102 protein-coding genes and 3 tRNA genes (2 of these 105 running past the window's edge) are annotated in these 115343 nt (G+C 72.5%); 31 read left to right on the top strand and 74 right to left on the bottom strand.

Annotated features, from left to right (window positions below):
- The 7 genes from pgk to uvrA form a co-directional block, all read right to left on the bottom strand.
- Nucleotides 1-667: the 5' portion of a phosphoglycerate kinase gene (gene pgk, locus G7063_RS07415; RefSeq protein WP_166413825.1), read on the bottom strand. Its footprint begins 533 nt before the window's first position; only the first 667 of its 1200 coding nucleotides appear in the window; it begins with the start codon at nt 665-667; its stop codon lies off the left edge, out of view.
- 141 nt (nt 668-808) lie between these two features.
- Nucleotides 809-1813, bottom strand: coding sequence for a type I glyceraldehyde-3-phosphate dehydrogenase (gap, locus tag G7063_RS07410; RefSeq protein ID WP_166413824.1), 1005 nt, complete (start codon nt 1811-1813; stop codon nt 809-811).
- Nucleotides 1814-2010: 197 nt separating this feature from the next.
- Nucleotides 2011-2991: a DNA-binding protein WhiA gene (whiA, locus tag G7063_RS07405; protein ID WP_166413823.1), complete on the bottom strand. Its 981-nt coding sequence runs from the start codon at nt 2989-2991 to the stop codon at nt 2011-2013.
- A 78-nt stretch (nt 2992-3069) separates the two neighbouring features.
- Nucleotides 3070-4041: a uridine diphosphate-N-acetylglucosamine-binding protein YvcK gene (yvcK, locus tag G7063_RS07400; protein ID WP_166413822.1), complete on the bottom strand. Its 972-nt coding sequence runs from the start codon at nt 4039-4041 to the stop codon at nt 3070-3072.
- Between the two features lie 7 nt (nt 4042-4048).
- Nucleotides 4049-5011 carry an RNase adapter RapZ gene (gene rapZ / locus G7063_RS07395; protein ID WP_166413821.1) on the bottom strand — a complete coding sequence of 321 codons (963 nt, stop codon included), beginning with the start codon at nt 5009-5011 and terminating at the stop codon, nt 4049-4051.
- Nucleotides 5012-5045: 34 nt separating this feature from the next.
- Nucleotides 5046-7091 carry an excinuclease ABC subunit UvrC gene (uvrC, locus tag G7063_RS07390; RefSeq protein ID WP_166413820.1) on the bottom strand — a complete coding sequence of 682 codons (2046 nt, stop codon included), beginning with the start codon at nt 7089-7091 and terminating at the stop codon, nt 5046-5048.
- A gap of 6 nt (nt 7092-7097) precedes the next feature.
- Nucleotides 7098-10079 carry an excinuclease ABC subunit UvrA gene (gene uvrA, locus G7063_RS07385; protein ID WP_166413819.1) on the bottom strand — a complete coding sequence of 994 codons (2982 nt, stop codon included), beginning with the start codon at nt 10077-10079 and terminating at the stop codon, nt 7098-7100.
- A gap of 106 nt (nt 10080-10185) precedes the next feature.
- On the opposite strand from uvrA, the gene G7063_RS07380 reads away from it, so the two are divergent.
- Nucleotides 10186-10470, top strand: coding sequence for a YciI family protein (locus tag G7063_RS07380; RefSeq protein ID WP_166413818.1), 285 nt, complete (start codon nt 10186-10188; stop codon nt 10468-10470).
- A gap of 76 nt (nt 10471-10546) precedes the next feature.
- On the opposite strand, the gene G7063_RS07375 is transcribed toward G7063_RS07380, so the two are convergent.
- Nucleotides 10547-11650 (bottom strand): TerC family protein, encoded by a 1104-nt coding sequence (locus G7063_RS07375; protein WP_166415257.1) that lies wholly within the window; start codon nt 11648-11650, stop codon nt 10547-10549.
- Between the two features lie 231 nt (nt 11651-11881).
- Entirely contained in the window at nt 11882-13963 is a 2082-nt protein-coding gene (gene uvrB / locus G7063_RS07370; protein ID WP_166413817.1) for an excinuclease ABC subunit UvrB, read from the bottom strand.
- A gap of 223 nt (nt 13964-14186) precedes the next feature.
- Between uvrB and G7063_RS07365 the strand changes: the two genes are divergently transcribed.
- Nucleotides 14187-15770 (top strand): choice-of-anchor A family protein, encoded by a 1584-nt coding sequence (locus G7063_RS07365; RefSeq protein WP_166413816.1) that lies wholly within the window; start codon nt 14187-14189, stop codon nt 15768-15770.
- A gap of 104 nt (nt 15771-15874) precedes the next feature.
- On the opposite strand, the gene coaE is transcribed toward G7063_RS07365, so the two are convergent.
- Entirely contained in the window at nt 15875-16495 is a 621-nt protein-coding gene (coaE, locus tag G7063_RS07360) for a dephospho-CoA kinase (protein WP_166413815.1), read from the bottom strand.
- Between the two features lie 120 nt (nt 16496-16615).
- On the opposite strand from coaE, the gene G7063_RS07355 reads away from it, so the two are divergent.
- Entirely contained in the window at nt 16616-18529 is a 1914-nt protein-coding gene (locus G7063_RS07355) for an ABC transporter ATP-binding protein (protein ID WP_240916228.1), read from the top strand.
- 70 nt (nt 18530-18599) lie between these two features.
- On the opposite strand, the gene rpsA is transcribed toward G7063_RS07355, so the two are convergent.
- Together rpsA and G7063_RS07345 are read right to left on the bottom strand one after the other, a co-directional pair.
- On the bottom strand, nt 18600-20063 hold the full coding sequence (rpsA, locus tag G7063_RS07350; RefSeq protein WP_166413814.1) for a 30S ribosomal protein S1: 1464 nt from the start codon (nt 20061-20063) through the stop codon (nt 18600-18602).
- 177 nt (nt 20064-20240) lie between these two features.
- Nucleotides 20241-21266: a 6-phosphofructokinase gene (locus G7063_RS07345; protein WP_166413813.1), complete on the bottom strand. Its 1026-nt coding sequence runs from the start codon at nt 21264-21266 to the stop codon at nt 20241-20243.
- A 160-nt stretch (nt 21267-21426) separates the two neighbouring features.
- On the opposite strand from G7063_RS07345, the gene G7063_RS07340 reads away from it, so the two are divergent.
- The gene (locus G7063_RS07340; protein WP_166413812.1) at nt 21427-22209 is read left to right on the top strand and encodes a class I SAM-dependent methyltransferase; all 783 of its coding nucleotides are present in this window, start codon (nt 21427-21429) and stop codon (nt 22207-22209) included.
- A 54-nt stretch (nt 22210-22263) separates the two neighbouring features.
- Here the strand turns inward: G7063_RS07340 and polA are convergent, their stop codons facing one another.
- On the bottom strand, nt 22264-24972 hold the full coding sequence (polA, locus tag G7063_RS07335; RefSeq protein WP_166413811.1) for a DNA polymerase I: 2709 nt from the start codon (nt 24970-24972) through the stop codon (nt 22264-22266).
- On the opposite strand from polA, the gene G7063_RS07330 reads away from it, so the two are divergent.
- A complete protein-coding gene (locus G7063_RS07330; protein WP_166413810.1) occupies nt 24971-25411 on the top strand; it encodes a PaaI family thioesterase in 441 nt (146 codons plus the stop codon). The two genes, polA and G7063_RS07330, sit on opposite strands and share 2 nt — an antisense overlap.
- 89 nt (nt 25412-25500) lie before the next feature.
- On the opposite strand, the gene G7063_RS07325 is transcribed toward G7063_RS07330, so the two are convergent.
- Complete coding sequence (locus G7063_RS07325) at nt 25501-26220, bottom strand: GNAT family N-acetyltransferase (protein WP_166413809.1); 720 nt, start codon at nt 26218-26220, stop codon at nt 25501-25503.
- 141 nt (nt 26221-26361) lie between these two features.
- A complete protein-coding gene (locus tag G7063_RS07320) occupies nt 26362-26991 on the bottom strand; it encodes an ANTAR domain-containing response regulator (protein WP_240916260.1) in 630 nt (209 codons plus the stop codon).
- Between the two features lie 129 nt (nt 26992-27120).
- On the opposite strand from G7063_RS07320, the gene G7063_RS07315 reads away from it, so the two are divergent.
- Nucleotides 27121-27194 (top strand) — tRNA-Leu (locus G7063_RS07315).
- Nucleotides 27195-27276: 82 nt separating this feature from the next.
- Here the strand turns inward: G7063_RS07315 and G7063_RS07310 are convergent.
- The 16 genes from G7063_RS07310 to G7063_RS07235 all read right to left on the bottom strand — a co-directional run bounded on the left by G7063_RS07310 (nt 27277) and on the right by G7063_RS07235 (nt 47329).
- Entirely contained in the window at nt 27277-27756 is a 480-nt protein-coding gene (locus tag G7063_RS07310) for a CoA-binding protein (protein WP_166413807.1), read from the bottom strand.
- 147 nt (nt 27757-27903) lie between these two features.
- On the bottom strand, nt 27904-29334 hold the full coding sequence (pyk, locus tag G7063_RS07305) for a pyruvate kinase (protein ID WP_166413806.1): 1431 nt from the start codon (nt 29332-29334) through the stop codon (nt 27904-27906).
- A gap of 140 nt (nt 29335-29474) precedes the next feature.
- Nucleotides 29475-30950 (bottom strand): glutamate synthase subunit beta, encoded by a 1476-nt coding sequence (locus G7063_RS07300; RefSeq protein ID WP_166413805.1) that lies wholly within the window; start codon nt 30948-30950, stop codon nt 29475-29477.
- Nucleotides 30943-35541 carry a glutamate synthase large subunit gene (gene gltB, locus G7063_RS07295; RefSeq protein ID WP_166413804.1) on the bottom strand — a complete coding sequence of 1533 codons (4599 nt, stop codon included), beginning with the start codon at nt 35539-35541 and terminating at the stop codon, nt 30943-30945. The genes G7063_RS07300 and gltB overlap by 8 nt, the downstream gene beginning before the upstream one ends.
- A 142-nt stretch (nt 35542-35683) precedes the next feature.
- On the bottom strand, nt 35684-35857 hold the full coding sequence (locus G7063_RS07290) for a hypothetical protein (protein ID WP_166413803.1): 174 nt from the start codon (nt 35855-35857) through the stop codon (nt 35684-35686).
- Nucleotides 35858-36034: 177 nt separating this feature from the next.
- Nucleotides 36035-37054 carry a prolipoprotein diacylglyceryl transferase gene (gene lgt / locus G7063_RS07285; RefSeq protein WP_166413802.1) on the bottom strand — a complete coding sequence of 340 codons (1020 nt, stop codon included), beginning with the start codon at nt 37052-37054 and terminating at the stop codon, nt 36035-36037.
- Nucleotides 37051-37866, bottom strand: a complete 816-nt coding sequence (gene trpA, locus G7063_RS07280; protein WP_166413801.1) for a tryptophan synthase subunit alpha — start codon at nt 37864-37866, stop codon at nt 37051-37053. The genes lgt and trpA overlap by 4 nt, the downstream gene beginning before the upstream one ends.
- Nucleotides 37863-39107, bottom strand: coding sequence for a tryptophan synthase subunit beta (trpB, locus tag G7063_RS07275; RefSeq protein WP_166413800.1), 1245 nt, complete (start codon nt 39105-39107; stop codon nt 37863-37865). Before trpB ends, trpA begins: the two co-directional genes overlap by 4 nt.
- An 89-nt stretch (nt 39108-39196) precedes the next feature.
- Nucleotides 39197-40021, bottom strand: coding sequence for an indole-3-glycerol phosphate synthase TrpC (gene trpC / locus G7063_RS07270; protein ID WP_166413799.1), 825 nt, complete (start codon nt 40019-40021; stop codon nt 39197-39199).
- A gap of 154 nt (nt 40022-40175) precedes the next feature.
- Entirely contained in the window at nt 40176-40697 is a 522-nt protein-coding gene (locus G7063_RS07265) for a DUF4190 domain-containing protein (protein WP_166413798.1), read from the bottom strand.
- Entirely contained in the window at nt 40694-40963 is a 270-nt protein-coding gene (locus G7063_RS07260) for an HGxxPAAW family protein (protein WP_166413797.1), read from the bottom strand. The genes G7063_RS07265 and G7063_RS07260 overlap by 4 nt, the downstream gene beginning before the upstream one ends.
- A gap of 60 nt (nt 40964-41023) precedes the next feature.
- A complete protein-coding gene (locus G7063_RS07255) occupies nt 41024-41674 on the bottom strand; it encodes a Trp biosynthesis-associated membrane protein (RefSeq protein WP_166413796.1) in 651 nt (216 codons plus the stop codon).
- Complete coding sequence (locus G7063_RS07250) at nt 41667-43238, bottom strand: anthranilate synthase component I (protein WP_166413795.1); 1572 nt, start codon at nt 43236-43238, stop codon at nt 41667-41669. Before G7063_RS07250 ends, G7063_RS07255 begins: the two co-directional genes overlap by 8 nt.
- Complete coding sequence (gene hisI / locus G7063_RS07245; protein WP_240916227.1) at nt 43235-43618, bottom strand: phosphoribosyl-AMP cyclohydrolase; 384 nt, start codon at nt 43616-43618, stop codon at nt 43235-43237. Before hisI ends, G7063_RS07250 begins: the two co-directional genes overlap by 4 nt.
- A gap of 25 nt (nt 43619-43643) precedes the next feature.
- Nucleotides 43644-45479 carry an ABC transporter ATP-binding protein gene (locus G7063_RS07240; RefSeq protein WP_166413793.1) on the bottom strand — a complete coding sequence of 612 codons (1836 nt, stop codon included), beginning with the start codon at nt 45477-45479 and terminating at the stop codon, nt 43644-43646.
- Nucleotides 45476-47329: an ABC transporter ATP-binding protein gene (locus G7063_RS07235; RefSeq protein ID WP_240916226.1), complete on the bottom strand. Its 1854-nt coding sequence runs from the start codon at nt 47327-47329 to the stop codon at nt 45476-45478. Before G7063_RS07235 ends, G7063_RS07240 begins: the two co-directional genes overlap by 4 nt.
- 113 nt (nt 47330-47442) lie before the next feature.
- On the opposite strand from G7063_RS07235, the gene G7063_RS07230 reads away from it, so the two are divergent.
- Entirely contained in the window at nt 47443-48105 is a 663-nt protein-coding gene (locus G7063_RS07230) for a TIGR03085 family metal-binding protein (protein ID WP_166413792.1), read from the top strand.
- A gap of 73 nt (nt 48106-48178) precedes the next feature.
- Here G7063_RS07230 and hisF read toward each other — a convergent pair whose 3' ends face one another.
- From hisF to G7063_RS07180, 10 genes are all read right to left on the bottom strand, one after another.
- Nucleotides 48179-48949 (bottom strand): imidazole glycerol phosphate synthase subunit HisF, encoded by a 771-nt coding sequence (gene hisF / locus G7063_RS07225; protein WP_166413791.1) that lies wholly within the window; start codon nt 48947-48949, stop codon nt 48179-48181.
- Nucleotides 48946-49944, bottom strand: a complete 999-nt coding sequence (locus tag G7063_RS07220; RefSeq protein ID WP_166413790.1) for an FKBP-type peptidyl-prolyl cis-trans isomerase — start codon at nt 49942-49944, stop codon at nt 48946-48948. Before G7063_RS07220 ends, hisF begins: the two co-directional genes overlap by 4 nt.
- A 43-nt stretch (nt 49945-49987) precedes the next feature.
- Nucleotides 49988-51352 (bottom strand): Pup--protein ligase, encoded by a 1365-nt coding sequence (gene pafA, locus G7063_RS07215; RefSeq protein WP_166413789.1) that lies wholly within the window; start codon nt 51350-51352, stop codon nt 49988-49990.
- Nucleotides 51349-52098 carry a proteasome subunit alpha gene (gene prcA, locus G7063_RS07210; RefSeq protein WP_166413788.1) on the bottom strand — a complete coding sequence of 250 codons (750 nt, stop codon included), beginning with the start codon at nt 52096-52098 and terminating at the stop codon, nt 51349-51351. The genes pafA and prcA overlap by 4 nt, the downstream gene beginning before the upstream one ends.
- Nucleotides 52095-52904, bottom strand: coding sequence for a proteasome subunit beta (gene prcB, locus G7063_RS07205; protein WP_166413787.1), 810 nt, complete (start codon nt 52902-52904; stop codon nt 52095-52097). Before prcB ends, prcA begins: the two co-directional genes overlap by 4 nt.
- A 7-nt stretch (nt 52905-52911) precedes the next feature.
- Nucleotides 52912-53097 carry a ubiquitin-like protein Pup gene (locus G7063_RS07200; protein WP_166413786.1) on the bottom strand — a complete coding sequence of 62 codons (186 nt, stop codon included), beginning with the start codon at nt 53095-53097 and terminating at the stop codon, nt 52912-52914.
- Between the two features lie 76 nt (nt 53098-53173).
- Entirely contained in the window at nt 53174-54808 is a 1635-nt protein-coding gene (gene dop / locus G7063_RS07195; RefSeq protein ID WP_166413785.1) for a depupylase/deamidase Dop, read from the bottom strand.
- 23 nt (nt 54809-54831) lie between these two features.
- Nucleotides 54832-56454 (bottom strand): proteasome ATPase, encoded by a 1623-nt coding sequence (gene arc, locus G7063_RS07190; RefSeq protein ID WP_166413784.1) that lies wholly within the window; start codon nt 56452-56454, stop codon nt 54832-54834.
- Between the two features lie 61 nt (nt 56455-56515).
- Nucleotides 56516-57586 carry a tRNA (adenine-N1)-methyltransferase gene (locus G7063_RS07185; RefSeq protein ID WP_166413783.1) on the bottom strand — a complete coding sequence of 357 codons (1071 nt, stop codon included), beginning with the start codon at nt 57584-57586 and terminating at the stop codon, nt 56516-56518.
- Between the two features lie 11 nt (nt 57587-57597).
- On the bottom strand, nt 57598-58827 hold the full coding sequence (locus G7063_RS07180; RefSeq protein WP_166413782.1) for a site-2 protease family protein: 1230 nt from the start codon (nt 58825-58827) through the stop codon (nt 57598-57600).
- Between the two features lie 53 nt (nt 58828-58880).
- On the opposite strand from G7063_RS07180, the gene G7063_RS07175 reads away from it, so the two are divergent.
- On the top strand, nt 58881-59732 hold the full coding sequence (locus tag G7063_RS07175; RefSeq protein ID WP_166413781.1) for a PD-(D/E)XK nuclease family protein: 852 nt from the start codon (nt 58881-58883) through the stop codon (nt 59730-59732).
- 31 nt (nt 59733-59763) lie between these two features.
- On the opposite strand, the gene G7063_RS07170 is transcribed toward G7063_RS07175, so the two are convergent.
- Nucleotides 59764-60486 carry an HAD family phosphatase gene (locus G7063_RS07170; RefSeq protein WP_255454247.1) on the bottom strand — a complete coding sequence of 241 codons (723 nt, stop codon included), beginning with the start codon at nt 60484-60486 and terminating at the stop codon, nt 59764-59766.
- 177 nt (nt 60487-60663) lie between these two features.
- On the opposite strand from G7063_RS07170, the gene G7063_RS07165 reads away from it, so the two are divergent.
- Nucleotides 60664-61548, top strand: a complete 885-nt coding sequence (locus tag G7063_RS07165) for a PAC2 family protein (protein WP_166413780.1) — start codon at nt 60664-60666, stop codon at nt 61546-61548.
- Nucleotides 61549-61567: 19 nt separating this feature from the next.
- Here the strand turns inward: G7063_RS07165 and G7063_RS07160 are convergent, their stop codons facing one another.
- Nucleotides 61568-61792 (bottom strand): LuxR C-terminal-related transcriptional regulator, encoded by a 225-nt coding sequence (locus G7063_RS07160; protein WP_166413779.1) that lies wholly within the window; start codon nt 61790-61792, stop codon nt 61568-61570.
- A gap of 170 nt (nt 61793-61962) precedes the next feature.
- Between G7063_RS07160 and G7063_RS07155 the strand changes: the two genes are divergently transcribed.
- A complete protein-coding gene (locus tag G7063_RS07155; RefSeq protein WP_166413778.1) occupies nt 61963-62910 on the top strand; it encodes a TIGR03560 family F420-dependent LLM class oxidoreductase in 948 nt (315 codons plus the stop codon).
- Between the two features lie 78 nt (nt 62911-62988).
- Here the strand turns inward: G7063_RS07155 and mshC are convergent, their stop codons facing one another.
- Together mshC and G7063_RS07145 are read right to left on the bottom strand one after the other, a co-directional pair.
- Entirely contained in the window at nt 62989-64275 is a 1287-nt protein-coding gene (gene mshC, locus G7063_RS07150; RefSeq protein ID WP_166413777.1) for a cysteine--1-D-myo-inosityl 2-amino-2-deoxy-alpha-D-glucopyranoside ligase, read from the bottom strand.
- A gap of 42 nt (nt 64276-64317) precedes the next feature.
- A complete protein-coding gene (locus tag G7063_RS07145) occupies nt 64318-65187 on the bottom strand; it encodes an undecaprenyl-diphosphate phosphatase (RefSeq protein ID WP_166413776.1) in 870 nt (289 codons plus the stop codon).
- A 75-nt stretch (nt 65188-65262) separates the two neighbouring features.
- On the opposite strand from G7063_RS07145, the gene G7063_RS07140 reads away from it, so the two are divergent.
- Nucleotides 65263-66228 (top strand): aldo/keto reductase, encoded by a 966-nt coding sequence (locus G7063_RS07140; protein ID WP_166413775.1) that lies wholly within the window; start codon nt 65263-65265, stop codon nt 66226-66228.
- Between the two features lie 114 nt (nt 66229-66342).
- On the opposite strand, the gene G7063_RS07135 is transcribed toward G7063_RS07140, so the two are convergent.
- Nucleotides 66343-66699 (bottom strand): primosomal protein, encoded by a 357-nt coding sequence (locus G7063_RS07135; RefSeq protein ID WP_166413774.1) that lies wholly within the window; start codon nt 66697-66699, stop codon nt 66343-66345.
- Between the two features lie 68 nt (nt 66700-66767).
- Between G7063_RS07135 and G7063_RS07130 the strand changes: the two genes are divergently transcribed.
- A complete protein-coding gene (locus G7063_RS07130; protein WP_166413773.1) occupies nt 66768-67007 on the top strand; it encodes a DUF5703 family protein in 240 nt (79 codons plus the stop codon).
- A 55-nt stretch (nt 67008-67062) separates the two neighbouring features.
- Here the strand turns inward: G7063_RS07130 and G7063_RS07125 are convergent, their stop codons facing one another.
- The 9 genes from G7063_RS07125 to G7063_RS07085 all read right to left on the bottom strand — a co-directional run bounded on the left by G7063_RS07125 (nt 67063) and on the right by G7063_RS07085 (nt 79669).
- Nucleotides 67063-68391: a M20/M25/M40 family metallo-hydrolase gene (locus G7063_RS07125; RefSeq protein ID WP_166413772.1), complete on the bottom strand. Its 1329-nt coding sequence runs from the start codon at nt 68389-68391 to the stop codon at nt 67063-67065.
- A gap of 19 nt (nt 68392-68410) precedes the next feature.
- On the bottom strand, nt 68411-70501 hold the full coding sequence (locus G7063_RS07120; protein WP_166413771.1) for a M3 family metallopeptidase: 2091 nt from the start codon (nt 70499-70501) through the stop codon (nt 68411-68413).
- Nucleotides 70502-70553: 52 nt separating this feature from the next.
- Nucleotides 70554-72260, bottom strand: a complete 1707-nt coding sequence (locus G7063_RS07115) for a PP2C family protein-serine/threonine phosphatase (RefSeq protein ID WP_166413770.1) — start codon at nt 72258-72260, stop codon at nt 70554-70556.
- 135 nt (nt 72261-72395) lie between these two features.
- Nucleotides 72396-72480, bottom strand: a tRNA-Leu gene (locus G7063_RS07110).
- Between the two features lie 51 nt (nt 72481-72531).
- A tRNA-Leu gene (locus G7063_RS07105) sits at nt 72532-72616 on the bottom strand.
- Nucleotides 72617-72748: 132 nt separating this feature from the next.
- A complete protein-coding gene (locus G7063_RS07100) occupies nt 72749-76045 on the bottom strand; it encodes an error-prone DNA polymerase (protein WP_166413769.1) in 3297 nt (1098 codons plus the stop codon).
- A complete protein-coding gene (locus G7063_RS07095) occupies nt 76038-77801 on the bottom strand; it encodes a DNA polymerase Y family protein (RefSeq protein ID WP_166413768.1) in 1764 nt (587 codons plus the stop codon). The genes G7063_RS07100 and G7063_RS07095 overlap by 8 nt, the downstream gene beginning before the upstream one ends.
- On the bottom strand, nt 77798-78793 hold the full coding sequence (locus G7063_RS07090) for a hypothetical protein (protein WP_166413767.1): 996 nt from the start codon (nt 78791-78793) through the stop codon (nt 77798-77800). Before G7063_RS07090 ends, G7063_RS07095 begins: the two co-directional genes overlap by 4 nt.
- Before the next feature lie 90 nt (nt 78794-78883).
- On the bottom strand, nt 78884-79669 hold the full coding sequence (locus tag G7063_RS07085) for a Crp/Fnr family transcriptional regulator (protein WP_166413766.1): 786 nt from the start codon (nt 79667-79669) through the stop codon (nt 78884-78886).
- Between the two features lie 245 nt (nt 79670-79914).
- Between G7063_RS07085 and G7063_RS07080 the strand changes: the two genes are divergently transcribed.
- From G7063_RS07080 to G7063_RS07065, 4 genes are all read left to right on the top strand, one after another.
- Nucleotides 79915-80154, top strand: coding sequence for a heavy-metal-associated domain-containing protein (locus G7063_RS07080; protein ID WP_166413765.1), 240 nt, complete (start codon nt 79915-79917; stop codon nt 80152-80154).
- Nucleotides 80155-80239: 85 nt separating this feature from the next.
- Complete coding sequence (locus tag G7063_RS07075) at nt 80240-82198, top strand: cation-translocating P-type ATPase (RefSeq protein ID WP_166413764.1); 1959 nt, start codon at nt 80240-80242, stop codon at nt 82196-82198.
- Between the two features lie 131 nt (nt 82199-82329).
- Nucleotides 82330-82857, top strand: a complete 528-nt coding sequence (locus G7063_RS07070) for a YbhB/YbcL family Raf kinase inhibitor-like protein (protein WP_166413763.1) — start codon at nt 82330-82332, stop codon at nt 82855-82857.
- Nucleotides 82854-83381 (top strand): N-acetyltransferase, encoded by a 528-nt coding sequence (locus tag G7063_RS07065; protein WP_166413762.1) that lies wholly within the window; start codon nt 82854-82856, stop codon nt 83379-83381. The genes G7063_RS07070 and G7063_RS07065 overlap by 4 nt, the downstream gene beginning before the upstream one ends.
- Before the next feature lie 9 nt (nt 83382-83390).
- Here the strand turns inward: G7063_RS07065 and G7063_RS07060 are convergent, their stop codons facing one another.
- The 6 genes from G7063_RS07060 to G7063_RS07035 all read right to left on the bottom strand — a co-directional run bounded on the left by G7063_RS07060 (nt 83391) and on the right by G7063_RS07035 (nt 89592).
- On the bottom strand, nt 83391-84503 hold the full coding sequence (locus G7063_RS07060; protein ID WP_166413761.1) for a glutamate--cysteine ligase: 1113 nt from the start codon (nt 84501-84503) through the stop codon (nt 83391-83393).
- A 49-nt stretch (nt 84504-84552) separates the two neighbouring features.
- Nucleotides 84553-85443 (bottom strand): RNA methyltransferase, encoded by an 891-nt coding sequence (locus tag G7063_RS07055; RefSeq protein WP_240916225.1) that lies wholly within the window; start codon nt 85441-85443, stop codon nt 84553-84555.
- A gap of 94 nt (nt 85444-85537) precedes the next feature.
- Nucleotides 85538-86749 carry a sugar MFS transporter gene (locus G7063_RS07050; RefSeq protein WP_240916224.1) on the bottom strand — a complete coding sequence of 404 codons (1212 nt, stop codon included), beginning with the start codon at nt 86747-86749 and terminating at the stop codon, nt 85538-85540.
- 142 nt (nt 86750-86891) lie between these two features.
- Nucleotides 86892-88169: an SPFH domain-containing protein gene (locus G7063_RS07045; protein ID WP_166413760.1), complete on the bottom strand. Its 1278-nt coding sequence runs from the start codon at nt 88167-88169 to the stop codon at nt 86892-86894.
- Nucleotides 88170-88272: 103 nt separating this feature from the next.
- The gene (locus G7063_RS07040; protein WP_240916223.1) at nt 88273-88752 is read right to left on the bottom strand and encodes an NfeD family protein; all 480 of its coding nucleotides are present in this window, start codon (nt 88750-88752) and stop codon (nt 88273-88275) included.
- A 57-nt stretch (nt 88753-88809) separates the two neighbouring features.
- On the bottom strand, nt 88810-89592 hold the full coding sequence (locus G7063_RS07035) for an ABC transporter ATP-binding protein (protein ID WP_166413759.1): 783 nt from the start codon (nt 89590-89592) through the stop codon (nt 88810-88812).
- 62 nt (nt 89593-89654) lie between these two features.
- On the opposite strand from G7063_RS07035, the gene G7063_RS07030 reads away from it, so the two are divergent.
- Nucleotides 89655-90446, top strand: coding sequence for a hypothetical protein (locus G7063_RS07030; RefSeq protein WP_166413758.1), 792 nt, complete (start codon nt 89655-89657; stop codon nt 90444-90446).
- Here the strand turns inward: G7063_RS07030 and glgA are convergent.
- Nucleotides 90419-91636 (bottom strand): glycogen synthase, encoded by a 1218-nt coding sequence (gene glgA, locus G7063_RS07025; protein WP_166413757.1) that lies wholly within the window; start codon nt 91634-91636, stop codon nt 90419-90421. The genes G7063_RS07030 and glgA overlap by 28 nt on opposite strands.
- 142 nt (nt 91637-91778) lie before the next feature.
- Between glgA and glgC the strand changes: the two genes are divergently transcribed.
- Both glgC and serB read left to right on the top strand, forming a co-directional pair.
- Complete coding sequence (gene glgC / locus G7063_RS07020; protein WP_166413756.1) at nt 91779-93020, top strand: glucose-1-phosphate adenylyltransferase; 1242 nt, start codon at nt 91779-91781, stop codon at nt 93018-93020.
- Nucleotides 93021-93166: 146 nt separating this feature from the next.
- The gene (gene serB, locus G7063_RS07015) at nt 93167-93835 is read left to right on the top strand and encodes a phosphoserine phosphatase SerB (RefSeq protein WP_255454246.1); all 669 of its coding nucleotides are present in this window, start codon (nt 93167-93169) and stop codon (nt 93833-93835) included.
- Between the two features lie 307 nt (nt 93836-94142).
- Here the strand turns inward: serB and G7063_RS07010 are convergent, their stop codons facing one another.
- From G7063_RS07010 to G7063_RS06995, 4 genes are all read right to left on the bottom strand, one after another.
- Nucleotides 94143-94664 carry a histidine phosphatase family protein gene (locus G7063_RS07010; protein WP_166413754.1) on the bottom strand — a complete coding sequence of 174 codons (522 nt, stop codon included), beginning with the start codon at nt 94662-94664 and terminating at the stop codon, nt 94143-94145.
- 4 nt (nt 94665-94668) lie between these two features.
- Nucleotides 94669-95436: an enoyl-ACP reductase FabI gene (fabI, locus tag G7063_RS07005; RefSeq protein WP_166413753.1), complete on the bottom strand. Its 768-nt coding sequence runs from the start codon at nt 95434-95436 to the stop codon at nt 94669-94671.
- Between the two features lie 91 nt (nt 95437-95527).
- Complete coding sequence (fabG, locus tag G7063_RS07000; RefSeq protein WP_304610656.1) at nt 95528-96238, bottom strand: 3-oxoacyl-ACP reductase FabG; 711 nt, start codon at nt 96236-96238, stop codon at nt 95528-95530.
- Between the two features lie 164 nt (nt 96239-96402).
- Nucleotides 96403-97779 carry a glycoside hydrolase family 18 protein gene (locus G7063_RS06995; protein ID WP_166413752.1) on the bottom strand — a complete coding sequence of 459 codons (1377 nt, stop codon included), beginning with the start codon at nt 97777-97779 and terminating at the stop codon, nt 96403-96405.
- Nucleotides 97780-97995: 216 nt separating this feature from the next.
- On the opposite strand from G7063_RS06995, the gene G7063_RS06990 reads away from it, so the two are divergent.
- The 5 genes from G7063_RS06990 (at nt 97996) to G7063_RS06970 (ending at nt 101913) form a co-directional block, all read left to right on the top strand.
- Nucleotides 97996-98313 carry a DUF3099 domain-containing protein gene (locus G7063_RS06990; RefSeq protein ID WP_240916222.1) on the top strand — a complete coding sequence of 106 codons (318 nt, stop codon included), beginning with the start codon at nt 97996-97998 and terminating at the stop codon, nt 98311-98313.
- A complete protein-coding gene (locus G7063_RS06985; protein ID WP_166413751.1) occupies nt 98310-98546 on the top strand; it encodes a hypothetical protein in 237 nt (78 codons plus the stop codon). Before G7063_RS06990 ends, G7063_RS06985 begins: the two co-directional genes overlap by 4 nt.
- On the top strand, nt 98543-99481 hold the full coding sequence (locus tag G7063_RS06980) for an SURF1 family protein (protein ID WP_166413750.1): 939 nt from the start codon (nt 98543-98545) through the stop codon (nt 99479-99481). The genes G7063_RS06985 and G7063_RS06980 overlap by 4 nt, the downstream gene beginning before the upstream one ends.
- A 471-nt stretch (nt 99482-99952) precedes the next feature.
- On the top strand, nt 99953-100849 hold the full coding sequence (locus G7063_RS06975; RefSeq protein WP_166413749.1) for an aminoglycoside phosphotransferase family protein: 897 nt from the start codon (nt 99953-99955) through the stop codon (nt 100847-100849).
- Between the two features lie 902 nt (nt 100850-101751).
- Entirely contained in the window at nt 101752-101913 is a 162-nt protein-coding gene (locus tag G7063_RS06970) for a hypothetical protein (protein WP_166413748.1), read from the top strand.
- A gap of 60 nt (nt 101914-101973) precedes the next feature.
- On the opposite strand, the gene G7063_RS06965 is transcribed toward G7063_RS06970, so the two are convergent.
- Nucleotides 101974-103572 (bottom strand): ABC-F family ATP-binding cassette domain-containing protein, encoded by a 1599-nt coding sequence (locus G7063_RS06965; protein WP_166413747.1) that lies wholly within the window; start codon nt 103570-103572, stop codon nt 101974-101976.
- Nucleotides 103573-103685: 113 nt separating this feature from the next.
- Here G7063_RS06965 and G7063_RS06960 point away from each other — a divergent pair, with 113 nt between their 5' ends.
- The 7 genes from G7063_RS06960 to G7063_RS06930 all read left to right on the top strand — a co-directional run bounded on the left by G7063_RS06960 (nt 103686) and on the right by G7063_RS06930 (nt 110193).
- Nucleotides 103686-104324 carry a biotin transporter BioY gene (locus G7063_RS06960; RefSeq protein WP_166413746.1) on the top strand — a complete coding sequence of 213 codons (639 nt, stop codon included), beginning with the start codon at nt 103686-103688 and terminating at the stop codon, nt 104322-104324.
- A gap of 47 nt (nt 104325-104371) precedes the next feature.
- Entirely contained in the window at nt 104372-105100 is a 729-nt protein-coding gene (locus tag G7063_RS06955; RefSeq protein ID WP_166415248.1) for an energy-coupling factor ABC transporter ATP-binding protein, read from the top strand.
- Nucleotides 105097-105741, top strand: coding sequence for a CbiQ family ECF transporter T component (locus tag G7063_RS06950; protein ID WP_166413745.1), 645 nt, complete (start codon nt 105097-105099; stop codon nt 105739-105741). Before G7063_RS06955 ends, G7063_RS06950 begins: the two co-directional genes overlap by 4 nt.
- 62 nt (nt 105742-105803) lie before the next feature.
- The gene (locus G7063_RS06945) at nt 105804-106700 is read left to right on the top strand and encodes a neutral zinc metallopeptidase (RefSeq protein WP_166413744.1); all 897 of its coding nucleotides are present in this window, start codon (nt 105804-105806) and stop codon (nt 106698-106700) included.
- A gap of 10 nt (nt 106701-106710) precedes the next feature.
- The gene (locus tag G7063_RS06940; protein WP_166413743.1) at nt 106711-108987 is read left to right on the top strand and encodes a DEAD/DEAH box helicase; all 2277 of its coding nucleotides are present in this window, start codon (nt 106711-106713) and stop codon (nt 108985-108987) included.
- Nucleotides 108988-109018: 31 nt separating this feature from the next.
- A complete protein-coding gene (locus tag G7063_RS06935) occupies nt 109019-109582 on the top strand; it encodes a helix-turn-helix transcriptional regulator (RefSeq protein ID WP_166413742.1) in 564 nt (187 codons plus the stop codon).
- Nucleotides 109582-110193, top strand: coding sequence for a DUF6036 family nucleotidyltransferase (locus G7063_RS06930; RefSeq protein ID WP_166413741.1), 612 nt, complete (start codon nt 109582-109584; stop codon nt 110191-110193). Before G7063_RS06935 ends, G7063_RS06930 begins: the two co-directional genes overlap by 1 nt.
- A gap of 79 nt (nt 110194-110272) precedes the next feature.
- On the opposite strand, the gene G7063_RS06925 is transcribed toward G7063_RS06930, so the two are convergent.
- The 7 genes from G7063_RS06925 to sufB form a co-directional block, all read right to left on the bottom strand.
- Nucleotides 110273-110596 carry a metal-sulfur cluster assembly factor gene (locus G7063_RS06925; RefSeq protein WP_166413740.1) on the bottom strand — a complete coding sequence of 108 codons (324 nt, stop codon included), beginning with the start codon at nt 110594-110596 and terminating at the stop codon, nt 110273-110275.
- Complete coding sequence (sufU, locus tag G7063_RS06920; protein ID WP_370520739.1) at nt 110593-111147, bottom strand: Fe-S cluster assembly sulfur transfer protein SufU; 555 nt, start codon at nt 111145-111147, stop codon at nt 110593-110595. Before sufU ends, G7063_RS06925 begins: the two co-directional genes overlap by 4 nt.
- An 11-nt stretch (nt 111148-111158) precedes the next feature.
- Nucleotides 111159-112430 carry a cysteine desulfurase gene (locus tag G7063_RS06915; protein ID WP_166413739.1) on the bottom strand — a complete coding sequence of 424 codons (1272 nt, stop codon included), beginning with the start codon at nt 112428-112430 and terminating at the stop codon, nt 111159-111161.
- A 115-nt stretch (nt 112431-112545) separates the two neighbouring features.
- On the bottom strand, nt 112546-113301 hold the full coding sequence (gene sufC / locus G7063_RS06910; RefSeq protein WP_166413738.1) for a Fe-S cluster assembly ATPase SufC: 756 nt from the start codon (nt 113299-113301) through the stop codon (nt 112546-112548).
- 17 nt (nt 113302-113318) lie between these two features.
- Nucleotides 113319-113654, bottom strand: a complete 336-nt coding sequence (locus G7063_RS06905; RefSeq protein WP_166413737.1) for a non-heme iron oxygenase ferredoxin subunit — start codon at nt 113652-113654, stop codon at nt 113319-113321.
- Nucleotides 113651-114883: a Fe-S cluster assembly protein SufD gene (gene sufD / locus G7063_RS06900; RefSeq protein WP_166413736.1), complete on the bottom strand. Its 1233-nt coding sequence runs from the start codon at nt 114881-114883 to the stop codon at nt 113651-113653. Before sufD ends, G7063_RS06905 begins: the two co-directional genes overlap by 4 nt.
- Nucleotides 114883-115343 carry the end of a Fe-S cluster assembly protein SufB gene (sufB, locus tag G7063_RS06895; RefSeq protein WP_166413735.1) on the bottom strand. The gene runs 988 nt beyond the window's last position, so the window shows 461 of its 1449 coding nt (coding positions 989-1449); its start codon lies beyond the right edge, outside the window; its stop codon occupies nt 114883-114885. The genes sufD and sufB overlap by 1 nt, the downstream gene beginning before the upstream one ends.

Below are 115343 nucleotides of genomic sequence, written 5' to 3'. Positions count from 1 at the left end.
CGCCACCGATGAGGAGGCGGTCAGCCTTCTCGAGGAGGTTGGCGATGACGCCGAGCTTGTCGGAGACCTTCGAGCCACCGAGGACGACCGCGTACGGGCGGGCCGGGTCCTCGGTCGCCTTCTTGAGGGAGTCGACCTCCTTGAGGACGAGCTCACCGACAGCGGCCGGCAGGACCTGCGCGATGTCGTAGACCGACGCCTGCTTGCGGTGGACGACGCCGAAGCCGTCGGACACGTACGCGTCCGCGAGCTCCGCGAGGTCGGCGGCGAGCGACTGGCGCTCCTCCTCGACCTTGGACGTCTCGCGCGCGTCGAAGCGGATGTTCTCGAGGAGGACGACCTCGCCCTCGCCGAGGGCTGCGACGGCGGCCTTCGCACCCTCGCCGACGGTGTCGGACGCGAGCGTGACCTTCGCGCCGAGCAGCTCGCCGAGGCGGGCGGCGACGGGCGCGAGCGAGTACTTGTCCTCGGGGGCGCCCTTGGGGCGGCCGAGGTGGGCCGTCACGACGACCTTCGCACCGGCGTCGACGAGTCGCTTGAGCGTCGGCAGCGCGGCGCGGATGCGGCCGTCGTCGGTGATGGTCGTGCCGTCGAGCGGCACGTTGAAGTCGGAACGGACGAGGACGCGCTTGCCGCGCAGGTCGCCGAGGTCAGCGATGGTCTTCACCAGGTGCTCCTGATTCGTGCTGGATGGAAGGGGGTGGGACGGCTCGCACGGGCGCCGGAAAAGCGAGACGTCCGCGTGCGCGCCCCGGTGCCGGGGCGCGCACGCGGACGTCAGGCGCTCATCGTGCGTGCGCAGGGAGCGTCAGAGACGCGCGCCCACGTACTGCGTGAGGGAGACGAGCGAGCTCGAGTAGCCCCACTCGTTGTCGTACCAGGCGACGACCTTGACGAGGTCGCCGGACACCTTGGTGAGCTTCGAGTCGAAGATCGAGGTGTGCGGGTCCGTGATGATGTCGGAGGAGACGATGTCGTCCTCGACGAACTTCAGAACACCCTTGAGCGGGCCCTCGGCAGCGGCCTTGACCGCGGCGTTGACCTCGTCGATCGTGACCTCGCGCGAGGCCGTGAAGGTGAGGTCCGTGGCCGAGCCGGTGATCGTCGGCACGCGCATCGCGAAGCCGTCGAGCTTGCCCTTGAGCTCCGGGAGGACGAGGGCGACGGCCTTGGCCGCACCGGTCGACGTCGGAACGATGTTCTGCGCGGCGGCGCGGGCACGACGGAGGTCCTTGTGCGGGCCGTCCTGGAGGTTCTGGTCACCCGTGTACGCGTGGATCGTGGTCATGAGGCCACGCTCGATGCCGATCGCGTCGTTGAGCGCCTTCGCCATGGGGGCGAGGCAGTTCGTGGTGCACGAGGCGTTCGAGATGATGTTGTGCTTCGCGGGGTCGTAGTCCTCGTGGTTGACACCCACGACGAACGTCGCGTCCTCGTTCTTCGCCGGGGCGGAGATGATGACCTTCTTGGCGCCGGCCTCGATGTGCGCAGCGGCCTTCGTGGCGTCCGTGAAGAAGCCGGTCGACTCGATGACGATGTCGGCACCGAGCTCGCCCCACGGGAGGTTCTTCGGGTCACGCTCGGCGAGGGCACGGATGGCCTTGCCGTCGACGATGATCGCCTCGTCCGTGTACTCGACGGAGAGCGGGAAGCGGCCCAGCACGGTGTCGTACTTGAGCAGGTGCGCCAGGGTGTGGTTGTCGGTCAGGTCGTTGACACCGACGATCTCGATGTCAGCGCCGGACTCGACGATGGCGCGGAAGAAGTTGCGGCCGATGCGGCCGAAGCCGTTGATGCCGACGCGGATGGTCACGTTGCCCTCCTCGGGGCGCGTCGGCTGACACCGACGCACACAATTGTTGACGAACTGTACGTACGTCGATGTACGCGATGAGATGCGGACCGCGCTCCTCGTTGCCGAGGATTGTGGTCCGCACCACCGAACGGAACAAGCCTATACCGTCCGGGGGTCCTTCGATGGGACGAACGTCCGAGCGGACGCCGTCCTTCTCACGGATCGAGCAGCTCCGGGGCAAGACCCGCCTCGGTGTCGGGGATCCCGAGCTCCTCGGCGCGCTTGTCCGCGGTCGCGAGCAGCCGCCGGATGCGGCCGGCAACAGCGTCCTTCGTGAGCGGCGGGTCGGCGATCTGGCCGAGCTCCTCGAGCGACGCCTGCTTGTGCGCGAGCCGCAGCTCACCGGCCTCGCGCAGGTGCTCGGGCAGGTCAGCGCCGAGGATCTCGAACGCACGCTCGACGCGCGCGCCCGCCGCGACGGCGGCGCGCGCGGAGCGACGCAGGTTGGCGTCGTCGAAGTTCGCGAGCCGGTTCGCTGTGCCCCGCACCTCCCGGCGTGCCCGACGCTCGTCCCACACGACCGCAACCTCGGGCGCTCCCATCTGCACGAGCAGCTGGGAGATCGCCTCGCCGTCGCGCACGACGACGCGGTCGACGCCGCGGACCTCGCGGGCCTTCGACTGCACCCCGAGGCGTCGCGCTGCGCCGACGAGCGCGAGCGCGGCCTCGGGGCCTGGGCACGTGATCTCGAGGGACGACGAGCGCCCCGGTTCCGTGAGCGAGCCGTGCGCGAGGAACGCCCCGCGCCACGCGGCGGCCGACTCCTCGGTGCCGCCCGCGACGACCTGCGGCGGCAGCCCGCGCACGGGCCGACCCCGGTTGTCGAGCAAGCCTGTCTGCCGGGCGAGCGACTCGCCCTCGCGCACGACGCGGACGACGTAGCGCTGCCCCCGACGCAGCCCGCCCGGGGCGATGACGACGACCTCGCTCTGGTGGCCGTACACCTCAGCGATCGACGTCTTGAGCCGCCTCGCGACGACCCCCGTGTCCACCTCGGCCTCGACGACGATGCGTCCCGAGACGATGTGGAGCCCACCCGCGAAACGCAGGAGCGACGAGACCTCCGCCTTGCGGCAGCTCGTCCTGTCGACCCGGAGCCGCGCGAGCTCGTCCTTCACCTGTGCGGTCAGTGCCATGCGGACCATCCTGCCATCTGCGGGGACGTGCCCGGCCCCGTGCCCGTCCCGGAGGACGAGCGACGTGCGGACCCGGCCTCAACGAGGGGACACGTCGCCGAGCACGCCGTCGAACACGTCACGGTACGCCGCGGCGAGCCGCAACGTGTCGTGCCGCGGGCTGCCGTCACCGACGCGCACCTGCCGCATGACGGTGCGCGCACCCATGGCCCGCGCGACCCGCGTCAGCTGCTCGACGTCCTCGACCGACGACGGGTCCGCGAGGACCACGTCGACCCGCAGCCCCGGCGCGTGCTGGTGCAGGACGTCGAGGTGGTCCGTCGCGGTGAGCCCCTCGGTCTCCCCCTCCTCTGCCGCGAGGTTGAGAGTCACGCACCGGCGCGCGTCCGTCGAGTGGAGCGCCTCGGACAGCTCGGGGACGAGCAGGTGCGGCAGGACCGACGTGAACCACGACCCCGGCCCGAGGACGACCCAGTCGGCGGCACGGACAGCCTCGACGGACTCGGGGCACGCTGGCGGGTCCGCAGGGACGATGCGGACCTGCTCGATGCGCCCGTGCACGACCGCGACGTGCGACTGCCCCGTGACGATCCCGACGCTGCCGTCGACGGCACGCACGTCGGCCTCGATCGCGAGCGGCACCGACGCCATCGGCAGGACGCGACCCCGTGCCCCGAGCAGGCGCCCGACCCAGTCCAGCCCGTCGACCGTGTCGCCGAGGATGTCCCACACGGCTGCGATGAGAAGGTTGCCGACAGCGTGCCGGTCGAGCTCACCGTCGGACACGAAACGGTGCTGCAGCACGTCGCGCCACGTGCGTCCCCACTCGTTCTCGTCGCACAGAGCGGCCAGCGCCATGCGCAGGTCGCCGGGCGGCAGCACACCGAGCTCCTCGCGCAACCGGCCGGAGGACCCGCCGTCGTCGGCGACCGTGACGATCGCCGTGAGCTGCTCCGACATGAGCCGCAGCGCACCGAGGCTCGCCGACAGGCCGTGGCCGCCGCCGAGCGCGACGATGCGCGGGCCGTGCGGCGTGCGTGCGACCCGCACCGCGTCGCTACTCCTTGCCGAGGTCACGAGCCGTCACCACCACGCGGTGCCCAGCCTGGCGCAGCCTGCGCCCGAGCTCCTCGGACACCGCGACCGAGCGGTGCTTGCCACCCGTGCAGCCCACCGCGATCGTCGCGTAGGTCTTCTCCTCGGCGAGATAGCCTGCGAGCACAGGCTCGAGCGCCTCGAGGTACCTGTCGATGAAGGTCTGCGCGGGTACCTGGCCGAGCACGTAGTCCCGCACCGGCGCGTCGCGACCGTTGAGAGCTCGGAGCTCGGTCACCCAGTACGGGTTCGGCAGGAAGCGCATGTCCACGACCTGGTCGGCGTCGAGCGGCAGCCCGTACTTGAAGCCGAACGACACGATGTGCACGCGCAGGTGGTGGTCGAGGTCCGCGTGGATCGCCTGGCGCACCTCACGGCCGAGGTCGTGCACCGAAAGCTCGCTCGTGTCGATGACGATGTCCGCCTCGGCGCGCAGCGAACGGAGCATCTCGCGCTCCTGCGCGATGCCGTCCGTGAGCCTGCCGTCGCCCTGGACCGGGTGCGGCCGCCGCACGGACTCGTAGCGGCGCACGAGCACCTCGTCCGACGCGTCGAGGAACATCACGCGATAGTCGACGTCGAGCTTCTTGACGTCCGCGAGGAACGCCTCCAGGTGGTCGAAGAACTGCCGACCACGTACGTCGACGACGGCGGCGAAACGCGAGAGCGTGTCGCCCGCGTGCGCGGACATCTCGATGAGCGGGAGCAGCATCTGCGGCGGCATGTTGTCGACGACGTACCAGCCGAGGTCCTCGAGCTCGGCCGCTGCGCGCGACCGCCCGGCCCCCGACATGCCGGTGATGATGACGACCTGCGTGCGCTCGAGGCGCGGTGCGTGCGCGGACGCCTCAAGGGCGGGTATGTCCTCGGGGACGGTCGGCGGGGCGTGCTGGTCGGCGGGCTCGCGGGGTCCGTCGGTGCTCATGACCCCAGCATGCCAGCCCCGGGTCACATCGACGTCACGGCGTGGGAGCGCTCTGCCCCGACGCCTCCGTGAGAGGTGTCTCCACCGGCACGCTCTCAGCCGCCGCACCGGCGTCGGCGGACGGCGCGCCGCCGGACTGCACGAGAGCCGCGACGACCGCCGCGGCGGTCTGCGGGCCCATGCCCGGGACCGTCGCGATCTCGTCGACGCTCGCGGCGCGCAGCCGCTTGACCGACCCGAAGTGCGTGAGCAGCTTCTTCGCGCGTGCCGGACCGACGCCCGGGACCCCGTCGAGCACCGATGCCGTCATGGCACGCCCTCGACGCTTGCGGTGCGCCGTGATGGCGAAGCGGTGCGCCTCGTCGCGCACGCGCTGCAGGAGGTAGAGACCTTCCGAGGTGCGCTCCATGATGACCGGGTAGTCGTCGTCGGGCAGCCACACCTCCTCGAGACGCTTGGCGAGCCCGCACAGGGCGACGTCCGTGACGCCGAGCTCGTCGAGCGCCCGCCGTGCCGCGGCGACCTGCGGCTGCCCGCCGTCGACGACGACGAGGTTCGGCGGGTACGCGAAGCGCTTGCGGTCCTCGGCGGGCATCGCGTCGTCGTCGTCGAGCGCGCCGGTCGCAAGCTCGGGCTCCCCCACGTTCGCACGGTCGGCGAGGTAGCGCCGGAACCGGCGCGTGATGGCCTCGTGCATCGCCGCGGTGTCGTCGGGCACGCCGTTGCCGTCGGGACCCTTGATCGCGAACGTCCGGTACTCGCTCTTGCGGGCCAGCCCGTCCTCGAAGACGACCATCGACGCGACCTGGTGCGTGCCCTGGGTCGTCGAGATGTCGAAGCACTCGATGCGCAGCGGCGCGGAGTCGAGGTCGAGGGCCTCCTGGATCTCGCGCAGGGCCTGCGACCGCGTCGTGAGGTCGCCCGTACGGCGGCTGCGGTGGAGCGCGAGCGCGTGCTCGGCGTTCTTCAGCACCGTCTCCGCGAGCGTCGCCTTGGCGCCGCGCTGCGGAACCCGGATCTCGACCTTCGAGCCGCGGACACCCGTGAGCCATTCCGCGAGCCCTGCGGCGTCGTCGGGGATCGTCGGCACGAGGACCTCACGCGGGACGCCCTCGCGCCGCGCGTCGCGGTCGTCGGACTCCGCGGCCTCGCCGTAGACCTGTGCGAGCAGCTGCGCGACGAGGCCCTCGTCGGAGATCTCTTCGACCTTCTCGACGACCCATCCGCGCTGGCCGCGGATGCGTCCGCCGCGGACGTGGAAGACCTGGACGGCTGCCTCGAGCTCGTCGCCCGAGAGCGCGAAGATGTCGGCGTCCGTGCCGTCGTCGAGCACGACCGCGTTGCGCTCGACGACCTTCTCGAGCGCCGCGATGTCGTCACGCAGCCGCGCAGCACGCTCGAACTCGAGGTCTGCGGACGCCTCGCGCATCTGCGCGGTGAGCGGACCGAGGAAGCGAGCCGCGTCGCCTGCCATGAACGCGCAGAGGTCCTCGGCGAGCTCACGGTGGTCGGACTGGCTGATGCGACCGACGCAGGGTGCCGAGCACTTGTCGATATACCCGAGCAGGCAGGGGCGGCCGCTCTGCTCCGCGCGTCGATAGACGCCGGCCGAGCACGTCCGCACGGGGAAGACCCGCAGCAGGAGGTCGAGCGTCTCACGGATGGCCCACGCGTGGCCGAAGGGGCCGAAGTAGCGCGTGCCCGGGCGCTTGGCCCCGCGCAGGACCTGCGCCCGCGGGTAGGCCTCTCCCAGCGTCACCGCGAGGTACGGGTAGGACTTGTCGTCGCGGTACTTGACGTTGAACCGTGGGTCGAACTCCTTGATCCACGAGTACTCGAGCGCGAGCGCCTCGACCTCCGTGCGCACGACCGTCCATTGGACGCTCGCCGCGGTCGTCACCATCTGCTGCGTGCGCGGGTGGAGCGACGCGAGAGGCTGGAAGTAGTTCGCGAGACGCTGGCGGAGGTTCTTGGCCTTGCCGACGTAGACCACCCGACCGTGCTCGTCACGGAAGCGGTAGACGCCCGGGTCGGTCGGGATCTCCCCCGGCCGCGGCCGGTAGCTCGTCGGGTCGGCCATGGACCGTCAGGCCTCGGTCGAGGGCGCGGCAGCGGTCTTCGTCGTGCATTTTGCCGTCGTGGCCTTCGCCTTCGTCCCCGCCTTCGCCTTCGCGGCGGTCGTCGAGGCAGCGGCCTTCTTCGCCGTCGGGGCGGGCGCGAGCGGGACACCCTCGCCGAGCGCCTCGGCGAGGAACCGTCCCGTGTGGCTCGCGGGAACACCTGCGACGTGCTCCGGGGTGCCCTCCGCGACGACGATGCCGCCACCCGAGCCGCCCTCGGGGCCCATGTCGATGACCCAGTCGGCGTTCTTGATGACGTCGAGGTTGTGCTCGATGACGAGGACCGAGTTGCCCTTGTCGACGAGCGACTGCAGCACGGCGAGCAGGCGGCGGATGTCCTCGAAGTGCAGGCCCGTCGTCGGCTCGTCGAGCACGTAGATCGTGCGGCCCGTCGAACGGCGCTGGAGCTCGGTCGCGAGCTTGACGCGCTGCGCCTCGCCGCCCGAGAGCGTCGTCGCGGGCTGCCCGAGACGCACGTAGCCGAGCCCCACCGAGACGAGCGTCGTGAGGTGACGGGCGATCGCGGGGACCGCGGCGAAGAACTCCGCGGCCTCCTCGATGGGCATGTCGAGGACCTCGGCGACAGTGCGGTTCTTGTAGCGGACCTCGAGCGTCTCACGGTTGTAGCGCGAGCCGCCGCAGACCTCGCACGGCACGTAGACGTCGGGCAGGAAGTTCATCTCGATCTTCAGCGTGCCGTCGCCCGAGCACGCCTCGCAGCGCCCGCCCTTGACGTTGAACGAGAAGCGGCCGGGGCCGTAGCCGCGGACCTTGGCCTCCGTGGTCTGCGCGAAGAGCTTGCGCACGTGGTCCCACACGCCCGTGTACGTCGCGGGGTTCGACCGGGGGGTGCGACCGATGGGCGCCTGGTCGACGTGGACGACCTTGTCGAGGTGCTCGAGCCCTGTGACGCGCGTGTGGTAGCCGGCGACGCGGCGGGCGCCGTTGAGCTCGTTGGCCAGCACGGTGTGGAGGATCGAGTTGACCAGGGTCGACTTCCCCGAGCCCGAGACGCCGGTTACCGCGGTGAGCACACCGAGCGGAAAGCTCACGTCGATGTTCCGCAGGTTGTTCTCGCGCGCCCCGACGACCGTGAGCTGACGGTCCTTCTCGGTGCGGCGGCGCGTCGCGGGCATGGGGATGCTGCGACGGCCCGCGAGGTAGGCGCCCGTGACGGACTCCTTCGAGGCCAGCAGACCGGCGTAGTCGCCCGAGTGGACGACGCGCCCGCCGTGCTCACCGGCTCCGGGGCCGATGTCGACGATCCAGTCGGCCGTGCGGATCGTGTCCTCGTCGTGCTCGACGACGATGAGCGTGTTGCCGAGGTCGCGCAGGCGCGTGAGCGTCTCGATGAGCCGGCGGTTGTCACGCTGGTGGAGACCGATGCTCGGCTCGTCGAGCACGTAGAGCACGCCGACGAGGCCCGAGCCGATCTGCGTCGCGAGCCGGATGCGCTGGGCCTCCCCGCCCGAGAGGGACCCTGCGGCGCGCGCGAGCGTGAGGTAGTCGAGACCGACGTCGAGGAGGAAGCCGAGCCGCGCGTCGATCTCCTTGAGCACCTGCCCCGCGATGACCTTCTCGCGATGGCCGAGCTCGAGGCGGCCGAGGAAGTCGTGCGCCTCACGGAGCGACATCGCGCAGACCTCGGCGATCGAACGCCCCGAGACCTTGACCGCGAGGACCTCTGGCTTGAGACGCGTCCCACGGCACGTCGGGCACGGGACCTCGCGCATGAAGGCCTCGTACTTCTCCTTCGACCACTCGGACTCGGTCTCGGAGTGGCGACGCTCGAGGAACGTCATGACGCCCTCGAAGCCCGTGGAGTACTGGCGCTCACGACCCCAGCGGTTCTTGTACCTCACGTGGACCTTGTGGTCGCGTCCGAAGAGGATCGCCTCACGGGCACGCTCAGGCAGAGCGCGCCACGGAACATCCATCGAGAAGCCGAGCTCCTCGGAGAGCGCCGTGAGGACGCGCTCGAAATACTCCGAGGACGTCTGTGCCCACGGGGCGATCGCGCCCTCGCGAAGCGTGCGCTCCTCGTCGGGGACGATGAGCTCGGGGTCGACCTCGAGCCGCACGCCGATGCCCGTGCACTCGGGGCACGCGCCGTAGGGTGCGTTGAAGGAGAAGGTGCGCGGCTCGATCTCGTCGAGAGTGAGCTCGTGGTCGTTGGGGCACGCGCGGTGCTCGGAGAAGCGGCGCTCGCGCTCGGGGTCGTCGGCCGGCAGGTCGACGAGCTCGACGAGGACGAGACCGCCTGCCAGCCCGAGCGCCGTCTCGACGGAGTCGGTGAGTCGGCGCTGGACGCCCTCCCGTGCGACGAGGCGGTCGACGACGACCTCGATCGAGTGCTTGAGCTTCTTCTCGAGCTGCGGCGGATCCGTGAGCTGGACGACCTCGCCGTCGACGCGCGCACGGGCGAAGCCCTTGGTCTGAAGCTCCTTGAAGAGCTCCGCGTACTCCCCCTTGCGTCCGCGGACGACAGGGGCGAGGACCTGGTAGCGCGTGCCCTCCGGCAGCTCGAGCAGCCGGTCGACGATCTGCTGCGGGGTCTGGGAGGCGACGCGTTCGCCGCAGACGGGGCAGTGCTGCGTCCCGGCGCGCGCGAACAGGAGACGCAGGTAGTCGTACACCTCGGTGATCGTGCCGACGGTCGATCGCGGGTTCCGGTTCGTCGACTTCTGGTCGATCGAGACCGCGGGCGAGAGGCCCTCGATGAAGTCGACGTCAGGCTTGTCCATCTGCCCGAGGAACTGCCGCGCGTACGCCGAGAGCGACTCGACGTAGCGGCGCTGCCCCTCGGCGAAGATCGTGTCGAACGCGAGCGACGACTTTCCGGACCCTGAGAGGCCCGTGAAGACGATGAGCCTGTCACGGGGTAGGTCGAGGTCGACGCCCCGGAGGTTGTGCTCACGGGCGCCCTGGACGACGAGACGATCACTCACCCCGCCATCGTAGTGCAGAGAACCGCACTTTCGCACACGTGTTCGACGTCACGTCGCACCGCGGACGCGTCCACCACGTCGACAGCTCCCCTGCCAGGATGGCGGGATGACCGTCTACGCCGTGCAGTACACGTATACCGACGACACGCCGACGCTCGACGCCGTGCGCCCTGAGCACCGCGCATTCCTGCGCTCGTGCCTCGACGCCGGGTCGCTCCTCGCATCGGGGCCGCTCGAGGGCGGCCGCGCGCTGCTCCTGCTCGTCGCGCCGGACGTCGACGCGCTCGACGCGCTCCTCGCGCGCGACCCGTTCGCGGCAGCGGGCGTCATCGCGTCCGTCGAGTCCGCGACGTGGAACCCCGTGATCGGCCCGTGGGCAGAGCTCGCCTGAGCCCGCCTCGCAGCACACGAACGCCGGAGGGCGGTGGCACAAGCCACCGCCCTCCGGCGTTCGTGCGTGCGACAGGTCAGCGCGCGTCTGTGTCGTCCGGGGTTTCGGCCGACGTGCCTGACGCCTCCGTCGCGGCCGTCCCTGCCGTGACAGGCGCGGCCTCGCCCTCGTGGGCAGGCGCAGGCAGGTGGGGCTTGCCGTCGGAGTCGGTGGTGCCCTTGGCCGCGTCGCGGCGCGTCTTCCAGAGGCTCGCGACGGTGACGATGACGAGGGTGCCGATGATGACGGTCAGCGAGGTCGCGATGCCGATCTCTGGGGCCCACTCGATGTGCTTGCCGCCGTTGATGAAGGGGAGCTCGTTGACGTGCATCGCGTGGAAGATGAGCTTGAAGCCGATGAACGCGAGGATGACGCCGAGGCCCTGGGCAAGGTAGACGAGCCTGTCCAGGAGCCCGCCGATGAGGAAGTAGAGCTGGCGTAGGCCCAGGAGCGCGAGCGCGTTCGCCATGAAGACGACGTAGGGCTCCTGCGTGAGGCCGTAGATCGCGGGGATCGAGTCGAGCGCGAAGAGGAGGTCGGTGAAGCCGATCGCGACCATGACGAGGAACATCGGCGTGAGGAAGCGCTTGCCGTTCTTCTTCACGGTGAGCTTGTCGGAGTTGTACTCGTCGACGGTCGGGACCATCTTCTTGAAGAGAGCGACGATTGCTCCGCCGGGGACCTTGTCCTCGTGGTCGGACTCGGGCTGGACCTGCTTCCAGGCGGTCCACAGGAGGATCGCGCCGAAGAGGTAGAAGACCCAGGACCAGGCGTTGAGCGCGGCTGCGCCGAGGAGGATGAAGATCGTCCGCATGATGAGGGCGATCGCGACGCCGACGAGGAGGACCTTCTGCTGGTTCTCCCGCGGCACGCGGAACGACGTCATGATGAGCAGGAAGACGAAGAGGTTGTCGACCGAGAGGCTCTTCTCGGTGATGTAGCCCGCGAAGAACTCACCGCCGTGCTCGGGGCCGACGATGACCATGAAGACGATGCCGAAGACGATCGCGAGCGCGATGTAGACGGCGGACCAGATCGCCGACTCCTTGAACGTCGGCGCGTGGGGCGTCCGGACGTGCGCGTAGAAGTCGAAGATGATGAGGCCGAGGACAGCGGCTGCGGAGATGAGCCACACGGACATATGGATGTCGAGCACCGAGTTTTCCTCCGGTACGTAGCACGATGTACCGGAGGTCTCTCCCGCCCGGCGCGCATGCGCTGAGTCCGGACCGATGGCACCGGGGAGGCTACGGAGCCTGCCGTGATGACGACACCATCGTGATGGGGATACTCCCCTCCAACTCGTCCATGCTAACCGGTGACCTTGGTCCCGCGCGGCATGAGCCGCGTCACGGCCGGCGTGGCGCCAGCCTCACTCGGTCGCGGCCCGCATCTGGCGCAGCTCCTTCTTGAGCCCGGAGATCTCGTCGCGCAGCCGTGCGGCGAGCTCGAACTGGAGCTCGCCAGCCGCTGCGTGCATCTGGTCGGTGAGCTCCTGGACGAGGCTTGCGAGGTCGCCCGCCGCGGAGACCGCGGGGCGCTCCGAGCTCGCTGCGGCGTTCTTGCCGCGGCCGGCGGGCGTCTTGCGGTAGCCGCCGGCGAGGAGCTCGGCGGTGTCGAGGTCCTCGCGCGCGAGCATGTCGGTGACGTCGGCGATCTTCTTGCGGAGAGGCTGCGGGTCGATGCCGCGCTCGGTGTTGTAGGCGATCTGCCTCTCGCGGCGGCGTTCGGTCTCCTCGAGGGCGGTCTGCATGGCGGGCGTGATCTTGTCCGCATACATGTGGACCTGGCCGGAGACGTTGCGGGCCGCGCGGCCGATCGTCTGGATGAGGGACTTCGCGGAGCGCAGGAAGCCTTCCTTGTCGGCGTCGAGGATCGCGACGAGCGAGACCTCGGGCAGGTCGAGGCCCTCGCGCAGGAGGTTGATGCCGACGAGGACGTCGTAGACGCCGAGGCGGAGGTCGCGCAGCAGCTCGACGCGCGCGAGCGTGTCCACCTCGGAGTGGAGGTACCGGACCCGCACGCCCTTGTCGAGGAAGTAGTCGGTGAGGTCCTCGGCCATCTTCTTGGTGAGCGTCGTGACGAGGACGCGCTCCTCCTTCTCGACGCGCGTGCGGATCTCCTCGAGGAGGTCGTCGATCTGCCCCTTGGTGGGCTTGACGACGACCTCGGGGTCGATGAGGCCCGTCGGGCGGATGATCTGCTCGACGACGCCGTCGGAGAGTCCGAGCTCGTAGTCGCCCGGGGTCGCCGAGAGATAGACGGTCTGGCCGATCCGGTCGACGAACTCCTCCCAGCGCAGGGGCCGGTTGTCCATCGCGCTCGGGAGGCGGAAGCCGAAGTCGACGAGGTTGCGCTTGCGCGACATGTCGCCCTCGTACATCGCGCCGATCTGCGGGACGGTGACGTGCGACTCGTCGATGACGAGGAGGAAGTCGTCGGGGAAGTAGTCGAGGAGCGTGTGCGGCGGCGTGCCCGCCTCGCGGCCGTCGATGTGCCGCGAGTAGTTCTCGATGCCGGAGCAGCTGCCGACCTGGCGCATCATCTCGATGTCGTACGTCGTGCGCATGCGCAGGCGCTGGGCCTCGAGGAGCTTGCCCTGACGTTCGAGGTCGGCAAGTCGCGCCTCGAGCTCGGACTCGATGCCGGCGATCGCGCGCTCCATGCGCTCGGGCCCGGCGACGTAGTGGGTCGCGGGGAAGATGTGGATCGACGGGACGGTCGTGACGATGTCGCCCGTGAGCGGGTGCAGCGTGTGGATCGCCTCGATCTCGTCGCCGAAGAACTCGATGCGGATCGCAAGCTCCTCGTAGACGGGGATGATCTCGACCGTGTCGCCGCGGACGCGGAACGTGCCGCGCGTGAAGGCGAGGTCGTTGCGCGTGTACTGCATCTCGACGAACCGCCGCAGGAGGCCGTCACGGTCGATCTGGTCGCCGACGTCGAGCCGTTGCATACGCTCGACGTACTCCTGGGGCGTGCCGAGGCCGTAGATGCAGGAGACGGACGCGACGACGATGACGTCACGCCGCGTGAGCAGCGAGTTCGTGGCCGAGTGGCGCAGCCGCTCGACCTCGTCGTTGATCGCGGAGTCCTTTTCGATATAGGTGTCCGTCTGCGCGATGTACGCCTCGGGCTGGTAGTAGTCGTAGTACGAGACGAAGTACTCGACCGCGTTGTTGGGGAGCAGCTCGCGGAACTCCGTCGCGAGCTGAGCAGCGAGCGTCTTGTTGGGTGCCATGACGAGCGTCGGGCGCTGCACCTGCTCGATGAGCCAGGCGGTCGTCGCGCTCTTGCCCGTGCCGGTCGCGCCGAGCAGGACGATGTCCTTCTCCCCTGCGTTGAGCCGCTCCGTCAGCTGCGCGATCGCCGTCGGCTGGTCCCCCGCGGGCGTGTACTCGGACACGACCTCGAAGGGGGCGACGGTCCGCTGCAGATCGGTCTTGGGGCGCATGGTGCAACGGTACGCCGAGCCTCCGACAATCCCGCCTGACGCCCGCGAACGACGTTCGACGACCCGTGGTGACACAACTGCGCGTCGCAGCACCGGCTCCGCGTCGGGTCGCTGGTCAAACATCACCCGAGACGCAGCGTCAGCATCTAGCGCAACCAGACGAACTCTCACTACCCTTGACTTAGTTATCCTTCCTTACCAACGCCGACCACCCCGGAGCACGATGAGCACCCTCACCACAAACCTGCGCACCTCCCGCTGGCAGACCACCCGACGAGCACTCGCCGCCGTGGGCGTCGTGGCACTCGCCGTCGGTGGGGCCCTCGGCTCGATCGCCGTGACCGACGCCTTCGCAGCCCCCGCCGCCGAGACCGACGGCACGCCGGGTGGATGCATCACCTCGACGGACGCGCTGTTCCCGTGCCCGACGAGCGCGGAGCTCGACACGATCATCAACTCCAACGGCAACCCGATCCACAACGACAACGCGATCAACACGTTCGTCGGCGGAGACTTCACGGCAACCGCGGGCGCGACCGAGGCCGAGGGCCGCATGATCGTGCGGGGCAATGCGACGTTCGCGCAGAATCCCGACTACTACTTCGGCATCGCAGGCGTCGGCTCGCGCATCGTGGCCCCTCCCGGCACCGAGGTCCTCCAGGTCGGCGGCAACCTCACGGTGACGACGAAGCTCACGGTCGTGAGCTTCGCGGGCTCCACCAACTACCCCTACTGGATCGCCCACAGCGGCACGCTCACGGGCACGCCAAGCTTCCAGTCCCTTCCGGGCCAGCCTGCTGGCGGCGTCGTCAAGCGCGCCGGTATCGGCGCGCTGTACGACAACGCGGTGACGAACCTCACGGCCCGCTCCGCCTCCCTCAAGGCGCTGCCCACGACGGGAACCATCGCCCCGGACGGGCCCTACCTCAAGGCGACGGGCGACGGCACCTCGATGCTGCAGGTCTTCACCTACCCGGTCCACACCGGGACCGGCGCGGCCCCTGCCCAGGACCTCACCTTCGGTGGCATCCCCGCGGGCGCGACGGTCATCATCAACGTCCCCGGCACGGGCACCGTCGACGTCAAGCTCAACGGTGTGGACAGCGCCACCACGGCCACGGCCCGCGTCTCACGTAACATCCTGTGGAATGTTCCCGACGCGACGACCGTCGCCTTCTCGGGCAGCGCACAGACGACCGGCTCGATCATGGTCGGCAACCCTGCGTCGACGACGACGATCACCATCCCGGGCGCCAACGGCCGTATCTTCGTCGCGGGCAACCTCGTCCACGCGGGCAGCGGCGGCAACGAGCTTCACGCGTACCCGTTCACCGGCACGCTCCCGGGTTCGAGCCCCACGCCGACGGTCACCCCCACGGGCACGTCGACCCCGACGCCCACGGCCACCAGCACGGGCACGCCCACCCCGACGCCCACGGCCACCAGCACGGGCACGCCCACCCCGACGCCCACGGCCACCAGCACGGGCACGCCCACCCCGACGCCCACGGCCACCAGCACGGGCACGCCCACCCCGACGCCCACGGCCACCGGCAGCCCCACGGACGACCCGACCACGGGCGAGTCCACCGAGGAGCCGACCGACGGCACGACCACGGACGACCCCGACGGTGGTGTCGGGTCCGAGGAGGGCGAGCCCACCGACGGCACGACACCTGACGGCGACGAGTCGCCCGAGGGCGGTCTCCCCGTCACCGGCGCCCAGGCAGCACTCGGCTCGGGCATCGCGCTCGTGCTCATCCTCGGGGGCATCGCCCTCCTGGCAGTGCGTCGCCGCAACGCCTGAGCACAGCACTGAAGCATCACGACTGAGGGGCACCGACCGTCACGGTCGGTGCCCCTCAGGCGTTCGTCTCGAGCGCGCCGGCGGCGGCAGCGGTCCTGCTCCTGTCAGCCTTCCTGCTCCTGGAGCATCTGCTCGTCCAGTCGGCGCCACAGCTCGTCGACCTGGTCGCGCAGGTGCTCGACGCTGCCCGACCCGTCGAGGACGACGTCGGCCGCTGCGAGCCGCACCTCGTCGCTCGCCTGCGCGGCGAGGCGCCTGCGGGCCTCGGGAAGCGTCGTGCCCCGAGTCTCGACGAGACGTGCGATGCGGAGGTCCGCGGGCGCGTGGACGACGACGAGCACGTGGAAGTCGTCGGACTGCCCCGTCTCGACGAGCAACGGCACGTCGTGCACGATGACCACCCGGGGGTTCGTCGCGACGGCCCTCGCCTCGTCCTCGGCAGCCACGCGCGCGATCTGCGGGTGGAGGATCGCCTCGAGATCGCCACGGGCCTGCGGGTCGTTGAAGACGATGTGTCCGAGCGCCGCGCGGTCGAGGGCCTCGTTCTCGTCGAGCACCCCGTCCCCGAAGCGTTCGACGACGGCCGCAAGGCCCACGGAGCCGGGCTCGACGACCTGACGCGCGATGACGTCGTGGTCGATGACGACGGCGCCGAGCTCGCGCAAGCGCGTCGCGACGACCGACTTGCCGGCCGCGATACCGCCTGTGAGTCCGATGCGCGTCATGTCCACATCCTGCCCCCGACGCCGTCGGGCGGCAACCAGCACGGTGCGCGCCCGGGCGTACCCGCGCGACTAGGGTCGGAGGGTGCGAGGGTGTCCAGCCCCGCACGAGGAGGAGGCACGATGTCGGGGATGCACGCGGGCATGGGAGGCGGCCAGTTCCGGTCGTTCCGGCAGGACGCGTCCGTACGCGGCACGCGACTCCGGTCCGGGACGTTCCGGCGGGTCCTCGAGTTCGCGCGACCCTACCGGGCGCGGCTCGCCGTGTTCCTCGGCATCATCGCGGTCGACGCGGCGCTCGGCGCCGTCACTCCCCTGCTCTACCGCGCGATCATCGACGACGGCATCACCGCGGGCCGCCGCGACCTGGTCATCTGGTTCTCCGTGGGCGTCGGCGTCGTCTCCCTCGTCTCGGGCGGCCTCGTGCTCGTCCAACGGTGGCTGTCCTCGAGCATCGGCGAGGGCCTCATCCTCGACCTGAGGACCGCCGTCTTCGACCATGTGCAGTCGATGCCCCTCGCGTTCTTCTCCCGCACGCGCACCGGTGCGCTCGTGCAGCGCCTCAACGGCGACGTGCTCGGTGCGCAGCAGGCCTTCACGTCGACGCTCCAGAACGTCGTCTCCAACGTCCTCACCGTCGTCTTCGTGCTCGCCGCGATGCTCACCATGTCGTGGCAGCTCACGCTCGTCTCTTTCGCGCTCGTGCCGGCGTTCGTCGTGCCGGCACGGTGGATCGGCCCGCGCATCGCCCGGGTGACGCGCGAGTCCTACGGGCTCAACGCCGACGCCGCCCAGACGATGACGGAGCGCTTCAACGTCGCGGGCGCGCAGCTCGCGAAGATCTATGGACGCCCCGAGGACGAGTCGCGGACCTACCGCACGCAGGCGTCGCGCGTCCGGGACATCGGCGTCCGGCTCACGATGTACAACACGATCTTCCGCGTCTCGCTCGTCACCGTCGCGGCCGTCGCCGTCGCCGTCGTCTATGCGCTCGGTGGCCTCGCGACCATCTCGGGCTCGCTCACGGTCGGCGTGCTCGTCGCCCTCACGAGCTACCTCACCCGCCTCTACGGGCCGCTGACGTCCCTGTCGAACGTCCAGGTCGACGTCCTCACGGCGCTCGTGAGCTTCGAGCGCGTCCTCGAGGTCCTCGACCTCGAGCCGAGCGTCCGCGACGCCGACGATGCGCGCGACCTCGCGCCCGCGATCGCCGCACAGGGTGCGTCGGTCGAGCTCGACGACGTGACGTTCCGCTACCCCACCGCCGCCGAGGTGTCGCTCGCGTCGCTCGAGTCCGTGGCGACGCTCACGAACGACCCTGAGACCGACACTCTCGTCGGCATGACGTTCCGCGTCGAGCCCGGCCAGACGGTCGCGATCGTCGGGCCTTCAGGAGCCGGCAAGACGACGATCACGCACCTCGTCACGCGCATGTACGACCCGTCGGTCGGCGCCGTGCGCATCGCAGGAGAAGACCTGCGGGACGTCACGCTCGCCTCGCTGCGGGGGGCCGTCGGCACCGTGCCGCAGGACTCCCACATGTTCCACGACACGATCGCGGGGAACCTCCGCTACGCGAAGCCCGGCGCGACCGATGACGAGATCCTCGAGGCACTCCGCGCGGCGCACGTCCTCGACCTCGTCGAGTCCCTGCCCGACGGCATCGACACGGTCGTCGGCGACCGCGGCTACCGGCTCTCGGGCGGCGAGCGACAGCGTCTCGCGATCGCCCGCCTCCTGCTCAAGGCCCCTGCGGTCGTCATCCTCGACGAGGCGACCGCGCACCTCGACTCCGAGTCCGAGGCCGCGGTGCAGCGGGCGTTCGACCACGCGCTCGAGGGTCGGACCGCGCTCGTCATCGCGCACCGTCTCTCGACCGTGCGCGACGCTGACGCGATCCTCGTCGTCGACGCCGGGCGCATCGTCGCGCACGGCACGCACACCGAGCTCCTCGCCCAGGGCGGGCTCTACGCGGACCTCTACGACACGCAGCTCGCACCCGGCCGCGACGAGGCCGGCGCCGACCCCACAGTCTGAAGAACGCCGGAGGCCGGCCACCGCGTGAGCGGTGACCGGCCTCCGAAGAACCGTCAGGGACGGTGCTCGATCAGTTGCCCGTGAGCTTCTCGCGCAGAGCGGCGAGAGCCTCGTCGGACGCGAGCGTGCCCGCAGCCTCGTCCTGGGCCGGAGCCGAGGAGTAGGTCGACGGTGCCGACTCGGACGAGCTGGAGCCACCGGCCGCGGCCTCGGCGTCAGCCGTGATCGCGTCGGCAACCTGCTTGCGGTGAGCCTCCCAGCGCTCGTGGGCCTGGGCGTACTGCGCCTCCCAGGTCTCACGCTGCGCCTCGAAGCCCTCGAGCCACTCCTGCGTCTCGGGGTCGAAGCCCTCGGGGAACTTGTAGTTGCCCTGCTCGTCGTAGTCGGCAGCCATGCCGTAGAGCGCGGGGTCGAAGTCCTCGGACTCCGGGTCCACACCCTCGTTGGCCTGCTTGAGCGAGAGCGAGATGCGGCGACGCTCGAGGTCGATGTCGATGACCTTGACGAACGCGGAGTCGCCGACCTGGACGACCTGCTCCGGGAGCTCGACGTGGCGCTGAGCAAGCTCGGAGATGTGGACGAGGCCCTCGATGCCGTCCTCGACGCGCACGAACGCACCGAACGGGACGAGCTTGGTGACCTTACCCGGGACGACCTGGCCGATGGCGTGCGTCCGGGCGAACGCCTGCCACGGGTCCTCCTGCGTCGCCTTGAGCGACAGCGAGACACGCTCGCGGTCGAAGTCGACGTCGAGAACCTCGACGGTGACCTCCTGACCGACCTCGACGACCTCGGACGGGTGGTCGATGTGCTTCCACGAGAGCTCGGAGACGTGGACGAGACCGTCGACGCCACCGAGGTCGACGAACGCACCGAAGTTGACGATCGACGAGACGACACCGGGGCGGACCTGGCCCTTCTGCAGCGTCTGCAGGAAGGTCGAGCGAACCTCGGACTGCGTCTGCTCGAGCCAGGCACGGCGCGAGAGGACGACGTTATTGCGGTTCTTGTCGAGCTCGATGATCTTCGCCTCGATCTCCTTGCCGACGTACGGCTGGAGGTCGCGGACGCGACGCATCTCGACGAGCGACGCCGGGAGGAAGCCACGGAGGCCGATGTCGAGGATGAGTCCACCCTTGACGACCTCGATGACGGTACCGGTGACGACGCCGTCCTCCTCCTTGACCTTCTCGATCGTGCCCCACGCGCGCTCGTACTGGGCGCGCTTCTTGGACAGGATGAGGCGACCCTCCTTGTCCTCCTTCTGGAGGACGAGAGCCTCGACAGCGTCACCGACCTGGACGACCTCGCCCGGGTCGACGTCGTGCTTGATCGAAAGCTCGCGGGAGGGGATGACGCCCTCGGTCTTGTAGCCGATGTCGAGAAGGACCTCGTCACGGTCGACCTTGACGATGATGCCCTCGACGATGTCGCCATCGTTGAAGTACTTGATGGTGGCGTCGACGGCGGCGAGGAAGTCCTCGGCAGAACCGATGTCGTTGACAGCGATCTGCTTGGTGGTGGGGGTGGTCATTGAGTCAGGTGCTCCGATGCGGACAGGAAGTAGTACGGATGGTTGTGGATCTCCCGCGAACCCGTCGCTCCTCACGGAGGACATGGCTCACCCACGAGAGACCTCGTCAACCCTACCATCTCTCCCGGAGCGCGACGGAGCCCCTCCCGACGGCGTCGGGAGGGGCTCCGAGGTAGATCAGGCGAGGACGCGCGCCACGCGAAGGAGGTCCTCGGGAACCTGCTTGACGCGGCCGGCGATCTCCGGGAGCGGCACGAGCACGACCTCCTCACCCTGGAGCGCCGTCATGACGTTCGTCTCCCCCGCCGTGATCGCGTCGACGGCAGCGACGCCGAAGCGCGAGCCGAGGATGCGGTCCGTCGGGGTGGGCGTGCCGCCGCGCTGGACGTGCCCGAGCACCGTGAGTCGCGTGTCGAAGCCCGTCCGGGCCTGGATCTCGGCGGCGACGCGCTCGCCGATCGCGCCGGCGACGATCTCGCCGTACTTGCCGAGCTGGACCTCGTACTCCATCGACGAGCCGGGCTTGGCGTGCGCACCCTCGGCGACGACGACGATCGAGAAGTTCGCGTGCGCCTTGTGGCGGTGCTGGAGGAACTTCACGACGCGGTCCATGTCGAACGGCTCCTCGGGAGCCAGGACGATCTCCGCGCCGCCGGCGATGCCGGAGTTCACGGCGATCCAGCCAGCGTGGCGTCCCATGACCTCGACGACCATGACGCGGTTGTGCGACTCGGCGGTCGTGTGGATCCGGTCGATCGCCTCCGTCGCGATGTTCACCGCGGTGTGGAAGCCGATCGAGAGGTCCGTGCCCGCGACGTCGTTGTCGATCGTCTTGGGGATCGCGACGATCTTCACCCCGGCCTCGGCGACCTTGCTGGCCGCGTGCAGCGTGCCGTCGCCACCGATGCAGATGAGCGCCTCGATGTTCTCGGCCTCGAGCGTCTGGAGGACCGCGTCCATCGAGCCGTCCTCCTCACGCGGGTGGAACCGCGCGGTCGAGAGCAGCGTGCCGCCCATCGAGAGGACGTTGCGGATGTGCTGGCGCTCGAGGGGCTGGATGTCGCCGTCGACGACGCCCTTCCACCCGTTGCGGAAGCCGATGATCTGGTGCCCGTACTCTCCGAGCCCCTGCTTGACGATCGCGCGGATCGCAGCGTTGAGGCCGGGGCAGTCGCCGCCACCCGTGAGAAGGCCGATGCGCATCAGAGCAAACTCCCTCGCGTTGTGCGCGGGCACGACCGGCGGGGCGCCGGGTCGCGTCCTCACGCCGTTCGTGCCTCCCACATTACCCACGGTGGAGACCGATCTCCGGCGCCGAAGGTCCTTGCCGCGCCCGTGTCCCGCACCGTGGGACGATGGCGGGATGCAGCAGCGTGCCGGGTATCAGGACGTCCCGCCCGAGTCGGCCGGGCCTGCGGGTCGGGGCTGGTGGGACGAGAACGCCGCGGAGTACCTCGACGAGCACGGGACGTTCCTCGGCGACGACGACTTCTGCTGGTGCCCCGAGGGGCTCCGTGAGGCCGAGGCGCGGCTGCTCGGCGAGGTCGTCGGCGCGGACGTCCTCGAGATCGGGGCCGGCGCCGCCCAGTGCTCGCGCTGGCTCCGTGCCCACGGGGCCCGCGCGGTCGCGACCGACATCTCGGGGGGCATGCTCGCCGCCCGGCGTGCGCTGCCCGGCACGCCCCCTCTCGTCCAGGCCGACGCCCGGGCCCTGCCGTTCGCCGACGCAAGCTTCGACGCTGTCTTCACGGCCTACGGCGCGATCCCGTTCGTGCCCGACGCCCGCACCGTGCACGCCGAGGCCGCGCGCGTCCTGCGGCCCGGAGGCCGCTGGGTCTTCTCCGTCACGCACCCGATCCGCTGGGCGTTCCCCGACGATCCCTCGGAGCGAGGTCTCACCGCGACGTCGTCGTACTTCGACCGGACGCCGTACGCCGAGCGCGACGACGCCGGACGCGTCACGTACGTCGAGTACCACCGCACGCTCGGCGACCACGTGCGGGACGTCGTCGCTGCGGGCCTCGAGATCCTCGACGTCGTCGAGCCCGAGTGGCCCGAGGGCCACGACCGCGCGTGGGGCGGCTGGAGCCCCGTGCGCGGCCGCGTGCTGCCCGGCACCGCGATCTTCGTGACGCGACGCCGCTGACCGCACGGCGCCCCAAGGCGCCGTGCGGAGGCGCGGGCGCGCCGACGGCTCGGATCAGTGACCCGCGTCGTGCCAGTTCGGCCCCGTGCCCACCGAGACCTCGAGCGGCACCGAGAGCTTCGCCGCACCGCCCATCGCGGCACGAAGGAGCGCCTCGACCTCGGCGAGCTCGCCCGGGGCGACCTCGAGCACGAGCTCGTCGTGCACCTGGAGCAGCAGTCGCGAGCCGAGTCCCCGGGCCTCGAGCTCCTTGCGGACCTCGAGCATCGCGATCTTGATGATGTCCGCCGCCGAGCCCTGGATCGGAGAGTTGAGCGCGACCCGCTCCGCGATCTCGCGGCGCTGCCGGTTGTCGCTCGTGAGGTCCGGCAGGTAGCGGCGGCGGCCGAGGATGGTCTCGGTGTAGCCCGTCGCACGCGCAGTCTCGACGACCTCGTGGAGGTACGTCCGCACGCCGCCGAAGCGCGTGAAATAGTCGTCCATGAGTGCCTGTGCCTCGCCGACCTCGATGCTGAGCTGCTTCGAGAGGCCGAACGCCGAGAGTCCGTACGCGAGGCCGTAGCTCATCGCCTTGATCTTCGAGCGCTGCGCGGGGCTCACGTCCGTCGTCGCGACACCGAAGACGCGCGAGGCGACGTAGTTGTGGAGGTCCTCCCCCGAGCGGAAGGCCTCGATGAGCCCCTCGTCGCCCGAGAGGTGCGCCATGATGCGCATCTCGATCTGGGAGTAGTCCGCCGTGAGGAGCGTCTCGTAGCCCTCTCCCACGACGAAGGCGCGACGGATCCGTCGCCCGGCCGCCGTGCGGATCGGGATGTTCTGGAGGTTGGGGTCCGCGGAGCTCAGACGGCCCGTGGCGGCGACCGTCTGCTGGAACGTCGTGCGGATGCGTCCGTCCGGTGCGACGTACCGCAGGAGCGTCTCCACCGTCTGGCGGAGCTTGGTCACGTCACGGTGCGCGAGCAGGTGCTCGAGGAACGGGTGCTGCGTCTTCGCGAAGAGCTCGGTGAGCGCTGCCGCGTCCGTCGTGTAGCCCGTCTTGATCTTCTTGGTCCGCGGCATGTCCAGCTGGTCGAAGAGGACCTCCTGGAGCTGCTTGGGAGAACCGAGGTTCACCTCGCGGCCGATGACCGCGTAGGCCTCCTCAGCCGCGTGCCGAGCCTGCTCGCCGAACTCCGCGTCGAGCTCGCGGAGCAGGTCGACGTCGACCGCGACGCCCGTGTCCTCCATGAGCGCGAGGACGTCCGCGAGGGGCAGCTCGAGCATCCCGAGCAGCTTCGTTGCGTTGCGGTCCGCGAGGTCGTCGGCGAGCGCCTCACCAAGCGGCACGAGGACCGACGCACGCTCCGCGAGCACCGCACCCTCCCCGCCGTCACCCTCGAGGTCGAGGTCGAGCGCGCCCTGCGTGCCGCCTCCAGCCGCCGCTCCGATCTCACGGTGCAGCGAGCGGATCGCGAGGTCCTCGAGGTCGAACGTCCGCTGGTCCGGGTGGCACAGGTACGCCGCAAGTTCCGTGTCCAGCGTGACGCCGAGCAGCGCGTACCCCCGGCCCGCAAGCTCGTGCCAGCGCGCCTTGCCGCCGTGGACGACCTTGGGCTCGTCCGCGTCCCCGAGCCACGCACCGAGCGCCGCGTCGTCGGCCGGGTCGATCGTCGTGAGGTCGACGACGACCGCCGCTCCGGCCGCGTCGCCGAGCGCGAGCAGGTCCGCGTCGCCCGAGCCCGGGACAGCGCGTCCCCGCACCTCGAGCCCGAGCCGCTGCCCCGCCCGCGCGGCGAGCCACGCGCCGAGCGCACCCGCCGCAAGGTCCTCGACCTCGGTCTCGGGCCCTGCCGCGACGTCGTCGCCACGCTCCTCCGCCGGCATCATCGCGAGCAGACGGTCGCGCAGCGTCCGGAACTGGAGCGCGTCGAAGATCGTGTGCATCGCCTCGCGGTCCCACGGCCTGGCCTCGAGGTCCTCGGGAGCGTACGGCAGGTCGAGGTCCGTGAGCAGGTGGTTGAGCTCCCGGTTGAGGCGCACCTGGTCGAGGTGGTCGCGCAGGTTCTGGCCCGCGACACCCGTGATCTCGTCCGCGTGCGCGAGCACGCCCTCGAGGTCGCCATACTGCGTGATCCACTTCGCGGCCGTCTTCGGGCCGACCTTCGGCACGCCAGGGATGTTGTCCGCGGACTCTCCCACGAGCGCCGCAAGGTCCGGGTAGCGCTCGGGGCGCACACCGTACTTGGCCTCGACGGCCTCGGGAGTCATACGCGCGAGCTCCGAGACGCCCTTGACCGGGTAGAGGACAGTCACCGTGTCCGTGACGAACTGCAGCGAGTCGCGGTCCCCCGAGCACACGAGGACGTCCCAGCCGCGCCGGCCTGCCTCGAACGACCACGTCGCGAGGATGTCGTCGGCCTCGATCATCTCGCGCTCGTAGTGAGTGATCCGCAGCGCGTCGAGCACCTCGCGGATGAGCGGCACCTGGCCCTTGAACGGCTCCGGCGTCGCGTCGCGCCCGCCCTTGTACTCCGGGAAGCGCTCGGTGCGAAACGTCGTCGAGCCCGCGTCGAACGCCACGGCGACGTGCGTCGGCTGCTCGTTCTTGATGAGGTTCGCGAGCATCGACACGAAGCCGTGCACCGCGTTGGTGTGCTGGCCCCCCGTCGTCGTGAACTTGTCCGCGGGCAGCGCGAAGAACGCGCGGAACGCCATGGAGTGTCCGTCGATGAGCAGGAGGCGGGGTCGCACGTTGTCCGTCACACCTGACAACCTATCTCCCATGACCGACACTCACCCGGACGTCCGCACCCCCCTCACCGACGCGCAGCGCGAGCAGGTCGTGCGCTCGACGCACGGCACGCTCATCGAGCGGATGGGGATCGAGATCCTCGAGCTCACCGCCGAGCGCGCCGTCGCAACCATGCCCGTCGAGGGCAACACGCAGCCCGCTGGCCTCCTCCACGGCGGTGCGTCCGCCGCGCTCGCCGAGACCCTCGCCTCCTACGCCGCGATCGCCCACGCCGGTCGCGGCAAGGGTGTCGTCGGGCTCGACCTCAACGCGACCCACCACAAGGGCGTCCGGACGGGGACGGTCACGGCCGTCGCGACCGCGATCCACCTGGGCCGCACGCTCGCGAGCTACGAGATCACGGTCCACGACGACGCCGAGCGGCGCGTCTGCACGGCACGGCTCACGTGCATGATCCTCGACGAGCGCTGACAGGACCGGCAGCGCCGACGCGGCTGCCGTGGCGGTCGCGTCCCGCGCCGCAGCGCGGGGCACGGGGCCGACGGCCGCAGCCGCGAGGCTCAGCCCGCGGAGGTCAGACGGCGACGGGTCCGCGTGTCGACGCCGCCGTCGACTAGGGGCACGCCCACGCCGGGCGTCGACGGGGAGCCGAGCCCCGTCCGCTCCGCACGCAGCCGCGCCTGGAGCTCACGCAGGTCCACGGGACCCGAGTGCGTCTCGATGCGCGCCTTGCGCCGGCGAGCGATGAGGTCCTCGAGACCGCGCGACCCACGGCGCGCCGCAGGCTCGCCCTCGAGCCGACGGAGGAGCGTGGCCGTCTGCACGACGCGGTGCGCGGCAGCCGGCGCGAACCCGAGCCGCAGGAGGAAGCGCTGCACGCCGCGGGATCCTGGCAGCGGGACCGAGTAGACCTCGTCCGCCCCGACCTCGACCGCGATCTCCGCAGCGACGCCCATGAGCGCGTGCCCAGCGCCGCGCCTGCGGAAGGCCGGGGCGACGAACAGGGCCTCGACGTAGAGCACGGGCGAGTCGTGGTAGATGTTCGCCTCGACGATCCGACCGAGGAGGAAGCCGACGGCCTCGCCGTCCTGCCGGGCCACGAGCACCCGCCCCCCGGGGACCGAGAGCAGCACCCCGATCTGGCTCCGGACGCGTTCCGCGTCCGACGAGCACAGCTGCGTCGGTGTCGACGACTCGTCGCGCGCTGTCAGGCAGAGGCCCGCGACCTCGAGGAGATCCTCGGCCACCGCATGCCGTACGTCGATCGAAGCCCTCACCATCGACGCACCTCCTTCATCGAGTCCCCTGCTTGACCCATGACGCGCGACCCGGACGGGGGCGCGCAACCGAATGTACTCAGGTCACGGTCAGGTCACAACATGCGAGAGGCCCGGCTTCACGCCGGGCCCCTCGTCACGTTGTCAGTCCTTGCCGACCTGGTCGATGACAGCGTCCGCGACCTCACGCATCGTGAGACGACGGTCCATCGACGTCTTCTGGATCCAGCGGAACGACTCCGGCTCCGACAGACCCATCTTCGTCATGAGCAGACCCTTGGCACGGTCGACGTGCTTGCGCGTCTCGAAGCGCTCCTGCAGGTCTGCGACCTCGTCCTGGAGCGCCGAGATCTGCGTGTAGCGCGAGATCGCGATCTCGACGGCCGGAAGCAGGTCAGCAGGGCTGAACGGCTTGACGACGTACGCCATCGCGCCTGCGTCACGCGCCCGCTCGACGAGCTCCGTCTGCGAGAAGGCCGTGAGCAGCACGACCGGCGCAGCGTGCGCCTTCGCGATCCGCTCGGCTGCCGAGATGCCGTCGAGCTCGGGCATCTTCACGTCCATGACGACGACGTCCGGCTTGTGCTCGATCGCGAGCGCGACCGCGGTCTCACCGTCACCCGCCTCACCGACGACGTCGAAGCCCGCCTCGCGGAGCGTCTCGACGACGTCCATGCGGATGAGCGCCTCGTCCTCCGCCACGACCGCACGACGGACACGACCGGCAGCGGCCGGCTTCTCCGCCTCCGGCTCGAGGAGGGGCGGCAGGTCCAGCTCGATCTTCTCGGGGCTCTTCTCGTTCTCGGTCACGCCCACATCCTACGTGGTCGCGCTCCGCAGCGGCGCAGGACCACAAGGTGCGTCGCACCACGTTGCGGGCGATATGCTGGGGCGCCCGTCCCGGCCCCGATAGCCCAACCGGCAGAGGCGTTCGGCTCAAACCCGATCCAGTGTGGGTTCGAATCCCACTCGGGGCACCCGCGGCGCCCGTCGGCGCCGGCACGGCCCGGCCGCCTCAGGTGGCCGGGTCGTGAGCCGTCCACGGGACGGGACCGTCGCTCAGCGCGGCACGCGCCCCAGCACGCGGAGAACGCCACACATCACCCGGTGGCCCCGGTCCCCAGCATCGCGGTGCATGAGCGGGCAGCCCCCGACGAGCACCTCGATGCCCGCCTCCCGCGCACGGGCCGCCGCCGCCTCGTCGACGCTGCCCGCATCGATCGTCCTGTGCATCCACAGGTATCCGACGCCGAGGCGGACAGCCTGATCGACGGTGGCCGCCACCTGCGAGGGCGCGGTCGCCACGACGACGGCCGCCACCCCGCCGGGCACCGCAGCCAGGTCGGGATACGCAGGGTCCCCCTCGACCTCGGTCGCAGCCGGGTTGATCGGGACGACGTCGAACCCCGCCTTGCGCAGCCCGACGTACACGGCGTTGCCGCCGTGCGAGCCCGGCGTGCGTGACACGCCCGTCACCGCGATGCGCCCGGCCGCGAGGAACCGTGCACCTGCCTCGTCAAACTCGCTCGTCCGCGCCATGTCCTTCTCCTCACCTCGTCCGACGACGTCACGCTAGGCGCAGTCCGGAACGCCCGAAAGTGACCGAGGTCCCGACCGCGCGGTGCAGGCAGGACGACGAAGGCCCCGGACCGTGAGGTCCGGGGCCTTCGTCGTCAGTGCGGTGCGTCAGGCGATGCGGCCCGTCGACTCACCGATCTTGTGGACCGTGATGTTGTTCGTCGAACCGATGACGCCGACCGGGGCGCCCGAGACGACGACGACGTACTCGCCGTCCTCGACGAGCTCCTTCGAGCGGAGCGTCTGGTCGACGAGCTGCACCATCGCGTCGGTGTTCGCCACCTGGTCGACGAGCTCGGCCTGCACGCCCCAGCTGAGCGCGAGGACGTTGCGGACCGACGCGTCGGGCGTGAACGCGATGAGCGGGATCGACGAGCGCAGGCGCGACATACGACGCGCCGAGTCACCCGACTGCGTGAACGTCGCGAGGTACTTCACGCCCACGCGCTCACCGATCTCGGCAGCGGCACGCGTGATGGCGCCACCGCGCGTGTGAGGCGTCGAGCCGAGGGGCGCGATGCGCTCCCGGCCGTGCTCCTCGGTCGACTCGATGATGCGGGCCATCGTGCGCACGGCCTCGATCGGGTAGTCGCCGACCGACGTCTCGCCCGAGAGCATGACCGCGTCAGCACCGTCGAGGACGGCGTTCGCGCAGTCGGAGGCCTCGGCACGCGTCGGACGCGGCGCCGAGATCATCGACTCGAGGACCTGCGTCGCGACGATGACCGGCTTCGCGTTGCGGCGGGCGAGCTCGACAGCGCGCTTCTGGACGAGCGGGACCTGCTCGAGCGGGAGCTCGACGCCCAGGTCGCCACGGGCGACCATGATGCCGTCGAACGCGTCGACGATCTCCTCGAGGTTGTCGACCGCCTGCGGCTTCTCGACCTTGGCGATGACGGGGAGGATGCGACCCTCCTCCTCCATGATGCGACGCACGTCGTTGTAGTCGGCCGCGTTGCGGACGAACGACAGGGCGATGATGTCGGCACCGAGGCGGATCGCCCAGCGGAGGTCCTCCTCGTCCTTCTCGGACATGGCGGGGACGGAGACGGCGACGCCGGGCAGGTTGATGCCCTTGTTGTTGGAGACGGGACCAGCGACCTCGACACGCGTGACGACACGCGGGCCCTCGACCTCGATGATGCGGACGAGGACACGGCCGTCGTCGATGAGCATCGGGTCGCCGACACGGGCGTCGCCCGGAAGGCCCTTGTGGGTCGTCGAGACGAGCTCCTTGGTGCCCACGACGTCGTCCGTCGTGATCGTGAAGATGTCGCCCTCTTCGAGCCAGTACTTCTCGTCCTTCTCGAACTTGCCGAGACGGATCTTGGGGCCCTGGAGATCGACGAGCACCGCGACGGGGCGGTTCGCGGACGCCGCAGCGGCCCGCACGTTGTGGTAGACGAGCTCGTGCTCGTCCGGAGCTCCGTGGCTCCTGTTGATTCGGGCGACGTCCATGCCGGCGTCGACGAGGTTCTGGATCTGGTCCGCGGAGGCGGTCGCGGGACCGATGGTGCAAACAATCTTCGCTCTGCGCATGGCTCCAAGCCTAGTTCACGTGGGGAGGTTGGTTGTAGGACGTCTGGCGGTCGGGACGGTCCCGACATGTGGGCGGTGCGCACAGGGGCTGAGGAACCTGGCGCACGCCGGCCCCGGACACATGCCCGGGGCCGACCGTGTCAGGCTCGCAGCGAGGTGTTCGAGGCCTTGACGGGGGACGGAAGCTCTGTCGATCCCTGGAGGAAGGCGTCGACCGAGGCGGCCGCCGCGCGGCCCTCCGCGATCGCCCAGACGACGAGCGACTGACCACGTCCCGCGTCGCCCGCGACGAACACGCCAGGCACGCTCGTCGCGTAGTCGTCACCGCGCGCGACGAGCCCACGACCCGTGAGATCGACACCCGTCTGCCCGCTCAGCGCGGCGGTCTCCGGCCCGGTGAAGCCCATCGCGACGAGCACGAGGTCCGCCGGGATGATCCGCTCCGTGCCGGCGGTCGGCACGCGGCGGCCGTCTGCAAGGTACTCGGTCGTCGCGACGACGAGCCCCGTGACGTTGCCGTGCGGGTCGCCCTGGAGCTCGACGGTCGACGCGAGGTACGACCGCTCACCACCCTCGGCGTGGGAGGACGACACCTCGAAGAGCGTCGGCGTCGTCGGCCACGGCTGGTGCTCGGGGCGCGCCGTGGGAGGCTGCTTGCCGATCGCGAGCGTCGTCACGTACGCCGCACCCTGGCGCAGCGCCGTGCCCACGCAGTCCGAGCCCGTGTCGCCTCCGCCGATGACGATGACGTGCTTGCCCGTCGCCGTGATCTGGTTCGGCACCGAACGGCCCGCCGCCGCCTCGTTGCCCTGGTGGAGGTACTCCATCGCGGCATGGACGCCCGTGAGCTGCGCGCCCGGGACGCCCAGGTCGCGCGGGACGGTCGCGCCCGTCGCGACGACGACCGCGTCGTACCGCGCGTGCAGCTCGTCCCACGTGATGTCGGTCCCGACCTCGACGCCGCACCGGAAGCGCGTGCCCTCGGCCTTCATCTGCTCGATGCGCCGCTCGACGTGGACCTTCTCGAGCTTGAAGTCCGGCACGCCGTAGCGCAGCAGGCCGCCCGGCTCGTCGTCCCGCTCGAGGACGACGACCGTGTGTCCCGCACGCGTCAGCTGCTGCGCCGCCGCGAGGCCCGCAGGGCCCGAGCCGACGACCGCGACCGTGTGGCCGGTGAGCCGCTGCGGCACGACCGGCTGCACGAAGCCGCGCGCGAACGCCTCGTCGATGATCGAGACCTCGACCGACTTAATCGTCACCGGGTCCTGGTTGATGCCGAGGACGCAGGCCGACTCGCACGGGGCCGGGCAGATGCGCCCCGTGAACTCCGGGAAGTTGTTCGTCGCGTGCAGGCGCTCCGCCGCCTCCTGGTACCGACCGCGTCGCACGAGGTCGTTCCACTCCGGGACGAGGTTGCCCAGCGGGCAGCCCTGGTGGCAGAACGGCACGCCGCAGTCCATGCAGCGCCCCGCCTGCCGGCGCAGCATCTGCTGGTCGTCCGGGTTGCTGGCGCGGTACTCGTGCACCTCGCGCCAGTCCATGAGCCGCACGGCCACGGCACGGTCCGCCGGGAGCTCCCGCTCCCGGACCTTGAGAAAACCACGCGGGTCAGCCACGAGCCACCTCCAGGATGTTCTCCCAGACGCCAGGAGCGCCCGGGTCGAGCCCGTCGGACTCGGCCTTCGCCAGGGCGTCGCGCACCCGGGCGTACTCGGTCGGCAGCACGCGCGTCAGACGGGCGCGGGCCGCGGGAAGGTCGGCAAGCAGCTCGGCGGCGACCGGCGAGCCGGTCTCGGCGAGGTGCTGCTCGAGCAGGTCGGCGACGACGAGCAGGTCAGCGTCGTCGAGCGCCGTGAGCGCGAGCTCACGACCGGCGAGGGCCGCCTTGTTGACGGAGCCGGGACGCAGGTCGAGCACGTAGGCGGTGCCGCCCGACATGCCGGCGCCGAAGTTGCGGCCCGTCGGGCCGAGCACGAGGACCGTGCCACCCGTCATGTACTCGCACGCGTGGTCGCCCACGCCCTCGGTGACGAGCGACGCCCCCGAGTTGCGCACCGCGAACCGCTCGCCCACGAGACCGCGCAGGAAGATCGACCCTGACGTCGCGCCGTAGCCGATGACGTTGCCGGCGATGACGTCGGCCGAGCCCTCGAGCCGCGAGGCTGCGTCCGGGCGGACCGCGATGCGGCCGCCCGAGAGGCCCTTGCCGACGTAGTCGTTCGCGTCGCCCCACAGGCGCAGCGTCACGCCACGCGGCAGGAACGCACCGAGCGACTGGCCGGCCGAGCCCGTGAGGGTCACCTCGATCGTGTCGTCGGGCAGCCCCTCCCCCTTGTACCGACGCGTCACCTCGTGGCCGAGCATCGTGCCGATCGTCCGGTTGACGTTGCGGACCCGCGCATCGATGCGGACCTTCTCGCCACGCTCGAGCGCGGGCGCCGCGAGGCGCACGAGCTCGTTGTCGAGCGCGTGCTCGAGGCCGTGGTCCTGTGCCTGCGTCCGACGCAGCGACGCGCCCTCGAGCGGCTGCGGCCTCTCGAGCACGGGCGCGAGGTCGAGGCCCGACGCCTTCCAGTGGTCGACCGCCCGGCGGGCGTCGAGGACCTGGACCTGGCCGATTGCCTCGTCGAGCGAGCGGAAGCCGAGCGCCGCAAGGTGCTCGCGCACCTCGGCAGCGAGGAACTCGAAGAACGTCACGACGAACTCGGGCCTGCCCGAGAAGCGCGCACGGAGCTCCGGGTTCTGCGTCGCGACGCCCACCGGGCACGTGTCGAGGTGGCAGACGCGCATCATGATGCAGCCCGAGACGACCATGGGGGCCGTCGCGAAGCCGTACTCCTCGGCGCCCAGGAGCGCGGCGACGACGACGTCGCGCCCCGTCTTGAGCTGACCGTCGACCTGCACCGTGATGCGGTCACGCAGGTTGTTGAGGACGAGCGTCTGCTGCGTCTCAGCGAGCCCGACCTCCCACGGCGTGCCCGCGTGCTTGAGCGACGTCAGCGGGCTCGCGCCCGTGCCGCCGTCGTGGCCCGAGATGAGGACGACGTCCGAGTGAGCCTTCGCGACGCCCGCCGCGACCGTGCCGACACCGAACTCCGAGACGAGCTTCACGTGGATGCGCGCCGCCGGGTTGGCGTTCTTCGCGTCGTGGATGAGCTGCGCGAGGTCCTCGATCGAGTAGATGTCGTGGTGCGGCGGCGGCGAGATGAGCCCGACGCCAGGCGTCGAGTGACGTGTCCGCGCGACCCACGGGTACACCTTGTGCCCCGGGAGCTGACCTCCCTCGCCGGGCTTGGCGCCCTGCGCGAGCTTGATCTGGATGTCGTCGGCGAACGTCAGGTACTCCGAGGTGACGCCGAAGCGGCCCGAGGCGATCTGCTTGACCTTGCTGCGGCGCAGCGGGTCGTGCAGACGCTCCGGGTCCTCGCCGCCCTCGCCCGTGTTCGAGCGCCCGCCGAGCGTGTTCATCGCGATCGCGAGCGTCTCGTGGGTCTCCGCCGAGATCGAGCCGTAGGACATCGCACCGGTGTTGAACCGCTTGACGATCTCGCTCACGGGCTCGACCTCCTCGAGCGGGACCGCCTCGCGGTCCGGCGCGAACGTGAGCAGGCCACGCAGCGTGAGCAGCCGCTCCGACTGGTCGTCGATGCGCCGCGTGTACTCGCGGAAGACGTCCATCTGCCGCGTCCGCGTCGAGTGCTGCAGCCGGAACACCGTCTCCGGGTCGAAGAGGTGCTCCTCGCCGTCACGACGCCACTGGTACTCGCCGCCGGTCTCGAGGTCCTCGTGCGGCGGGTGGTTGCCCGAGGCCGGATAGGCCGCACGGTGACGTGCCGCGACCTCCTCCGCGAGCACGTCGAGGCCCACGCCGCCCAGGCGGGACGTCGTGCCCGCGAAGTAGCGGTCGACGAGCTCCTGGGAGAGCCCGACAGCCTCGAAGGTCTGAGCGCCCCGGTACGACTGGATCGTCGAGATGCCCATCTTGCTCATGACCTTGAGAACGCCTTTGCCGAGCGCCTTGATGACGTTCTTCACCGCCGTCGCGGGGTCGACCTCGATGAGGCCCTCCTCCGCGAGCCGCTCGACGGTCTCCATCGCGAGGTACGGGTTGACCGCAGCCGCGCCGTAGCCGATGTGCAGCGCGACGTGGTGCACCTCGCGCACGTCACCGGCCTCGACGACGAGCGAGACCTGCGTGCGCGTGTGCCGACGCAGCAGGTGGTGGTGAACTGCCGACGTCAGCAGGAGCGACGGGATCGCCGCCATGTGGTGGTTCGCGTCGCGGTCCGAGAGCACGATGAAGCTCGCGCCCGCCTCGATCGCGTCGTCGACCTGCTCGAAGATCTCCTCGAGCCGAGCCTCGAGGGCCTCTCCCCCGCCGTCGACACGGTAGAGGCCGCGCACACGCTCGGCCTTGAATACGCCCCGCAGGCGCGGGTCGCGGTCGATGCGGACGATCTTGGCGAGCTGGTCGTTGTCGATGACCGGGAACGGCAGGATGAGCTTGCGCGCATGCTCCGGGATCTCGACGAGAAGGTTCGGCTCGGGGCCGATCGCTCCCGCGATCGACGTGACGAGCTCCTCGCGGATCGCGTCGAGCGGCGGGTTCGTCACCTGGGCGAACATCTGCGTGAAATAGTCGAAGACGAGGCGCGGACGCGCCGAGAGCACAGCGACCGGGGTGTCGGAGCCCATCGCGCCGAGCGGCTCTCCGCCCGTGGCCCCCATGGGGCCGAGGATGACCCGGACCTCTTCCTGGGTGAACCCGAAGGCACGTTGCCTGCGCAGCACCGACGCCGGCGAGTGCGCGATGTGCTCGCGCTCCGGCAGCTGGTCGAGGAAGACCTCGTTCTCCGCGATCCAGCTCGCGTACGGCGCCTGCGCGGCGAGCCCTGCCTTGATCTCGTCGTCCTCGACGATGCGACCCTCGGCCGTGTCGACGAGGAACATGCGGCCCGGCTCGAGGCGGCCCTTGCGGACGACCGTCGCCGGGTCGAGCTCGAGCACGCCAGACTCAGAGGCGAGCACGACGAGCCCGTCGTCAGTCACCCAGAAACGGCCCGGACGCAGCCCGTTGCGGTCGAGGACCGCGCCAACGAGCGTGCCGTCCGTGAACGAGAGGTTCGCGGGGCCGTCCCAGGCCTCCATGAGGTTGGCGTGGAAGTCGTAGAACGCCCGGCGCGCGGGGTCCATGCCGACGTTGTTCTCCCAGGCCTCGGGCACCATCATCATGACCGCGTGCGGCAGCGAGCGGCCGCCGAGGTGGAGCAGCTCGAGCACCTCGTCGAGGCTCGCCGAGTCGCTCGCCCCGGGCGAGCACACCGGCATGAGCGGCGCGAGGTCGCCGAGCACGTCCGAGGAGAGCGTGCCCTGGCGCGCAGCCATCCAGTTGCGGTTGCCCCGCACCGTGTTGATCTCGCCGTTGTGCGCGACGAGGCGCATCGGCTGGGCGAGCGGCCACGACGGGAAGGTGTTCGTCGAGAAGCGCGAGTGGACGAGCGCGATGCTGCTCGCGAAGCGCGGGTCCGCGAGGTCCGGGAAGAACGGCGCGAGCTGGCCCGTCGTGAGCATGCCCTTGTACGTGAGCGTGCGGGCCGAGAGCGACGCGAAGAACACACCGAGCTCGTTCTCGGCACGCTTGCGCAGCCGGAACGTCCGGCGGTCGAGCGCGATGCCCTCGAGCTCCCGCTCAGGGTCCGCGACGAACAGCTGGCGGAACGTCGGCATCGACGCGCGCGCCGTCGGACCCACGAGGTCCGCGGTCACCGGCACGTCGCGCCACGCGAGGACCTCGAGGCCCTCCTCGGCGGCGATCGCCTCGATGCCGCGCGCCACGGCGTCGGCCTCGGAGGCGTCCTGAGGCAGGAAGCCGAGGCCGACCGCGTACGCCCCCGTGCGGGGCAGCTCGACGCCGACGACGGCGCGCAGGAACGCGTCGGGAACCTGCGTGAGGATGCCGGCGCCGTCACCCGAGTCCTCCTCGGCGCCGACGGCGCCGCGGTGGTCAAGGTTGAGCAGGGCCGTGAGACCCGCGTCGACGATGTCGCGGCCGGGCGTGCCACGCAGGGTCGCGACGAACGCGACGCCGCACGCGTCATGCTCGCGCAGGGGGTCGTAGAGGCCCGTGGCGGCCGGGGCACCGGTGCGCCACGGGCTCGGGACCTGGGAGGTCTCAGGGGTCGGCGGGGTCGACGACGACAGGGACATGGGATCCGTCCTCGGGGACGCGGCCGGCACGTGCCGGGCCGCGGAGCTGATGGGTGAGCACGGTCGCCCACGACCCGCCGACGCAGCGACCGCACCCTCGACGAGGGCGGGTCAGGCGCGACGGGAGGTGGACGTCAGGCGCTCACGGAAGCCCGAAGTCGGCGCCCCGGTTGTCGTCGACCTGGGCGCGACGGGTCTCCTTGGCGTCCGGGACCTCATGCACCGGCAGGACGTCGATGCGGACCGGCTCGAGCCCGGCGAAAGCACGACGCGCGCGCAGGCGTGCTGCGGGGGTGCTGCTCGGCGAGAGGCTCATGAGGACCGTCCTCGAGGTTCGTGCTGCGGCAGGGCGCAACGCCGGGAACTGGAGTTGTAGGACGACATCGGCCCGCGGTGGCCCATATTACACTCCCTTGACCCTGAGGACAAGAGGAGGAGGTCCGCGGGTGACGGGGGCGTGACCCCTGACGGGTTTACGACCCCCTGCCGTGCGTCAGACGTCGCGGGAGGTGCCGGAGCTGTCGTCGGCACCCGACACCGACGACTCGTCGGCGGCGTCGGAGGGCTCTGTTCCCTCGGACGTCTCGTCGGTCGCGACAGCGTCGTCGGACGCCTCGGCGTCGGACGCCTCAGGATCGGACGCTTCGGCCTCGGCGGTCGCAGCATCAGCCGCCCGGCCGCGGGCAGTGAGGACCCCGTCCTCGCGGCCCGGGGTGCGCCGGCCCACGACGACGAAAGCGATCGCGCCCAGGAGGAACAGCGCGAGCGACGTCCACACGTTGAGGCGCAGACCGAGCACGAGCTCGGCATCGTCGATGCGGAGCATCTCGATCCACACGCGTCCGAGCGTGTACGTGACGACGTACAGCCAGAAGACGCGCCCGTGGCCGAGCCGGAACCGCCGGTCGAGCCAGAGCAGAAGCGCGGCTGCCGCGAGGTTCCACAGAAGCTCGTAGAGGAACGTCGGGTGGAAGAGCGTGCCCGCCGGGTACCCGGAGATCGCGGGATCGATCTCGAGGCCCCACGGGAGCGTCGTCACCGCGCCGAAGAGCTCCTGGTTGAACCAGTTCCCGACACGACCGATCGCCTGCGCGACGAGCAGACCTGGCGCGACCGCGTCGGCGAACACCGCGAACGACACGCCCGCGCGCCGGCAGCCGATGTACGCGCCGACCGCGCCGAGCGCGATCGCGCCCCAGATGCCGAGGCCGCCGTTCCAGATGTAGAGCGCCGAGATCGGGTCACCACCCGGACCCCAGTAGGCGTCCGGCGAGCTGATGACGTGATAGATGCGCCCGCCGACGATGCCGAACGGCACCGCCCACATGACGATGTCGAGGACCTGGTCGGGGTCTCCCCCGCGCTCCTTCCAGCGGCGCATCGTCAGCCACGTCGCGACGACGATGCCGAGGATGATCGCGAGCGCGTACGCGCGCAGCGGGAGCGGCCCGAGGTGCCAGACGCCGCGGGACGGTGAGGGGATCGACGCGACGAGCGTCCCGGCGAGCGTCATGCCGTACCGCCCGTGCGCGCGGAGCGCACGCCGCCCGCGATCGAGCGGGCGACCGCCGACATCGCGGCGATGCCCTCGTCGATCGACGTCGCCTCGAGGAGCGGGCGCACGAACGCCGACCCGACGATGACGCCGTCGGCGTACGCGCCGACCTCTGCGGCCTGCTCGGCGCGCGAGACGCCGAGGCCGACGCAGACGTTCTCCGCGCCCGCGGCACGTGTGCGCGCGACGAGCTCGGCGGCCCGGGGCCCGACGGTCGCGCGCTCACCCGTCACGCCCATGGTCGACGCGGCGTAGACGAAGCCGCGCGACGCGGCCGCCGTCTCGACGAGTCGCTCGTCGGTCGAGCTCGGGGCGACGAGGAACACCTTGTCGAGGCCGTGCGCGTCCGCGGCAGAGATCCACTCCGACGCCTCGTCAGGAATGAGGTCAGGCGTGATGAGGCCCGCACCACCCGCCGAGGCGAGGTCGGAGGCGAAGCGCTCGACCCCGTAGCGGAGCACCGGGTTGAAGTACGTCATGACGAGCGTCGGGGCACCCAGATCTGCGAGACCCTCGACGACACGGAAGACGTCGGTGAGTCGGACGCCACCCTCGAGCGCGCGCGTCGCGGCCGCCTGGATCGTGCTGCCGTCCATGACGGGGTCCGAGTACGGCACGCCGATCTCGAGGATGTCGGCGCCTGCCTCGACCAGCGCACGGGCGGCCCGGAGCGAGCCCTCGACGTCGGGGAACCCGACGGGCAGGTAGCCGATGAGCGCAGGGCGACCCTCGGCGCGGAGCTCGGCGATACGTCGTGCGGTCGCGCTCACTGCGCCCCTCCTTCGGTGAGGTCGGCGCCGGCGTCGACGAGGTCGAACCACCGTGCCGCCGTCGCCACGTCCTTGTCGCCGCGGCCGGACAGGTTGACGAGGAGGATCGCGTCCTGCCTCCCCTGAGCCGCGAGCTCACGGCCGAGGCGAAGCGCCCCGGCGAGCGCGTGCGCCGACTCGATCGCGGGGATGATGCCCTCCGTCTGCGAGAGCAGCCGCAGCGCCTCCATCGCCTCCGCGTCCGTCACGGGCTCGTACTGGGCCCGTCCGATGCTCGCGAGGTAGGAGTGCTCCGGGCCGACGCCCGGGTAGTCGAGGCCCGCGGAGATCGAGTGGGACTCCTTCGTCTGGCCGTCCTCGTCCTGCAGCAGGTAGGACCGCGCTCCGTGGAGCACGCCCGGGACGCCGCCCGTGATCGACGAGGCGTGCCGTCCGGTCTCGACGCCGTCGCCTCCGGCCTCGAGGCCGAGGAGCCGCACGTCCGCGTCGTCGAGGAACGCGTCAAAGATGCCGATCGCGTTCGAGCCGCCACCGACGCACGCGAGCACCGCGTCGGGCAGGCGGCCGGTGAGCGCGAGCATCTGCTCGCGCGCCTCGACGCCGATGATCCGCTGGAAGTCGCGCACGAGCTCGGGGAACGGGTGCGGGCCTGCGGCCGTGCCGAAGAGGTAGTTCGTCGACTCGACGTTCGTCACCCAGTCGCGGAGCGCCTCGTTGATCGCGTCCTTGAGGGTCCGTGAGCCCGACGTCACCGGGATGACGGTCGCGCCGAGGAGCTTCATGCGGGCGACGTTGAGAGCCTGCCGACGCGTGTCCTCCTCGCCCATGTAGACGACGCACTCGAGGTCGAACAGCGCGGCTGCGGTCGCCGAGGCGACACCGTGCTGGCCCGCGCCCGTCTCCGCGATGATCCGCGTCTTGCCGATGCGCTTGGTGAGGAGCGCCTGGCCGAGGACGTTGTTGATCTTGTGCGAGCCCGTGTGGTTGAGGTCCTCGCGCTTGAGGACGATCCGGACGCCGCCCGCGTGCGCAGCGAACCGCGGCACCTCGGTGAGGATCGACGGACGGCCCGAGTAGCTGCGGTGCAGCTCCGTGAGCTCGGCCTGGAAGGCCGGGTCGACCTTCGCCTCCGCGTACGCGGCACTCAGCTCGTCGAGCGCCGCGACGAGGGCCTCGGGCACCCATCGGCCGCCGAACTCCCCGAAGTACGGGCCGGGCAGGTTCTGCAGCGACGGGGGCACGTCGGTTCCTTCCTCCAGGGCGGGTGCGGCCGTGGCCGCGCGGCACAGGTGCGTGCCGAGCCGTTCCGGCGCGGCGCCGGGACGGAAGATCAGTGACGCAGCGCGCGCACCGACGGGTGCGTGCCTGCGGCGACGAGAGCCGCGACCGACGAGCGCGGCGACGCGTCGGTGACGAGCGCCTCACCGACGAGGACCGCGTCCGCGCCGGCACGGGCGTAGTCGACGACGTCGTGCGGGCCCCGCACACCGGACTCGGCGATGCGGACGATGCCGTCGGGGATCGACGGAACGACACGAGCGAACGTGTCGCGGTCGACCTCGAGGGTCTTGAGGTTGCGGGCGTTGACGCCGATGACGCGGGCGCCCGCGTCGGCGGCACGCGCGACCTCGTCGGCGTCGTGGACCTCGACGAGCGCGGTCATGCCGAGCGAGTGGATGCGCTCCGTGAGCGACTCGAGAACCGTCTGCTCGAGCGCCGCGACGATGAGCAGCACCATGTCGGCACCGTACGCCCGGGCCTCCCACACCTGGTAGGGCGTGACGACAAAGTCCTTGCGCAGCACCGGGACATCGACCTTCGCGCGCACCGCAGCGAGGTCGGCGAGCGTGCCCTTGAAGCGTCGCTCCTCGGTGAGCACCGAGATAGCCGACGCGCCGCCGGCCTCGTACTCCGCGGCGAGGGCCGCGGGGTCGGAGATCTGTGCGAGCGCGCCCTTCGACGGGCTCGAACGCTTGACCTCGCTGATGACCGCGACACCGTCCTCGAGCCGCAGGCGAGGCACGCAGTCGATCGCGCCCGGCTGGCGCGCCGCGCGCTCCTTGAGCTGGTCGAGCGTCGTCAGCGCCTCACGAGCGGCGAGGTCCTCCCGGACGCCCGCGACGATGTCGTCGAGCACGGTCCGTCCGTCCGACATGTCGACCCCTTCCCTCGGCGGATGATGGCCCCATCGTAGGGCCGGACGGGAGTGGTCCACGCCACCGTCCGCCTGCCGGGAACCACCGTCCCCGTGGAACGCCGACGCGCGGCCACCGTGGTCCGGCGGCCGCGCGTGGCGGGATGGCTCGGCGTCAGGACGTCGTGTAGCCGGCGTCCAGCGACTCGAAGAACCCGCTCAGGTCGCCGTCACCCTGGAGCGCCAGGACGATGAGGACGGCAAAGAAGGCGATGCCGAGGACGAAGAGGACGGTCGCGACGATGCCGAGCCACATCCCGACCGTCCCGACGTTCCCGTTGTCCGCACGACCCTCTGCTGCGGCCCGACGGGACTTCACCCCCACGATGATGGCGGGGATCGACGTGAGCAGTCCGCCGACGACGAAGGAGATGATCCCGAGGATGAGTGCGGTCGTCCCGAGGGAGTTCTTCTCCTGGCTGGAGGTCGCCATGTAAGGCTGGCCGTAGGCGGGCTGGCCGTACGGCTGCTGACCATATGCAGGCTGGCCGTAGGGCTGCTGCTGGCCGTACGGCTGCTGTCCGTACGGCTGCTGCTGGCCGTCGGGCTGGAGGCCCGAGGAGGACGGCGTGCTGTACGGGTCAGGCAGCGACCCGCTGCTCGAGGTGTCCCCGCCGGACCAGCCAGACGACGTCACGCGCGAGCCCGCTCGATCTCGGACTTCTGACCGTGGCCGAGGACCTGGAGCACCTTGCCGACGACGATGCCGAGCGCGATGACGCCGAGACCGACCCAGAAGATCGCGGGCTTGGAGACGAGGACGCCGCCGGCCGCGACGAGGACGCCGAGGAGCACGAGCACGACGAGGGTCCACGACGCGGTCGTGTGGCCGTGGTTGTCGTTCGGCGGCGCCGGGGGGAGGTACAGGTGCTCGGAGGCACCCGACGAGTTGTTGTCAGCCATGGGCACAGGGTAGCGCGCGGACGGCCGCCCCGTCGTCGCGTCCGCGCCGATCGCGCATGCTCACGGACGGGAGTGCGTCGACCCGTCGGCGGCCTCGTGCCCATCGTCCTCAGAGGCGTCAGCCTCGTGCCCGTCGTCCTCGGGCGCGTCCCAGAGATCTGCGAGGTCCGGGGCGTTCCCCGCGACGGCGGGGACCGTCTCGCGAGACGGGGTGCCGCGCTCGTGGCGACGCGAGCCCGTGCGCCAGTCGCGCGTGCCGGCAGCCGCAGCCGCCGCGAGCACGAGCGCGAGCGCGCCGAGCGACGGCGCCGCCCACGCGACCGCGGCGACCTGCGGCTCCCCGACGAGGACGTCGACCCCCGTGGCGCTCGACGCGGCCGCACGCGCGACACCTGCCGGTGACAAGAGCACCGGGAGCGACGAGGCGAGCGCGACGACGCCGCCCAGCGCGACGACACCCGCGACGACCCAGCCGCCCAGGCGTCCGACGAGCAGTGACGCGGCGGCCGCAGCGAGCAGCACGAGGCCCGCAGCCTGCACGCCCGGTGCAGCCGTCCCACCCGTCACCGTCACCGCGACCGACGACGACAGCGCACTCGTTCCTACCGCCGACACCCACACCGGGGCCGACACCGCGAGGAGGCCGGTGCCGAGCAGAACCGACGCCAGCACCGTCGTGCGCCGCGACGCACCACGCACGCGCTCAGCCACGACGCACCGGCACGAGACGCGACGCGAGCTGGACCGCGCGGACGGCGGCGGCCGCCTTCGACCGCGTCTCCTCGTACTCCGTCGCCGGGACCGAGTCCGCGACGATCCCCGCGCCCGCCTGCACGCTCGCGCGGCCGTCGCGCACGACGGCCGTACGGATCGCGATCGCCATGTCCATGTTGCCCGCGAGGTCGAGGTAGCCGACGCAGCCGCCGTAGACGCCGCGCGCCGCCGGCTCGAGCTCGTCGATGAGCGCGATCGCGCGCGGCTTGGGAGCGCCCGAGAGGGTACCGGCCGGGAACGTCGCCATGAACGCCTGCAGGGCCGTCGCGCCCTCGCGCAGGCGACCGACGACCGTCGAGCAGATGTGCATGATGTGGCTGAAGCGCCGGACCGCCATGAGCTCGACGACCTCGACCGACGTCGGCTCGCACACCTTGACGAGGTCGTTGCGCGAGAGATCGACGAGCATGACGTGCTCCGAACGCTCCTTGGGGTCCGCGAGCAGCTCCTTCTCGAGCACGAGGTCCTCCTCGGGTGTCGCGCCGCGCGGTCGTGAGCCCGCGATGGGGTAGGTCGTCACGCGACCGTCCTGGACGCTGACGAGCGTCTCCGGGCTCGATCCGACGACCGCGAACCGGCCCCCGTCCGCGTCCGTGAGCTCGAAGCAGTACATGTACGGGCTCGGGTTGATCGTGCGCAGTGTGCGGTAGACGTCGAGCGGCGACGCCGGGCAGTCGAGGTCGAGCCGCTGCGAGAGGACCACCTGGAAGACCTCGCCGTCGACGATCGCGACCTTCGCCGCGTCGACCGCGGCCTCGAAGTCGGCACGCGCAGTGCGGAACTCGAGCTGCGGCTCGGGCCCGTCGCCGAGGGCGACGGGAATCTCGGCGCCCGCGGCACGGCCCTCGACGAGCCGCCGTTCCATCGCGTCGAGCCGTGCGACCGCGTCCGCGTACGCCTCCTCGACCCGCTCGTCCGTCGCGTCGTAGTTGATCGCGTTCGCGACGAGCCACACCGAGCCGGTGAGGTGGTCGACCGCCGCGACGTCCGAGGCCAGGCACAGCGAGACCTCCGGGACGTCGATCTCCGTCGGCGTCGTCCGGACGAGCGTCGGCTCCCAGTGACGCACGACGTCCCAGCCGAGCGAGCCCGCGAGCCCGCCCGTGAACGGAGGAAGGCCCTCGATCCGTGGCGTCGCGAGGACCTCGAGCGTCCGCCCGAGGACGTCGAGCACGTCACCGTGCGTCGGCACCCCGTCGGGGACGTCGCCGATCCAGCGAGCCTCGTCGCCCGCGACGGTGAGCGTCGCGCGCGAGCGCACACCGACGAACGACCAGCGCGACCAGCCGCCGCCGATGGGGGCGGACTCCATGATGAACGTGCCCGGTCGGCCCTCCGCGAGGGTGCGGTAGAGCGACACGGGTGTGACGTCGTCGACGAGGAGGCGTCGCACGACAGGGATGACGCGGTGGTGCTCCGCGGCGAGCGCGACGAAGTCCTCGCGCGCGGGCCAGGTCGTGCCCCACGCGAGCTGCTCGCCCGGGCCCCGGACGGCGCTCACGCGGCGCCCCCGACGACGGCGCCGAGGTCGCCCCCGGCCTCGAAGCACGTACGTGCGCCCGTGTGGCACGCGGCGCCGACCTGGTCGACGCGCACGAGCAGCGCGTCGCCGTCGCAGTCGAGCGCGACCGAACGCACGTGCTGGACGTGGCCCGACGTGTCGCCCTTGCGCCAGTACTCCTGGCGCGAGCGCGACCAGAACGTCACGCGGCCCTCCCTGAGCGTGCGGCGCAGCGCCTCGTCGTCCATCCAGCCGAGCATGAGCACCTCGCCCGTGTCGTGCTGCTGGACGATGGCGGCGACGAGACCCGCGTCATCGCGCTTGAGGCGGCTCGCGACGGCGAGGTCGAGCTGAGGTACGGAAGCGTTCTGGTCGGTCACGCGTCGGATCATCCCACGGGCTCGTTCAGCGCGTCTGCGCGATCCACGCCTCGTGCATGCGCGCATAGACCCCGCCCGCACCGACGAGCTCGCGGTGGGGTCCCACCTCGACGACGCGACCCGCGTCGACGACGACGACGAGGTCGGCGGACTCGGCCGTCGAGAGCCGGTGGGCGATCGTCATCGTCGAGCGCCCGGCCGCGAGCTGCTCGAACGCGCGAGCGACCCGGACCTCCGTCGCGGGATCGACTGCGCTCGTCGCCTCGTCGAGCACGAGGAGGTCGGCGCGCGCGAGGTAGGCGCGCGCGAGCGCGACGAGCTGCCGCTCCCCCGCCGAGAGCGCCTCGCCCCGCTGACCGACCGGGGCGTCGAGGCCGCCCGGACGGTCCGCGAGCCAGTCGCCGAGTCCCAGCGCCGTGACGGCCTCCTCGACGAGCGGCCGCGCATTCTCGCCCGGAGCGAGGTCCCGCGCACCGTACGCGATGTTGTCCGCGAGGGTCCCGTCGAAGAGGAAGCCCTCCTGAGGCACGAGGACGATCCGTGCCCGCAGGCTCGCCGCGCGCAGCCGGCGCAGGTCCGTCCCGTCGAGGAGGATCTCCCCCGCGCTCGGGTACATGAGCCGCGCGACGAGCTTCGCGAGCGTCGTCTTGCCCGAGCCCGTGCGTCCGACGACAGCGACGCGCGTGCGCGGCGGCAGCACGAGGTCGACGTCGTCGAGGACCGTCGGACCGTCCGGGTACGCGTACGAGACGCCGCGGAGCTCGACCGTCGCGGCACCACGCGGCGAGACCACGCCGTCCGCAGGATCCGCGACCGTCACGGGGGTCTCGAGCACCGCGAGGACCCGCCGCCAGCCCGCGACGGCGTTCTGCAGCTCGTTGAGGATCTCCGTCGCGAGCTGCACGGGCCCGGTGAAGAGCTGCACGAGGAAGAGGAACGCCAGCAGGCGGCCGAGCGAGATGTCGCCCGCCATGCCGAGGAACGTTCCCGCGACGACGACCGCGACGAGGACGAGGTTGCTCACGAGCATGCCGCCCGAGAACACCGCGGCGACCCGCACCTGCGCCCGCACCTGCGAGTCGCGGTGCGCCACGACCGAGTCGTCGACGCGGCGACGCGTACGTGCCTGCGCGGCGTGCGCCCGGATCGTCTCGGCGCCGAGCACGGCCTCGGAGACGGAGCCGAGCACTCCGCCCATCGCGGCGCGCACCTCGCTGAAGGCCCGGTTGACCCCGCGCTGCAGGCGCGGCAGCACGAGCGCGAGCGGGATGAAGCACGCCCACACGAGGAGCGTGAGCTGCCAGGAGTACACGGCCATGAGCGCCGTCGCGACCGTGAGCTGGAGGGAGGCGACGAGCAGCATGATGCCGCCCCACTGGACGAACATCGAGATCGTGTCGACGTCGCTCGTCACGCGCGAGACGAGCGCGCCGCGGCGCTCGGAGTCCTGGGAGAGCACCGAGAGGTCGTGGACGTGCCGGAAGGCCTTCACCCGCAGCGTCTTGAGGCCCGCCTCGGTGCGGCTCACGAGCCGCACGTTGACGAGCGCCGAGCACGTACCCGCGAGCACGATGACGAGCGCCGCGACCGCGACGAGCACACCGACCCGGCCCGCGTCGACGCCACCGGCTGCGAGCAGCCCCGTGTCGATCGACTGCTGCACCGCGATCGGCACGACGACGCGCCCGCCCGCCGCGAGAACCGCGAGGACGAGCGTGAGCCCGAGCCCGGTGAGCAGCTCGGGCGAGACCAGCACGCCGGCGCGCAACGTCCCGAGCACGCCGAGCGAGCTCGCGGTCGCGATGCGCCCGGCGGCATCCGTCACGGTCGCCTCGGGGGACCTGTCATCCGCGGCGCTCATGCGTCTGCCTCCTCGCCCGCCGCGGCGGCCTCGTCCGCGCGTCGCGCGGTCTCCCGTGCGTATGCCGTCGCGAGCCGCGCGTAGCCCTCGTCGCGCGCGAGGAGCTCGTCGTGCGTGCCGACGTCGACGACGCGACCTGCCTCGACGTGGACGACCGCGTTCGCGAGCGCGATGCTCGCCGCCCGGTAGGCGACGATGACGACCGTCGGGCCACCCTGCGCCCCGAGGCCGAGCAGGATGTCGCGCTCGACGCGCGGGTCGAGCGCGCTCGTCGCGTCGTCGAGGACGAGCAGGCGCGGGCGACGGACGAGCGCACGCGCGATCGCGAGGCGCTGGCGCTGCCCGCCCGAGAGGTTCGAGCCGCGCTCACCGAGGTGCGCGTCGAGCCCGCCCGGTAGGGCGCGGACCGTGTCGGCGACGTGCGCGCGCCCGAGCGCGTCCCATACGTCGGCGTCCGACGGCCCGCCAGGCTCGTCGGCGTCCATGAGCGTGACGTTGGCGCGCACCGTGTCCTCGAAGACGAACGTCTCCTGCGACACGTACGCGACGGCAGCAGCGAGTTCTCCGGGCGCGACGCGGCGCACGTCCGTCCCGTCGAGGCGCACCGCGCCGCGCGACGGGTCCGAGAGCCGGGCGAGCAGCGCGACGAGCGTCGACTTGCCGGCGCCCGTCGCCCCGACGACCGCCACGGTCTCCCCCGGCGCGACGTCGACGGTGACGTCGTCGAGCAGCGTGAGCGGACCGTCCGGTCCCTCGACCTCGACCCCGACGCCCTCGAGGCTCACACCGAGCGGGCCCGTGCCCGGCAGCGGGCCTGTCCCGGGGACGACCTCGTCGTGGGAGTCGAGGACCCCCGCGATGCGGTCGTGGCCGACGAGCCCGCGCGGAAGCTCGCCGAGCACCCAGCCGAAAGCGCGCACGGGTACCGCGAGCAGCGTGAGGAGGTACGCGGCAGCGACGACGTCGCCAGCGCCGACGTCACCCACGGACGCACGCCACACACCCACGCCCAGGACGAGGAGCGTGCCGAGCGACGGCAGCAGCTCGATGACCGGGTCGAAGAGTGCACGCACCCGTCCGACCTCGACATTCGCGGCCCGCGACGCGTCGGCGACGTCCGCGAAGCGCGCCTCCTCACGGGCCTCGGTGCCGAGCGACTTCACGAGGAGCGCGGCCGAGAAGCTCTCGTGCGCGACGTCGGACACGTCCCCGCGGAGCCGCTGCGCCTCGGTGACCGCGGGCGACATGCGCCGCTGGAACACCGCATTGACGACCATGACCGCAGGGAGCACCGCGAACGCCGCGGCCGCGAGCCACGGGTCGACCGCGACGAGTCGTGCCCCGGCGACGACGAGCATGACCATGACGCCCAGGGCGAACGGCAGCGGGTTGAAGACACCCGTCGCGGCCTCGGCGTCCGAGCTCACGTGCGCGAGCAGACGACCGGTCGGCCGACCCCTGTGCCACGCGACGGGAAGATCGAGGTAGCGGTGCGCGAGGTCCCTCCGGTGCGCCGCACCGAGCCGCGCGTAGCCTATGCCCGCACCGATGCGCCGGCCAGCGACGGCGATCGCGTTGAGCACCGCGACCGTCGCGAGACCGACGACGCCGAGCCACACGTCCGTCGTCGACGTCGCGGTGCCCGTGAGCGCCGGCACGACGACCTCGTCGGTCGCGCGGCCGAGCCGCGTCGAGATCTCGACGGTGAGCGCACCCGCGATCCCCGAGACGAGGATCGTCCACGTGTAGAGCCACGGCTCGGCGCGCAGGCCCCGGCCCATGAGGGCGAGCGACCGGCGCAGGCGCGAGCCCCTGAGGGCGACGGGGCGTCGGAGCTTGGGCGCAGGCATCACAGGACCGTCCGGGCTCGTGGGGGGTGGGGACCGGGCCATCCTCGCACGCGGCACCGACACTCGCGGGCGCTCGACGCTCCGCCGCCCCGCGGACGTGCCACGATGAGCGCATGACCTGGCACCAGCACGAGCGCGAGACCCTGGCGACCCTCCTCCACGAGGCGGGGCCCGACGCGCCCACGCTCTGCGAGGGCTGGCGGACGCGCCACCTCGCGGTCCACCTCGCGCAGCGCGAGCTCTCCCCGTGGATGGTGCTCCAGGCTGTGCCCGGCCCGATCGGCCGCCGCTCGGCGGCGACGTTCGACGAGGCCGTAGCCGCGTGCGCGGAGCCCACGACCTACCACGACACGATCGACCGGTGGGCGGCCGCGCCCGCCGCGTGGAGCCCGCGCGCCCTCGCCGGCGACGCTATCAACCTCGTCGAGTTCTTCGTCCACGGCGAGGACGTCCGCCGCGCCTCCGACGACGAGCCGGCGCCCGCGCCCGTCGCGCGCGACCTCGACCCCGCCGAGGAGGACGCGCTCTGGCAGGCCGTGCGCCGCATGACGCCGCTGCTCCTGCACCGCTGCCCCGTCGGCGTCGTCCACGTCCTCGACGACGGCCGTCGCTCACTCGTCCACCGTCCCAAGGAGGGTCGAGGCACCGTCGTCGTCACGGGAGGCGTCGGCGAGCTCGCGCTCCACGCGCACGGGCGTGGCGCCCGCGCGCTCGTGCAGGTCGTCGGGTCCGACGACGACGTCGCGACCCTCGAGCTCTTCGCGCCCACCGCCTGACGGCGCACCCCACGAACGACGAGGGGCGCGCACCGGCCGGTGCGCGCCCCTCGTCGCTCGTCGTCGCTCGGGCTCAGCGCACCGCGATGCCCGCGCGCCGCATGTCGTCCTTGACCTCGCCGATCGTCAGCGTGCCGAAGTGGAAGACGCTCGCGGCGAGGACAGCATCGGCTCCCGCGAGGGCCGCCTCCGTGAAGTGGTGAGCCGTCCCGGCACCGCCCGACGCGATGAGCGGCACGTTCACGAGCGAACGGACGTCGCCGAGCATCTCGAGGTCGAAGCCGGCGTTCGTGCCGTCCGCGTCCATCGAGTTGAGCAGCACCTCGCCCGCGCCGAGCTCTGCGGCCCGCACCGCCCACGCGACCGCGTCGAGCCCCGTGCCGCGCCGCCCGCCGTGCGTCGTCACCTCGTAGCCCGAGTCCGTCACCGTGCCCTCCGGGCAGCGGCGCGCGTCGACCGAGACGACGAGCACCTGGGAGCCGAACCTGTCCGCAATCTCCGTGAGGAGCTCGGGTCGCGCGATCGCCGCGGTGTTGACCCCGACCTTGTCCGCGCCAGCACGCAGCAGCTTGTCGACGTCGGCGACAGCGCGCACGCCCCCGCCGACGGTGAGGGGCACGAAGACCTGCTCCGCCGTGCGCCGCACGACGTCGTACGTCGTCTCACGGTCACCCGACGACGCCGAGACGTCGAGGAACGTGATCTCGTCCGCGCCCTCCGCGTCGTAGCGGCGCGCGAGCTCGACGGGGTCGCCCGCGTCGCGCAGGTTCTCGAAGTTCACGCCCTTGACGACGCGACCCGCGTCGACGTCGAGGCACGGGACGACCCGCACGGACACGCTCATGAGTTCTCCTTGGCTGGCTTCTCGGTGCCGTCGTCCGACCCGTCGGTCGCCTCGTCGCTGCCGTCGGGCTCGACGTCGGGCGCGACAAGGGTACTCGCGTGGAGGATGTCGACGACGTAGACGACCGTCTCGTCGGCCCACGGCGAGTCCGTGCCCCCGTACGCCGCCGACGGCGGCGCGACGATGAGGACCTGCGAGCCCACGCGCTGCTCGATGAGGCCGAGGTTCCAGGCCGCGACAGGCTTGGAGTCGCCGACGAGCGTGACGAACGGCGCACGGCCGCGCGACCACGTCGTGTCGATGACCTCGCCCGTCGACCACGCGACGGCCGTGTACTGGACGATGGCCGTCTGGCCGGCCGTCACCTGGTCGCGCTCGCCACGGACGAGCGTCCGCGCGACGACGGACGTCGGCGGCTTGACGTCCTTGGGAATCCTCACGCTCGGCGCACCGTCAGCTCCGAGCGTCACCGTCGGGAGCGAGGAGTCGTCGTTCGCGACGGCCTCTCCCGACGCGCGCCCGGCGAGCACGTCGACGACGAGCGCGAGCGGCGTGCCGTTCGAGGTCTCTGTGAGGAGGAGCCGCGCACCGGCCCGCTGCCCGTCGAGCAGGTCGTAGAGCGAGGGCCCGAGCAGCGTCTCGTCGAACGTGTAGACCTCGGGGAGCGAGTCGTGCGTGTTCATCACGGAGCTGCCGTCCGAGGCGTCCTGGGCGAGGAGGTCGAGGAGCACCGTCGACCCGTCGGTGAGCTCCGGGCCGTCCCCCTCCCACACGACCGCGCTGCGGCGGTCGGGGAACGTCAGCGGCGGCGTGTACGTGAGCGTCGGGACGCCGCCGAAGTCGCCGCTCACGGCGACGACGGGCGCCGGGGTCTCGGGCGCCTCGGGCTCGCCCGTGCATGCGGCGAGCCCGAGGGTCGCGGCGAGCGCGGCGACGACGAACGCCGCGGCGCGCAGGCCGGGCAGGGCCTGACGCCGTCTGACGGGGGTGGTCACTGGGGTGCTCCTGTCGTGCGGGCCGGGGGCACCCCGGCCGGCCTCACATCGAGGCGATGAGTCGGTCGACGCGCTCGTCGACGCTCGTGAACGGGTCCTTGCACAGCACGGTGCGCTGCGCCGCGTCGTTGAGCTTGAGGTGCACCCAGTCGACCGTGTAGTCGCGCCGGGCATCCTGCGCCGCACGCACGAAGTCGCCGCGGAGACGAGCGCGCGTGGTCTGCGGCGGCACGGAGACCGACTCGAGGACCTCGGCCTCGCTCGTGAGCCGACGCACGAGCCCAGCGTCCTGGAGCTTCGTGAGGAGCCCGTCGGTGCGCGAGACGTCGTGGTAGGCGAGGTCAAGCCGCAGGACGCGCGGGTCGCCGAGGGCGAGCCCGTGACGGGCACGGTACCGCTCGACGAGCCGATGCTTGACGACCCAGTCGAGCTCGGTCTCGACGCTCGACATGTCGCCCGCCCGCAGCGCCTCGACGCCGCGACGCCACAGGTCGACGACCTCGAGGTCCTCGGCCGAGGCGCCGTGCTCGTCGAGGAACGCGACGACACGCGTGAGGTACTCCTCCTGGACGTCGATCGCCGTGACGACCCGACCGTTTGCGAGCGTCACCGGGGCGCGCCCCGTGATGTCGCGGCTGATCTCGCGGATCGCGCGCACGGGGTTCTCGATCGTGAGGTCCCGAAGGTGGACGTGAGCCTCGAGCAGCCGCAGGACGAGGTCGGTCGAGCCGATCTTGAGGAACGTCGTCGGCTCGGCCATCGAGGAGTCGCCCACGATGACGTGGAGCCGCCGGTAGAGCTCGGCGTCCGCGTGGGGCTCGTCGCGCGTGTTGATGACGGGACGGGAGCGGGTCGTCGCGGACGACACCGCCTCCCACATGTGGTCGGCGCGCTGCGAGAGCTGGAACGTCGCCCCGCGCGGCGTCACCTCGATGCGGCCGGCGCCCGTGAGCACCTGCCGCGTGATGAGGAACGGCACGAGCTGGTCGGTGAGCCGCTGGAAGTCCGGGCCGCGACGCACGAGGTAGTTCTCGTGGCTGCCGTAGGAGTTGCCCGCCGAGTCGGAGTTGTTCTTGAAGAGGTGGACGCGACCTGCGACGCCCTCGTCGTCGAGGTGCTCCTGCGCCTCCGCGACGAGCTCCTCGACGATGCGGTCGCCGCCGCGGTCGTACGTGACGAGCTGGCGCACCGAGTCGCACTCGGCCGTCGCGTACTCGGGGTGCGAGCCGACGTCGAGGTAGAGACGCGAGCCGTTCGTGAGGAAGACGTTTGACGACCGCCCCCACGCGACGACCTTGCGGAACATCTGGCGTGCGACCTCGTCGGCCGAGAGCGTGCGCTCCCCCGTCGCCGCGAACGTCACGCCGTACTCGGTCTCGAGACCGAAGATCCTGCGGACGTCCCTCATGCGTCGGCCCCCTCGCCGGTCGTGGCCTCCGTCGTCGTGCTCGGCGCCCCGCTCGACGCGGAGCCCAGGAGCGTCGCGAGCTCGTGGTTCTCGACACGCCGGAACGCGCGCCGCGGCCGCGTGCGGTCGAGCACCGCGACCTCGAGGTCGGCGGCCTGCACGGCCGCGAGCTGCTCGTCGCCGTGCGCGAGGACCTCGGCCGCGAGCCGCAGCACCTCGCCGAGCGACAGCCCCGGACGCCACCGCTCGGCGACCTCCGCGGCCAGGGTCTCGGCGTCGCCGCCGAGCACGACGTGGTCGCGCAGGTCCGCGACCGAGCCGTCGTAGGAGAGCCGGTAGAGCGCGTCCTCGGCGGCGCTCGCGCCGACCTCGGCGACGACGAGCTCGACCTCGAGCGGCTTGGAGTCCGTCGTGAACGCCGCGCCGATCGTCTGCGCGTACGCGTTCGCGAGGCCGCGCGCGCGGACGTCCGCACGGTCGTAGGAGTAGCCGCGCAGGTCCGCGTAGCGGATGCCCGCGACCCGCAGCCGCTCGAACTCGTTGTACTTGCCGACCGCCGCGAACGCGATGCGGTCGTAGATCTCCGAGACCTTGTGGAGCGCGCGCGAGGCGTTGACGGTCGCGAACGCGATGCCGTCGGCGTAACCGACGACGACGACCGACCTGCCGCGCGCGATGCCCTTGCGCGCGAAGTCCGCGCGGTCCTTCATGAGCTGCTCGGGCGAGACGTAGAACGGCATGCTCATGCGCGGGCCTCCCGCCGCTCGGTGAGGACGGAACCCGTGACCTCTGCCAGGACGTCGTCCGCGACGCGCACCGCACCGGCGGGGGTCACGAGGACGACGACGGGCCAGATGTCCCGCAGCGTGTCGGGGCCGCCCGTCGCGGAGTCGTCGTCGGCCGCGTCGACGAGCGCCTCGACGACGACGCGCACCGCGCCGTCTCCGTCGAGACCGCGACGCCAGCGCTTCTTGAGCGACCCGCGCGCGTACGCCGCGCCCGAGCCGACCGCGTGGTGGTCCCGCTCCTCGTAGCGGCCGCCCGTGACGTCGTAGGAGACGATGCGCCCCCGGCCGACCTCCGGGTCGAGGCCCGCGAGCAGCGGCACGACCGCGAGCCCGCGCAGCGCGAGACCGAGCTGCGAGCGGAGCATCGTCGCGAGGCGGTTCGCCTTGCCGTCGAACGACAGCGGGCGCCCCTCGATCTTCTCGTAGTGCTCGAGCTCGAGCTGGAAGAGCCGCACGAGCTCGAGCGCAAGGCCCGCCGAGCCCGCGATGCCGACGACCGCGTGCTCGTCCGCGGGAAAGACCTTCTCGATGTCGCGGCTCGCGATGTACGAACCTGCGGTCGCCCGGCGGTCCCCCGCCATGACGACGCCGCCGTCGAAGGTCGCCGCGACGATCGTCGTGCCGTGCGGCACGCCGTCGACGACGCCCTCGCCGCCGACCGCACCCGGCAGCAGGTGCGGGGCGTGCTCGGTGACGAACTCGATGAACGACGACGAGCCCGGGCGGCCGAACGCCGCAGGAAGACGACCGTGGTCCTGGGTCATCGGCGGATCACTCGCCGCCCTTCTGGACGAAGCCGCGCACGAAGCTCTCGGCGTTCTGCTCGAGGACGTCGTCGATCGAGTCGAGCAGCGCGTCGACGTCGGAGTCCTGCGCGCGCACCTGAGGTGCGACGGGAGCCGGGGCGTCGTCCGCCGCGGGGTCGTGGGGCCTGCTGACGCGTTCCTGACCGGACATCGTTCCTCCTGCGTGCGCGCGGATCGTTGCTCGTCCCATCTCACCACAGGTGAGGGCCCGCGCGGGCGCGCGTCCGCTACGCGAGGAGCGCGGCGAGGAACGCGCCGACGTCGTCGCCGTGCGCGTCGAACAGCGGCCCGACCTGCGCGCGCGTCCCCTTGTGAGGGTCGAGCATCGGCACGCGCTGGAGCGCGGGCGCCCCGGGCACGTCGAGGACCACGGAGTCCCAGCTCGCCGCGTCGAGGTGCGGGCCGAAGCGCGCGACGACCTCGCCGCGGAAGTAGGCACGGGTGCTCACCGGCGGATGGTGGACCGCGTCGGCGACCTCGGCCTCCGTCGTCAGCCGGTCGACCGCTCCCGCGGCGAGGAGTCGTTGGTAGACGCCCCGCTCGGGACGGACGTCTGACCACTGGAGGTCGAACGCCGCGAGCCGCGGGCTCGCCCAGCCGAGACCCTCACGCTCGCGCATGCGGTCGAGCAGGCGGTGCTTGGCGACCCACTCGACGTCACGCGCACACTCGGCGAGCGAGCGCCCGAGGCGCACGAGGACGTCCTCCCAGCGGTCGAGGACCTCCTGCGTCGGCGCGTCGGGCGTGCCGTCGAGCGCCGCGACCTCGCGCGCCGCGTCGAGGTAGAGACCCTGCACCTCGAGCGCGGTGACCGTCCCGCCGCCACGCACGTAGAGCGGCGCCGCAAGGTCGAGGTCGCGGCTCACGCCGCGCACGTCACCGACCGGGTCCGCGAGCCGCAGACCCACGAGCCGCGCGGTCGCCGGCCCGAGCCGGTGAAGGTTCTCCGCGACCGCGAGCACGAGGTTCGTCATGCCGATCTTGAGGAACGTCGCCGTCTCGAGGAGGTTGGCGTCGCCGATGATGACGTGGAGCCGCCGCCAGCGTTCGCGGTCCGCGTGCGGCTCGTCGCGTGTGTTGACGATGGGCCTGCGCAGCGTCGTCTCGAGGCCGACCTCTGCCTCCATGAAGTCCGCACGCTGCGACATCTGGAAGCCCGCGTCCTCGCCGCGCTGGCCGAGCCCCACCCGCCCCGAGCCGACGATGACCTGCCGCGTCACGAGGAACGGCGTGAGGAGGTCGACGAGCGTCTCGAACGGCACCCCGCGGTCGACGAGGAAGTTCTCGTGCGTGCCGTAGCTCGCGCCCTTGCCGTCGCCGTTGTTCTTGTAGAGGTCGACGTCGATCCCTGCGGACGCGAGCTCGCGCGCCGCGCGCAGCATGACGCGCTCGCCGGCGACGTCCCACACGACGGCCTCGCGCGGCGTGAGGACCTCGGGCGCGGAGTACTCGGGGTGCGCGTGGTCGACGTAGAGGCGCGCGCCGTTCGTGAGGATCGCGTTCGACGTGCTCGGGTCGTCGTAGAGCGGCGCGGCAGGCCGCGCGATGCCCGTGACGGGGCCGGCAACGACGAAGTCCCCCGCGTCGGCGTCGCCCGTCGGCACGTCGCCCGAAGGCGCCGGGCGCGACGGGTCGTCCGTGAGGAGCGACGGGTGCGCCGAGGCCCGCTGGAGGTGGAAGCCGCGCGCGTCCGCGAGCGGGTCCTCGTCGAGATAGTCCCAGCGCGGTGGCCGCGGCAGCTCGGCGAGCGCCCGGTACGCATTGACGACCTGCGACGACATGAGGATCGGGTTCGCCCCGGGGTTGCCCGGGGACACGACCCCGTACTCGGTCTCGATCCCGACGACGCGCGTGACGCCCACGTCCGCCCTGCCCTTCAGCGTGCTCAGAGGTACTGGCCCGTCGGGCTCGTGGCCTCGACGGGACGTGCCTGGTTCTCGGTGGCGTGCTTGGCGTGCTGGACGATCGTCCGGATGAAGACGATCCGCTCGCCCTTGCGGCCCGAGACCCGGGCCCAGTCGTCGGGGTTCGTCGTCGACGGGAGGTCCTCGTTCTCGCGGAGCTCCTCGCCGAGCGAGCGCAGCAGATGGTCGACGCGCAGGCCGCGCTCGCCCGAGGCGAGCAGGTCCTTGATCGCGTGCTTCTTCGCGCGGTCGACGACGTTCTGGATCATCGCGCCCGACGCGAAGTCCCGGAAGTAGAGGACCTCCTTGTCGCCGCTCGCGTACGTCACCTCGATGAAGCGGTTGGCGTCGTCGGTCGCGTACATGCGCTCGACGGTCCGCTGGATCATGCCCGCGACGGTCGCAGCGGCGTCCCCACCGTGCTCGGCGAGGTCGTCCGCGTGGAGCGGGAGGTCCGTCGTGAGGTACTTGCCGAAGATCTCCCGCGCGCCCTCGGCGTCAGGACGTTCGACGCGGATCTTCACGTCGAGACGGCCCGGCCGCAGGATCGCGGGGTCGATCATGTCCTCACGGTTCGACGCGCCGATGACGATGACGTTGTCGAGACGCTCTACGCCGTCGATCTCTGCGAGGAGCTGCGGCACGATCGTCGTCTCGACGTCGGAGGACACGCCTGTGCCGCGCGTGCGGAACAGCGACTCCATCTCGTCGAAGAACACGACGACCGGGGTGCCCTCCGAGGCCTTCTCCCGTGCCCGCGCGAAGATCGAGCGGATGTGCCGCTCGGTCTCGCCGACGTACTTGTTGAGGAGCTCGGGGCCCTTGACGTTGAGGAAGTACGAGCGCACCTCCTCCTCCCCGTCGCGCGCCGCGACGAGCCGCGCGAGCGAGGCCGCGACGGCCTTGGCGATGAGCGTCTTGCCGCAGCCGGGAGGACCGTAGAGCAGGACGCCCTTGGGCGGGCGCAGCCCGTGCTCGCGGTAGAGGTCGGGGTGGTCGAAGGGCAGCTCGACCGAGTCGCGGATCGTCTCGATCTGCGGGGCGAGGCCGCCGATGTCCTCGTAGGAGATGTCCGGCACCTCCTCGAGCACGAGCTCGGAGACCTCAGCGCGCGGCACGACCTCGTAGACGAACGCCGTGCGCGTGTCCGCGACGAGCATGTCCCCGATGCGCACGCGCACGCACGTGAGCGAGCCCGCGACGCGCACGACACGTTCGTCGTCCGAACGACCGACGACGACGAGCCGCCCGTCGGCGAGGTGGTCCTTCACCGTGACGATCTCGCCGACCGGCTCGTAGCCCCCGACCGCGACGACGACGAGGGCCTCGTTGAGGCGCAGCTCCTGGCCAGGGCGCAGCGCTGCCGTGTCGATGCCGGGGCCGACCCCGAGGTGCATCTTCCGACCCTGCTGGAGGACGACGACCGACGACGCGTCGATCGCCTCGACGAAGACGCAGAACGAGCCCGGCGGGCGGGCGAGGTCCTCGAGCTGGCTGTTGAGCGTGACGATCTGCTCGCGCGCCCGCGTGAGAGCGTCGACGAGACGGTCGTTGCGCGCGGCGAGCAGCGCGAGCTGCTCGTCGGGGCGGCCGGGATCGGTCATCGTCGCACCTCCTGCGGGACGGGGCCGCCGGGCGGCGGCCCTCTGCCCCGACCCTATGCGCTCAGTCCTCGGCGTCGGGCCCGCGTCCCACATCGCGACGGACTCGCCGCACCTTCTTGTCCGAGACAGGGCGCTCGCCGATGTCCTCGGGCGACCAGTCGTCGGTCGTCGCGGGCGTGTAGCCCTTCGACGGACGGCGCTTGCGCTCGGGGGCCTCGATGCCGTCGGCCATGCGACGTGCCGTGAGGAGGAAGCCCGTGTGCCCGACCATGCGGTGGTTGGGTCGCACCGCGAGACCCTCGAGGTGCCAGCCGCGGATCATCGTCTCGAACGCCTCGGGCTCGCCGAAGCCGCCGTGCGAGCGCAGGTCCTCCGCGAGGCGCGAGAGCTGCGTCGTCGTCGCGACGTAGCAGACGAGCACGCCGCCCGGTGTGAGCGCCGTGTGGACCTCGTCGATGTTCTCCCAGGGCGCGAGCATGTCGAGGACGACGCGGTCGACCTCGCCCGGCCCGGCGACGAGCGGGAGCGTCGGCGCGAGGTCGCCCACGGTGAGGGACCACGCGGGGTGCGGGCCACCGAAGAACTGCTCGACGTTGCCGCGTGCGATCTGCGCGAAGTCCTCGCGACGCTCGATCGAGTGCACCGAGCCGAAGTCCCCCACGGCGCGCAGCAGCGAGAGCGTGAGGGCGCCCGAGCCGACCCCCGCCTCGATGACGCGCGCGCCCGGGAAGATGTCCGCCATCGCGACGATCTGGCCCGCGTCCTTGGGGTAGACGACGGCCGCACCGCGCGGCATCGAGAGCGTGTAGTCGCTCAGCATGGGGCGCAGCGCGAGGTATTCGACGCCCGACGTCGTCGTGACGACCGAGCCCTCAGGGCTGCCGATGACGTCGTCGTGGCGGAAGTAACCCCGGTGCGTGTGGAACTGGCCGCCGTCCTTGAGGACGACGGTGTGGAGCTTGCCCTTGGGGTCGGTCAGCTGCACGCGCTCGCCCGCGCGGAACGGTCCGCGCCGGACGGCCGCACCCGTGGCCTCGGCCGTGGGTGCCGCGGCAGGACGGACGAGCGCGCGGGGCGCGTCGCCCGTGGGCGCGGCGGTGGTCTCGGTCGGGGTGGGGTTCGCGTCGGTCACGAGGCAGGAGTCTAGTTGCCCTGCGCCGCACCGCCGCGCGGGGTCCGCCTGACGGGGGCGCGGAGCGCCGCGACGACCTCGGCGACGACGATGACGCCGACGATGCGCCCGTGACGGACGGCGACGATGACGGGGGCGTCCGACACCGCTCGGACAGCCTCGAAGAGATCGATCCCTGTGAGCGACGCCTCGACCGGCGCGGCCGGGGCGAGGGCTGTCGCGACCTCGAGCACGTGACCGTCGCGCCGTTCGGCGGGGGCCGCCGCGAGCGCCGCGCCGTCGGCCCACGCGATGGGGCGGCCGAGTGCGTCGGGCACGACGATCGCGCGCACGCCGTCGGCGAGGAGCGTCGAGAGCGCGTCGTCGATCGTCGCGTCAGGTTCGACGACGGAGACCGGATGGACGAGCTTGGCCGGGTCGAGCGTCGCAGCACGCGCGGCCGGCACGGCCGAGGCCGCGGCGCGGCCGGCGCCGTGCCACACGAGTCCGGCGAGGACGAGGCCCCACACGACGACGAGCGGGGGCGGCGCGTCCTGCGCGAGCAGCCACCACGCGAGCAGGACGACGACGATCGCGACGGCGATGCCGTAGCCGCTCGCGGCGGCGACGCGCGTCGCCGCCGCGCGGTCGCGCGTCATCCGCCAGACGATCGCCTCGAGCGCCGCACCGCCGTCGTAGGGAAGCGCGGGCACGAGGTTGACGACCGCGACGACGCCGTTGGCGGCGGCGCCCGCGAGGAGGACCTGGACGGTGACGAGGGTGGCCGTCGGCGCGGCGGACGAGCCGAGGACGACGGCGAGGATGCCGAGCAGGAGAGCGAGCAGGACGTTGACCGCGGGGCCCGCGAGCGCGGTGAGCAGGTGGCTGCGGGGCGTCGTGCCGCGCGGGTCGTACGCCGTGTGGCCTCCCCACGCCGTGAGCGTCACGCGCCTCACGGCGTGGCCGTGCCCACGCGCGACGAGCGCGTGCGCGACCTCGTGGAGCGCGACGGAAGCCAGCAGGAGGACGACGAACGCGACGGTCATGATCGTCACGACGGCCGCCGTCGGGATGCCGTTCGCGTGGAGGTCGCCGAGCGGGCGCGCGACGCGCGAGGCGGTGGGCACGTAGACGGCCGCGAGCGCGAGCGCGCCGAGCGGCCACCACGCGTCGATGACGACGGGCGCTCCCGCGACACGTCCGACGACGATGCCGCCGGACGGACGCCTGCCCCCAGGCCCGGTCCCGCTGTGCTCCTCCACAGGGAGCAGACTAGGCGCACCTGGGTGTCGGACCCGAACCCTAGGGTGGAGGCATGACCTCCTCCGCACCCGCCGAGACCCCTCGCGCGCGCCGCGCACCCGCGCTCTCACCGTCCCGTGCGAACGACTACCAGCAGTGCCCGCTGCTCTTCCGGCTGCGGACGATCGACCGCGTCCCGGAGGCTCCGAGCCCTGCGGCGGCGCGCGGAACCCTCGTCCACTCGGTGCTCGAGGGGATCTTCGACGTGCCCGCGGCGGAGCGCAAGCCGGCGCTGGCGCTCGAGCTTCTCCCCCGTGCGTGGGACGACCTGCGGGACCGCCGGCCGGAGTATGCGGGGATGTTCGACGACGACGCGGCCGTCGACACCTGGCTCGGCTCGGCGCGTGCGCTCGTCGAGCGGTACTTCACGCTCGAGGACCCGATGCGCCTCGAGCCGCGCGCACGCGAGCTCACGCTCGAGGCCCGGCTCGAGGGCGGGCCGCTGCTGCGCGGGATCGTCGACCGCATCGACGTGGCGCCGGACGGCGCCGTGCGGATCGTCGACTACAAGACGGGCAAGGCGCCGCGCCCCCAGTACGGTGGGTCGGTCGCGTTCCAGATGCGCTTCTACGCGCTCGTCGTGCTGCTCTCGCGCGGGACGATGCCGGCGATGCTCCAGCTCGTGTTCCTCGGGGACGGGCAGGTGCAGCGCAGCGTTCCGACGCCGGGCGACCTCGAGCGCACCGAGGCGAAGATCCGCGCGGTGTGGGACTCGATCGTCCATGACGCGCAGGAGGGCGACTTCAGGCCGCGGACGAGCAAGCTGTGCGACTGGTGCGCGCACAAGGCGCTGTGCCCCGCGTTCGGGGGAACCGCCCCGGAGTTTCCCGAGGGCGCGGTACCGCTCACGCTCGGGATCTCCTGAGCGCCGGGGGCGCCCTGAGCCGGAGCTGCGGCTACTCGTCGTCGCCGAGGTCGTCGACGATCCCGCCCGCGAGGACGTGACCGAGGAGGCCGAGGTCGAGCGTCTCGAGCGACCTCACGCGGCTGAGGCCGGGGTGCTGGGCGACGGGCACGTGGCCCCGCACGGCGATCGTCGCGGCGCCCGAGGCGAGCGCGGACGCGACGCCGGGGCGCGAGTCCTCGATCGCGACGCAGCGGGCGACGTCGACGCCGAGGAGGTCGGCGGCGCGCAGGTAGGGCTCGGGGTCGGGCTTGCCGCGCTCGACCTCGTCGCCCGTGACGACCACGTCGAACGTGCCGGCGGGCAGTGCGTCGAGCAGGTGCTGGACCATCTCGCGGTAGGACATCGTCACGAGCGCGCACGGCACGCCGCGCTCGCGCAGGTCGGCGAGCAGCTCGGCGGCGCCGGGGCGCCACGGGACCCTTGCGGCGAGCAGCGCCGCGACACGGCCCGTGAGGTCGTCGGCGATCTCCTGGCGTGTGAGGCTGACCCCGTGCTCCTGGAGGGCGACGGCGCTGTCGAGCAGGTTCATGCCGACGAGCTCGAGGCCCTGCGCGTCCGACCAGGTGCCGCCGTGCTCGGCCACGAGCTCGGCCTCGGCAGCGAGCCAGTAGGGCTCCGTGTCGATGATCGTGCCGTCCATGTCCCACAGCACGGCCTCGGGGACGAACCCCGGCGCGTCGACGAGAGTCGTCGCGAGCGTCGCGTCCTGCACGTCCAGCCTCCTTCTGCGGATCTCCCGACCGCTTCCTCCCTCGGCACCCTAGCCGGGGCAACCCGGACAGCGAGCGGTTTCCACACCTTCCGGACGGGCGATGTCGGTCACACCGGGTGCACCGTGCGTGCCGGACGCGGCCGCAGCTCGACCGCGGCGAGCACCTAGGCTGGAGGGATGGACGACTCCGAGCTCCCCGAGCAGGCCCCGGCACGGGACACGGTCCTCGTCGCCGCGTTCGAGGGGTGGAACGATGCCGGCGGAGCCGCGACCGCGGCCGTGCTCCACCTCGTCGAGCAGCTCTCCGCGACGAAGGTCGCAGACATCGACCCCGAGGAGTTCTACGACTTCCAGGTCAACCGGCCCGTCGTCGCGACCGAGGAGGACGGCTCCCGCTCGCTCACCTGGCCGACGACGACCGTCGCCGTCGTGACTCTCGGCGACCGTCGCCTCGTCCTCGTCCACGCGACCGAGCCCTCGATGCGCTGGCGCACCTACTGCACCGAGCTCCTGCGGATCGCCGACGGCCTCGACGTCGGAACCGTCGTCACGCTCGGCGGGCTCCTCGCCGACGTCCCGCACACGCGGCCCATCCCCGTGACGGCGACGAGCGACGACCCCACGACGCGCGCGCTGCTCGACCTCCCGTCGAGCGAGTACGAGGGTCCGACGGGCATCGTCGGCGTCCTGCAGTCCGCCGCGCGGGCGCACGGGCTGCGCTCCTTCTCCGTGTGGGCGGCGGTCCCCCACTACGTCGCACATGGTCCGTCACCCAAGGCGACGCTCGCGATCCTCTCGAGGCTCGAGGAGCTGCTCGGCCTCACCGTGCCGCTCGGCGACCTCGTCGACGACGCGCGCGCGTGGGAGGACGGGGTCGACGTCCTCGCCCGCGAGGACGAGGAGATCGCCGAGTACGTCGGGCAGCTCGAGGCCGCCAAGGACGCGGTCGATCTCCCCGAGGCGAGCGGGGACGCGATCGCGCGCGAGTTCGAGCGCTACCTGCGCCGTCGCGAGGACGGCAAGGGCGACGGCCCCGGGCGCCCGGACGGGCCAGCGGCCTGACGGCTGCTGACCGCCGAGGTCACGCGCTCCGCAGCCCGAGCTCGCGCGCGTGGACGACGGCCTCGCCCCGGGTCGAGATCCCGAGCTTGCGGTAGATGCTGCGCACCTGCGTCTTGACCGTGTTGCGGCTGACGAAGAGGTACGTCGCGATGTCGTCGAGCGTCGTCTCCTCGTCGAGGTGCGTGAGGACCACGCGCTCCCGTCGGGTGAGGTCGGTCCGTGGTGCGGCAAGGGTGTCGATCATGGTGGTCTCCGTCGTCAGGGCGCTCCGTCTCGAGCCCGTCTACCTCCTGAGACGGGCGGGCACAGGATTCATGACGCGACTTTCGTGACACGACTTTCCGCGCCGGATGGGGCTGGAGACCTACGGGTCGCCCGGGCGCCCATCGCGTCCCGTCGCCTACCGTGGGGCCCATGGACGTCCGCATCTTCACCGAGCCCCAGCAGGGTGCGTCGTACGACGACCTCCTGCGCACCGCCCTCGCCGCCGAGGCCCTCGGCTTCGACGCCTTCTTCCGCTCCGACCACTACCTGCCCATGGGCACCGACGGCCTTCCCGGCACGACGGACGCGTGGACGACGCTCGCGGGCCTCGCCCGCGACACGACGACGATCCGCCTCGGCACGCTCGTGAGCCCCGTGACCTTCCGGCACGCAGGCGCGCTCGCCGTCCAGGTCGCGCAGGTCGACCAGATGTCGGGCGGCCGCGTCGAGCTCGGGCTCGGCGCCGGCTGGTTCGCGCGCGAGCACGAGGCCTTCGGTCTGCCCTTCCCCGCGCGACGCTTCGGGATCCTCGCCGAGCACCTCGAGGTCGTCACGGGCCTGTGGGCGACGCCGCCCGACGCGACGTTCACGTTCCGCGGCGAGCACGTCACGCTCGTCGACGCGCCCGGTCTCGCGACGCCCGTGCAGCGTGCGGGCCGCGGCGGCGCACCGGGCGTCCCGATCATCGTCGGCGGCTCCGGGCCGCGGCGCACGCCCGAGCTCGCGGCGCGCTTCGCGGCCGAGTACAACGCCTCCTTCCCGGAGATCGACGCGATCCCCGGACGTTTCGCGACGATCCGCGAGGCCGCAGCTGCGGCTGAGCGTCCCGACGGCGACCTGCTGTGCTCGGTCGCGCTCGTGTGCGCCGTCGGACGCGACGAGGCCGAGTTCCGCCGCCGCGCGGACGCGATCGGACGGGAGCCCGACGAGCTCCGCGAGCACGGCGTGTGCGGGACCGTCGACGAGGCGGCCGAGCGGGTCGCCGCGCTGCGCGACATGGGTGTCGAGCGGCTCTACCTGCAGGTCCTCGACCTGCACGACCCGGACCTTCTCGAGCTCGTCGCCCGCGAGGTCCTGCCCCGCGCGAACGCCAGCTGACCCGAGTCACGGCTCGACTCGTAGGGCTCCAGCACCTTCGGACGGTGCTGGAGACCTACGAGTCGGCAGAGGTGGGGGCTAGATGCGGACGCCGAGCAGCGCGTCGAGCGTGCGCGCGACGACGCCCGGGGCGCCCTCGACGACCTCGACGTCGCTCAGCGCGGACTCGGTCACCGCGCGCTCGGCCCATGCGTCGACCGCAGCGAGCGCGCGCGGCGTGTCGAGATCGTCACGGAGCGCAGCACGGATCTCGACGAGCATGTCCGTCGCGTCCGGCCCACCGTTGCCCGAGACCGCCTCGCGCCAGCGCTCGAGGCGCGTCGTCGCGGCCGCGAGGTCTGCGTCGAACCACTCCCACTCGGCGCCGTGGTGGTGCGCGAGCAGCGCGACCCGCACCGCCATCGGGCTCACGCCCTGCTCGACGAGCCGCGAGACGAGCACGAGGTTGCCGAGGGACTTGCTCATCTTCTCGCCCTCGTACGACACGAGCGCCGCGTGGACGTTGACGACGGCGGCCTGCCCACCGAGCATCCGTACGTGCGACGACGTCATCTCGTGGTGCGGGAAGAGCAGGTCGGAACCTCCACCCTGGACGTGGATGCGGTCGCCGAGGCCCTTGCGCGAGATGACCGCGCACTCGACGTGCCAGCCCGGCCGGCCGCGGCCCAGGCTGCCCGCCTCCCACGCGGGCTCGCCAGGACGTTCGCGGCGCCACAGGAGCGGGTCGAGCGGGTCGCGCTTGCCCGCACGGCCCGGGTCCCCGCCGCGCTCGGCGAAGAGGTCGAGCTGCTGCGCGCGCACGAGGTGCGCGACCGTGCCGAACGCGTCGTCGTGCGAGAGGTCCGCGTAGACGTCGCCGAGCTCGTCACCGTCGACGACGCCCTCGGCGGGGTCGACGGGCACGCGGTACGCGGCGCCCGAGGCGAGCATCGCCTCGACGGCCTCGGCGACCTGCGGGACCGTCTCGACGACGCCGAGGTAGAGGTCGGGCGGCAGGACTCCGAGCGCCGTCATGTCACGCCCGAAGAGCTCGATCTGCTCGGCCGCGAGGTCGCGCCAGTCGACGCCCGTCGCGGTCGCACGCTCGAGCAGCGGGTCGTCGACGTCCGTGACGTTCGAGACGAGCCGCGTGCGCAGCCCCGCGTCGCGCCACGTCCGCAGCAGGACGTCGAACGTCACGTACGTCGCCGCGTGCCCGATGTGGGTCGCGTCGTACGGCGTGATCCCGCAGACGTAGAGCCCCGCGTCCGGGCCGTCGACCGGCTGGACGCGGTCGCCGCTGCCCGTGTCGAGGAAGGTCGGCGGGGTCGACGCACCAGGTGTCGTCGGGAGGGCAGGGATGTACGGGGTCGGCCAGGCATGCACCGACCCAGCCTAGCCGGGTCCGGGGGTCGGGGTCTCCCCTCGTCAGACCCCGGCGCCGGCAGCCGTGAGCGTGCCCGCTAGGAGCAGCACGACGACGACGCCCGCGAAGACGATCCGGTAGACGACGAACGGCAAGTACGAGCGCGTCGAGACGAGCTTGAGGAACCACACGATGACGACGTAGCCGACGACGAACGCGACGACCGTCGCGATGAGCGTCGCCCCGACCGACGGCGTACCGGGCTGCCCGAACTCGTCGAGCGAGCCGACGAGCTTGTAGAGGCCCGAACCGAGCACCGCGGGGATCGCGAGGAGGAACGAGTAGCGCGCCGCCGCCTCGCGCGTGTAGCCGAGCAGGCGGCCCATCGTGATCGTGCCGCCCGAGCGCGAGACGCCAGGGACGAGCGCGAGGGCCTGCGCGAAGCCGAACGCGACCGCGTGCCCCGCCGTGAGCCCCGTGAGCTCGCGTTCCTGCGGCCGGACGCGGTCGATGACGCCGAGGAGGACGCCGAAGACCGTGAGCGTGCCGACGGTGATCCAGAGGTTGCGCAGCGACGTGTCGATCGCGTTCTCGAAGAGGAGCCCGCCGACGACGATCGGCACCGAGCCGAGCGCGATCCACCAGGCCATGCGCGCGTCGGGGTCCCCCGCACCGAACCGGGCGGCCGCCGACGTCCCGTTGCGACCCACGAGCGCCCGCCACCATGCGGAGACGATCCGCGCGATGTCCTTGCGGAAGTACAGCAGCACGGCAGCCTCCGTGCCGATCTGCGTGATCGCCGTGAAGGCCGCACCGGGATCGACGTCCCCGATGAGCTCACCGACGACCCGCAGGTGCGCCGACGAGGAGATGGGCAGGAACTCGGTGAGTCCCTGGACGAGACCGAGGACGAGGGCTTCCCATGCGTTCACGGGAGACCACTCTAGGCGGGTGACGCGCGCGCGGCCTCCGCCCACGGTCGGACGTCGGACGATAATCTTCCCCGCATGGACACCCGATCTCTCGGCAGCACCGGTCTGCGCGTCTCCCCCCTCGGGCTCGGCACGATGACGTGGGGCCGGGACACCGACGAGCACGACGCGGCCGAGCTCCTGCGCGACTTCCTCGACGCGGGCGGCACGACGATCGACACGTCGGCGTCGTACGCCGACGGCGGCTCCGAGGAGGTCATCGGGCAGCTCCTCGCCGCGACGGGCACGCGTGAGGACGTCGTCCTCGTGACGAAGGCCGGGACGCGCACGACGTCGCGCGGCAACGTGCTCGACGCGGGCCGCGGCGCGATCCTCGACTCGCTCGACGCGTCGCTGCGCCGGCTCGGCACCGACCGCGTCGACGTCCTTCTCGTCCAGGCGCCCGACCCGCGCACGCCGCTCGAGGAGACTGTCGACGCGCTGCGGCGCGCGGTCGACTCGGGCCGCGCCCGCTACGTCGGCCTGTGCAACCACCCCGGCTGGAGCCAGGCCCGGGCCGCGACCCTCCTCGAGGCGTCGGGCACGGGGCTCGCGGCCGTCGAGGTCGAGTACTCGCTGCTCGAGCGCGGTGCGGAGCGCGAGGTCGTGCCCGCCGCGGCCGCGCTCGGCACGGGCCTGCTCGCGTGGTCGCCCCTCGGCCGCGGCGTCCTCACAGGCAAGTACCGCCGGACGATCCCCGCCGACTCCCGTGCCGCCTCGGCGCACCTCGCGGGCTTCGTCGCCCCCTACCTCGACGAGAGCGCGAGCGCCGTCGTCGACGCGGTCGCGATCGCGGCCGACGGCCTCGGCCGCACGCCCGGCGCGGTCGCGCTCGCGTGGCTGCTCGGCCGCCCGACGGTCGCCTCGGCGCTCGTCGGTGCCCGGACCCCTGCGCAGCTGCGGGCGGCGCTCGTCGCCGCGGAGCTCGTCCTGCCGCCCGAGGTCGCGCACGCGCTTGACGAGGTGAGCGCCCCCGCGCTCGGGTACCCCGAGCGCCGCTGACCGCCTCGACGACGCGCGAGAGCCCCGGCTGTGGCCGGGGCTCTCGCGACACGTGCGACGCCCGACGTGCGGGCGGGCTGCTCAGCGGTCAGGGCTGCTCAGCGGTCAGGCTGCTCAGCGGTCGGGGCGGGCGACGTCGTTGAGGTCGTCCTCCGAGAGGCCCTCGAGGTCGTCGTCGCTGTCCTCGTCGTCGTCATCATCGACGCTGTCGTCATCGTCATCGTCATCGTCATCGTCATCGTCGTCGCTGTCGTCGTCGCTGTCGTCGTCGTCATCGACGACGTAGAACGGCAGCGCCTCGCCGTACTCGGTCGCGAGCGCGTCGTCGTACACGTCGAACGCGTCCGCGAGCACGTAGTACGCCTCGTCGACCGCGGGGTCGTCGTCGGAGCGGCGGCTCACCACAGCGTGCAGGTGCGCCTCGAAGGCAGCGGTGAGACGGGCCAGAGCATCACGCGGGTCGACGGTCATGCCTGAACCGTAACGCGCCGACGTGCACAATGGCAGTCCGATACCTGACCCGGACCCCTGGAGGCCGCATGTCGAACGCCACCATCGCCCAGGCCGGCCGTCCTGTGCCCCGCACGGGCGAGTACGAGCACCGCGTCCTCACGGTCGGCCGCGACGTCTCGCGGGGCGACCTGCGCCGCATGCTGCTCGACGAGGCCGAGCAGGGACGCTGGGAGCTGGCCCGCACGATCCTCTACGTCGGAGGGGCACGCACCGTCTGGCTCCGGCGCCGCATCATCCGCGCCCGGTCGACGCTCGACGCGTTCTGACCCCCCTGCCCCCGACACGCGTGCCCGCGCCCCTCAGGGGGCGCGGGCACGGGCGTCACAGGTGCGTGAGCATGCGTCGCAGGACGCGCACCCCGAACTCGAGGGACTCGACCGGCACGCGCTCGTCGACGCCGTGGAACATGCCCGGGAAGTCGAGGTCCGCGGGCAGCCGCAACGGGACGAAGCCATAGCCCTTGATGCCCAGGCGCGCGAGCGACTTGTTGTCCGTGCCCGCCGAGAGCAGGTACGGCAGGACCGTCGCCCCCGGGTCCTCAGCGAGCACGGAGGACACCATGGTGTCGACGAGGTCGCCCGCGAACGGCACCTCGAGGCCGATGTCCTCGTGGATCGGTTCGATCCGCACGTGCTCCCCCGCGAGATCCCGCAGCACGGCCATCGACGCGTCGTGGCTCGCGGGGAGGAAGCGGGCGTCGATGACGCCCGTCGCGGACGTCGGCACGACGTTCGCCTTGTAGCCCGCCTCGAGCTGCGTCGGCGTCGCCGTGCCCCGCAGCGTCGCCCCGACGAAGCGCGCGGCCGGGCCGAGCGCGTCGAGCAGAGCCGGGATCGTGCCCTCGTCCTCGGGGTCGAAACGTAGGCCCGTGAGGTCCGCGACGCCCCGGAGCAGCTCGTCGACAGTGCCGGTGAGCTCGAGCGGCCACGCGTGCTCGCCGATGCGCGCGAGCGCCCGGGCGAGGTGCGTCACCGCGTTGTCCGGGTTGACCTGCGAGCCGTGCCCCGCGCGACCCTCGGCGACGAGCCGCAGCCACGCGAGCGACTTCTCCCCCGTCTGCAGGAGGTACGCACGGTGGCCCGCGACGTCGACAGAGTAGCCGCCGACCTCGCTCACGGCCTCGGTCGCGCCCGCGAACAGCTCGGGACGGTGGTCGACGAGCCACTGCGCGCCATGCACGCCGCCCGCCTCCTCGTCGGCGAAGAACGCGAGGACGACGTCGCGGCGCGGCCGCACACCGTCGCGGATCATCTCGCGGACGACCGCGAGGATCATCGCGTCCATGTCCTTCATGTCGACCGTGCCGCGGCCCCACACCATGCCGTCGACGACCTCGGCCGCGAACGGGTCGTACGTCCAGTCCTCGGCCCGGGCCGGGACGACGTCCGTGTGCCCGTGGAGCACGAGCGCGGGCGCGTCCGGGTCGGTGCCGGCCCAGCGTGCGACGACGCTCGCGCGCCGGGGCTCGGTCTCGACGTACGTGACCTCGAGCCCGACCTCCTCGAGCAGCGCCTGGACGTACTCGGCGGCCTCGCGCTCGCCCGGGCCGGAGCCGTCGCCGTAGTTGCTCGTGTCCATGCGGACGAGGTCGCGGCAGATCCGCAGGACCTCGTCCTCCGCGCGCGGGTGCTGCCCGGCTGTCGTCGTCATGGTCTTTCCTCTCCCGTGCTCAGGCGTCCGTCGCGTCCGCGAGGCCGCGGCGCACGAGCAGCGGCGTCGTCGACGCGGGCCGGCCGCGGAGCGTCTCGAAGGCGCCGACCGGGTCGGTCGAGTCGCCGAGCGCGAGCAGCTCGCGCCGGAAGCGCTCGCCGTTCGCACGCGTGAGGCCGCCGTTCTCCTCGAACCACGTCACCGTGTCAGCGTCGAGCACCTCCGACCAGATGTAGCCGTAGTACGCGGCCGAGTACCCGCCCGCGAAGACATGGTTGAAGTACGTCGAGCGGTAGCGCGGCGGCACGAGGTCCGGGTCGAGGCCGAGGTCGCGCAGCGCACGGTCCTCGAAGCCGAGGACGTCGTCGACCGACGTGGGCACCTGCTCGGGCGTGAGCCGGTGCCACGCCTGGTCGAGCAGCGCGGCGCCGAGGTACTCCGTCGTCGCGAAGCCCTCGCCCTCGCCCTCGCCGCGCGCGGCGAGCAGCGTGCCGACGAGACCCTCCGGGAGGGCCTCGCCCGTCGCGTGGTGCCGCGCGTAGCGCGCGAGCAGGTCCGGGTGCCACGCCCACATCTCGTTGACCTGCGACGGGAACTCGACGAAGTCGCGCGGCACGGACGTGCCCGACTGCGAGGGCAGGCGCACGTCCGAGAACAGGCCGTGGAGCGCGTGGCCGAACTCGTGGAACGCCGTGATGACCTCGTCCCACGTGAGCAGCGCGGGCTCGCCCGCCGCGGGGCGCGGCACGTTGAGGACGTTGAAGACGACGGGACGCTGGCCGAGCAGGTGCGACTGGTCGACGAGGTTGTCCATCCACGCACCGCCCCGCTTCGAGGGCCGCGTGAAGTAGTCGCCGAGGAAGAGGCCGAGGCCCGAGCCGTCCGCGTCGAGCACCTCCCACACACGCACCTCCGGGTGGTACCCGACGAGGTCGGGGCGCGCGACGAGCGTGATGCCGAACAGCTCGTGGGCCGCGGCGAACACGCCCTCGGTGAGGACGCGGTCGAGCTCGAGGTACGGGCGCAGGGCCGCGTCGTCGAGCGCGTACCGTTCGCGGCGCAGGTGCTCGGCGTAGTAGGCGCGGTCGGACGGCGCCAGGTCGGTCGCACCCGTGTCGGCGGCGAGCGCGGCCGCGAGGTCAGCGTGCTCCGCGCGCGCGTTCGCGACGGCACGGTGCACGAGCGGCTCGAGCATCTCCGCGACGGCCTCGGGCGTGCGGGCCGTGGCGTCCTCCGTCGCGTACGACGCGTGGTCGCGCAGGCCGAGGAGCTGTGCGCGCTCGGCACGCAGGCGCGCGAGCTCGAGGAGCGTCGCGCGCGAGTCCGCGCCCTCGTGCGTGCCGCGCGTCACCGACGCCTCGTGGACGCGCGCCCGCAGGCCGCGGTCAGTGAGCGAGCCGAGGACACCCTGCTCGGTCGGCAGCTGGAGGGTGAGCAGCCAGCCGGCCTCGTGGCCCGCCTCACGCGCTGCAGCCTCGGCGGCCGCGACGGCGTCCGGCGCGAGCCCGTCGAGCTCGGCCACGTCGGTGACGAGCACGGCACCCTCGTTGCCCGACGCGAGCACGACACGCCCGAAGGCGGCCTCGAGCTCCGCGATGCGCGAGTTGAGGCTCCGCAGCGTCGCCTGCTCCTCCTCGGGCAGGTCGACGCCCGCCCGACGGAAGTCGCGCAGCAGCGTCTCGACCGCGCGGCGGTCAGCGTCCGACGCCTCGACCTCGCCTGCCGCGATGCGCGCGTCGAGCTCCGCCACCCGCGCGTGCAGGCCCGCGTGCATGGCGATCGCGTCGTGGTGCGCCGAGAGCTCCGGAGTGAGCTCCTCCTCGAGGTCCTCGAGGTCCTCGGTCGCGTCCGCGCCGAGGAGCAGATCGAGGATGACGAGACCGCGGTGCAGCAGCTCGCCCGAACGCTCGAGCGCCTCGAGCGTGTTGACGACGTCCGGCGCGGCCGGGTCGGCGACGATCGCCTCGACCTCGGCGAGCTCGTCCGCCATGCCCGCGCGGATCGCGGGGGCAAGGTGCTCGTGCCGGATGCTCGCGAAGTCGGGGAGGCCGTACGGGAGGGACGAGGGCTGCGCGAGAGGGTTGGTCGCGTCGAGCGGGGAAGCGGTCATGCTCCCAGTCTCTCAGCGACCGGGGCTGCCGCGCACGACCGGCGCCCGCGCGTCAGACCGGACGGACGGCGAGGACTGCGACGTCGTCGCGGGCGCCCGTCGCCTCCATCTCCGCGAGCACGACGTCGACGAGGTCCCCGACGGGCGCCTGCCCGACGCCCGCGAGCACGCCGTCGAGCCGCACGAGCGACTCCGCGATCGACTCCCCGCGCCGCTCGACGAGCCCGTCCGTGAAGAGCAGCAGCGTCTCCCCCGGCGCGAGCGTCGCCGCGTGGTCGTGCCGTTCGTACTCGAGGACGCCGAGCATGAGGTCGCTCGACCCCTCGAACGTGCGCGTCGCGCCGTCCGGCCCGACGACGACGGGTGCGAGATGACCCGCGCTCGACCACGTGACGTACACCGAGCCGTCCGACTCGCGCGTGCCACGCAGCTGGGCGACGACCGCCGTCCCCATCGTGCCCGTGCCGAGCTGGAGGTTGACGTGGTCGAGACGCTCGAGCAGCTGCGCAGGCGTCTGGACGCGGTCGGCGACGAAGCCTCGCAGGATCGCGCGGAGCGACCCCATGCGGGTCGCCGCGACGATGTTGTGCCCGACGACGTCACCGATGACGACCGTCGTCACGCCCGAGGCGTGGATCGCGTCGTACCAGTCGCCGCCGACCTGCTGGTCCTCGACGGCCGGGACGTAACGCGCCGCGAGCTCGAGCCCGGGCACCTCGGGCAGGCTCGTGAGCATCGCCTCCTGGAGCGTGCGCGCGACCGCGTCGCGCGCCTGCACGAGCTCGACCCGCTCGATCGCCTGCCCGACGTAGCGCGCGAGCGCCAGCTTCATGCGGCGCGTGCGCGCGAAAGTTCGGTGCGGGCCCGACCAGCCGAGCCACAGCCAGCCGGCTCGACGGCCCACGCGCAGCGGCGCGTACGCCTCGCCGTCGACCTCGGCCGGCGCGTCGGCAGCGACCGCGGGAAATCGCTCGGCGAGCACGGCCCTGTCGTCGAGGAACACGCCCTCGCCGCTCTCAGCGGCGTACGGCCCGGGGTGATCGGACCCCGGCGAGATCTCCGTGCAGTACAACGGGCGGTCGGCGGGCAGGCCGCGCCTGTCGAGCGCCTCGTAGCGGCCGTCGTCCTCGACGACGACGGTGCAGTGATCGGCCTCGAGCTGCGTCGTCGCGAGGTCCCGCACCGCCTGCATCGTCTCCTCGAGCGTGCGCGTGCGAGAGAGCGCCTCCGAGAAGGCCAGGAGGATGCGGTTGATGCGCGTGATCTCCTGGAGCTCGGCCTCGGCCTCGACCGACCGCCGCAACGACGTGCGCGACCCGAGGTACGCCGCGAGGAGGACCGCGAGCTCGCCGAGCGCCCGCACGCGGCTCGGAGGCACGTCCGCGCGCGTCTGCGCGAAGAGCACCGCGACCCGTTCCCCCTGGGGGGTCGTCACGGGCACCGCGACGAAGCCGACCGGCTGCTCGGGCCGGGAGACCGCGGCCTCCTCGGGCGTGAGGACGACGAGGCGACCCGAGCGGAGCGACTCGTACGCGAGGTCCGTGCGCAGCGGGCCCGACGCCCCGTCGTCGAACGTCGACGCCGACGCGACGCGCGCACCCTCGGGCTCAGGCAGAAGGACCGCGGCGGCTCCGTCCCCGATGCACAGGGACGCGAGCACCGCATAGCGCTGGAGCTCGGGATCGTCGCTCGGCTGCGGCCCGTGCCAGGGCCGCACGACGTGAGCGGTCGTCCCCTGGTACGCGTCGGCCGTGGTCACGTTGGCCAGTCAACACGAAACGGGCGCGGACCGCGAGATGGTCCGCGCGTTCGAGCTCGACGCACCTCCTGGCCCGACAACGACGAAGCGGACCCAGGTGAACCTGGATCCGCTTCGCGTCGCTGTCTCAACGAGTGTCCGGAGGGGGACTTGAACCCCCACGCCCGATAAAGGGCACTAGCACCTCAAGCTAGCGCGTCTGCCATTCCGCCACCCGGACGGGTGACCATCACGACCCGAAGGCCGTGCGGTTGTTCAGTTGTCAAGCGAGTGTCCGGAGGGGGACTTGAACCCCCACGCCCGATAAAGGGCACTAGCACCTCAAGCTAGCGCGTCTGCCATTCCGCCACCCGGACAGGTGACCCTCGCGGAGTGACCCCCGCTCGGTGCTGGAAGAACATAGCACGGTCGACGGCCAGAAATCACATCGGCGTCGGCGCCTCCGCGCTGCCCGCCGCGGGCGGCTCGCGGGCCCCGTCGGGCAGACCTCAGCGGAAGTCGCGCGAGCGCGACGGGATCGCGAGCGACAGCGGTGCCAGATGCTCCGCGACGAGGTTCGTCGCCCCGTCAGCGCGCTCGAGGCGGCCCCGGACGACGAGCGCGGCCGCCGACCGCGCGACCGACCGGTGCCGCTGCCACAGCCCCGGCGAGCACACGACGTTGAGCAGCCCCGTCTCGTCCTCGAGCGAGAGGAAGGTCACACCGCGTGCCGTCCCCGGCCGCTGCCGGTGCGTGACGACGCCCGCGACCGCGACCCGACGCCCAGCCTCGTGGACCGTCGCCGCACCGACCGTGAGGACGCCCGCCGCGTCGAGGCCCTCCCGGACGAACTGCGTCGGATACTCCTCCGGCGAGACGCCCGTCGCCCACACGTCCGCGACCGACCGCTCGACCTCGCTCATCCCCGGCAGCATCGGGGCCTCGACGCCCACGCTCACGCCCGGCAGCGTCGCGGGCGACTCCTGCGCGACGGCCGCGGCCGCCCACAGCGCCGCACGCCGCGACCCCGCGTACGCGTCGAGCGCACCCGCCGTCGCGAGCGACTCGAGCCGCGCGACCGTGAGCCCGACACGCCGGGCCAGGTCAGGCAGGTCGGCGAACGGTTCCCGCTCGCGCTCCGCGACGATCCTCCCCGCGACGTCCTCCCCCACGCCCCGCACCTTCGCGAGACCGAGCCGCACCCCGAGCGAGCCGTCCTCGCACCGCTCGACCCGCGCCTCGACGCCCGAGCGCGCGACGTCCGGCCGCAGCACCGTGATCCCGTGCCGGCGCGCGTCTGCGACGAGGGACTGCGGCGAGTAGAAGCCCATGGGCTGCGCCGCGAGAAGCGCCGAGTAGAACGCCGCCGGGTGGTGCACCTTGAGCCACGAGCTCGCGTAGACGAGGTACGCGAAGGAGTACGCGTGCGACTCGGGGAAGCCGAAGTCCGCGAACGCCTTGAGCTTGTCGAAGATCTGCTCACCGACCTCCTGCGTGATCCCGTTCGCGGCCATGCCCGTGAGCAGCCGCGCGTGCAGCGCCTCCATGCGCTCGGCCGACCGCTTCGAGCCCATCGCCCGGCGCAGCTGGTCGGCCTCGGCCGGCGTGAAGTCCGCGACGTCGATCGCCATCTGCATGAGCTGCTCCTGGAACAGCGGCACGCCGAGCGTCCGCCCGAGCGACCTCTCGAGCAGCGGGTGGAGGAACGTCACCTTCTCGCGCTTGCGCGCACGGTTGATGTACGGGTGCACCGAGTTGCCCTGGATGGGCCCGGGCCGGATGAGCGCGACCTCGATGACGATGTCGTAGAACGTCCGCGGCTGCAGCCGCGGCAGCGTCGCCATCTGCGCGCGCGACTCGACCTGGAACACCCCGACCGTGTCCGCCGCGCACAGCAGGTCGTACACCGCCGGGTCGTCCTGCGGCAGCCCGTGCAGCGTGAGCTCGACCCCCTCGTGCTCCGCGACCTGCTCGAACGCGAGACGCAGCGCCGTGAGCATGCCGAGGCCCAGCAGGTCGAACTTCACGAGGCCCGCGTCCGCGCAGTCGTCCTTGTCCCACTGGAGCACCGTGCGGCCCGGCATGCGCGCCCACTCGACCGGGCACACCTCGACGACCGGACGGTCGCACAGCACCATGCCGCCCGAGTGGATGCCGAGGTGCCGCGGCAGCCGCAGCAGCTGCTCGGCGAGGTCGAGGACGTCCTCGGGGATCGTGCCCTCGGCTGCCGCGGACGGCGGCCGCTGAGCGGGCACGACGTCGCGCCCGTCGTCGCTCAGCACGAGCCCAGCGGTCCCGTCGGGCATCGGCACCGCCGCGACGGGACCGCCCCGGCTCACCGTCCACCACGGGCTGTCGTCCTCGGGACCGCGCAGGCTCCCCCAGCGCTCGATGCCCTTGCTCCACGCGTCCTGCCGGCCCACGTCGTGCCCGAGCGCCCGCGCCGCGTCCCGCACCGCCGAGCGCGGCCGGTAGGAGATGACGTTCGCGACCTGCGCCGCGTGCCGACGCCCGAAGCGCTCGTAGACGTGCTGGATGACCTCCTCCCGACGCCCGGACTCGATGTCGACGTCGATGTCCGGCGGGCCGTCACGCTCGGGCGCGAGGAACCGCTCGAAGAGCAGGCCGTGCGCGACCGCGTCGACCGCCGTGATGCCGAGCGCGTAGCAGACCGCCGAGTTCGCGGCCGAGCCGCGCCCCTGCGCGAGGATCCCCCGCTCGCGGCAGAACGTCGCGATGTCGCTGACGATGAGGAAGTAGCCCGGGAAGCCGAGCGCCGTGATGACCTCGAGCTCGTGCTCGAGGACGGGCCGCGCACGTTCGGCACGCTCCGTGCCGGGCTCGCCGTAGCGCTCGAGCGCACCCCGGCGGACGAGCTCACGCAGCCAGGACGCCTCGTCGTGACCGTCGGGCACGGGGTACGGCGGGAGCGACGGTGCGACGAGGCTGAGGTCGAACGCGCACTCGCGGCCGAGCTCGGCCGCCGTGAGAACCGCCTGCGGGTGCGCACGGTGGCGCGCGAGCATCTCGCGCGCCGAGCGCAGGTGCGCTGCCGGTGCGCCGGGGAGCCAGCCGTCCATGTCGTCGAGCGAGCTGCGCGCGCGGATCGCGCCGAGCGCCGCCGCGAGCGGCGCCTCGGCGGGCGTCGCGTGGTGGACCGCGCCCGTCGCGACGAGCGGCAGGCCCGCGTCCGCGGCGAGCGCGGCGAGCAGCGCGTTGCGCTCGGGGTCGCGCGGGTCGGCGGTGTCCGTGATCTCGACCGCGACGTTGTCCCGGCCGAACGCCGCCGTGAGCCGGTCGAGCGCGCGCCGCGCCCCTGCGGGGCCGTCGGAGGCGAGCGCCGCCCGCACCGCACCCTTGCGGCAACCCGTGAGGACGAGCCAGCGGCCGTCGGCGCGCGCGCCGAGATCCTCGAGGTCGTAGCGTGCGAGCCCCTTGGCTCCCGTCGCGAGGTGCGCGTCCGCGATCGCCGAGGACAACGCCGTGTAGCCGTCGGCCCCGCGCGCGAGGACGAGGAGGTGCTCCGCGCGCGGGTCGGGCACGCCCGTCGGCGCCTCGAGGACGGGCGGGCCGTCCGGACGGTGCGCGGGAAGGTGGAGCTCGGCGCCGAAGACCGTCGGCAGGCCCGCCCTGCGCGCGGCCTGCGCGAAGCGCACGACGCCGTAGAGGCCGTCGTGGTCCGTGAGCGCGAGCGCCTCGAGGCCGAGGCGCGCTGCCTCCGCGACGAGCTGCTCGGGCTGGCTCGCGCCGTCGAGGAAGCTGAACGCGGAGTGCGCGTGGAGCTCGGCGTAGCGCGCCTCAGTCATAGCTCGCCTCCCACCACCAGCGGCCTGCCGTGCCTGCGAGGAGCACGGCCGGGGTCTCGTCGTGCTCGGTGCGCACGACGACCTGGACGTGGACGAGCCGCTCCGCATCCTCGCGCCACCAGCGCTGCGCGAGCGGCCACGGACCTGCCCACGCGACGACCTCCCCCGCCGGGACCTCGGGCGGCGGCGCGGCCCGGCGCGGGCGCGCGACGGGCCGCGCGTCACCGCGAACGTGCCGTCCGACGACGGGCGTCCCCGCGTCCTCGGGCGCGGGCGGCAGCGCCCGCACGTGCGCGGGCTCGCCCGAGGCCGCCAGACGTCGGTCGACGACGACGGGACGGCCCGACGCGTCGAGCAGCCGCACCTCGACGGGCTCGGGCAGGACGCGCGTCGGGGCGGGCGACGGCAGCGCGCCCGGCCAGGGCCGGTCGAGCGGGCGCAGCGGCGGCGGCTCCTCGCCCCACGGGACGACGCTCACGCGGTCGCGCGCGGTGCGGCCGCCCTGGAGGCGCGCCGCGAGGACGCCGTCGGCCCCGAGCAGGCCCTGGACGCGGTCGAGCGCCCGCAGCGCGCGCAGCGACGAGCCCTGCGCCGAGCCCCAGAGACCCTCCTGGTGCTGCCCCGCGTCGAGCAGGTCCTCCGCCGTGACCAGGAGGCGGACGATGCCCGCGGCGTCGTCCTCGCTGCGGTGCTCGTGGCCGTCCTCGGTGTCCGGGGCGTCTGCCGTCAGCCAGCCCTCGAGCTGCCAGCGCACGCGGTCCGTGATGCGCGCGGCCGTGAGGCCGCCGAGCGCTGCGTCGTCCGTGCGCCACGTGCGCACGTGCTCGCGACCGTCGCCGCGCCACGCCGTGATGCGCAGGCGCGCGCACGTCGCGCCGCGCGCGACGAGCGCCGCGTGGAGCTCGGCCGCGAGCCGGCGCGCGGCGAAGGCCGCGGTGTCGATGCGGACGGCGGGCGGGTCGAGCTCGCACGTCGCCTCGACGTCGGCCTCGGGCCTGCGACGCGCGGGCGGGCGCAGGTCCTCACCGCGCCCGACGCGCTGCGCCCACACGCCCTCGGCGCCGAAGCGTGAGGCGACCGCGTGCGCGTCGAGCGCAGTGAGGTCGCCGATCCTGCGGACGCCGAGGCGGTCCCACAGGTCGACGAGCTCGAGCAGCACGGTCGCACGCTCGGGCGTCACGGCGACGTGGACGAGGTCCCGCAGGGGCCGCGGCGCGAGCATCTGCGCGCTGCGGCCGGACGGGACGAGCAGGTCCTCGCGCGCTGCGAGGACCGCCGCGAGCACCCCGTCCGCGATGCCGACGTGGCACTCGTGACCCGTCGCGTCCGCGACCCGCTCGACGAGCAGCCGCACGAGATCGGCCTCGGAGCCGTAGAACCGCGCCGCGCCCTCCGCGGGCAGGAGCAGGAGCCCGGGCCGTGCGACCTCGAGCCCCGCGACGACGTCCTCGACCGCGGTCGCGACAGGCTCGAAGAACCGCGCGTCGCGCGCGTCGTCGACGGGCAGGAGGACGAGCCCCGGGCAGGCCTCCTGCGCGTGACGGCGGCGCATGCCGCGCCGCACGCCCGCACGGCGCGCGGTCGGGCCGACCGCGACGATCCCGCGTGCGTCCTGGACCGCGACGGGCACGGCCGGAGAGTGACCGGCCGCGGTCGCGGCCGCGACGACGGGCCAGTCGGGCACCCAGACGACGGCCGTCCGGGTCGCGGCCGCGGGGGCGGTCCCGGCCGCGAGCAGCGGTTCCGCGACGCTCATGCGACCCGTCCGACGAGCCGCAGCGGGAGGGCGCCCTGCTCGGCAGACGCGGCAGGCGTGGGTGTGGGTGCACTCGGTCGCGCACCGCCGGCCGCAGCCACGCCTGTCACAGCACCGCCGTCCCCGACACCCGGCGTCGGCGCGTCGTAGCCGTCGCCCGGCGCGGGCAGGACGAGCGCCCGGCGCGTCCGCCCCGCCTCGACCCGCGCGACGTGAAGCTCCCGCGAGCGCAGCCGTCCCTCGCCCGTGCCGATGCCGCGCCAGCGCACGCCCGTGACCTGCAGGACGGCACGTGCGCCGGGCCAGGGGCTCACCGCGAGGATCGCGACGCCCCGCTCGCGTGCGCGGGCGACGAGGCGGCGGCGGTCGGCCTCGGCGAGGCCGACGTCCCCGACGACGACGACGTCGACGCCGTCGACGAGCGCCGCGAGGACCGTCGCTGCCTCGACGCCGGGGTCGGGGACGAGGAGGAGGCGGTCGAGGCTCACGCCGGCCTCAGCGGCCGCGACGAGGCCGAGGGCGGGGCAGCCGACGACGGCCGTCCAGGGCTCGTCGCCGAGCGCGACGCGCTGGGTCTCGACGTGCGCGAGCATCTCGAGGACGAGCGCGGCCGAGCCCGTCACCTGGGTGACGGCACCGCGGCGCAGGCCCTCGGGCAGGACGTCCGCGAGCGCGGACGGCACGGGCAGGGGCGGGCGCTCTGCGGTGCGGACGCCGAGCGGTGCGGCGGGGGCAGGTGCGGCCTGGGCGGGAGGAGCGGCGATCCCCTGCGAGGGCCCGTGCTCACGGCTCCGGCCGGGGGCCTGCGGGCCGCGCTCCGCGCTGCTGTGCTCCGCGCTGCGCTCCGCGCTCCGCGTGCGACGGCGGACGACGGGTGCGACGTCCGTGAGCGTCACGCGCCGGGCTCCCGTGCGGTCCTCCGCCCTGCGCAGCGCCGCGAGCGCACGCGCCGCGCGGTCCGTCCCTGAGGAGGCAGCAGCTGCAGTCGCCATGTTCGTCCTTCCATCCCCACCAGCATATCGAACAGATGTTCGACGTCGAGGACGGTACCCCCTGCGACCGACACTCGCGGGGCTCCCTGCTCAGGACCTCCCCGCGGCGACCTCCTCGAGGAACGGACGGTCGAGGAGCGACGTCCAGCGGCGGCCGGAGTCGACGATGCCGTCCTTCTTCCAGCGGCTCATGACGCGGGAGACGGACTCGGGCGTCGAGCGCGCAAGGCCCGCGAGATCGGCGCGCGAGAGCGGGACCTCGAGCATGACGCCGCGCGGCCCGCGGTCCTCGCCGAGCTTGTCGGCGAGGCGCAGCAGGGCGCGGGCGACGCGCTGCGGGACGGTCTCGGTGCCCTGCCCGCCGATGTCCGTGTGGGCACGTGCGAGCCGCGCGGCGACGTCGTCGAGGACGCGGAGCGCGACCCCGGGCTGCTCGAGGAGGACCTGACGAAAATCACCCTGGCCGATGCGCATGACGCACAAGCCGACGAGCGCGGACGCCGACTGCAGGTGGGAGGGTTCGCCGAGCGTGCCCATCGCGCCGAAGAGCTCGCCGGGCACGAGGACGTCGGTGACGGTCTCGGCGCCGTCGGCCGTCACCTGCGAGACGCGGACGCGCCCCTCGGCGACGACGTAGAGGGCGTCGGCCGGCTCCCCCGCACGGTAGACGGGCTCGTCGGGCAGATAGGTGCGTGTGCGCATGCGGGCGTCGACGCTGTCGAGCGCAGCCTCGTCGAGGCCCCGGAAGTACGGGGCGCGCGAGAGCACGTGGAGGCGGACCGGGCGGGGGCACTCGTGCGGGAGCGTGATCTCCTGCAGCGGGATCGTCCGCCGCGACCCGATCGCCGGGGGCTGCTCACGGTCCCGCGGTGCCATCGGTCCTCCGACCCGTCGTCGTGCGTGCCGACCTGCGGCGCGCGGCCCCACGCGGTGTGCGCTCCGGCCCGCGGCAAGGCTATCCCGCGCCCCGAGTGACGAGCATCACCGCAGGTCGCACCGGATGCTGCGGTTGATTGACGGCCGTCATGCCACCCGCACGCGCCGCTTCCTAGTGTCAGTGGTGCACCGCAGGAACACCCCGCGGAGCAGCACCGCAGGAACCGACCGGAAGAAGGCTCACCATGACCACCACCCCCACCCCCAGCACCCGCACGGTCCTGCGCGCCGAGGGCTTCAGCTGCCCGTCGTGCGTCGCGAAGATCGAGAAGCAGGTCGGCCGCCTCGACGGTGTCGCAGGCGTCGCCGTGAAGTTCGCCTCGGGCCGCATCGAGATCGACCACGACCCGGCTCTCGCCACCGTCGACGCCCTCGTCGCCGAGGTCGCCAAGGCGGGCTACACGTCCGTCCCCGCCGCGTTCTGACACCCGACGGCGCGGCCCGGGGCCGCGCCGTCACCGTCCGCCCCGCCAGGGGCGGGCTCCCCCACTCCCGACAAGGAGGCACGTCATGAGCTCCCTCACCCGCTGGCTGCGAGGCCCCTGGGGCGTCCCGACGCTCGCCGGGCTGCTCATCGTCGCAGCCGCGGTCACGTCGATGTCCGTCGGCGTCAACCCGTTCGGCAGCGGCCACGGCGTCACGCACGACGTCCCGGCGGCGCTCGTCGTCTCCGACGTCCTCATGGTCGCCGCGGCGGTCGTCGCAGGCGCCCGCATCGTCCGCACGGCCGTGCGGGCGCTGCTCGTCAAGGTCGTCGCGATCGACCTGCTCGTCTCGATCGCCGCCATCGGCGCGGTCGTCATCGGCGAGTACTGGGAGGCCGCCGCCGTGACCTTCCTCTTCGCGTTCGGGCACGCGCTCGAGGTCCGCACGCTGGACCGGACGCGCTCGGCGCTCGCCGAGCTCGTCGCCGTCGCCCCCGACGTCGCGGTCGTCCTGCGGGACGGCACGCAGGTCGAGGTGCCGGCAGGCACCGTCCGGCCCGACGAGGTCGTCGTCGTGAAGAACGGCGCGAAGGTCCCGGTCGACGGCGTCGTCGTCGACGGGACGGGCGCGCTCGACGAGGCGTCGATCACGGGCGAGTCGATCCCCGTCGAGAAGGTCGCGGGTGACCGCGTCTTCGCGGGCACCGTCTCCCACGGCGGGCTGCTCCAGGTGCGTGCGACCGGCGTCGGCGCGGACACGACGCTCGCGCGGATCATCCACCGCGTCGAGGAGGCGCAGGACGCCAAGGCCCGCACGCAGACGTTCATGGAGAAGTTCTCCGCCTGGTACACGCCCGGCATCATCGTCGCCTCGATCGTCACGGGCCTCCTCACGGGCGACGTCGTGCTCGCGCTCACGCTGCTCGTCATCGGCTGCCCCGGCGCGCTCGTCATCTCGATCCCCGTCGCCGTCGTCGCCGGCATCGGCCGCGGCGCGCGCGACGGCACGCTCGTCAAGGGCGGCGACCACCTCGAGACGAGCGCCCGCATCAGCGCGGTCGCGCTCGACAAGACGGGCACGCTCACCGAGGGACGCCCCGTGCTCACGGACGTCACGGTCCTCGACGACGCCCTCACGCGGGACGACGTCCTCCTGTGGGCCGCCCGCGCGGAGGCCGGCTCCGAGCACCCGCTCGCGCGCCCCGTCCTCGAGGCCGCCGCGGCCGAGGGGCTCACCGTGACGGGTCTGCCCGAGCACACCGAGCCCGTGCCCGGCAAGGGCGTCGTCGCGACGCTCGACGGCCGCCGCGTCGTCGTCGGGAACCTCGCGCTGCTCGAGGCCGAGGCCACGACGGACGAGGCCGCGACCACCGAGGCCGGCCGGCTCGCGGGCCTCGGTCGCACCCCCATGGTCGTCGCGCTCGACGGCCGCGTCGCGGGCGTCCTCGGCGTCGCCGACCGCGTCCGGGACGATGCCGCCGAGATGGTCGCGCGGCTCCACGCGAACGGCGTCCGCCGTGTCGTCATGCTCACGGGCGACGCCCGCCCTGTAGCCGAGGCCGTCGGCGCCGCCGTCGGCGTCGACGAGGTGCACGCGGCCCTGCTGCCCGAGGACAAGCTCGAGGTCGTCGAGCGGCTGCGCGCCGAGGGGTACGTCGTCGCGATGGTCGGTGACGGCGTCAACGACGCGCCCGCGCTCGCGGTCGCGGACGTCGGCGTCGCGATGGGCCTCGCGGGCACGGGGGTCGCGGTCGAGACCGCGGACATCGCGCTCGTCCAGGACGACCTGCTGCGTCTGCCCGACGCGATCCGTCTCGCGCGCCGCACGGTGCGCGTCATGCGGCAGAACATCGCGGTCGCGCTCGTCACGGTCGCCGTCCTGCTCGCGGGGGTCTTCGCGGGCGGCGTGACGATGGCGGTGGGCATGCTCGTCCACGAGGCGTCCGTCCTCCTCGTCATCGCCAACGCCATGCGGCTGCTGCGGGCCCGTCCCCTGCCGTCGCGGGCTGCGGCGGTCAGCGAGCGCGAGCTCGTCGACGCCTGAGCGAGGCACGTCAGCACGACGACGCGGGAACGGCGTCCGGCCACCGGCCGGGCGCCGCTCGTGCGTGAACCGTCGGGGGACGCGCGCCGGGGACGCGTGACCCGCGGCGTCTCCGGGGCCATGATGGGCGCATGGACCTCACGCGCCCCGTCGCCCCGGACCCCTACACGTCCCTGCCGGCCGTCCCGTCGTTCACGCTGACGAGCGAGACTCTCGTCGACGGTGCGGCCATGCCGGCCGAGCACACCGCCGACGGCGGGAGCACCTCGCCGCAGCTGTCGTGGACGGGCTTCCCGGCCTCGACACGCTCGTTCCTCGTCTCGTGCTTCGACCCCGACGCACCGACGCCCGCCGGCTTCTGGCACTGGACGGTCGTCGACATCCCCCTCGAGACGACGTCGCTCGACGAGGGCCTCGGCGAGTCCGACCTCATGCTCGACGGCGCGGCGTTCCACGTCCGCAACGACGGCGGCAGCTTCGACTACACCGGCGCCGCCCCGCCCGCAGGCGACCGCGCGCACCGCTACGTCTTCGCGGTCCACGCCCTCGACGTCGACACGCTCGACCTCGACGCCGACGCGTCCCCCACGGCCGTCGCGTTCACGGCGCTGTTCCACACGGTCGCGTGCGCGACGCTCACCGTCACGCACGAGCGGTGACGCGGCACGTCAGGGTCGCGGCCTCCGACGACGCCGACGCGCTGGCCGCGCTCGCGGCCCTGACGTTCCCGCTCGCGTGCCCGCCGGGCACCGACCCGGCGGACGTCGCGGCCTTCGTGCGCGGCAACCTCACGGCCCCGCACCTCGCGGCGCACGCCGTCGACCCGTCGTGCGACCTGCTGCTCGTCGCCGACGACGCGGCCCCGGGCGCGCCTCTCGCGTACGCGCTCGTGCTCGACGACGCGCCGCCCGCGACCGCCGTCGTGCCTGCGCCGTCCCGCATGCTCTCGAAGCTCTACGCGCACCCGGACATGCACGGCACGCCCGTCGCGTCGCAGCTCATGGCGGCGGTGCTCGACGCCTCCCGCTCGCGCGGGGCGGCGGCCGTGTGGCTCGGCGTCAACCAGCTCAACGAGCGCGCGCAGCGGTTCTACGCCAAGCACGGCTTCGAGGTCGTCGGGACCAAGCACATGCAGGTCGGCGACCGCACGCACGACGACTACGTGCTCGCGCGGGCCCTCTGACGGCGCGCCTCAGCCGAGGGTCGCGTCGGCCGCACGTCGGGAGACGTCGAGGACATCGCCCGACTCCGCGAACCAGGCCCGCTGGCGGCGCGCACCCCCGCCACGGGCCCACAGGCCACCGAGGAGCTCGGTGACGGCGTCGAGGTCGCCCGCGTCCTCGAGCGCGGGACGCACGTGCTCGACGAGGCTCCCGACGACGTCGTGCGCCGACGCCTCCGCCCACGTCGCCGGGTCGACGAGGACGTCGCCGAGGCCCGACCTGCTCGCCCGCCATGCGGCGGCGCGCAGCACCTCGGGGTGCAGCGCGGTCGGGACGAGGCCGTCGGCGTGCTCCCGCGCGGCCGTCTCGACGAGCGCGCGGGCGAGCGCCGCGACGAGCGTCGCCGTCGCGGGTGCGAGGCACACGTCGGCGACCCGGATCTCGACGGTCGGGTACCGCGCCGAGAGCCGCGCGTCGAAGTAGATCATGCCGACGTCGAGGATCGTCCCCGTCGTGAGCAGGCGCGCGACCGCGTCGTCGTACGCCGCGACGGACCCGAACGTCCGCACCGGGCCTGCCGTCGGCCAGCGGGACCACACCTGGGCCCGGTAGGACGCGTAGGACGTGTCGACGCCCTGCCAGAACGGCGAGTTCGCCGAGATCGCGAGGAGCGGCGCGAGCCACGGCCCGATGCGGTCGAGCACGGCGACACCCTCCGCGCGCGAGGCGACGCCGACGTGGACGTGGCAGCCGCTCGTCAGCTGCTCGTCGGCCGTGAGCCCGAACTGCGCCGCGGCACGGTCGTAGCGGCGCGACGGCACCCGGGTGCCGAGGACGTGGACGGGGCTCGTGCCGACGGCGGCGATGCGCGCACCGAGGGCCGCCGACGCCTCGTTCGCGCGGACGCGGCCCGCGCGAATCTCCGCGTCGAGCGTCGCGAGGTCCGGGCACGGCGGGGTGCCGGTCTCGATCTGCTCGAGCATGAGCTCGTGCTCGAGCCCGCCGCCGGGCACGTCGTCGGGGCCCTCGCGGACCTCGCGCGGCGCGGCGTCGAGCACGGCGCCGGCAACGGCGGTCGGGTGTCCTTGCTCGTCGACGAGGAGGAACTCCTCCTCGACGCCGACTGTCCTGGGAGCGGTCATCCTCCCAGCGTCCCAGCGCATGCCCCGCTGCGCGCGTCGGGGGGAGGTGTCAGTCCCGCACGCGCGTCGCCCACCCGGCGACCGCGACGGCCGAGGCGACGTTGAGCGAGTCGACCCCGCCCGCCATGGGGATCTTCACCGTGAGGTCGCACGCCGTGATGGTGCGCGGCTTGAGGCCGTCGCCCTCGGTGCCGAAGACGAGCGCGAGCTTCTCCGGGGTGTCGCGCTCGAGCACGTCGAGGCTCACCGAGTCGTCCTCGAGCGCGAGGGCCGCCACCGTGAAGCCGAGCTCGCGCAGCAGCTCGACGCCGTCGGCCGCCCCGTCCGCGGGGCCCGCGGGCCAGTGCTCGAAGCGGGTCCACGGCACCTGGAAGACCGTGCCCATCGAGACCCGCACGGCGCGCCGGTAGAGCGGGTCGGCGCACGACGGCGTGAAGAGGACTGCGTCGACGCCCATGGCGGCGCACGCGCGCATCGCGGCGCCGACGTTCGTGTGGTCGACGGTGTCCTCGAGGACGACGACCCGGCGGGCGCCCTGACCGTCGCGCGCGGACGCGAGCAGCTCGGCGACCGGCGCGAGCGGCGGCCGGTGCATCGACGCGAGCGCACCGCGGTGCAGGTGGAAGCCCGTCACCTGCTCGAGGACCTCGGCCGTGCCCGTGTAGACGGGCACGCCGGGGTGCTCGGCGAGCACGTCCGCCATCGACGGCAGCCACTTGTGCTCCATGAAGAACGACCGCGGCCGGTGCCCTGCGGCGAGCGCCCGCCGGATGACCGTCGAGGACTCGGCGATGTAGAGGCCCTTGCCCGGCTCGGTGCGCGAACGCAGCCGCACATCGGTGAGCGAGACGTAGTCCTCGAGCCCGGGGGCGGTGACGTCGGTGATCTCGACGAGGTCGACGTCGGCGGGCAGCACGGGGTGAGCGGGGGTCGTGGGCACGGTCCATTGTCGCGCACGCGCGGGGACCACGTGCCGTCCCGTGACCGCGACGGACGTGACGGGCCGCACGCCGTCGACCGACCACGGGACTGCGTCAGAGCAGGTTGTGGGCCCTCGCGGTGCGCGAGCCGAGGAACGCGCCGACCGCGCCGAGCAGCGCGAGGACGGGGATCGCGACGAACGCGGTGTGCGTGCCGACGGCGTCGGCCGCCGCGCCGAGCAGGAACGGCGCGAGACCGACGGTCGCCCCCGCCACGAACGTCGCGACGGCCTGCGCCCGGTCGGCCCCCTCGCGCGCGATGCCGAGCAGCAGCGCGATCGACAGCGGGTACTGCGCGCCGTAGCCGAGGCCTGCGACGACTAGGCCCGCGACCGCGACGCCCGGGGTCTGCGCGGTCCACAGGACCGCCCAGCCGAGGATCGCGACGAGGAAGCTCACGGCGAGCACGCGGTCGGCCCCGGCCCGGCGGGTGAGGACGGTGCCTGCGAAGCGGATCGTCGTCATGCCGACGAGGAGGCCTGCGGTCGTCGAGGTCGCGATGCTCGCGTCGGCCCCTGTCCGCTCGATGACGAGCGACGTCGACCAGTACGTCGTCGCGTTCTCGAGCGCCATGGCGGCGACGAGCGCGACGAGCAGGCCGCGCGAGCCCGGGGCGAGGCCCCGGCGCGCGGGCGACGGGGCGACGGCGTCGGGCTCCGGAGCAGCCGCGGGTACGGCGTCGGTGGCGTCCGCGCCCTCGCGCGGGAGCCGGGAGATCGCGACCGCAACCGTGACGGCGAGGAGGATGGTCACCGCGACCGCGGCACGCCAGCCCCAGCCGATCCCGACGGCGAGTCCGACCGCGAGCGGGCCGACAAGCCCGATCCCCGAGCCCGCGCCGTTGGCCTCGGTGATGACGGCGGGCGCCGAGGCGCCGTGCCTCCGCGAGAGGTTGAGCTGGGCGACGGAGAGCGCGAGGTTGCCACCGAGCGCGACGACAGCGAGCGACGGGAGCGTCGCGGCGATGCCCGGCCCGAGGACGAAGCCGGTGACGCCCACCGCGACGAGGGCGAGGCTCACGACGAGCAGACGCTGGGGGCCGAGCGCCCGCAGGAGGCGCGGCAGGAGCAGCGCCGCCGTGACGGCACCCACAGCCATGGCCGTGCCGTGCAGACCAGCGACGGCCTTCGACACGCCGAGGTCCTCGGCGAGGAGCGGCACGGACGGGCTGAAGGAGTAGATGAACCAGCCCCACACGACGAGCACCGAGTAGTGCGTGAGGGTGTAGCCGTCACGGCGGAAGGTCGTGGGAGCGAGGTCGGTCACGACAGGATCATCGCAGGCCTCGGAACGATCCGACGACACCGGCACCATGGGCGACGGCGGACGCTTCCGCACATGCGCGACGGCACGCCCCGGAAGGTCCGGGACGCGCCGTCGGGTGCGTCGTGCTGCTGGGCGCCGTGCGTCAGATCGCGGGCGGTGCCGGAGGCGTCGGCGGGGCGGGCGGCTGCTCGCCGTCCTGCACCGGCGCCTGGTACGGCTGCGCCGGCGGCTGCTGGTACGGCTGCGCGGCCGGGGCCGCGTGCGAACCCTGCTGCGTCGGCACGCCCGGCTGCTGGCCACGGGTCGCGTCCGGGTCGAACGGACGGCCAGAACGCTGACCCGCCGCCGTCGCGTCGACCGTTGCGGCCTCGGCCTGACGTCGCGCCTCGGCGAGCGCCTCGGCCGGGTTGCGCAGGCCCGAGGACTCGAACGAGAGACGCTCGCGACGGCGTGCCGCCGCTGCCTCGGCGTCGTCTGCCGGAGGCATGGGGACGGTCGGGACCGTGCCGCCGAGGCCGGCCGAGATCGCGCCGAGCGCCGCGGTGAACTCCGTCGGGACGAGCCAGAGCTTGGAGGACGAGCCGTTGGCGATCTCCGGAAGCATCTGCAGGTACTGGTACGCGAGGAGCTTGGGATCGGCGTCGCCGGCGTGGATAGCGTCGAAGACCTGGAGGATCGCGCGCGCCTCACCCTCGGCCTCGAGGATGCGCGACTGCGCAGAACCCTCGGCGCGGAGGATCGACGCCTGCTTCTCACCCTCGGCCGTGAGGATCTGGGACTGCTTGACGCCCTCGGCGGTGAGGATCGCGGCGCGGCGGTCACGCTCGGCGCGCATCTGCTGCTCCATCGAGCCCTGGACGGACGCGGGCGGGTCGATCGCCTTGAGCTCGACACGGTTGACGCGGATGCCCCAGCGCCCGGTCGCCTCGTCGAGGACGCCACGGAGCTGGCCGTTGATCTGGTCGCGGCTCGTGAGCGTCTGCTCGAGGTCCATCGAGCCGATGACGTTACGGAGCGTCGTCACGGTGAGCTGCTCGATACCGACGATGTAGTTGGCGATCTCGTAGACCGCCGACTTGGGGTCGGTCACCTGGAAGTAGATGACGGTGTCGATGCTCACGACGAGGTTGTCCGACGTGATGACGGGCTGCGGCGGGAACGAGACGACCTGCTCGCGGAGGTCGACCTGCGCGCGGACGCGGTCGACGAACGGGATGAGCAGGTGCAGGCCGGCCTCGAACGAGTGCGAGTAGCGGCCGAGGCGCTCCACGAGCCACGTCTGGGCCTGCGGGACGATGCGGACGGACTTGCCGATGACGATGAGGACGACGATCGCGATGATGATCGCGAGGACGAGCCCGAACGTCAGCTGGGGTGAGTCGCTCGCGGCGGCGAGCGTGGTCACGGGAAGGTCGGTCATGCTGCGGCTCCCTGCTGTGGTGTGCGGTGATGTGGTTCAGCGGCCCGTCGCGACGCGCGACGGTGCGGCGCGGCCACCGGGTACGGCCCGGCCGCGCGGGGGCTCAGGCGTCGGTCGTGCGCGCCGAGCCGGCGAGAACGACGATCGCCGTCGCGCCGGCGATCCGCACGACACGGACCTCGGCGCCGACCGGCAGGACGGCGTCACCCTCGGTCCGCGCGGACCAGACCTCGCCTGCGAGCTTGACGAGCCCGGCGCCCTCGGAGACCTCGTCGATGACGACGGCACCGCGGCCCGTGAGGGCCGCGACGTTGGTCTCCGGGAGGTCCTCGCCTCGGCGACGTAGCGACTTGAGGAGGAAGGGGCGCAGCGCGACGAGCAGGATCGCCGAGACGAGGGCGAACGCGACCACCTGCCAGAGGATGCTGCCGTCCGCCGCCGACACGATCGCGCCCGCGAGCGCACCGCCCGCGAACATGAAGAGCACGAGATCCAGCGTCAGCGCCTCGATCGCGATGAGCGCGAGCAGGATCGCGATCCACCAGTACCAGTCCACGACGTCCCCCTTCTGGCCGACGGCCATTTTACCGCTACTTTACCAGTCGAAGGCCTGTCTGTCCCGTGGAACGGCGCGTGCGTCTCAGCGTCCGCGCGCGGCGAACCTGTTGCCGTCGCGCGTGACGACGAGCGGCAGGCCGAACGCGTCGGAGAGGTTCTCCGACGTGATGACCTGGTCGATCGGACCGGCGAGGAACGCGCGCCCCTGGCGCAGCAGGAGGGCGTGCGTGAAGTTCGGCGGAATCTCCTCGACGTGGTGCGTCACGAGCACGAGGACGGGCGAGCGACGGTCGCCCGCGATCTCGGCGAGGGCCGCGACGAGCTCCTCGCGCCCACCGAGATCGAGGCCCGCAGCGGGCTCGTCGAGCAGCAGGAGCTCGGGGTCGGCCATGAGCGAGCGGGCGATCTGCACCCGCTTGCGCTCACCCTCGCTCAGGGTGCCGAAGGTGCGACGCTCGAAGCCGGTGAGGCCGAAGAGGCGCAGGAGATCGTTCGCGCGGCCGTGGTCGACCTCGTCGTAGCGCTCACGCCAGCGGCCCGTCATGCCGTAGGCGGCGGTGAGGACGACGTCCTCGACCGTCTCGACCGCGGAGATGGTCTCGGCGAGCGCGGCGCTCGCGAGGCCGATCCGCGGGCGGAGCTCGGAGACGTCGACGCGGCCGAGCCGCTCGCCGAGGATGACGGCCGAGCCGCTCGTCGGGTGCATGCGGGCAGACGCGATCTGCAGGAGCGTCGTCTTGCCCGCCCCGTTGCGGCCGAGGACGACCCAGCGGTCGGAGTCGTGGACGGTCCAGGAGACCTCGTCGAGGATGTGGTTTCCGGAGCGGCGGACGGTGACGTCGTGCAGGGCGAGGACCTCGGTCATGGCCCGAGCCTAACGGCGACGAACCCGCGACGTGGCACGGCACCCCGGCGTACCGTGGAGACGTGAGCGGCGCCACCTCGCCCGTGCCCCGTTCCGTGCGCCTCGCGCTGTGGCTCGCGGTCGAGGGCAGGCCGGCCCCGGGTGCGTCCTGGGGAGGTACGGCCGCGCCCGTCGCCGGCGCTGCGCGCGCCCTGGGCGCCGCGGCCGACGGCGACGACCCGCACACGCTCCGTGAGGGTTCCGGCGACCTGCCGCGTGGTGCGGAGTTCTGGGAGCCCTCCCCCGGTGCGCTCGTCGACGTCGTCGCGCGCTGGCTCGGACCCGGTTGCCGAGCGGTCGCGCTCCTGCCGTCCGACGACGACGGCGCCGCGCTGCCCGTGCTTGCGCCGCGCCACGCGCTCACGGCGGGCGAGTGCCTGCTCGTCACGTCCGACGGCGCCCACGTGCTCGCGGTGCCGCACGTCGAGCGCTACGGCTCGGCGTGGGAGTCGGGGCACGCGGTCGCGTGGTCGCTCCACGAGGTAGGGCCGTGGGAGCGCCGCATCGAGGACGCGCTCGGGTCGCTCGAGGACGCGCGTGCCGCGCTGCGGCACGCGCTCATCGTCGCCGCCCCGATGCTGCCGACCCTGGCCGACGACGCCTCGGGGCCGGCCGGGCCGCTGCCCGAGCTCGACGAGGAGGCGCTCGTGGCGCTCGCCGAGGCGGCGCGGGCGCGGGCCCTCGTCGCCGCGCTCCCGACCTCGCCCCGCGTCGCGGGTGTCGAGAGGGCTGCCCGACGGCTGCTGTCGGCCGTGACGTGGCACGTCACGGCTGCGCAGGAACCGCCTCAGCGGCCGTCGAGCACCGCGCGGTAGACCTCCATCGTGCGCTCGCCGATCGCCGTCCAGGCGAAGTGCTCCTCGACCCGGCGGCGGGCCGCCAGGCCCATCTCGGCCGCACGCTCGGGGTCGGAGACGACGCGCACGAGGGCGTCGGCGAGGTCGTTGACGAAGCGGTCCGGGTCGGTCGGCGTGCCGGTGCCGTCCTGCACCTGCTCGATCGGCACGAGCAGGCCCGTGACGCCATCGTCGACGACCTCGGGGATGCCGCCGGTCGCGGAACCGACGACGGGCAGGCCGACGGCCATGGCCTCGAGGTTGACGATGCCGAGGGGCTCGTAGATCGACGGGCACACGAAGACCGTGCACGCCGCGAGCAGCGCGACGAGCGTCTCGCGCGGGAGCATCTCCTCGATCCACACGACGCCCGAGCGGCGCTTCGAGAGCTCGGCGACCGCGGCCGAGACCTCTTCGGCGATCTGCGGGGTGTCGGGCGAGCCCGCGCACAGGACGAGCTGGACGTCGGCGGGCAGCTGCTCGGCCGCGCGCAGCAGGTACGGCAGGCCCTTCTGGCGCGTGATGCGGCCGACGAAGACGACCGCGGGGCGGCCGGGGTCGACGCCGAGACCGCGGACGGCGTCGTCGCCGACGCGCGCAGCCTCGCCCGTCGGGCGCTGCCACGCGTCAAGGTCGATGCCGTTGTGGACGACGTGGACGCGCGCCGGGTCGATCGACGGGTAGGAGCGCAGGATGTCCGCGCGCATGCCGCCCGAGACCGCGATGATCGCGTCGGCCGCCTCGTACGCCGTGCGCTCTGCCCACGACGACAGCGCGTAGCCGCCGCCGAGCTGCTCGGACTTCCACGGCCGCAGCGGCTCGAGCGAGTGCGCCGAGATGACGTGGGGCACGCCGTGGAGCAACGAACCGAGGTGGCCGGCGAGGTTCGCGTACCAGGTGTGCGAGTGGACGAGATCCGTCCCCGCGACCCCGGCCGCCATCTCGAGGTCGACACCGAACGTCGACAGCGCGGGGTTCGCGGCTGCGAGCTCCTCGGGTGCGGTGTAGCCCGTGACGCCGGGCTGCTCCGTCTCGTCGCGAGGACCGTCGAAGCAGTGCACGCGCACGTCGGCGTGCGCGCGCAGGACCGCCGAGAGCTCGGCGACGTGCACCCCCGCCCCGCCGTAGACGAAGGGAGGGAACTCACGGGTCAGAAGGTCGACTCTCACACGACGAACCGTAGCGGCCCGAGCGTCGCCGCACAGCCTCGGCACGCCCGCGTCCTGTCGCATGTGACCGGTGGATGACCAGACTGCGACATCCTTCGCGTCGGTGGTCCCGGAACTGCCCGTGTGCCACTAGGGTTTCGTCATGGCTGCTCCTCGGGTCCTGGCAATCGTCCTTGCAGGCGGAGAAGGAAAGCGGCTGATGCCACTGACGGCGGACCGGGCCAAGCCCGCGGTGCCGTTCGGCGGCATCTACCGCCTCATCGACTTCGCGCTGTCCAACCTCGTGAACTCGCACTACCTGCAGATCGTCGTGCTCACGCAGTACAAGTCGCACAGCCTCGATCGGCACATCTCGAAGACCTGGCGCATGTCGCACCTGCTGGGCAACTTCGTGGCGCCGGTCCCCGCGCAGCAGCGCGTCGGCAAGCACTGGTACCTCGGCAGCGCCGACGCGATCTACCAGTGCCTCAACATCATCCATGAGGAGAAGCCCGACATCGTCGTCGTCGTCGGCGCCGACCACGTCTACCGCATGGACTTCTCCCAGATGGTCGACGCCCACCTCGAGTCGGGCGCAGAGCTCACGGTCGCGGGCATCCGTCAGCCGATCGGGCTCGCCGACCAGTTCGGCGTCATCGACACCGACCCCGCGGACCCGACGAAGATCCGCGCGTTCCTCGAGAAGCCGACCGACCCGGTCGGGCTCGCCGACTCCCCCGGCGAGGTTCTCGCCTCGATGGGCAACTACGTCTTCACCGCCGAGGCCCTCGTCGAGGCCGTGACCCGCGACGCGGACGACGCTGCGAGCCGGCACGACATGGGCGGCGACATCGTGCCCGCGTTCGTCGAGCGCGGCACGGCAGCCGTCTACGACTTCATCCGCAACGACGTGCCCGGCTCGACCGACCGTGACCGCGACTACTGGCGTGACGTCGGGACGCTCGACGCGTACTACGACGCGAACATGGACCTCATCGCGACGCGACCCGTGTTCAACCTCTACAACGGCGACTGGCCGCTCTACACGGGCTACGTCGGGCTCCCGCCCGCGAAGTTCGTCCACGCGGGTGCCGGCCGGCTCGGTCACGCGGTCGACTCGATCGTCTCCCCCGGTGTCATCGTCTCCGGGGCGCAGGTCTCGGGCTCGATCGTCTCCCCCGGCTCGCGCCTGCACTCGTGGTCGATGATCGCGGACTCCGTCATCCTCGACGGCGTCACGGTCGACCGCTACGCCCAGGTCAACCGCTGCATCATCGACAAGAACGTCATCATCGAGGAGAACGCGCGCGTCGGCTTCGACGCCGAGTTCGACCGCGCACGCGGCTACACGGTGACGGAGTCCGGCATCACGGTCATCCCCAAGGGAGCGCGCGTCACGCGCTGACCCGTGCAGCACCACCCGACGACGACCCCGGCCGCACACGCGGCCGGGGTCGTCGCACGTTCGGGGTCGGCATGGTTCGGGGCAGGCGTGCGTCCGCGTGGCGGGCCGCGCGGACGGCGCGCCCGGAGCGTCCCTATCCTTGCTCCGTGACCACTCCCCAGGCCGATCGCTGGCTCCTCGTCATGGACGTCGACTCCACCTTCATCACCGCGGAGGTCATCGAGCTTCTCGCCGCCCACGCGGGCGCTCGTGAGGAGGTCGCGGCCGTGACAAGCGCCGCGATGCGCGGCGAGATCGACTTCGGCGAGTCGCTCGAGCGTCGCGTCGCGCTCCTCGCGGGACTTCCGGACTCGGTGTTCGACGACGTCCTCGCGGAGGTCACGGTGACGCCGGGCGCGCTCGAGCTTGTCGCTGAGGCGCAGTCGCGTGGCTGGGTCGTCGGGCTCGTCTCGGGCGGCTTCGAGGAGATCGTCGTGCCACTCGCCGCCCGCGCCGGCATTACGCGCGTCCGGGCCAACCGCCTCGAGTCCGAGGGCGGCACGCTCACGGGCCGCACGACCGGTCCGGTCATCGACCGCGAGGTCAAGGAGGAGACGCTGCGTGCGTTCGCCGCCGAGGAGGGCATCGACATGTCACGCACGATCGCGATCGGCGACGGTGCGAACGACCTCGCGATGATCGGTGCGGCAGCGATCGGCATCGCGTTCGACGCGAAGCCCGTCGTGCGCGAGCAGGCCCCGTTCAGCATCGACGGGCCGCGGCTCGACGCAGCGCTCGAGATCATCGACCGCGAGGTCGCAGCCCTCACGAGCTGAGCCCCGCCCCCGCCGGCAAGTTCTGTGCGCTCCTGCACGGCCGAGCCGTGCGAGCGGCCAAGGGGCCGCTCCCTGAGCCAGTTCATTGCGCACGGGCACCCCGTGGTGGTCCGCCGACGCAATCAACTCGGTCGGCAGCTGAGCCGACCCAGGCTCGTTGCGCGGACGCACCCCTCGATGGTCCACCGACGCAACGAACCGCACCGCGCGCCGGCACCCAGGTGGCGGCCCGGCACGCACGCGGCAACGTCTGCTCCGTAGACGACGAAGTCCCTCCCGCCGAAGGCGGGAGGGACTTCGCTGGTCCTCAGACCTGCGGGCGGAAGACTCCCTCGAGGCGTGCGCCCCCACGGCTCCAACCGTCCCACGGGCCCTCGGCCCGCAGGACGGAGAGCGACGCTGTCGGGACGCCCGCGCGCACCTGCGCGACGGCCGACGAGTCGGAGCCGTCACCCGCGAGGTAGGCCGCGAGGCCCGACACCGCAGGCTCGTGCCCGACGACGAGGACAGTGCGGACCCGGGCGTCGACCCCGCGCACGGCCTCGAGCAGGTCGCCCGCGGACGCCGCGTAGAGCTCGTCACGCAGGTCGACCTCGGGCTCGATCTCGCGCAGGCCGGCGCGCGCAAGCTCCCACGTCTGACGCGTGCGCAATGCCGTCGAGACGAGCACGACCTCGGGCAGCAGTCCTGCGTCCTGGAGGTGGTGCCCCACGGAGGACGCCTGTCGGCGCCCCGTGAGTGCGAGGGGTCGGATCTCGTCGGAGCCGCCCTGAGCGGGCTCGGCCTTCGCGTGGCGGAGGACGACAAGCGTCCGCGTCGTCGTGGGCATGGAACTAGAGTCCCATAGCGTGAACCCCGCCGTCGACGTGGACGATCTCGCCGGTCGTCGCGGGGAACCAGTCGCTCAGCAGCGCGGCGACTGCGCGGGCGGTCGGCTCGGGGTCCGTCTGGTCCCAGCCGAGGGGCGCGCGCTCGGGCCAGCCGCCCTCCATCTTCTCGAAGCCGGGGATGGACTTCGCGGCCGTCGTGCGGATGGGGCCGGCGGAGACGAGATTGACGCGGATGCCGTCGGGGCCGAGGTCGCGCGCGAGGTAGCGCGACGTCGACTCGAACGCGGCCTTGGCGACGCCCATCCAGTCGTAGACGGGCCACGCGAACGACGCGTCGAACGTCAGGCCGACGATCGAGCCGCCGCCCGTCATGAGCGGCTTGACCGCGACGGCGAGCGACTTGAGCGAGAACGCGGAGACCTCGAGGGCCGTGGCGACGTCCGCCCACTCGCCGTTGAGGAAGTTGCCGCCCATGACGGACTGGGGCGCGAACCCGATCGAGTGGACGGCACCGTCGAGGTGGTCGACGTGCTCGCGCAGCCGGTCGGCGAGCGTCGCGAGGTGCTCGTCGTCGGTGATGTCGAGCTCGATGACGGGCGCGGGCGCCGGAAGTCGCTTGGCGATCGCCTGCGTGAGACGCATCTGCCGGCCGAAGGACGTGAGGACGACCTCGGCCCCTTCGAGCTGGGCGAGGCGCGCGACGTGGAACGCGATCGAGTGGTCGGTGAGGACACCGGTGATGAGAAGCTTCTTGCCCTCGAGGAGGCCCATGGTCAGTTCCTTTCGTCGCGCGCGCGGGCGGCGACGGCCTGGGCCGTGCGCACCCTTGCGCGGTGAGTTCCGCAGAAGAGGATATCGGTGGTCAGTGGCCCATGCCGAGCCCGCCGTCGACGGGCACGACGGCGCCCGAGACGTAGCCAGCCTCGTCGGAGGCGAGGAAGTGGACGACGCCTGCAACCTCCTCGGGTCGCGCGAAGCGGCCCGCGGGGATCGACGCCTTGTACTGCGCCTGGCGCTCGGCCGGCAGCGCGTCCGTCATGGCCGTCTCGATGAAGCCGGGGGCGACGACGTTCGCGGTGATGCCGCGGCCGCCGAGCTCGCGCGTGATCGAGCGGGCCATGCCGACGAGCGCGGCCTTCGACGCCGCGTAGTTGACCTGGCCGGGGCCGCCGTAGAGGCCGACGACCGAGGAGATGAGGACGATGCGCCCTCGGCGCAGGCGGATCATGCCCTTGGAGGCGCGACGCACGCAGCGGAACGTGCCGGTGAGGTTGACGTCGATGACCTGCTCGAACTCCTCGTCGGTCATGCGCAAGAGGAGCTGGTCCTTGGTGACGCCGGCGTTGGCGACGAGCACCTCGACGGGGCCGAGCTGCGCCTCGATCTCCGTGAACGCGGCGTCGACGGCCGCGGTGTCGGTGACGTCCGCGATCGCGCCGACGACGCCCTCGGGCAGGTCTCCGCCGCGGTAGATCGTCGCGACGCGGTCGCCCGCGGCGACGAAGCGCTCGGCGATCGCGCGGCCGATGCCGCGGTTGGCGCCGGTGACGAGGACGGTACGGGGCTCGGCCACGAGGGGACCTCCAGGGGATGTCAGGGGCGGGTCGGCCCGGGTGAGCGGGCAGTCCTATCGAACGGGATCCGACAGGTGGTCAGACACGTCCGACGCTACCTGCGTGCGGGCGGCGCGCACGTGCACGGCGCACGCACGCGCCCCGCGCGCAGTTTGTGGGATTCCTACAACGTCGTGCCACGCTCGCGCGCCACGGCGCGCAGCGTGTCCGCCCCGGTCCCAACGAGCTCCGCGTCGGGGTCGTGCGCGACCTCCCAGTGGTCGATGCCGCCGAGGCCCTGCGCGAGCGCCCAGCGGGTCTTGGCCTCGATGGCCGTCGGGTCGTCGAACGTCCACCACTCGCGTCGCTGCGCGTCGTAGCCGTACGTCGCGTTGAACTTCCCGTCGACCGTGTCGTGGACGATCTCGAGGTCGCGCTCGCGCAGCCTGTCCCAGCCGAGCGCGGCCGAGCCGTCGTCCTGGGTCGCGAGGCCCTCGGCCGGGCCCCACGGCTCGCGCTCGCAGCTGCGCCAGCCGTAGCCGTAGTCGGCCATGCCGAGGTTGAGCTGCGCGGGGTCGACCCCCGCGTCGACGTACGTCGCGACGACGGTCTCGATGCCGCGACCGCTGCCGCGCGCCGGGTCGGGGTCCGGGTAGACGTTGCCCTGGTGGCCGGGCGTCGCGTCCCACGGGCCGCGCAGGTCGTAGCCCTGGAGGTTGCCGAAGTCGAGGGCGCGGAACATCTCGGGGGTGTTCCAGCCGCCCGCGACCGCGGCGTCGTGGCTCGCGGGGAGGAACGCGGAGATCTCGAAGGTCCGGCCGGTCTCGGTGCCGAGCTCGTCGAGCGCGCGGCGCAGCTCGGCGGCGAACGCGAGGAAGTTGTCGCGGTCGTGGTCGAGGTCGACGCCGTTGCCGGGCATCTGGGTCTCGGCCGGCATGGCGGGCCACTCCCAGTCGAGGTCGATGCCGTCGAAGATCCCGGCCGCGCTGCCGGGGCCGCCGCGGCCGTCGACGAGCGGCAGGTTGCCGCGCAGCCACACGTCGACGAGCGAGGCGACGAGCGCCGTGCGGCGCTCGGGGGTCGCGACGGCGTCGGAGAACGAGCGTGACCAGGCCCAGCCGCCGAGCGAGACAAGCACGCGCAGGTGCGGCAGGCGCTCCTTGAGGAGGCGCAGCTGGTGGAGGATCCCGGCGAGCGGCTGCTCGGGCGTGTCGGCGACGCCTGCGACGGAGTCCTCGGCGCTGAAGAGGTGGAGCATCTCGGCGACGAGGTTGCCCGCGACGTCGGTCTCGCCGCCGTGGGGGTCGAGGTGGTCGGAGAGGAACGCCGTGTACGGCTCGACACCGTCGAGCCCCCGCACGCCTCGTGCCCGGGCGGCGTCGAGAGCCTCGGCGGAGCCGGCGATGTTCGCGAACGCGTAGTTGAGGTGCGTGAGGTGCTCCCCCATGGCCCCGTCGACGAAGAGCCGTCGCAGGGTCGGGCCGCCCGGACCGGTCGCGCGCCAGCTCGCGTAGTAGCCCACGCTGCGGAGGCCGGCGGGGATCGGGGTGACGTCTGACAACGTGGGGCTCCTTCGCTCTGCGCACCGACGGGTCGTGCCCGTCGTGGGGGCGCGGCGGTGCGCCCGCACCCAGCATGGTCGGTGGTAGCGCTCCTATCCGGGAGGCTCGCGCCCCGCCGGAGGGCCTTGTCCTGCCATCGACCCGCGGCCTCCGTCCCGCCCCACGACGACTAGACTCGGACGGTGGGACGCAGAAGGTCGGAGCAGGTGCATCGCGTGAGCGACGCCCCCGAGCCTCTCGCGGTCGAGCAGGCGCGCCGCATGCGCTCCTACCTCGTCCAGATGGGCATCCGCGTCGTCTGCATCGCGCTCGCCGCGGCCGTGCCCTCGTGGCCGCTGCGCTGGGTGTGCATCGCCGCGGCCGTCGTCCTGCCGTACACGGCCGTGCTCGTCGCGAACGCAGGTCGCGACCGCCGGACGACGGGTCCGGTCATGCTCGACCCGCGGGCCCTGCCCGCGGCGCCCCACGACGACGCGGCGCCCGACGGCGCCGACGGCGGCACGACGCCGCCCACCACGACGGAGGACCGATGACCGCGACGGACCAGCCCACCCCCGCCGACGAGCTCGTCTGCTCGGGCAAGGGGTGCCGCGCCGACGCATCGTGGGCAGTCCTGTGGCGCAACCCCAAGATCCACACGCCCGAGCGCCGCAAGGTATGGCTCGCGTGCGACGACCATCGCGACCACCTGGAGAACTTCCTCGACCTGCGCGGCTTCCGGCTCACGACGATCCCCGTCGCCGACCTCGGACCGGCCGACGGATGAGCGACTCCCCCGCCGAGGTCCACCGCACGCGCTCGCTGCGCGAGTGGCTCGTCCTGCTCGTCGGCGTCCTCGTCGTCGCGGCGCTGTGCGTCGCCGCAGGCCGCTGGCAGTGGCACCGCTACGAGTCGAAGAAGGCGCGCGTCGACACGATCCAGGCGAACTTCTCGGCGACGCCGGTACCTCTCGGCGACATCCTCCCGGCGGCGGGCTCGACGCTCGCGGCAGGTGACCAGTGGCGTCCCGTCGAGCTCGAGGGCGCGTACGTCCCGGGCGCCGAGGTGCTGCTGCGCAACCGGCCCGTCGGCTCGACGCCCGGCTATCACGTGCTCGTGCCGTTCGAGGTCGCGGGTGACCCCGCCGTCACCGTCGTCGTCGACCGCGGCTTCGTGCCGATGGGCGCCGACGGCGCCTCCGCGGCCGAGGTCCCGGCGACGCCGGCGGGCCCGACGACGGTCATCGCTCGCCTACGTCTCGACGAGGACCCGAGCGACCGCGGCGCGCCCGCCGGCCAGGTGCAGCGCATCAACGTCGCACAGGTGCTCGCCGCCGCGGGCCTGCCCGCGACGACCCCGACGATCGGCGGGTACGGCGCGCTCGTCGTCGAGGACGGCGAACCCGCGCCCGGCCTGTTCCGGCTCCCAGACCCGGACCTCGACCTCGGCTCGCACCTGTCGTACACGTTCCAGTGGTTCGTCTTCGCGATCGGCGCGATCGGCGGGTTCCTCCTGCTGCTGCGGCGCGAGCGCCGCGAGGCGACCACGCGCGCGGCGCTCGCGGCCGGTCCGGTCGTCGTGCCCGACGACACCCCCGACGATGTCGCCGCCTGGCTCGACCCGTCCCGCCGACGCGCAGAGCCGTCCCGGCCACGCCGCCGTGCGAGCGGGCCGTCGGACGAGGAGATCGAGGACGCCGAGGCCGAGCGCCTGGGGCGCTGAGCATCTCTGGGCACGGATGACGTCCGATGGTGGCCCACACACCGATGCCGTCGAGTGCGTTGGCTTCATCAGCACACGCACGAGAGGGCAGGACATGGCGAAATCGGGCAAAGCCCGCGAGGCCGAGGGCAGGGACAAGGGCCGGCCAGCGCTTGCCACGACAGAGGAGCTACTGCGTGTCGACCGCTGTCAGGTCGGCGTCGGGGCGCGACGTCGTGATCGCGGAGTCGCGTGCAGCCGTCGGCACCGAGAGACGCGACGTCATGGTTCTGCCTACGGGCCGTTGGAAGCGTGGAGTGTTCTCGACTCACTGGTACACCCTTCTTCTCCCAGCCGTCGCACCTCCATGCAGCGCTGCCCACGTCGACGTGGCGCTGAGGATGTTCAGAATGGACAGGACTTCCCCGCGCCGTAGCGAGGTCGGGCATTCTTCGCTGACCCACGGTCGGCACCATGCGCCATGCTGGGTGGATGAATCGAGCAATCGATGTCGATCTTGTCCGGGCGCTGGTCGCCGAGCAGTTCCCCCACTGGCGGGGACTGCCGATCACGCAGGTCCTGCCGGGCGGATGGGACAACCGCACGTTCCGGCTCGGCAACGAGCTGACCGTGCGCCTGCCGAGCAGCGAGGCTTACGTACTGCAGGTCAAGAAGGAGCAGTACTGGCTACCGCTCCTGGCGCGACAGCTGCCCGTCGCGATCCCCGAACCTGTCGGCATCGGACGGGCCACCGAGCGTTTTCCCTACCCGTGGTCGGTCTATCGGTGGCTGCCCGGCCGAGCGCCGTCAGCCGACCTCGTCGCGCACGACGTACGCTTCGCAGCCACGCTGGGCGACGCGCTCGCCGCACTCCAACGGGCGGACCCTTCGGGTGGGCCTCTACCCGGCCCGCACAACTTCCGGCGCGGCGACTCGCCCGTGGTCTACGAGGCGGAGGCGCTCCGCGCGATCGACGCGCTGGGCGACACGATCGACGTCGTCGGCGTGAGCGAGGTCTGGGAAGCCGCGACCAGCACCCGCTGGCGGGGTGAACCTGTCTGGTTCCACGGCGACGTCAGCGAGGGCAACCTCCTCGTCGACGACGGGGGCGAGCTTGCCGCCCTCATCGACTTCGGGACCATGGGCATCGGCGATCCCGCCTGCGATCTGGTGATCGGGGTCGCGGCGATGCGCGGCGACGCCCGCGAGGCGTTCCGCGAGCACCGGGCGCTCGACGCCGATGCGTGGGCGAGGGCGCGTGGCTGGGCGATCTGGAAGGCACTGATCGTCGCAGCACGACTCACGGGGTCACACGCTCCCGAGTCCGAGGCACGCAAGGCCCGCCGCACCATCGACATGGTGCTCGAGGATCACCGGCGAGCCGCCTGAGGCTCGGCGAGCTCGTCATCTGTGCTGCACCGGCCAGAGCAGCAGGTTGACCAGAGGCTCGATGGAACCTGCTCTGCACACGACAGCGACGCGAACGTGGCGGACGCGACTACCTGGGCATTGTCGTTCTCCGACGTCGCGAAGCCTTCGCCCACGACACCCGTCAAACGTTCGTTTCACGGATGCACGCGCGTCGACGCGACGACCGTCGTGCGATCGGCAGCCTTCCCGACTCCCGACGCCCGGGCGACACGCTCATCGTGACCGCGTTCGACAGTCGCGGGCGCTCTGCCGCAGGGCCGCGCGGGCACCAATCCCTCTCGCGTCTACATGCTGAGCGGGACCTTCTGCGGTCCTTGGCCGCCGACGAACGTGCAGACCGCAGCCGCGACGCTCGCCACCGACGTCGCGCGCGAGGATCTCGTTCGGCCCGCGCGCGCGGGACCAGAGCCTCGACGATGCCCTGGCGATCAACGCCGAGCACATCGACGAGCGCACCCGCGTCCTGGCCGAGGCCGCATCCGCCGCCTCATGGGCGGGTCACGTCGCCCCCTACCTGCCGGGCCGAGAAGAGCAGCTCGCGGCGATCGCTATCTATTGCGACCGGTACGACGTCGAGCCCCCCCTCCCCGATCGGGCCGCGACCGCCGAACCCTGGGCGCCGGCGCGGTTGCCGTACTCGTCATAGGCCGCAAGCTCTGAGCCCTCCTCCGGCAGTGCGGGCGGGGTACCCCGACGTCGCGCAGCGTGAGGGTGGCCACGGCCGACCCGAATCGGTCAGCGCTCGCCACCGGCCACCTCGCGGGTCCGGCCGGGTTCTCGGCGACGTTGGCGGGAGCGCCGGTGACGGCAGCGCGCCGATCGTCACGACGACGACCGGCGACCACTGCCCAGTCCAGTCCATGCCCCACACGAACTCGAAGGTCGAGACCTACCAGGTCAGCCTCTCCACCACGTGTTCCGGCCGCTTCCGCACCGTCAGCGAGAGCGCGTGGCGCGACGGCAACGGCACCACGTTCCGCACCAGCCCACCGTCTGATGCCCGCTCGGTCCTCACCGTCTGACCGGGAAGCAATGCGCCCCGGCACCCGCACATGGCGGCCGCCGGGGCGATCGATCGGCACTCAGGCGAGCGCCACGAGCTCCCTGTACGTGTCGTTCCACAGGTCCTCGTCGCCGTCGGGCAGCAGGAGGACGCGCTCGGGCGTGAGGGCGTCGACCGCGCCCTCGTCGTGCGTCACCATGACGACCGCACCCTCGTAGCTGCGCAGCGCCCCGAGGATCTCTTCGCGGCTCGCAGGGTCGAGGTTGTTCGTCGGCTCGTCGAGCAGGAGGACGTTCGCGGAGGAGACGACGAGCGTCGCGAGCGCGAGGCGCGTCTTCTCGCCGCCCGAGAGCACCTTGGTGGGCTTGTCGGCGTCGTCACCCGAGAAGAGGAACGAGCCGAGGACGGAGCGCACCTCGGTGTCGGTGAGGTCGGGCGCGGAGTGGCGGAGGTTTTCGACAACCGTCGCGTCGAGGTCGAGCGTGTCGTGCTCCTGCGCGTAGTAGCCGATCTTCAGGCCGTGGCCGGGCACGACCTCGCCCGTGTCGGGCTGCTCGACGCCCGCGAGGATGCGGAGCATCGTCGTCTTGCCCGCGCCGTTCAGGCCGAGGATGACGACGCGCGAGCCGCGGTCGATCGCGAGGTCGACGCCCGTGAACACCTCGAGCGAGCCGTACGCCTTCGTGAGGCCCTCCGCGGTGAGCGGGGTGCGGCCGCACGGCGCGGGCTTCGGGAAGCGCAGCTTGGCGACCTTGTCGGAGACGCGCTCGCCCTCGAGGCCCTCGAGGAGCTTCTCAGCGCGACGCAGCATGTTCTGCGCGGCGACGGCCTTCGTGGCCTTGGCGCGCATCTTCTCGCCCTGGGCGGCGAGGGTCGCGGCCTTCTTCTCGGCGTTGGCGCGCTCGCGACGGCGACGCTTCTCGTCGGTCTCGCGCTGCTTGACGTACGCGTCGTAGCCGAGGTTGTACTGGTCGATCGTCGAGCGGGTCGCGTCGAGGAAGAAGACCTTCGTGCACACGACGCGCAGGAGCTCGACGTCGTGTGAGATGACGACGAGCCCGCCGGAGTAGGTGCGCAGGTACTCGCGCAGCCACACGATCGAGTCGTGGTCGAGGTGGTTGGTGGGCTCGTCGAGCAGGAGTGTGTCGACGCCGGAGAAGAGGATGCGGGCGAGCTCGACGCGGCGGCGCTGACCGCCGGAGAGCGTGCCGATGGGCTGGGCCAGGACGCGCTCGTCGAGGCCGAGGTTGACGGTGATGCGCTCGGCCTCGGACTCGGCGGCGTAGCCGCCGGCGGCGAGGAAGCGCTCCTCGAGGCGCGGGTAGCGATCGAGCGCTGCCGCCTGCGTCTCGGGGTCGGCCGAGGCCATCTGGCCCTCGGTGTCGCGCATCGCGCGCACGATCTCGTTGAGGCCGCGCGCGGAGAGCACACGGTCCATGGCGAGCTGCTCGGGGTCGGCGGTGCGCGGGTCCTGCGCGAGGTAGCCGATCTCGCTCGACCGGGTGATCGTCCCGCCGGTCGGCTGGGTCTCCCCCGCGAGCGTCTTCGTGAGGGTCGTCTTGCCGGCGCCGTTGCGGCCGACGAGCCCGATCCTGTCGCCTGACGCCACACGGAAGGTCGTCGGCTCGAGCAGGAGACGGGCTCCGACCCGGATCTCGACACCCTGGGCGGTGATCACTGCAGGTTTCCTCCGAACTCACGTGGCCCGCCCTGTACGACGGCACAAACGCGCTCGATCTTACCGGTGCGTAGCGTGCGGGACGACGTGATTTCGCCAACCCTGGAGGCCCCGTGACCGTTCCCGACACCGCCCGCACCCCCCGCCGCACGCCTGCCGAGCGCGCCCGTGACCTTGCGCTCGTCGCGACGTTCGCCGCGCTGATCGCCGCGTGCTCGCTCACGTCGATCGCGTTCTCGGCCGTGCCCGTGCCGATCACCCTGCAGACCTTCGCGGTGCTCCTCGCGGGTGCGGTGCTCGGTCCGTGGCGCGGCACGGCGGCGGTCGGCCTCTACCTCGCGGTCGGTGCGGCGGGCGTTCCGGTGTTCGCGGGCGGCGCGGGCGGGCTCGCGTCGTTCGCGGGTCCGTCGGGCGGTTACCTCATGGCGTTCCCGTTCGCGGCGCTCGTCGTCGGCCTCGCGGTGCGTGCGGCGGGCCGCCGTGGCACTGTCGGCACGGCTGTCGCCGTCGCCGTCGGCGCGCTCGTCGCGACGGCCGTGACGTACGCGATCGGTGTGCCGGTCCTCGCGGGCCGCACCGCGATGGACCTCGGTGCGGCGTGGACGTTCAACTGGGCGTTCGTGCCGTTCGATCTCGTCAAGGCCGGCCTCGTCGTCGTCGCGGCTCCCGCGGTGCTGCGCGCGTTCCCCGCGCTGCGCGGGGGTCGCGCGCCGCAGCCGTCGCCGTTCGCGACGGAGGTCGCGGCCGCGTGACGTTCATTCCGACGCCTGTGGGCGGGGCCGCGGCCCCGCCCACAGGCGTGCTCGAGCTCGAGGCGGCGGGCGTCGCGGTCGTCGACGCCGAGGGTCGCACGCGCACGCTCCTGCACCCGACGACACTCACACTCACCGAGCGGCGTGTCGCGGTCGTCGGGGCGAACGGCTCGGGCAAGTCGACGCTCGTGCGCCTGCTCGACGGGCTCATCGCGCCGACGACGGGCGCCGTGCGGGTCCACGGCCTCGACACGCGGCGCGACGGCGCGCGCGTGCGCGGGATCGTCGGGCTGCTCTTCGCGGACCCCGAGGCCCAGCTCCTCATGCCGACCCCCCTTGAGGACGTCGCGCTCTCGCTGCGGCACCTGCCGCTCCGTGAGCGCGCCGAGCGTGCGACGGCGCTCCTCGCGGACGTCGGCCTGGGCGGTCACCTCCACCAGCCCGTCGCGACGCTCTCGGGCGGGCAGAAGCAGCTGCTCGCGCTCACGTCCGTGCTTGCGGCCGAGCCCGCGGTGCTGCTCGCCGACGAGCCGACGACGCTCCTCGACCTGCGCTGGCAGGCGCACGTCGAGGCTCTGCTCGACGCGCTGCCGCAGCAGGTCGTCACGGTGACGCACGACCTCGACGCTGCAGCGCGGGCCGAGCGTGTGCTCGTCGTCGAACGGGGGCGCGTCGTCGCGGACGGGGCGCCGGCCGACGCCATCGGCGCGTACCGCGCGCTCATGGCGGGACCGCCGCCCGAGCTCGCGCCGGCCTCGTCGCGGGAGGCCCGATGAGCCGCGTCCGCGTCGCGACCCCGCTGGGGCTCCACGTCCCCGGGACGACGCTTGTCCACCGTGCGCCCGCGGGCCTCAAGCTCGTGGGGCTCGCCGCGCTCGGCACGGTGGTCGCGTTCGTGCGCGAGCCCCTCCCTGCGCTCGTGCTGCTCGCGGGCGTCGCGGGCGCGTGGGCGCTCGCGCGCCTGCCCCTGCGAGCGCTGCGCCAGCTGCGGGGCGTCGCGGTGCTTCTGCTCGTGCTCGCCGCGTTCCGCTGGTGGCACGCCGGACCGGGTGCGGCCGTCGGCATGGTCGCGGGTCTCGGCGCCGTCGTCCTGGCGGCCGCCGTCGTCACCGCGACGACGCCGACCGACGAGATCGTCGCCGTCCTCGTCCGCGGCCTGCGCGTCCTCGCGCACGTCCCGCTGCTCGGGCGCGTCGTGCGGCCCGAGTCCTTCGCGCTCTCCGTCGCGCTCGTCCTACGGACCGTGCCGACGCTCCTCGACCTCGCGCAGGGCGCGCGCGACGCGGCACGCGCCCGTGGCGTCCGCGGTCCGCGCGCGTGGCTGCTGCCGACGCTCCTGCGGACCGTCGGGCACGCCGTCCGCACGGGCGAGGCGATCCATGCCCGCGGCCTGCTGGACGCGCTCCGCCTGTCCTGACCTGGGGTTCATCTACCCGTCAACCACGGGTGCGACCGCTCCCGCAGCGCTACCGTGTGCACATGACGTTCAACGACGACGCTCGGTTCGACACGAGCAAGGCGAGCAAACGCTCGGGCGGCAGGAAGGCAGCCATCGGCGGCGGTGGCAGCATCGCTGTCATCCTGCTCGTCGTGGTCGCCCAGCAGTTCGGCCTCGACCTCTCGGGCCTCGTCGGCGGCGGAGGCGACACTGCGAACATCGCGGTCGAGGGCACCGGGGACAGCGACCTCTCTCGCTGCTCGACGGGTGCCGCGGCGAACCAGGACGACGAGTGCCGCGTCGTCGGCGCCGCGAACTCGCTCGACGCCTACTGGGAGGCGGAGTTCCCGCGCATCGCGTCGGCCCAGTACGCGTCCCCGCACGTCAACCTCTTCGAGGGCTCCGTCTCGACCGCGTGCGGCAACGCGTCGTCGGCCGTCGGCCCCTTCTACTGCCCTGGTGACCAGGACATCTACCTCGACACGTCGTTCTACAAGACCCTGCGCTCGCAGCTCGGCGCCGACGGCGGGAGCCTTGCGCAGATGTACGTCGTCGCGCACGAGTGGGGCCACCACATCTCGACGCTCACGGGCGCGATGGCCGCCGCGGAGCGCGGCGACTCGGGCCCGACGAGCGACTCCGTGCGCATCGAGCTCCAGGCGGACTGCTACGCGGGTGCGTGGGTCGGTGCGGCTGCGACGACGAAGGACGACGGAGGCACGACGTTCCTCAAGCCGCCGACGAAGGCCGAGATCGCCGACGCCCTCGACACCGCCCAGGCGATCGGCGACGACGCGATCCAGGGCCAGTCCGGCACGGTGCGCCCCGAGTCGTGGACGCACGGCTCCTCCGAGCAGCGCCAGCGCTGGTTCACGACGGGCCTCGAGCGAGGCGCGGGCGCGTGCGACACGTTCGCGGTGAGCGGCAGCAAGCTCTGAGCCGTTCGTCGTGATCGACCCCGCACCCGGCGGGCCCGCACCCGTCCGTCCCGGGCCTGAGGCGCGCGAGCTCGTCGACCGTCATGCCGCGCTCGTCGCACGGGCACGCGCGATCGTCGAACATGTCGACGACGTCGCCGTCGCGGTGGCCGCGTGGGTGCGGGCTGACGAGCAGCGACGGATCCGCGAGGAGCTCGGGCACGTCCCCGTCGGGCGGCTCGGTGAGACGACTGACCGCAACCTGCGTCTGACGGCCGTGCAGGCCGCGGGCTACGCGACCGCGGCGGACCTCCTCGGCGTCGACACGGCGACGCTCGACGCGATCCCGGGCGTCGGCGACGCGACCGCACGCGGCGTCGTCGCGGCCGTCGACCAGCTTGCCAAGGCCGCGGTCACGCTGCGGCCGCTGCGCATCACGCTCGACCGCGCGGGCCTGCCCGAGCCGCGCGAGGCGCGCGACCTGCTCGCGCTCCTGCGCCGGTTCCAGCGGGTCTCTCCGCTCGTCGCGCCGCACCGGCGCGCGCTCGACGACTACGTGCGCTTCGGCGGCCGAGCGGCGGACGACGCGGCACCCGCGCGGCACACGGCGCGCATGCTCTTCACGCTGCCGCGCACGCGCCGCACGACGCACGCGGCGCTCGCCCGGCTGCAGGAGTGGGACGAGCGGCTCGCCACCAGCGACCTCCCTGGGGTCGTCGCGCGGGCCGAGTCCGAGATCGCCGTCACGGACCCGGCCGGGCTCGCGCTCGCCGAGGACTTCGCGCGCCGGTCCGTCGAGTACTTCACGACCCTCCAGGAGATCGTCCCGCAGGCCGTCGACGTCCTCGCGACGCGCGGCCTGCTGCCCGCCGACCTTGTCGCGCGCGTCGAGGCGCACCCGCTCGACACGGCGCTCCTGCGCGTCGCGCTACGCGGCTACCAGGAGTTCGGGGCGCGCTTCGCGCTCGAGCAGGGCCGCGTGCTGCTCGGCGACGAGATGGGCCTCGGCAAGACGATGCAGGCGCTCGCCGCGATCGCGCACCTCGCGGCGGACGGACACAGGCGGTTCCTCGTCGTGTGCCCGGCGTCGCTGCTCGCGAACTGGGAGCACGAGGTGCACGACCGGTCGACGCTCGCCGTGCACCGCATCCACGGAGCCGGGCGCGCGGACGCGCTCGCCGCGTGGGAGCGCGAGGGCGGTGTCGGCCTCACGACGTTCGAGGGGCTCGCGCACGTACCTCTCGACGGCTCTGCACGGCTCGACGACGACGCGCCGTCGGAGAGCGCGGGCGCGGCCGGGCTCGGTCGCGTCGGCCTGCTCGTCGTCGACGAGGCCCAGCAGGTGAAGAACCCCAAGACTGCGCGGTCCAGGCTCGTCGCGGCGTGGGCGCAACGGTGCGCGCGCGTCCTGCTCATGTCCGGCACGCCCATGGACAACCGCCTCGAGGACTTCCTCACGCTCGTCGAGATGCTCCACCCGGGGCTCTCCGCCTCGATGCCGAGCCACCTCGGCCTCGTCGGGCCCGAGGCGTTCCGCAGCGCGGTCGCCCACGTCTACCTGCGACGCAACCAGGCCGACGTGCTCGTCGAGCTGCCGGGCGTCGTCGCGTCCGATGACTGGGTCGACCTCGGCGCAAGCGAGGAGGCCCACTACCGGGAGACCGTCGCGAGCGGCAACCTCATGGCGATGCGCCAGGCTGCGTGGCACAGCGCCGGCGCTCCCCCGGCCAAGCTCGACCGGCTGCTCGAGATCGTCGAGGAGGCCACGGGCGAGGGCCGCTCCGTGCTCGTCTTCTCCTACTTCCGCGCGACGCTCAACCTCGTCGCGTCCGCCCTCGCCACGCGAGGCGAGCAGGTCCACGGTCCGCTCACCGGCGACGTGCCCGTCGCTCGCCGCGGCGAGCTCGTCGACGCCTTCACGGCCGACGCGACCGCTGTGCTCGTCGCACAGATCTCCGTCGGCGGCACCGGCCTCAACCTCCAGGCCGCAAGCGTCGTCGTGCTGTGCGAGCCGCAGCTCACGCCGACGCTCGAGGACCAGGCGATCGCCCGCGCCCACCGCATGGGCCAGGTGCGTCCCGTGCGCGTCCACCGGCTGCTCGGCGCCGACGGCGTCGACGAGCGCATCGTCGAGATCCTCGACGGCAAGCGGGAGGTGTTCGACGACTACGTCCGCGTGTCCTCGCTCGCGCAGGCCGCCGTCGGCTCGACCGACGTCGCACGCGGCGACCTCGCCCGCGAGGTCGTCGCCGCCGAGCAGGCCCGGCTCGGCTACGGACCCTGGTGGGACGAGCTCAGCACTACTTAACACGCAGATTTCTGCATGTTACTTTCGGGGGATGGACCTCGACGAGAAGCAGATCGGCCACCGCCTCAGGGCACGACGGCTGCGCGCCGGCCTCACGCAGTCGGAGCTCGCCGATCGGGCGTCGGTCAGTCTTCGCGCGCTCAGCGACCTCGAGAACGGCAACGGCAGCTCGCTGCGCGTGGCGCTCGCCGCCGCACGACCTCTCGGTGGCCTGAGCCTGGTACTCGCGACCGAGCCCGTCGCCGCTCACAGGCGCGCCGCGCGACTGCCCTCAGCACGCTCGACCTCCCCGCGCCGCGAGGACCGCAAGTCCTTCGAACTCCATCGCTCGATCGTGCGCAAGCTGCGTGCGGACCCGGACGAGGTCACGCGCCGCGCCGCGGCCGGAGTCTCCCGGTTGCTCTCCTCCCCCCACCTGGGCCCTCAAGGACGGCGTTGGGTGCAGGAGTGGGCGGAGGCCGTCGAGTCCGGACCCGAGGTCCTCGAACGGCTGAGCCTCCGCGACGATGAGCACGGGGCGTCGCTCCGTCAGGTCTCACCATTCTTCGGCGTGCTCAGCACCGAGGAGCGTCTCGCGTCCCTGAGGCGCGCCTGATGCGCCGCAGCGAACTCGAGCACATCCTGCGCGCGGCGTCCGGTGTTGCACGACGTCCCGCGTTCCTCGTCATCGGCTCCCAGTCGGTGCTGGGCACCTGGACCGAGTCAGAGCTGCCGGCCGAGGCCACGATGAGTGCCGAGGTCGACCTCGCCCCCATCACCGAGATCGACCGGGCTCAGCTCGACGCCGAGGTACGCAGCGTGCTCGACGGCGTCTACCCGACCTCGCTGGATGCCGGTGTCGACCCGCAGTCGATCTCGGACATGCTCGACCTCATCGGTGAGTTCTCCGACTTCCACGAGGCGTTCGACGTGTACGTCCAGGGCGTCGGCGCCGACACCGCCGTCCTACCACGCGGCTGGGAGACGCGGCTGGTCGCTCTGTCGAGCGCCGAGACCGGCTACGCCATCGGGCTGTGCCTCGATCCGCTCGACGCCTGCTGCGCAAAGCTCGTCGCGGGCCGTCCCCATGACTACATCTTCGTTGCGGCCCTCCTCACCCACAGCCTCGTCGACGCCACTGCGCTACTCGATCGCTCGGCGCTGCTTCCGCCAGAGAACCCCCGGTCGGCGATGGCACGTTCGTGGGCCGCCGCACACAGCACCTGACCGAGACACCGCACCAACGACGCGAGGGCCGCACCCCCTAGGCGGGAATGCGGCCCTCGCGGCACGCGGAGCAGCAGGCTCAGACGTTGAAGCCGAGCGCGCGCAGCTGGTCGCGGCCGTCGTCCGTGATCTTCTCCGGGCCCCACGGCGGCATCCACACCCAGTTGACGCGGAAGCCGTCGGTGAGGCCGTCAAGTGCCTGGCCGGTCTGGTCCTCGATGACGTCAGTGAGCGGGCAGGCCGCCGACGTGAGCGTCATGTCGATGACGGCGTGGTTGTTCTGGTCGACGGTGATGCCGTAGACGAGGCCGAGGTCGACGACGTTGATGCCGAGCTCGGGGTCGATGACGTCCCGCATCGCCTCCTCGACGTCGGCGGCGTTCACCGGGCTGGGGGTCGTCATGCCTGCTCCTCGGGGTTGGGAGTGGTGGTGGAAGGGGTGGTGTGCGCGGCGGACGCGGTGGCCTGCGCCTCGCCGACGGTTCCGGTGCGCACGAGCGCGTCGCGCAGCGCGGCCCAGCCGAGCAGCGCGCACTTGATGCGGGCGGGGAACTTCGAGACGCCCGTGAACGCGGTGGCGTCGCCGAGGCGGTCCTCCGCGTCGTCGTCGTCGAGGCCCTTGCCGCGGGTCGCCATGAGGTCGCGGAAGAGGTCGCCGAGCGACTCCGCCTCCGCGACGCTGGCGCCGGACGCGAGCTCGGTCATGACCGAGAGCGACGCCTGGGAGATCGAGCAGCCCTGCCCGTCCCACGTGATCGAGTCGATGCGCGGGGCGCCGTCGACCGGCGTCACGGCGACGCGGAGCGTCACCTCGTCACCGCACGTCGGGTTGAGCTGGTGGGACTCGCCGCACGCGTGCGACGCGTCCGCGTCGAGCAGTCCGCGGCCGTGCGGAGCCTTGTAGTGGTCGAGGATGACCTGCTGGTAGAGCTGTTCCATCGCGCTGGCAGACATTGATGTTCCTCCTAGGACAGTCCGAAGAACGTCCGCACCCCGGCGAGGTGTTCCCGCAGGGCCGCGATGTCGTCGAGCGTCGTGTAGACGGATGCTGAGGCGCGTGTCGTCGCCGCGACGCCGAAGCGGCGGTGGAGCGGCTGCGCGCAGTGGTGGCCGACGCGGACGGCGATGCCCGCGTCGTCGAGCACCTGCCCGACGTCGTGGGAGTGCACGCCGTCGACGACGAACGACACGACGGCGAGGCGGTCGGACGCGTCCGTCGGGCCGATGACGCGCACGCCGGGCAGGTCGACGGCCTCGAGGAGCGCCTTGGTGAGCGCGACCTCGTGCGCGGCGATCGCGTCCATGCCGAGCTCGAGCAGGTAGTCGGCGGCCGCGCCCATGGCGACGGCCTGGGCGACGGGCTGCGTGCCGGCCTCGAAGCGCTGCGGCGGCGGCGCGTACGTCGTCGCCTCCATCGTCACGACCTCGACCATGGAGCCACCCGTGAGGAACGGCGGCATGGCCTCGAGAAGCTCGCGGCGGCCGTACAGCGCGCCGACGCCCGTCGGGCCGAGCATCTTGTGCGCGGAGAACGCCGCGAAGTCGACGTCGAGCGCCTTGACGTCGACGGGCAGGTGCGGCACGGACTGGCATGCGTCGAGGACGACGAGCGCCCCGACCTCGCGCGCCCGCGCGACGAGCTGCTCGACCGGCGTGATGGCGCCCGTGACGTTGGAGACGTGCGTGAACGCGAGGATCTTCGTGCGCTCCGTGACGACGCTCGCCGCGTCCTCGACGCGGATGCGTCCGTCGTCGTCGACGCCGAGCCAGCGCAGGGTCGCGCCCGTGCGGGCGCAGAGCTCCTGCCACGGGACGAGGTTCGCGTGGTGCTCGGCCTCGGTGACGACGATCTCGTCGCCGGGGCCGACCGCCAGGCGGCGTGCCGCGTCTCCCCCGCGCCCGGCGCTCGCGTTGCCGATCGAGTACGCGACGAGGTTGAGCGCGGCCGTCGCCCCCGACGTCCACACGATCTCGGCCGCGTCTGCGCCGACGAGGCGCGCGACGGACTCGCGTGCCTTCTCGAAGGCCTCGGTGGCCTCCTCGGCGAGCTGGTGCGCGCCGCGGTGCACCGCGGCATTGCGCTGGAGGTAGAAGTCCTGCTCGGCGTCGAGCACCGGGTCGGGCTTCTGGGCCGTCGCACCGGAGTCGAGGTAGACGAGCGGGCGCCCCTCGCGCAGGGTGCGCGCGAGCAGCGGGAAGTCGGCGCGCACCGCGGCGAGCTCGACGTCGCTGAGCATGTCCTACCGCCTCGTGGTCGTGGGCCGCACGCGGCCCGAAGAGTGTGTGTGGGTCGTGCGGCGGAGCGTCAGGGACGCTCCGCCGCACGGGTGCCGGGCCTGTGCCCGGCGTGGCTCACGCGTTCGTGAGGAAGCGGTCGTAGCCCTCGTTCTCGAGACGCTCGGCGAGCTCGGGGCCACCCTCCTCCGCGATGCGGCCGTCGACGAAGACGTGGACGAAGTCCGGCTTGATGTAGCGCAGGATGCGCGTGTAGTGCGTGATGAGGAGCGTGCCGACCTCGCCGCCTGCGGTGACGCGGTTGACGCCCTCGGAGACGATGCGCAGCGCGTCGACGTCGAGGCCCGAGTCGGTCTCGTCGAGGATCGCGATCTTCGGCTTGAGGAGCTCCATCTGGAGGATCTCGTGGCGCTTCTTCTCGCCGCCCGAGAAGCCCTCGTTGACCGAGCGCTCCGAGAACGAGGCGTCCATGCGGAGGTTCTCCATGGCGGCCTTCATGTCCTTGACCCAGTGACGCAGGGCCGGCGCCTCGCCGTCGATCGCGGTCTTGGCGGTGCGCAGGAAGTTCGACACCGAGACACCGGGGACCTCGACCGGGTACTGCATGGCGAGGAACATGCCGGCACGGGCGCGCTCGTCGACGCTCATCGCGAGGACGTCGGCGCCGTCGAGCGTCACCGTGCCGCCCGTGATCGTGTACTTCGGGTGGCCGGCGAGCGAGTACGCGAGCGTGGACTTGCCCGAGCCGTTGGGGCCCATGATCGCGTGGACCTCGCCGGCGTTGATGGTGAGGTCGACGCCGCGAAGGATCGGCTTGGGGCCCTCCTTCGTCTCGACGCTGACGTGGAGGTCGCGGATCTCAAGAGTGGACATTGTTCTCCTAGAAGCTTTCAGACGGTGGTGTCGACGTCGACGAGGACGCGGTCACCGTCGAGGGTCAGGGGGTACACGGGGATGGGCCGCACGGCGGGCGGCGAGTCCGGCTGGCCGGTGCGCAGGTCGAAGCGGGAGCCGTGGAGCCAGCACTCGATGAGGCAGCCCTCGACCTCGCCCTCGGACAGCGACACGGCTCCGTGGGAGCAGATGTCGCTGATGGCGTGGAGGTCGCCGTCGGAGTCGCGGACCACCGCGACCTCGACGATCTTCCCGGCATCGTCCTCGAGCTCTACGCGGTACGTGCCCTCGACGGGGACGTCCTGCGCGAGGCAGGCCAGCTGGACGGTCATGCGGACGCCGTGCCGGCCTCGATCGCCGTCATGGAACGCTCGAGCTCGGCCTCGATGGACGCGAGCAGGCGCTCCTCGACCTCAGGGACGCCGATCTCGTGGATGAGCTCGGCGAAGAACCCGCGGACGACGAGGCGACGCGCGTCGGCCTCGGGGATGCCACGAGCCTGGAGGTAGAAGAGCTGCTCGTCGTCGAAGCGGCCGGTCGCGGACGCGTGGCCCGCGCCCTCGATCTCGCCCGTCTCGATCTCGAGGTTCGGCACGGAGTCCGCGCGCGCACCGTCGGTGAGGACGAGGTTGCGGTTGAGCTCGTACGTGTCGGTGCCCTCGGCCGCCGCGCGGATGAGCACGTCACCGACCCACACGGCGTGCGCGCCGGTGCCCTGGAGCGCGCCCTTGTACGTGACGCGCGACTTGCAGCGTGGAACGGCGTGGTCGACGAAGAGGCGGTGCTCCTGGTGCTGGTCCGTGTCCGCGAAGTAGAGACCGATCATCTCGACCTCGCCGCCCTCGCCGGTGAACTCGGCGTCGGGGGTGATGCGCACGACGTCGCCGCCGAACGTCACGACGACGTGCTTGAGGCGCGCGTCGCGTCCCAGGCGGGCACGGTGCGAGGACGCGTGGACCGCGCCCGTCGCCCAGTCCTGCACGGAGACGACGGTGAGGTGCGCGCCGTCGGCGACGTCGATCTCGACGGTCTGGTTGAGCAGCGCGTCGCCGACGTGGTCGATGACGACGACGGCCTCGGCGTGGCGCTCCGCGCGGATGAGGAGGTGGTTCGACGTCGCGACGTCGCCCTGACCCTCGATGCCCTGGACGCGGATCGACGTCGCGGTGGACGCGACCTGCTCGGCGGGCACGGTGACGACGGTCGCCTCGGCGAACGTGTTCCACGCGGTGACAGCTGCGCGGTCGCCGGGGCGGCCGGCCGCGCCGAGCCGCTCGTCGTCGCGGCCGACGATCTCGACGGTGACCTCGGGCGCGGCGACGACGGTCGTCTGGACGCCGTGGCCCTCGATCGTCTCGGAGAAGAGCGGCTGCAGGCGGGAGACGGGGCTGAAGCGCCACTCCTCCTCGCGGCCCGTGGGGACGGGGATGTCCGCGAGGTCGAAGGACGTGACGCGCTCGGCGCGCGAGCCCTGCGGGACGACCGCTCCGTGCGTGTGCGCACCGTCGGCGGTCGCGCGCGAGTGGTCCGTGCTGAGGTTGGTGGGGGTGGCGGTGGTCATCAGCCGACGGAACCTTCCATCTGGAGTTCGATGAGGCGGTTGAGCTCGAGCGCGTACTCCATGGGGAGCTCGCGCGCGATGGGCTCGACGAAGCCGCGGACGATCATCGCCATGGCCTCGGTCTCCTCCATGCCGCGCGACATGAGGTAGAAGAGCTGGTCCTCGCTCACGCGGGAGACGGTGGCCTCGTGACCCATCGACACGTCGTCCTCGCGGACATCGACGTACGGGTAGGTGTCGGAGCGCGAGATCTGGTCGACGAGCAGGGCGTCGCAGAGGACGGTCGACGCGGAGCGCTTGGCACCCTCGAGAACCTGGACGAGGCCGCGGTAGGACGTGCGGCCGCCGCCACGGGCGACGGACTTCGAGACGATCGACGACGACGTGTTGGGCGCGGCGTGGACCATCTTGCAGCCGGCGTCCTGGTGCTGGCCCTCGCCCGCGAACGCGATCGAGAGGG

This window comes from Sanguibacter sp. HDW7 (genome assembly GCF_011300875.1).
In the GTDB taxonomy this organism is placed as follows: Bacteria; Actinomycetota; Actinomycetes; order Actinomycetales; family Cellulomonadaceae; genus Flavimobilis.
The sequence above is the reverse complement of the archived record's forward strand: the minus strand, read 5'-3'. Positions and strand labels throughout refer to the sequence as shown.

Excerpts from the sequence above, each read along its gene's own strand:
- whiA (WP_166413823.1), bottom strand. The coding sequence starts at position 2,991 with ATGGCACTGACCGCACAGGTGAAGGACGAGCTCGCGCGGCTCCGGGTC.
- rapZ (WP_166413821.1), bottom strand. The coding sequence starts at position 5,011 with ATGAGCACCGACGGACCCCGCGAGCCCGCCGACCAGCACGCCCCGCCG.
- uvrC (WP_166413820.1), bottom strand. The coding sequence starts at position 7,091 with ATGGCCGACCCGACGAGCTACCGGCCGCGGCCGGGGGAGATCCCGACC.
- G7063_RS07380 (WP_166413818.1), top strand. The coding sequence starts at position 10,186 with ATGACCGTCTACGCCGTGCAGTACACGTATACCGACGACACGCCGACG.
- G7063_RS07375 (WP_166415257.1), bottom strand. The coding sequence starts at position 11,650 with ATGTCCGTGTGGCTCATCTCCGCAGCCGCTGTCCTCGGCCTCATCATC.
- uvrB (WP_166413817.1), bottom strand. The coding sequence starts at position 13,963 with ATGCGCCCCAAGACCGATCTGCAGCGGACCGTCGCCCCCTTCGAGGTC.
- G7063_RS07365 (WP_166413816.1), top strand. The coding sequence starts at position 14,187 with ATGAGCACCCTCACCACAAACCTGCGCACCTCCCGCTGGCAGACCACC.
- coaE (WP_166413815.1), bottom strand. The coding sequence starts at position 16,495 with ATGACGCGCATCGGACTCACAGGCGGTATCGCGGCCGGCAAGTCGGTC.
- G7063_RS07355 (WP_240916228.1), top strand. The coding sequence starts at position 16,616 with ATGTCGGGGATGCACGCGGGCATGGGAGGCGGCCAGTTCCGGTCGTTC.
- rpsA (WP_166413814.1), bottom strand. The coding sequence starts at position 20,063 with ATGACCACCCCCACCACCAAGCAGATCGCTGTCAACGACATCGGTTCT.
- G7063_RS07345 (WP_166413813.1), bottom strand. The coding sequence starts at position 21,266 with ATGCGCATCGGCCTTCTCACGGGTGGCGGCGACTGCCCCGGCCTCAAC.
- G7063_RS07340 (WP_166413812.1), top strand. The coding sequence starts at position 21,427 with ATGCAGCAGCGTGCCGGGTATCAGGACGTCCCGCCCGAGTCGGCCGGG.
- G7063_RS07330 (WP_166413810.1), top strand. The coding sequence starts at position 24,971 with ATGACCGACACTCACCCGGACGTCCGCACCCCCCTCACCGACGCGCAG.
- polA (WP_166413811.1), bottom strand. The coding sequence starts at position 24,972 with ATGGGAGATAGGTTGTCAGGTGTGACGGACAACGTGCGACCCCGCCTC.
- G7063_RS07325 (WP_166413809.1), bottom strand. The coding sequence starts at position 26,220 with ATGGTGAGGGCTTCGATCGACGTACGGCATGCGGTGGCCGAGGATCTC.
- G7063_RS07310 (WP_166413807.1), bottom strand. The coding sequence starts at position 27,756 with ATGGCGCGGACGAGCGAGTTTGACGAGGCAGGTGCACGGTTCCTCGCG.
- pyk (WP_166413806.1), bottom strand. The coding sequence starts at position 29,334 with ATGCGCAGAGCGAAGATTGTTTGCACCATCGGTCCCGCGACCGCCTCC.
- gltB (WP_166413804.1), bottom strand. The coding sequence starts at position 35,541 with ATGTCCCTGTCGTCGTCGACCCCGCCGACCCCTGAGACCTCCCAGGTC.
- G7063_RS07290 (WP_166413803.1), bottom strand. The coding sequence starts at position 35,857 with ATGAGCCTCTCGCCGAGCAGCACCCCCGCAGCACGCCTGCGCGCGCGT.
- lgt (WP_166413802.1), bottom strand. The coding sequence starts at position 37,054 with ATGACGCTCGCCGGGACGCTCGTCGCGTCGATCCCCTCACCGTCCCGC.
- trpC (WP_166413799.1), bottom strand. The coding sequence starts at position 40,021 with ATGTCGGACGGACGGACCGTGCTCGACGACATCGTCGCGGGCGTCCGG.
- G7063_RS07260 (WP_166413797.1), bottom strand. The coding sequence starts at position 40,963 with ATGGCTGACAACAACTCGTCGGGTGCCTCCGAGCACCTGTACCTCCCC.
- G7063_RS07240 (WP_166413793.1), bottom strand. The coding sequence starts at position 45,479 with ATGAGCGCCGCGGATGACAGGTCCCCCGAGGCGACCGTGACGGATGCC.
- G7063_RS07235 (WP_240916226.1), bottom strand. The coding sequence starts at position 47,329 with ATGCCTGCGCCCAAGCTCCGACGCCCCGTCGCCCTCAGGGGCTCGCGC.
- G7063_RS07230 (WP_166413792.1), top strand. The coding sequence starts at position 47,443 with ATGACCTGGCACCAGCACGAGCGCGAGACCCTGGCGACCCTCCTCCAC.
- hisF (WP_166413791.1), bottom strand. The coding sequence starts at position 48,949 with ATGAGCGTGTCCGTGCGGGTCGTCCCGTGCCTCGACGTCGACGCGGGT.
- pafA (WP_166413789.1), bottom strand. The coding sequence starts at position 51,352 with ATGAGGGACGTCCGCAGGATCTTCGGTCTCGAGACCGAGTACGGCGTG.
- prcA (WP_166413788.1), bottom strand. The coding sequence starts at position 52,098 with ATGAGCATGCCGTTCTACGTCTCGCCCGAGCAGCTCATGAAGGACCGC.
- prcB (WP_166413787.1), bottom strand. The coding sequence starts at position 52,904 with ATGACCCAGGACCACGGTCGTCTTCCTGCGGCGTTCGGCCGCCCGGGC.
- G7063_RS07200 (WP_166413786.1), bottom strand. The coding sequence starts at position 53,097 with ATGTCCGGTCAGGAACGCGTCAGCAGGCCCCACGACCCCGCGGCGGAC.
- arc (WP_166413784.1), bottom strand. The coding sequence starts at position 56,454 with ATGACCGATCCCGGCCGCCCCGACGAGCAGCTCGCGCTGCTCGCCGCG.
- G7063_RS07175 (WP_166413781.1), top strand. The coding sequence starts at position 58,881 with ATGACCTCCTCCGCACCCGCCGAGACCCCTCGCGCGCGCCGCGCACCC.
- G7063_RS07165 (WP_166413780.1), top strand. The coding sequence starts at position 60,664 with ATGGACGACTCCGAGCTCCCCGAGCAGGCCCCGGCACGGGACACGGTC.
- G7063_RS07160 (WP_166413779.1), bottom strand. The coding sequence starts at position 61,792 with ATGATCGACACCCTTGCCGCACCACGGACCGACCTCACCCGACGGGAG.
- G7063_RS07155 (WP_166413778.1), top strand. The coding sequence starts at position 61,963 with ATGGACGTCCGCATCTTCACCGAGCCCCAGCAGGGTGCGTCGTACGAC.
- G7063_RS07140 (WP_166413775.1), top strand. The coding sequence starts at position 65,263 with ATGGACACCCGATCTCTCGGCAGCACCGGTCTGCGCGTCTCCCCCCTC.
- G7063_RS07135 (WP_166413774.1), bottom strand. The coding sequence starts at position 66,699 with ATGACCGTCGACCCGCGTGATGCTCTGGCCCGTCTCACCGCTGCCTTC.
- G7063_RS07130 (WP_166413773.1), top strand. The coding sequence starts at position 66,768 with ATGTCGAACGCCACCATCGCCCAGGCCGGCCGTCCTGTGCCCCGCACG.
- G7063_RS07125 (WP_166413772.1), bottom strand. The coding sequence starts at position 68,391 with ATGACGACGACAGCCGGGCAGCACCCGCGCGCGGAGGACGAGGTCCTG.
- G7063_RS07120 (WP_166413771.1), bottom strand. The coding sequence starts at position 70,501 with ATGACCGCTTCCCCGCTCGACGCGACCAACCCTCTCGCGCAGCCCTCG.
- G7063_RS07100 (WP_166413769.1), bottom strand. The coding sequence starts at position 76,045 with ATGACTGAGGCGCGCTACGCCGAGCTCCACGCGCACTCCGCGTTCAGC.
- G7063_RS07095 (WP_166413768.1), bottom strand. The coding sequence starts at position 77,801 with ATGAGCGTCGCGGAACCGCTGCTCGCGGCCGGGACCGCCCCCGCGGCC.
- G7063_RS07090 (WP_166413767.1), bottom strand. The coding sequence starts at position 78,793 with ATGGCGACTGCAGCTGCTGCCTCCTCAGGGACGGACCGCGCGGCGCGT.
- G7063_RS07085 (WP_166413766.1), bottom strand. The coding sequence starts at position 79,669 with ATGGCACCGCGGGACCGTGAGCAGCCCCCGGCGATCGGGTCGCGGCGG.
- G7063_RS07080 (WP_166413765.1), top strand. The coding sequence starts at position 79,915 with ATGACCACCACCCCCACCCCCAGCACCCGCACGGTCCTGCGCGCCGAG.
- G7063_RS07075 (WP_166413764.1), top strand. The coding sequence starts at position 80,240 with ATGAGCTCCCTCACCCGCTGGCTGCGAGGCCCCTGGGGCGTCCCGACG.
- G7063_RS07070 (WP_166413763.1), top strand. The coding sequence starts at position 82,330 with ATGGACCTCACGCGCCCCGTCGCCCCGGACCCCTACACGTCCCTGCCG.
- G7063_RS07060 (WP_166413761.1), bottom strand. The coding sequence starts at position 84,503 with ATGACCGCTCCCAGGACAGTCGGCGTCGAGGAGGAGTTCCTCCTCGTC.
- G7063_RS07045 (WP_166413760.1), bottom strand. The coding sequence starts at position 88,169 with ATGACCGACCTTCCCGTGACCACGCTCGCCGCCGCGAGCGACTCACCC.
- G7063_RS07040 (WP_240916223.1), bottom strand. The coding sequence starts at position 88,752 with ATGGCCGTCGGCCAGAAGGGGGACGTCGTGGACTGGTACTGGTGGATC.
- G7063_RS07035 (WP_166413759.1), bottom strand. The coding sequence starts at position 89,592 with ATGACCGAGGTCCTCGCCCTGCACGACGTCACCGTCCGCCGCTCCGGA.
- glgC (WP_166413756.1), top strand. The coding sequence starts at position 91,779 with ATGGCTGCTCCTCGGGTCCTGGCAATCGTCCTTGCAGGCGGAGAAGGA.
- G7063_RS07010 (WP_166413754.1), bottom strand. The coding sequence starts at position 94,664 with ATGCCCACGACGACGCGGACGCTTGTCGTCCTCCGCCACGCGAAGGCC.
- fabI (WP_166413753.1), bottom strand. The coding sequence starts at position 95,436 with ATGGGCCTCCTCGAGGGCAAGAAGCTTCTCATCACCGGTGTCCTCACC.
- G7063_RS06985 (WP_166413751.1), top strand. The coding sequence starts at position 98,310 with ATGACCGCGACGGACCAGCCCACCCCCGCCGACGAGCTCGTCTGCTCG.
- G7063_RS06980 (WP_166413750.1), top strand. The coding sequence starts at position 98,543 with ATGAGCGACTCCCCCGCCGAGGTCCACCGCACGCGCTCGCTGCGCGAG.
- G7063_RS06975 (WP_166413749.1), top strand. The coding sequence starts at position 99,953 with ATGAATCGAGCAATCGATGTCGATCTTGTCCGGGCGCTGGTCGCCGAG.
- G7063_RS06970 (WP_166413748.1), top strand. The coding sequence starts at position 101,752 with ATGCCCCACACGAACTCGAAGGTCGAGACCTACCAGGTCAGCCTCTCC.
- G7063_RS06950 (WP_166413745.1), top strand. The coding sequence starts at position 105,097 with ATGAGCCGCGTCCGCGTCGCGACCCCGCTGGGGCTCCACGTCCCCGGG.
- G7063_RS06945 (WP_166413744.1), top strand. The coding sequence starts at position 105,804 with ATGACGTTCAACGACGACGCTCGGTTCGACACGAGCAAGGCGAGCAAA.
- G7063_RS06935 (WP_166413742.1), top strand. The coding sequence starts at position 109,019 with ATGGACCTCGACGAGAAGCAGATCGGCCACCGCCTCAGGGCACGACGG.
- G7063_RS06930 (WP_166413741.1), top strand. The coding sequence starts at position 109,582 with ATGCGCCGCAGCGAACTCGAGCACATCCTGCGCGCGGCGTCCGGTGTT.
- G7063_RS06925 (WP_166413740.1), bottom strand. The coding sequence starts at position 110,596 with ATGACGACCCCCAGCCCGGTGAACGCCGCCGACGTCGAGGAGGCGATG.
- sufU (WP_370520739.1), bottom strand. The coding sequence starts at position 111,147 with ATGTCTGCCAGCGCGATGGAACAGCTCTACCAGCAGGTCATCCTCGAC.
- G7063_RS06915 (WP_166413739.1), bottom strand. The coding sequence starts at position 112,430 with ATGCTCAGCGACGTCGAGCTCGCCGCGGTGCGCGCCGACTTCCCGCTG.
- sufC (WP_166413738.1), bottom strand. The coding sequence starts at position 113,301 with ATGTCCACTCTTGAGATCCGCGACCTCCACGTCAGCGTCGAGACGAAG.
- G7063_RS06905 (WP_166413737.1), bottom strand. The coding sequence starts at position 113,654 with ATGACCGTCCAGCTGGCCTGCCTCGCGCAGGACGTCCCCGTCGAGGGC.
- sufD (WP_166413736.1), bottom strand. The coding sequence starts at position 114,883 with ATGACCACCGCCACCCCCACCAACCTCAGCACGGACCACTCGCGCGCG.